We start from the raw sequence: 115,343 nt of genomic DNA, 5'->3' as shown, positions 1-115,343 counted from the left end.
ACTGGCGGAGCACGGCGCCGGCCGCCTCGTAAACCCGCGTGACGCCCCGCCCCGGCCGTGCCACTATCGACGGGTCGCCGAGACGGCCGGAGCGGAGGATTTCCCCCTCGGGAATCTTCCGCACAGGTCACGCGTTGTGACTGATGCAACCACTTCTATCGACGTAAGGATCCAATGACCTCCTCTTCTTCCCTTCCCCAGGACGCGCGCAACGCGCAGAGTGCCACGGAGAACGCGACCGAGAGCCTCACCGAGGGCCTGCGGGCCGACGCCCTGATGGAAGAGGACGTCGCCTGGAGCTTCGAGATCGACGGCGAGCGGGACGGCGACCAGCTGGACCGCTCGGAGCGTGCGGCGCTGCGGCGCGTGGCCGGCCTCTCCACCGAGCTGGAGGACGTCACCGAGGTCGAGTACCGACAGCTGCGCCTGGAGCGCGTGGTGCTCGTCGGTGTCTGGACCTCGGGCACGGTGCAGGACGCGGAGAATTCGCTCGCCGAGCTGGCGGCCCTCGCCGAGACGGCGGGCGCCCTGGTGCTCGACGCCGTGTTCCAGCGCCGTGACAAGCCCGACCCCGCCACATACATCGGTTCCGGCAAGGCGCTCGAACTGCGAGACCTCGTGGTGGAGACCGGGGCCGACACCGTCGTCTGTGACGGTGAGCTGTCCCCGGGCCAGCTGATCCACCTCGAAGACGTCGTCAAGGTCAAGGTGGTCGACCGGACCGCCCTGATCCTCGACATCTTCGCCCAGCACGCCAAGTCCCGGGAGGGCAAGGCGCAGGTCTCCCTGGCGCAGATGCAGTACATGCTGCCCAGGCTCCGCGGCTGGGGTCAGTCGCTGTCCCGTCAGATGGGCGGTGGCGGTACCAGCGGCGGTGGCGGTATGGCGACCCGTGGTCCCGGTGAGACCAAGATCGAGACCGACCGGCGCCGTATCCGCGAGAAGATGGCGAAGATGCGCCGGGAGATCGCGGAGATGAAGACCGGCCGTGACCTCAAGCGCCAGGAACGCCGGCGCAACAAGGTTCCCTCGGTCGCCATCGCCGGCTACACCAACGCCGGGAAGTCCTCGCTGCTCAACCGTCTGACCGGGGCGGGAGTGCTGGTGGAGAACGCCCTGTTCGCCACCCTCGACCCGACCGTGCGCCGGGCCGAGACCCCGAGCGGCCGGGTCTACACGCTCGCCGACACCGTCGGGTTCGTACGGCATCTGCCGCACCACCTGGTCGAGGCGTTCCGCTCCACCATGGAGGAGGTCGGCGACTCCGATCTGATCCTGCACGTGGTGGACGGCGCGCACCCGGTGCCTGAGGAGCAGCTCGCCGCGGTGCGCGAGGTGATCCGCGAGGTCGGCGCGACGGACGTGCCCGAGATCGTCGTGATCAACAAGGCGGACGCGGCGGACCCGCTGGTCCTCCAGCGCCTCCTGCGCAACGAGAAGCACGCCATCGCAGTCTCCGCCCGCACCGGAGCCGGCATCGACGAGCTGCTCGCGCTGATCGACAGCGAGCTGCCCCGTCCGTCGGTCGCCGTCGAGGCACTCGTGCCGTACACCCAGGGCGGACTCGTCTCCCGGGTGCACGCCGAGGGCGAAGTGGTCTCCGAGGAACACACCTCGGAGGGCACGCTGATCAAGGCGCGGGTCAACGAGGAGCTGGCCGCGGAGCTCGCCTCGTTCATCCCCGCCGTGCACTGAGCCGCACGGCACCCGGACAACCGGAAGGCCCGTCCCCTCGCGAGGGGACGGGCCTTCCGGCCGTCATAGGGACGCTGCCGCTACTGGGCGCCGTACTTCTCGCTCATCATCGTGAAGATCTGCTCGGCGCCCTCGCCGAGGTGCGGTCCGGCCAGCCAGCCCGACGTGACCGGGCCGATGGACGTGTTGGAGACCAGCGCCAGCTTCCCGTCGCTGCCCTCGCTGAACCATCCGCCACCGGACGAACCGCCGGTCATGGTGCAACCGATGCGGTACATCGTGGGCGTGGCCGGGCTGATCGAGAGCCGGCCCGGACGGTCGACGCACTTGTGCATGATCAGACCGTCGTACGGCGGAGCTGCCGGGTAGCCCCAGGCGCCCATCGCGCCGATCCGCGCGACCTCGGGCGCGTCGAAGTTCACCGGAAGGGCGTTGCCCACGGTCTCCTCAAGGGACTTGGTTCCGCGTTCCGGCTTCACGTGCAGCACCGCGTAGTCGTACGGGGCGCCCCCGCCGCCGGTCGGGCCGCCGTCCTTGATCCACTCGCCGGAGGTGCTGGCCCAGTCGGCCCAGTACGCGCCGTACGGGGCGATCTCCTGCGGCTGCGCGTTCTCCAGCGCCGCGGCGCTCTTGCCCTGGTCGTTGTACGCGGGCACGAAGACGATGTTGCGGTACCAGCCGCCCGAGGCTCCGGCGTGGACGCAGTGGCCGGCGGTCCACACCAGGTTGGACTTCCCGGGATTCTTCGGGTCCTTGACGACCGTGCCCGAGCAGACCATGTGGCCCTTGGGGGAGTCGAAGAAGACCTTCCCGACCGGGGCCGCGTAGTTGTGGTACGGCGTCTTCTCGCGCTCGGCGGTGACCGGCTCGGGCTCCGGGTCGGTGACGCCCTGGTCGCCGGAGAGGTCACCGGCTGCCATGGTCTTGGCCGGGTCCTTCGCCGACTTCATCCGGTCCGGCTTCCACAGCCCCTCGATGACCGGGTTGACGAAGTCCTTGGCTTCACGGAGCCACTTGTCCTTGTCCCAGTTCTTCCACTCGCCGTCGCGCCACTTGTCCGGGTCGATCCCGTGCTTCTTGAGCTTGTCGGCCAGCCCGGCGGGAAGGCCGCCGCCGTTCTCCGCACCACCGGAGGCCGAGGCCGAGGTGGTGGCGGCCGGCTTGTCGGCGCCCTCGTCCCCGGTGGGGCCGCAGGCCGTGGCCGTCAGCGCGAGCGCGGCGACCAGACCGGTCGTGGCGAGCAGCGGACGTATGGATCGCATGAAAAGAATTCCCCCTGAAATCTGCACACTTGCTGTCCGTGTGCCAGGGGCCTCCGGAGCGGACTCTCCCGCTCCGGAGGCCCCTGGGCTCCTGTCGTACGCGCCCGTGCGGGCGCGGTCCTGCTGGTTACTTGTCCGCGTACTTGTCGCTGACCGCGTCGTAGACGCCCTTGGCCTCCGGGCCGAGGCGCGGTCCGGCGAGCCAGCCCGCCGTCACCGGGCCGATGGAGGTGTTCGAGACCAGCGCGGGCTTGCCGTCCTGGCCCTTGGCGACCCAGCCGCCGCCGGAGGAACCGCCCGTCATCGAGCAGCCGATGCGGTACATCGTCGGGTCGTCCTGCGCGAGCGACAGGCGGCCCGGCTTGTCCTTGCACTGGAACATCTTCTGGCCGTCGTACGGTGCCGCGGCCGGGAAGCCGGTGGCCGTCATGTCGGTGATCTTGGGCACCGCCGGGGCGTTGAACTCGACCGGCAGGGCGGAACCGACCGTCTCCTCCAGAGACTTGCCGCCGGAGCCCTCCTCGGGCGTGACGTGCAGCACGGCGAAGTCGTAGGGGGCGCCGAGGCCGCCGACCGAGGCGCCCTGGTCGATCCACTGCTGGGACGTCTGCGCCCAGGTGCCCCACCAGATGCCGTAGGGGGCGACCTTCTCCTTCGGCGGGTTGTTCCGCAGCTCGGCCGTCGACAGCCCGCTGTTGTTGTACGAGGGAACGAAGGCGATGTTGCGGTACCAGCCGCCCTTCTTGCCCGCGTGCACACAGTGGCCTGCGGTCCACACCATGTTGGACTTGCCGGGGTGGGCCGGGTCCTTCACCACGGTCGCCGAGCAGACCATCGAGCCCTCGGGGCCGTCGAAGAACAGCTTGCCCGACTCCGGTGCGTTGTCGTGGTACTGCGTCTGCACGCCAGCGGCGCGGACCGGTGCGGGTGTCGGGTCCGTCACGCCCTCGTCGCCCGAGATGTCGTTGTCGACCGGCTTCTCGGGCGGCTTGTCGGCGTCCTGCATGCGGTCGGGGTCCCAGAGGCCCGCGATGATCGGGTTGATGTAGTCCTGGGCCTCACGGAGCCACTTGTCCTTGTCCCAGTTCTTCCACTCGCCGTCGCGCCACTTGTCGATGTCGATCCCGTGCTCCTTGAGCCGGTCCTTCAGATCGTCCGGGATGGAGATCTTGCCGTCCGACGTCGCACCGGCCGAGCTGCTGCTGCTCGGCTCGGAGTCGGCGTCGTCCTCGGTCGGCCCGCAGGCGGTGGCCGTCAGCGCGAGGACGGCGGTGAACGCGGCGGTGACGAGCACGGGGGAGGAGGCGCGACGCGCACTCCTGCCGCGACGTGCGGTGGTTCCTGGTCGAACGAGACGCATCTGCTGATCCCCCTGGGACTTCGTAACTCAATGCTTCCGTAATGCACTTGTGTCCGGCGCGCCGCATGGCCCGCCGAACGGGCAGGGAGCAGCGCGGTCTTCGGGGCGTGCCCGAGCCCGGCGCGGCCCCCACTATGCCGGTGCCGCTGTCGGCGGTGCGCGGCAGGGTTGCGCTCCGCAAGGATCTTCGGATTCAGCCGTGATCCTTTGCCCCCTCGGTCGTTGGTACGCGTGGGGGGCACGGAGACAGCGTTCACCCTCGCAGGCCGTCCTTGCGAAATCGTACTGACGTGCAACGCAACTGTTACAGCGGGAGGATCAAGAGCCGTGGCCGTGACCGAACCAGCTCCGGCGCCACCCCTGGCGGCCCACGAAGGCATCCTGCGCCGTCAGTCGCTGCGTGAATCGGCCGCCCGCACGTACGCCAGATCGCTGCCGATCGTGCCGGTGCGGGCCCGGGGACTGACCATCGAGGGCGCCGATGGGCGGCGGTATCTCGACTGCCTGTCCGGGGCGGGGACGCTGGCCCTCGGCCACAACCACCCGGTCGTCCTGGAGGCGATCAAGAAGGTCCTCGACTCGGGAGCCCCGCTGCACGTCCTCGACCTGGCAACGCCGGTCAAGGACGCGTTCGTCACGGAGCTCTTCAGCACCCTTCCGCGGGAGTTCGCCGACAACGCCCGGGTCCAGTTCTGCGGACCCGCCGGTACGGACGCGGTCGAGGCGGCCTTCAAGCTCGTCCGCGCCGCCACCGGCCGCAGCGGCCTGCTGGCCTTCACCGGCGCCTACCACGGCATGACGGCGGGCGCCCTCGCGGCTTCCGGCGGCGCCGAGGACGTACGAGTGACCAGGCTGCCCTTCCCGCAGGACTACCGCTGCCCCTTCGGCATCGGCGGAGAGGCCGGCGCGCGGACCGCCGCCCACTGGACCGAGAGCCTGCTGGACGACCCCAAGAGCGGGACGCCCGCCCCCGCCGGGATGATCCTCGAACCGGTCCAGGGCGAGGGCGGGGTCAACCCCGCGCCCGACGGCTGGATGCGCCGGATGCGCGAGATCACCGAGACCAGGTCCATCCCGCTGATCGCCGACGAGGTCCAGACCGGCGTGGGCCGGACCGGCGCCTTCTGGGCCGTCGGGCACAGCGGCATCGTGCCCGACGTCATGGTGCTGTCCAAGGCCATCGGCGGCTCCCTCCCGCTCGCCGTGATTGTCTACCGCTCGGAGCTCGACACCTGGCAGCCCGGCGCCCACGCCGGCACCTTCCGCGGCAACCAGCTCGCCATGGCGGCCGGTACGGCCACCCTCGCGTACGTCCGCGAGAACGGCCTCGCCGAACGGGCCGGGGTCCTCGGCGCCCGCATGCTGGCAGGCCTCAGGTCGCTCGCCGCCGACCACCCGTGCGTCGGCGACGTCCGGGGGAGGGGCCTGATGATCGGCGTCGAGATCGTGGACCCCGAATCCCGCCCGCAGGGCACCGGCACCGAACCGCCGCCGGACCCGGTCCTCGCCGCCGCCGTCCAGCAGGAGTGCCTGAGCCGCGGACTCATCGTCGAACTCGGCGGCCGCCACTCCACCGTCGTACGCCTGCTGCCGCCCCTCACGCTCACCGACGAACAGGCGACAGCGGTGGTCGACCGCCTCGCCGACGCCCTGGCAGCCGCGGAACGCTCACCGCACCGCCGCCTGCCGACCGGATCGCTCCGCTGACCACGGACACCAGCACAGGAAGACCGCCGTGAACCCCACCCCCGCGCCCGAGGCCGACGGCCCTCCCCCCAGCCACCTCCCCGAATCGGACGCCCCCGGCGGGGTCGCCGTCGAGGCGACGACCGTGCCACGCCAGAAGGAGACCCCGCACGACCTGTGGCGCGCCTCGCGGCCCGCTTCCCCGCCGCGGACCGCGGTACGCCGGCAGGACCAGGCGGCAGCCGCACCGGACGACCCGGCCGCCGACCCGCTCGGCCATCCCGACCCGCTCCGCGCCGCCGACGCGGCCGGCGTCGAGAACCTGCTGCGCTGCTGGGTGCGCGAGAACGACCTGCCCCGGCCGGCCGGGGAGACCCTGCGCGTCCCGCTCCCCGCGAGCGGCACCGCCCTGCTCGTCCCCGTCCGCCACTGGTCCGCCACCGGCTGGCACCGCTTCGGGCCCCCCGTCCTGGAGCAGGCACCCGCCGACGCGCCCCCCGCCGACGCGGTCACCGTGGCCGCCCTGCTCGGCCGGGAGGCCGGACACCACGACGGCGCCGACATGGCCGGCCGGGTCGCCGACTCGGTACGGCGCACCGCCTCGTTCATCGAGGACCGGCGCCGCCGCCCCGCCGCACCCGACGAGGCCGACCTCTTCCTCACCGCGGAACAGTCCCTCCTCCTCGGCCACCCCCTGCACCCTTCGCCCAAGAGCAGGGAAGGGCTCACCGACGCCGAGGCGCGCCTCTACTCACCCGAGCTGCACGGCTCCTTCCCGCTCCACTGGATGGCCGTCGACCGTTCCGTGCTGGCCACGGACTCCGCCTGGACCGACCAGGGCCGCCCGGTGCCCGCCGCCGACCTCGTCGTCCGGCACGCCCCGGGCCTGGCCTTCCCCGAACACACCGCGCCCCTTCCCCTCCACCCCTGGCAGGCCCGCGAGCTGCGGAGCCGGCCCGAGGTCGCCGCCCTGCTCGACGCCGGCCTCCTGCACGACCTCGGCCCGTACGGTGGCGCATGGCACCCCACCTCGTCGGTCCGCACCGTGCACCGGCCGGGAACCGATCTGATGCTCAAGCTCTCCCTCGGCGTCCGGATCACCAACTCCCGCCGGGAGAACCTCCGCAAGGAGCTCCACCGAGGCGTCGAGGTCCACCGGCTGCTCCGTACCGGACTCGCCCGCGAGTGGCGCGCGGCGCACCCCGGCTTCGACATCGTGCGCGACCCCGCCTGGCTTGCCGTCGACACCCCGGACGGCGCGCCCGTGCACGGCCTCGACGTCATGCTCCGGCACAACCCCTTCAGCCGGCACGACGACGCCGTCTGCATCGCCGGGCTCACCGCACCCCGTCCCTGGCCGGGCCGTACGGGGCTGCACTCACGCCTCGCCGACGTGGTCCACCGCCTCGCCGCGGCCACCGGACGGACGACGACCGCGGTGGCCGCCGAGTGGTTCCTGCGCTACCTGGAGCGCGTCGTCCACCCGGTGCTGTGGCTCGACGCCCACGCCGGGGTCGCGCTCGAAGCCCACCAGCAGAACACCCTCGTCCTGCTGGACGCGAACGGCTGGCCCACCGGGGGCCGTTACCGTGACAATCAGGGCTACTACTTCCGGGAATCGCACCGCACCGCGCTCGACCACAGGCTCCCCGGCATCGGATCGGTCAGCGACACCTTCGTCTCCGACGCCGTCACCGACGAACGCTTCGCCTACTACCTCGGCATCAACAACGTATTCGGACTGATCGGGGCGTTCGGCTCCCAAGGGCTCGCCGACGAGCAGATGCTCCTCGACGCCTTCCGGCGCTTCCTGAAGTCGGCATGCGAACTGGGTTCGCCGTTCCCCGCCCACCTGCTCGACAACCCGCGCCTGCGCTGCAAGGCCAACATGCTGACCCGCCTGCACGGACTCGACGAACTCGTCGGCCCCGTCGACACCCAGTCCGTCTACGTCACCATCACCAACCCCCTGCACGGCTGAGGCCGGGCCGCGCACCCGGGGCCGGAAGCCCATCGCCGAGATCATCGCCGAGAGCTGAGAGAGGAGCGCCGCCCGTGTCTCCCCCCGACGCGCCCGCCGGTCCCGTCCTCCGGGCGGAATGGGCCCCCGTCCCCACACCGGCCGGGGAGTTCCAGCTCGTCCCCGTCCGCCCGGAGCGCGATCTTCCGACCCTCACCCGGTGGATGAACGACCCCGTCGTCGCCGCCTTCTGGGAGCTCGCCGGCGACGCGAGCGTCACCGCCCGGCACCTCGCCCCCCAGCTCGCCGTCGACAGCCACAGCACCCCGTGCGTCGGGGTGCTGTCGGGCACGCCCATGAGCTACTGGGAGCTGTACCGCGCCGACCTGGACCCGCTCGCCCGCCACTACCAGGCCCGGCCGCACGACATCGGCGTCCACCTCCTCATCGGGGAGGGCCGCCACCGGGGCCGGGGTACCGGCACGACGCTGCTGCGTGCCGTGACCGGTCTCGTGCTCGACCACGTCCCCCTCTGCACGCGGGTCGTCGCCGAGCCCGACGTCCGCAACGCACCCTCCGTCTCCGCGTTCCTGAGCGCCGGATTCCGCCTCTCCGCCGAGATCGAACTCCCGGAGAAGCGGGCCGCGCTGATGGTCCGCGACCGAGCCCACCGCACCCGGCCATGAACGCATCCCCGACCCGTCCGCACCGCTCGAACCCCATCGGTTCCCACCCGAGGAGTCCCCGTGCCCACATACCCCGCGCACCACGACGCAACGGAGCCGCCCGCACCGCTCACCACCCCGGAACTCAACCGGGACGCCTGGGACCGGGCCGCCTCCCGGATGCTCGCGAAGATGCTCGGTGAATTCGCCTACGAGGAAGTCATCGAGCCGGCTCCGCGAACCGCCGGCGGCAGCACGTACACCCTCCCCCTGGACGACGGCGGCAGCCTCTCCTTCACCGCCCGGCGCGGTGTGTACGGGAGCTGGCGCGTCGACCCCGGATCGATCCGCGCGGCGGGCCCCGACCCCGCGGCGGGCAACGTCCCGTTCCACGACCCGCTCCTCTTCGTGACCCGGGCCCGCCGCCTCCTCGGCCTCGACGGCGCCACGCTCGGCCACCTCCTCCGCGAGCTGACGACCACACTCGCCGCGGACGCCCGCCTCGACCACACCGCGCTCACCGCCGCCGAACTCGCCGCCCTCGGCTACGCGGAGCTGGAGGGCCACCAGACCGGGCACCCCTGGATCGTCGCCAACAAGGGCCGGCTCGGCTTCTCCGCCACCGACGCGGCCCGCTACTCCCCGGAGGCCCGCGAGCCCGTCCGGCTGCCCTGGCTCGCCGTCTCCCACGGGATCGCCGAGTACCGGGGCGTGCCCGCCCTTTCCACCCCGGACAGGCTTTACACCCAGGAGCTCGACCCGGCCGTCCGCGCGTCCTTCGCCGACAGCCTGCGCGCACGCGGCCTGGACCCGGACGGCTATCACTACCTCCCGGTCCACCCCTGGCAGTGGGACGAGTGGATCCTGCCCCTGTTCGCGCCGGCCATCGCCGCCGGAGACATCGTGCCCCTGCCCGCCGACCCGGACGTACGGCTGCCGCAGCAGTCCATCCGTACCTTCGCCAACCTCGCGCGGCCCGACCGGCACACGGTCAAGCTGCCGCTGTCCGTCCTCAACACCCTGGTCTGGCGCGGCCTGCCCACCGAGCGCACCATCGCCGCGCCCGCCGTCACCGGCTGGGTGCTGGGGCTGCGCGACAACGATCCGTTCCTGCGTGACACCTGCGGCGTGATCCTCCTCGGCGAGGTCGCCTCGGTCACCGTCGAGCACCCGCTGTACGACCACCTTCCCGAGGCGCCGTACCAGTTCAAGGAGATCCTCGGGGCGATCTGGCGCGAGCCGCTGCCACCGCGCCTGGCACCTGGGGAGCGGGCCCGTACCCTCGCCTCCCTGCTCCACACCGACCCCGGGGGGCGCGCCTTCACCGCCGAGCTGGTCGCCCGCTCCGGACTGCCGCCCACCGTCTGGCTGACCCGCCTCTTCGCCGCCCTGCTGCCGCCCCTGCTGCACTTCCTCTACCGGTACGGCACCGTCTTCTCCCCGCACGGCGAGAACGCGATCGTCGTCTTCGACGGGCAGGACGTGCCCGTACGCCTCGCGATCAAGGACTTCGTGGACGACGTGAACGTGAGCGCGCAGCCGCTGCCCGAGCACGACACCATGCCGGAGGACGTGCGCCGCGTCCTGCTGACCGAGGAACCCGCGTTCCTCACCCAGTTCATCCACTCCGGCTTGTTCACCGGGGTCTTCAGGTTTCTCTCCCCGCTCTGCGAGGAACAGCTCGGCGTCCCCGAGGGCGAATTCTGGTCACTCGTCCGGGCGGAGATCCTGCGCTACCACGCCCGCTTCCCGGAGCTGAAGGAGCGGTTCGAGATGTTCGACATGCTCACCCCGCGCATCGACCGCCTCTGTCTGAACCGGAACCGCCTGCATCTCGACGGCTACCGCGACCGGCCCGTACGCCCGCACGCGGCGGTCCACGGCAGTGTCGCCAACCCGCTCCACCTCGTCGAGTGAGGCCGGGAGTGCCCGTCGATGTCAGCGGCGCCCCGTAGGCTGGCCGGGCTATGACGAAGCCATCCCTCCCCGAGCTCCTGCACGCCGCCGTGACCGCCGTCGGCGGTACGGAGAGGCCCGGCCAGGCCGCCATGGCCGCCGCCGTCGCCGAGGCCGTAGACGACCAATCCCACCTGCTCGTCCAGGCCGGCACGGGTACGGGCAAGTCGCTCGGCTACCTGGTGCCGGCCCTGGCGCACGGCGAGCGCGTCGTCGTGGCGACGGCGACGCTGGCCCTCCAGCGCCAGCTCGTGGAGCGCGATCTGCCGCGTACGGTCGACGCGCTGCATCCGCTGCTGCGCCGCCGTCCCCAGTTCGCGATGCTCAAGGGCCGGTCGAACTACCTCTGTCTGCACCGGCTCCACGAGGGCGTGCCCCAGGACGAGGAGGAGGGGCTGTTCGACCAGTTCGAGGCCGCGGCCCCGTCCAGCAAGCTCGGCCAGGACCTGCTGCGCATGCGCGACTGGGCCGACGAGACCGAGACGGGTGACCGGGACGACCTCACGCCCGGCGTCTCGGACCGGGCCTGGGCCCAGATCTCGGTCTCCTCGCGGGAGTGCCTGGGCGCGAGCAAGTGCGCGTACGGCGCGGAGTGCTTCGCCGAGCAGGCCAGGGAGCGGGCCAAGCTCGCCGATGTGGTCGTCACCAACCACGCGCTCCTGGCGATCGACGCCATCGAGGGCGCCCCGGTGCTCCCACAGCACGAGGTGCTGATCGTGGACGAGGCCCACGAGCTGGTCTCCCGGGTGACCGGTGTGGCCACCGGCGAGCTCACCCCCGGCCAGGTCAACCGGGCGGTGCGCCGCGCCGCGAAGCTGGTCAACGAGAAGGCGGCCGACGCGCTGCAGACCGCCTCCGAGGGCTTCGAACGGGTCATGGAGCTGGCACTCCCCGGCCGCCTGGAGGAGGTGCCGGAGGACCTGGGGTACGCGCTGATGGCCCTGCGGGACGCCGCGCGTACGGTGATCTCCGCGATCGGCGCCACGCGCGACAAGTCCGTCCAGGACGAGGACGCGGTCCGCAAGCAGGCGCTGGCCTCGGTGGAGTCCGTCCACGCCGTCGCCGAGCGCATCACGCAGGGCTCCGAGTACGACGTCGTCTGGTACGAGCGCCACGACCGCTTCGGCGCCTCGGTGCGCGTCGCCCCGCTCTCCGTCTCCGGGCTGCTGCGCGAGAAGCTGTTCGCAGAGCGCTCCGTCGTGCTCACCTCCGCCACGCTCAAGCTGGGCGGCGACTTCAACGGCGTGGGGGCCTCCCTGGGGCTCGCCCCGGAGGGCACGGCGGGGGAGGACGTCCCGCAGTGGAAGGGCCTGGACGTCGGCTCCCCGTTCGACTATCCGAAGCAGGGCATCCTGTACGTCGCGCGGCATCTGGCGACCCCCGGCCGCGAGGGCTCCCGCACGGACATGCTGGACGAGCTGTCCGAGCTCATCGAGGCGGCCGGCGGGCGCACGCTGGGGCTGTTCTCCTCCATGCGGGGGGCCAAGGCGGCGGCCGAGGAGCTGCGCGGCCGGCTGGACAAGCCGATCCTGCTCCAGGGCGAGGAGACCCTGGGCGAGCTGATCAAGAATTTCGCCGCCGACCCGGAGACCTGTCTCTTCGGCACCCTGTCGCTGTGGCAGGGCGTGGACGTCCCGGGGGCGAGCTGTCAGCTGGTGGTCATGGACCGGATCCCGTTCCCCCGGCCCGACGACCCCCTGATGAGCGCGCGCCAGAAGGCGGTCGAGGAGGCCGGGGGCAACGGCTTCATGGCGGTGGCGGCCACGCATGCCGCGCTGCTGATGGCTCAGGGCGCCGGCCGTCTCGTACGGGCCACGGGCGACAAGGGGGTCGTCGCGGTGCTCGACCCGCGCCTGGCCAACGCACGCTACGGCAGCTATCTGCGGGCCTCGCTCCCCGATTTCTGGTACACCACCGACCGCAACCAGGCCCGTCGCTCGCTCGCCGCGATCGACGCGGCGGCCAAGGCGGACGGGCGGTAGCCCTTGGGGACGTACACGAGAAGGGCCCCGGTACCGGCACGAAGCCGGACCCGGGGCCCTTCTCCCAGAGAGCGTGAGGTGCGGGTCTCAGACCCTGCGCAGCACGGCGACCACCTTGCCGAGGATCGTCGCCTCGTCGCCCGGGATCGGCTGGTACGCCGCGTTGTGCGGGAGGAGCCAGACGTGGCCGTCCTCGCGCTTGAAGCGCTTCACCGTGGCCTCGCCGTCCAGCATGGCGGCCACGATGTCGCCGTTCTCCGCGACGGGCTGGCGGCGGACGGTGACCCAGTCGCCGTCACAGATCGCCGCCTCGATCATCGAGTCACCCACGACCTTGAGGACGAAGAGCTCGCCGTCGCCCACCAGCTGGCGGGGGAGCGGAAAGACGTCCTCGACGGACTCCTCGGCGAGGATCGGCCCACCGGCGGCGATCCGGCCCACCAGCGGCACGTACGAGGCGGCGGGCTTGCCCGTGGTGTCCGTCGGCTGCGTGCTCGGCTGGTCCGAGCCGCGTACCTCGTAGGCCCGGGGGCGGTGGGGGTCGCGGCGCAGGAAGCCCTTGCGTTCCAGGGCCATCAGCTGATGGGCGACGGAGGAGGTGCTGGAGAGGCCCACCGCCTGACCGATCTCCCGCATCGACGGCGGATAGCCCCGCCGCTGCACGGAATCCCGGATGACCTCGATCACCCGCCGCTGCCGGTCCGTGAGCCCCGAGCTGTCCGCCCGGATCCCGGGAGGTCGTCCGGGGAGCGAGCGCGCTGGGCGCCCGGGCTCCGGCCCCTCCGTGTTCGTGACTGAGTCATTCATGGCATGCACCGGCTCGAGTCGGCTCTGGGAGCGGTCCTGGGCAGTGATGATGGCACTGTCTGCGGTGGTGGTCACGTCGGCGGCCCCTCTCGAATGGTCTCCCTGGCTGCACAACGGTAGTAGCTTTCGAAAGGTTGCGCCAAACACACGTTCGAGTGAAAAACGAATAAAAGACTGTCGGGGTTCCACCGGCAGGTGTATGAGGCTGCCTACGGTGCGCGACGGGCGGGCTCCTCCTGGTGTGTCGCCGGTCGGCTCGGCGGGCCGTCGCGGCCGGCCCCCGGACCGTATCGCGGCGCCCTGCGCGGGCCCTGTGCGAGGGGGCCTCCCGGTCGTCCGTCGTCCGGGTGCTTCCCGTACCCTCTTGGTCGGCCTTACGCTGCCTTCCGGCCGCCCTCGGGCGCGACACGCGCTTAGGGCCAAATGCGCGGCCGGACCCAAGATCTAGTGGTTGGATACTTCCGACCGCCCCGAATGTAGTGGTCCCCCGTCCGACGGGGGTGCGGTCATCGCCTATGCTTGAGACCGCTTCGAGGGCCCCCGGCCGGGCCTGAAGAGGCTATTCAGTCGTGCTGTGAAGGAGGGTTGGGAGCCATGCACTGCCCCTTCTGCAGGCACCCCGACAGCCGGGTCGTCGACAGTCGCACCACCGACGACGGGACCTCGATCCGCCGGCGCCGCCAGTGTCCCGACTGCTCCCGCCGCTTTACCACGGTGGAGACGTGTTCACTCATGGTGGTCAAGCGCAGCGGGGTCACCGAGCCCTTCAGCCGCACCAAGGTCATCTCGGGTGTGCGCAAGGCGTGCCAGGGGCGGCCCGTCACCGAGGACGCCCTCGCCAAGCTGGGCCAGCGGGTCGAGGAGGCGGTGCGCGCGACCGGCAGCGCCGAGCTGACCACGCACGACGTGGGCCTGGCCATCCTGGGGCCCCTGCAGGAACTCGACCTCGTCGCCTACCTGCGCTTCGCGTCCGTGTACCGGGCGTTCGACAGCCTCGAAGACTTCGAGGCCGCCATCACGGAACTCCGTGAGCGGCGGCCCCGCGCGGAATCACGCGGGAGCGGCGAGACCCTTGAGGTCCCCGCGCCCGCCGTCGCCGCCGACTGAGCGGCAGCCGCCGGCCGCGCCGATCCGGGGATCGGGCGGGCCGGCACCTGGACCTTGCTCCGGGCGACGTATGACGAATGCGGCGGCCGAAGCATCAGACACACACTGTGCCGGGGAAGTTCTCGGCACTTCAGGGCGTTTTTGCCCACATATGGGAGGCGGCATGACAGAGACGGCGAGCGGCCCGGCACGGGGTTCCCGCAACAAGGGGACCAAGTCGACTGCGTCCAAGCAGGGCCTGCGTATCGAGCGCATCCACACCACTCCCGGCGTGCATCCGTACGACGAGGTGTCCTGGGAGCGCCGTGACGTCGTCATGACCAACTGGCGCGACGGCTCGATCAACTTCGAGCAGCGTGGCGTCGAGTTCCCCGACTTCTGGTCGGTGAACGCGGTCAACATCGTCACCAGCAAGTACTTCCGGGGCGCCGTGGGCACCCCGCAGCGCGAGACCGGTCTGCGGCAGCTGATCGACCGGATCGTCAAGACGTACCGGAAGGCCGGAGAGGACTACCAGTACTTCGCCTCCCCCGCCGACGCGGAGATCTTCGAGCACGAGCTGGCGTACGCCCTTCTGCACCAGATCTTCAGCTTCAACTCCCCGGTGTGGTTCAACGTCGGCACGCCCCAGCCGCAGCAGGTCTCCGCCTGCTTCATCCTGGCCGTCGACGACTCCATGGAGTCGATCCTCGACTGGTACAAGGAAGAGGGCATGATCTTCAAGGGCGGCTCCGGAGCCGGCCTGAACCTCTCCCGTATCCGTTCCTCCAAGGAACTCCTCTCCTCCGGCGGTAACGCCTCCGGTCCCGTCTCCTTCATGCGGGGCGCCGACGCCTCCGCCGGAACGATCAAGTCCGGTGGCGCCACCCGCCGTGCGGCGAAGATGGTCATCCTCGACGTCGACCACCCCGACATCGAGAACTTCATCGAGACCAAGGTGAAGGAGGAGGAGAAGATCCGCGCCCTGCGCGACGCGGGCTTCGACATGGACCTGGGCGGCGACGACATCACGTCCGTCCAGTACCAGAACGCCAACAACTCGGTCCGCGTGAACGACGAGTTCATGAAGGCCGTCGAGTCCGGCGGCAAGTTCGGGCTGCGCGCCCGGATGACCGGCGACGTCATCGAAGAGGTCGAGGCCAAGTCCCTCTTCCGCAAGATGGCCGAAGCCGCCTGGGCCTGCGCCGACCCGGGCATCCAGTACGACGACACGATCAACCACTGGCACACCTGCCCCGAGTCCGGCCGGATCAACGGCTCGAACCCGTGCAGCGAGTACATGCACCTGGACAACACCTCGTGCAACCTCGCCTCGCTGAACCTGATGAAGTTCCTCAAGGACGACGGCAAGGGCAACCAGTCCTTCGAGTCCGAGCGCTTCGCCAAGGTGGTCGAGCTGGTCATCACGGCGATGGACATCTCCATCTGCTTCGCCGACTTCCCGACCGAGAAGATCGGCGAGAACACCCGCGCCTTCCGCCAGCTCGGCATCGGCTACGCCAACCTCGGCGCCCTGCTGATGGCGACCGGCCACGCGTACGACAGCGACGGCGGCCGCGCGCTCGCCGGCGCCATCACCTCGCTGATGACCGGCACCTCGTACAAGCGCTCCGCCGAGCTGGCCGCCGTGGTCGGCCCGTACGACGGCTACGCCCGCAACGCCGAGCCGCACCAGCGCGTCATGAAGCAGCACGCCGACGCCAACGCCGTGGCCGTCCACGCCGACGACCTGGACAACCCGATCTGGGCCGCCGCGACGGAGGCCTGGCAGGACGTGATCCGGCTCGGCGCGAAGAACGGCTTCCGTAACGCGCAGGCCTCGGTCATCGCGCCCACCGGCACCATCGGTCTGGCGATGTCCTGCGACACCACCGGCCTCGAGCCCGACCTCGCCCTGGTCAAGTTCAAGAAGCTGGTCGGCGGCGGCTCGATGCAGATCGTGAACGGCACCGTCCCGCAGGCCCTGCGCCGCCTGGGTTACCAGGAGGAGCAGATCGAGGCGATCGTCGCCCACATCGCCGAGAACGGCAATGTGATCGACGCGCCCGGCCTGAAGACCGAGCACTACGAGGTCTTCGACTGCGCGATGGGCGAGCGTTCCATCTCCGCGATGGGCCACGTCCGCATGATGGCGGCCATCCAGCCGTGGATCTCGGGCGCGCTCTCCAAGACGGTGAACCTGCCGGAGACGGCCACCGTCGAGGACGTCGAGGAGGTCTACTTCGAGGCGTGGAAGATGGGCGTCAAGGCGCTCGCGATCTACCGCGACAACTGCAAGGTCGGCCAGCCCCTCTCCGCCAAGACCAAGGAGAAGGAGAAGGAGGCCGTCACGGCCAAGGCCGAGGACACCATCCGTACCGCGGTCGAGAAGGTCGTCGAGTACCGCCCGGTCCGCAAGCGTCTGCCCAAGGGTCGGCCCGGCATCACCACCTCGTTCACGGTGGGCGGCGCCGAGGGCTACATGACGGCCAACTCCTACCCGGACGACGGCCTGGGCGAGGTCTTCCTGAAGATGTCCAAGCAGGGCTCGACCCTCGCGGGGATGATGGACGCCTTCTCCATCGCGGTCTCGGTCGGCCTGCAGTACGGCGTCCCGTTGGAGACGTACGTCTCGAAGTTCACCAACATGCGCTTCGAGCCGGCCGGCATGACGGACGACCCGGACGTGCGGATGGCGCAGTCGATCGTGGACTACATCTTCCGCCGCCTGGCGCTCGACTTCCTGCCCTTCGAGACCCGCTCGGCCCTCGGCATCCACTCCGCCGAGGAGCGTCAGCGCCACCTCGACACCGGCTCCTACGAGCCGACGTTCGAGGAGGAGCAGCTGGAGGCCGAGACCCTGGCCCAGACCGCGCCGGTGCGGACGGAGACGCTGAAGGCGGTCGCCCCGGTCCAGGAGACCGAGAAGGCCGCGCCGAGGACGGCGCACACCTCGGCCGAGCTGGTCGAGATGCAGCTCGGCATCAGCGCGGACGCCCCGCTCTGCTTCTCCTGCGGTACGAAGATGCAGCGCGCCGGCTCCTGCTACATCTGCGAGGGCTGCGGCTCCACCAGCGGCTGCAGCTGACCGGTGAACAGTGAGTGAGGGCAGGTCTTCCCCGGAAGACCTGCCCTCACTCACGCACGCGGCGCCTACGCGCCGAACGCACGGCCGCCCATCGCCGCGGCGAACTCCTCGGGGTCGCCGTCGAAGCCCCGGACGGTGCCGTGGAAGTGCCAGCCGCCGGATTCGTCCCGTACGAATTCGGCCACGACGGCCGCGGTGGCGCCCCCGACCGCGGAGAAGTCGTCCTCCGCCAGTGTCGTGTAGCCCTCGCGGACCTGGACCGCGGTGTTCTCTATGGCGCCGAACGTCTTGCGACCGTCGCGCTGCTGGATGGCGACACCGACGACGACGCGGACGTAGGCGTCGGACAGCCGGTCCAGTTCCAGCGTCATCACCTCGTCGAAGCCGAGCCCCTGACCCGTCCTGCTGTCCCGGTCGAGCGTGATCGTGCCGTCGGGCGCGCGGCTGTCGAAGTGGACGAGGTACGCCGGACTGCCGTACGGCTCGTCCGCCGGGTAGGTCGCCGCGATGATGTCGAGGTCGTTGGGGGCCTCACCCTGGTCGCTGGGATCCCACTTGACCCGCACCTCGACCTTGTCGAAATCCTTGTTCGGAGTGCTCAACGGACTTCCCTCCTGCACGTGGGGACGACGCTCCGGTTCCCTCCCCCGATCATGTCCGCAACGCGCCCCGGAACCAACCGGCTTGGGGGCGAGCGGCTGAAACGGGCCAGGATCGGGCGGGAGACGACCGGTTCCGGCGGACTCCTCGGGAGCGTGACCCACGCCACGTCCGACAGCCGTACGATGGCGCAGTGCTGGTCAAGTGGATTCGCTGCAGTGTGTCGGACCGTCGGGGATTCGAACAGGGGCAGCGGAAGTGGGCGGGGCTGCTGGGTGAGCCGGGCTTCAGGGGGCAGGGCGGCGGCTGGAGCCGCATCCGGCCGGAGGTGGCGCATGTCTTCGCCTTCTGGGAGAACCGGGTCTTCTACGACTCCTTCATGGCGCGTGCCCACGACGCCCTGGCCGCGGCGCAGTCCGGCACGTACCAGGACCTCCGGGTCAAGCTCTTCGAGTACCGCTCCGACGTGAAGACCGGATTCGAACCCCGCTTCACGGACGCGGATGTGCTCAGGGTGGCCCACAGCCGGGTCCACGAGGACCGGGTCGAGCACTTCGCGCTGATGCAGCAGCGGGTGTGGAACCCGGCGATGGCGGGATCACCAGGCATGCTGCGGGGGGTGTTCGGCGAGGCGCCCGGGCATGAGTTCCTGGTCCTGTCGATGTGGCAGTCCAGCGCGGAACGCGGAAAGTACCGTCCGGGCAGCGTGGACCGGCTCTCGCAGCGCGCGGGTACGGAAGAGGACGTGGCGGCGCTCGACGGGGACGTGGTGCGACTCGAACCGTCCTGGACGGTGTGACGGCCCCGGGCGACGGGTACGGCCGCGACATGCACCGGCGATTTCCGGACAGGTGCTCGAACGGCGACGACTCGATCTAGTGTCGTTGTATGGCACGACCGCAACGAATCGTTCTTGTCCGGCACGGTGAGTCCGAGGGCAACGCCGACGACACCGTGTACGAGCGCGAACCCGACCACGCGCTGAGGCTCACCCCCGCCGGACTGCGCCAGGCCCGCGAGGCGGGGGAGCGGTTGCGCAGGCTGTTCGGGGAGGAGCGGGTCAGCGTGTACGTCTCCCCCTACCGGCGCACCCACGAGACGTTCGCCTCCCTCGGTCTGAACGCCGGGCGGGTACGGGTCCGCGAGGAGCCCCGGCTGCGCGAGCAGGACTGGGGAAACTGGCAGGACCGCGACGACGTCAGGCTGCAGAAGGCTTACCGGGACGCCTACGGGCACTTCTTCTACCGCTTCGCACAGGGCGAGTCCGGGGCGGACGTGTACGACCGGGTCGGCGCCTTCCTGGAGAGCCTGCACCGCAGCTTCGAGGATCCCGACCACCCGCCGAACGTCCTGCTGGTCACCCACGGTCTGACCATGCGCCTCTTCTGTATGCGCTGGTTCCACTGGACCGTGGCCGAATTCGAGTCGCTCTCCAACCCGGGGAACGGGGAATCGCGGACGCTGGTGCTCGGCGAGGACGGGCGGTACACGCTCGACCGGCCCTTCGTGCGCTGGCGTACTCCTGAGCCCTACGGCATCTCCGGATAGAGTGGAAGCGATGACCGAATCCGCTTCCGACCAGCGTCTCGAACGCGCCCTGGCCAGCCTGCGCGGCCTGTCCGTGGGAGACGCCCTGGGCTCCCAGTTCTTCGTGCCCGCCAACTACCCGCTCCTGAAGGACCGCGCCCTGCCGGGCGGGCCCTGGCAGTGGACCGACGACACGGAGATGGCCTGCTCCGTCGTGGCCGTACTCCAAAAGCACGGCCGCGTCGACCAAGACGCCCTGGCGCTGTCCTTCGCACACCACCACGACTTCGACCGGGGCTACGGCCCTGCCGTGAACCGCATGCTGCGGCTGGTCCGCGAAGGCGGCGACTGGCGGGAGCTCGCCTCCTCCCTGTTCAACGGACAGGGCTCCTGGGGCAACGGCTCCTCGATGCGCATCGCACCGCTCGGCGCCTGGTACGCGGACGACCCCGAGCAGGCCACGCACCAGGCGGAGATCTCCTCGTACACCACGCACCAGCACCGGGAGGCCGTCGTCGGCGCGATGGCCGTCGCGGCGGCCGCGGCGCTCGTCGCCTCACCGTCCGGGCCGCCCGCTCCGGAGGCGCTGCTGGACGGTGTGGTCGCTCTCGTCCCGCGCAGCGCGGTCGGCGCCGGGCTGCGGCGGGCCCGGGACATGCTCGACTACAAGGACGCGGGCACCGTCGCGGCGGTCCTCGGCAACGGACGCCGCACCAGCGCGCACGACACCGTTCCCTTCGCCCTGTGGTCGGCGGCCCGGAGCCTCGGCGACTTCGAGGAGGCCTTCTGGGTGACGGCCCAGGCCGGAGGCGATGTCGACACGACCTGCGCGATCGTCGGCGGCGTGCTCGCGGCAAGCACCGCAGGTGCTCCTCCGGCCCACTGGACGGCCCGGACGGAACCCCTGCCGGACTGGACGCCTCGCTGGACCGTGCCGGGACTTTCCGGACACTCCTGAGCGAGCGCGGCAGGCAGCCGCAGACCGGGCTCCGCGCTCCAACTGTCACGGTCCTGCCACAGCACGTCCCCTCACGGCCGGTGGCCGTGACACGGGGTTACTCTTTCGGCCACGCCGCCCTCGGTGATCATGACGACGGGTGCGCACCGAATGAGACGCCGGGGGGCCGCGCGCAGCCCAGGGCTCGCGTGAGCGGACCCCGGTGGGGAGGGGTCCCGTGTCCGAAACACCGCCAGAACCACCCCGGCCCGAGCCCGCGCCGGACGAGCCCGTCTCACCCCGGCCCACAGCGGACGAGGGACTGTCCGAGGAGGCCGGCACCGGTCGGGCCGAGCCGAAGCGGGGCGTCCCCGGTCAGGGCACTCCTGAGCGCGCTGAGCCGGAGCAGGCCGGCACCGGTCGGGCCGTGCCCGGAACCGCCGCGGTGGGGGCGCGGCGCGAGCAGACGGCCGGACCGGCCGCCGCCCCCGGTCCGGTACCAGGAGGCGGGGCCGGAGGCGGTACGCCGTCGGGGCCCGAACCACCCAGGGTCCCCGCCTACGCGGCGCGGCGACCCGGAGGGCAGGGACAGCCGAGCCCCTGGGGCAAGCCACCCCCCTCCGTGATGACGCGGCTCCGGGCCATGAAGCCGGGCCCCGTCCCCACCGGCACCCTCTGGGCGACCCTGGCGACGGCCCTGCTCAGCATGGCCCTGCTGGGCGACGGCATCGGGCTGAACCTGCTCATCGTGGCGCTGCCAGCCTCGGCCGGTGCGTACATCGCCGCCAGGGCGGCAGGCCGCACGCTCCGCCCCTGGACCGCCGTGTGGGCCGTCGGCGGCCTGGCGCTCCTGGCGGTTCCCGCCCTCCGGGATGCCGGCTGGCCCACCTTCCTCGCGATGGTGTCCGCTCTCGCGCTCGGCTCGCTGGCGCTGCACGGCAGCCGGAGCTGGCTCGGCGTGTTCCTCGGTTCCCTGGGCGTGTTCACCTCCGTGTTCGAATCGCTGGGCTGGGGTGTCCGCGGTGTGCGCGAGCGCATGTCGGGGTCCCGGGGCCGGTTCGGCGTGGTGTTCCGGTCCGTGGCCGTGGCCGTCGTACTGGTCGTCGTGTTCGGCGCGCTCTTCGCGAGTGCCGACGCCGCCTTCGCGGACCTGCTGGGCAACCTGACCCCGGACGTGTCGGTCGGTGACGGTCCATGGCGGTTCTTCCTGGGCCTCCTCGGCCTGGTCGGCGCCCTCGCCGCCGCCTACACCGCCGCCGCCCCGGTCCGCTGGGATGGGGTGACCGTACGACCGGGCAAGGCGCGCGGGCGGCTGGAATGGGCTCTCCCGCTGATCGTACTGAACCTCCTCTTCGCGGCGTTCCTCACCATCCAGCTCACGGTGCTGCTCGGCGGGTACGACAAGGTGATGGCCGAGACCGATCTCAGCTACTCCGAGTACGCCCGCCAGGGCTTCTGGCAACTGCTCTGGGCCACGGTGCTCACGCTCGGCGTCATCGCGCTCGCCCTTCGCTGGGCCCCGCGCGGCGGTACCCGCGAGCGCACCCTCGTCCGCGGTGTGCTCGGCACCCTGTGCTTCCTCACGCTTGTCGTGGTCGCCTCGGCCCTGCGTCGCATGGACCTCTACGTCGACGCGTACGGCCTGACCAGGCTCCGGATCTCCGTGGCCGCCGTGGAACTCTGGCTCGGTGTGATCCTCGTGCTGATCATGGCGGCCGGCGTGTTCGGACCCCGCCTGCTGCCGCGTGCGGTCGCGGCGAGCGCGGCCGTCGCCGTACTGGCCTTCGGCCTCATCTCGCCCGACGGACTCATCGCCGAGCAGAACGTCCAGCGGTACCGCAACGACCACTCGATCGACATCGAATACCTCAAGGGCCTGTCGGCCGACGCCGTACCCGCTCTCGACACCTTGCCCGAACCACTGCGCTCCTGCGCGCTGCAAGAGATCCAGCGCACACTCCGCAACTCCGACGAACCTTGGTACGCCACGAGTTGGGGCGAAGCGCGGGCCCGGGACATCCTCGGCGACTGGGACCCGGGCTACCGCTCACTGGACTGCCGGGGACTGAGCACGGGCGACAACGGCGACGAGCGCGGCGGCGGGACGGGCGACGTCTACGACCCGTACGACCCTTACTGATCAACCCGCGAGTGAGTGCCGTGGGCGGTTCCGGTGACGGTGACCAGGAGGGACAGGCCCAGCGAGCCGCCCACTCGCCGGCTCGCGTTGAGCAGGCCGGAAGCCGCGCCGGACTCGGGCCACATCCGCGACGGCCTCTACGAGTTGTGCCGGGGTATGCGTGACGCGATGCGGTCCATCTCCGGCTCGGCGCTCCCGCTCGGGCCGTGCCGTTCTTCCGCTCCGGTCCCTACTGGAGGCCCTGCCCGCAGCCGTGTGTCGCGCGCCGTCCGGCGCGCGACCGCCGGTACGAGCCCGGGAGGGGTGCCCCGGGGTGTTCCTGGCGACCCCTTCGGCGTACGCTGACAGACGCCATGCCGTACGAACCACCCACGCACACCGTCGAGCGCTCACTGCGCGCCACCACCGGTGCCAAGATCATTGCCGGTGTCGACGAGGTCGGTCGCGGAGCGTGGGCGGGACCTGTCACGGTGTGCGCCGCGGTCACCGGTCTCCGCAGGCCCCCCGCCGGACTCACCGACTCCAAGCTCATCAGCCCCAAGCGCCGTGCGGAACTCGCTCCGCTGCTGGAGAGCTGGGTCACCGCGTACGCCCTCGGTGACGCCTCGCCTCAGGAGATCGATGCACTCGGCATGACCGCGGCGCTGCGGCTCGCGGCCGTACGTGCCCTGGAGGCCCTGCCGGTCCGCCCCGACGCGGTGATCCTGGACGGCAAGCACGACTACCTGGGCAGCCCCTGGCAGGTGCGTACCGTCATCAAGGGGGACCAGTCCTGCGTCGCGGTGGCTGCGGCCTCGGTGATCGCGAAGGTCCGCCGGGACGCGATGATGGCCGAACTCGGCGCACAGAACGAGGAGTACGCGGACTTCGGGTTCGAGGCCAACGCCGGCTACCCGTCCCCCGTGCACAGGGCCGCACTTGAGGAGCGTGGGCCCACCGCCCACCATCGTCTTTCGTGGTCCTACCTTGACGCGCTGCCCCGGTGGCAGCACCTGAAGAAGATCCGTTTCTCCGCCGAGGCGGCCGCACTGGAAAGCGGGGGCCAGCTCGGCTTCGACTTCTGATCGCGCACATGTGCCCACCCGCCGACGCCCCCGGTGTCGGCGTTTGATAGACAACCACCCATGCCTCTCATCCCCGAGGAGCCTCAGATTCACGAGAGCGCCCAGGGTCCCCGCGCCACCCCGGCCACCGGCCGCGCCGCGTCGACCCCTCGTCCCGTACCCGGTCCGCGTACAGCGGCCATGCCGCGCCCCGGTCGCCCGGTGCCCGGCCCGCGGCCTGCGCCCCCCGCGCAGCGCCGGCAGTCCACCTCCGGCAGCCCCCAGGCGGTGCCGTCGGAGAATCGTTCCGCACCGCAGCTCCAGGTCATCCCCGCATCGGCCGACGGGGCGCTCGACGCCGCCGACGAGGCGGTGGATCTGCTGCTCGACTCGGGTCGCGCACCCGGCGACATCCTGGTGCTGACCACGGGCGGACAGCACCCGTGGGCGACCCACGAGCTCACCTTCGGTGAGACCGCCTACTGGGCCCAGCAGGAAGCGGGCGACGACGTCTTCTTCGCCGCGGCCGCGGCGGCGGACCGGGTCAAGCCCCGGCCCGTGGTGATCGTCGCGGTCAACGGCCCGGCCGACGACGCGGCCGCGCGGGCACTGGCCGACGCACGGGAGTCCGCCGGTGTGCTGCTGATCGCCTGCGGCGACCCGCAGAGGATCAACGCCGCGCTCGGCGCCGGCGTCTGAGGCCCGGCGCCGGCGTCTGAGGCCCGGCGCCGGCGGGGCCGCGGCCGGTTCCGGCCCGGTACGACCCGGCGGCTTCGGTGGTCCGGCAGTCCGTGAGGGCTGCCGGACCACCGAAGCGTGCTCCGTCAGCGTGCGGCGGAACGGTGCAATGCCTGCGCGGCGCCACCACCGGTCCGCGACGGCACCTGCTCGGAAGCCAGGGTGGTGTCGGCGAGGGCCGAAGGCTGCGACAAGGAGTTCGGACGGCGGCCGCCCCGGCCCTCGCCCAGCACCTGCCAGCCGCCCCGGGTCAGCGTGATGTACGCGCCGCACCGCAGCCCGTGCAGTGTGCAGGCGTCCCGCAGCCCCCACATCCACGCTCCGTCCTCCTCCGTCCAACGCTCGTCCCCTTCGCGGCAGTAGAGGAGTACCGCGGTGCGGACGGGCGTACGGCGGCGCAGATCATGCGGGATGACGCGGCGCAGGTGCGCCAGCAGGGAGTTCCGGAACTCCCAGCCGTCGGCCGTCACCGAGCGGCGGGCGAACGAGGCGCTTGCCGTCAGGCGTTCCTCGTGGTCCAGGACGGCGACCACAGCGGTGGCCGGCGTCGGCCGGTGCCTGGCGTGCAGACCGCTGACCACCTCACGCGGGCTGCGCAGAAGAGGTATTCCGGCCGCTGCCCACTCGGCCGGTTCGAGCATTCTGGCAAGGCGGTTGGCCGAGTCGGCGGCTGCCGACATCGAAGTGGCTGCGGACGGAGCGAATCCGAAGGTCACGGTCCTCCCTTCGCATACGCGCCCACGATGCGGGCAGGGTCGGGTGAGGGCGCGCCGCGGCACAGCCCTTTCGGGCCCGCGAGAGGACCGTGCGGGGAGCGAGTCCAATTCTTCCTGGCGTATCGGCAGGCGGCAACGAGCAATTGGTGAGGCTGACGGTATTCAGCCGGAATGACACGGATATCCCTGCCCAGTCCGGCCCCGCCCGACGCCTCCTGTCACGCCTGAACAGCGAGGACCAGCGGAAACACCGCTTCCGCCCCGGCCCGACGTAGCAAGCGGGCTGCCACGGCGAGCGTCCAGCCGGTGTCGGAGAGATCGTCGACGAGCAGAATCGGTCCGTCCGCGGCCGCCAGGGCTTCCGCGAGGTCGGATGCGACGACCAGCCTCTCGTGCAGAGCTCGGACCCGCTGCGCACTGTTGGTCTGCGATATCAGGACCGCGTCGGCGTCCGGAGCCAGGCTCACACCTCCCAGCAGGGGCATCCGTCCCACTCCGGCGATGTGCCTGCCGAGCGATTCGATGAGCTGAGGTCTGCGGTACGAGGCCATGGTGACGACACCGACCGGGCGGGGTACGGCGTTGACGGCCCCGGGAGCCCAGCCACCGGGGCCCCTGGCCCAGTCGGTCAGCACGGTCACCACGGCATCGGCCACATCACCCGGCACCGGAGCGTCGGGTGCCTGGGCCGCCAGTATCGGGCGCAGTCTGTTGCCCCACCCGATGTCGGTGAGTCTGCCCAGCGCCCGGCCGGTGCCCGCGAGCTCCGTCGCCGGAATCCTGCCCTTGAGATCGACTCCCACCGATGCGAGCCCGGTCGGCCACATCTTGCGGGGCTCCACCTCCACACCGGCTCTGCGGAGCTCACCCTTCGCCGTGTCCAGAGCGGCATCGGAGACTCCTGCCCCGAACCGGGGCCCGGCACAGTTGTCGCAACGCCCGCACGCGGTCGCCGACTCGTCGTCGAGCTGACGGCGCAGGAACTCCATCCGGCAGCCGTCCGTCGTGGCGTAGTCGCGCATGGCCTGCTGCTCGGCGGCGCGCTGACGGGCCACCCACGCATAGCGTTCGGCGTCGTAGACCCACGGCTCTCCCGTCGAGGTCCAGCCGCCCTTCACCCGCCGGACCGCCCCGTCGACGTCGAGGACCTTGAGCATGCTCTCCAGCCGTGCGCGACGCAGGTCGACCAGCGGTTCAAGGGCGGGCAGCGAGAGCGGCCGCCCGGCCTGGCCCAGCGCGTCGAGGGTGCGCCGGACCTGTTCCTCCGGCGGAAAGCCGACCGACGCGAAGTACTGCCAGATCGCTTCGTCCTCTTTGCCCGGCAGGAGCAGTACCTCGGCATGTTCGACACCGCGTCCCGCGCGGCCCACCTGCTGGTAGTAGGCGATGGGGGAGGACGGTGACCCGAGGTGCACGACGAAGCCGAGGTCGGGCTTGTCGAAGCCCATGCCGAGAGCGGAGGTCGCCACCAGCGCCTTCAGCCGGTTGGCCAGCAGGTCGTCCTCTGCCTGCTGCCGCTCCGCGTTCTCGGTGCGGCCGGTGTAGGAGGCGACAGTGTGCCCGCACTGGCGGAGATAGGCGGTGACTTCCTCGGCGGCCGCGACCGTCAGTGTGTAAATGATGCCCGAGCCCGGAAGCTCCTTGAGGTGGTCCCCGAGCCATGCCAGCCGGTGGGCCGCGTTCGGCAGTCGCAGCACGCCGAGGCTCAGACTCTCGCGGTCCAGCGAGCCCCTCAGCACGAGCGCGTCCGCGCCGGCACCGGTACCGAGCTGCTCCGCGACGTCAGCGGTGACCCGGGCGTTCGCCGTGGCGGTGGTGGCGAGCACCGGGACACCCGGCGGGAGATCGGCGAGCATCGTCCGCAGCCGGCGGTAGTCGGGGCGGAAGTCGTGGCCCCAGTCGGAGATGCAGTGTGCCTCGTCCACGACGAGCAGACCGGTTTCCGCGGCGAGCCGGGGCAGAACCTGGTCGCGGAAATCTGGATTGTTGAGGCGCTCGGGGCTGACCAGCAGGACGTCGACCTCACCTGCGGCCACCTCGGCCTGCACGGTGTCCCACTCCTCCGTGTTGGACGAATTGATCGTCCGCGCGCTGATGCCGGCGCGGGCCGCCGCCGCGACCTGGTTGCGCATCAGCGCCAGCAGCGGCGAGACGATGACCGTCGGCCCCGCGCCTTGGGCGCGCAAAAGCGAGGTGGCGACGAAGTACACCGCGGACTTCCCCCAGCCGGTGCGCTGGACGACCAGTGCTCGGCGCTTGTCCGCGACAAGTGCCTCGATGGCCCGCCACTGGTCCTCACGCAGCCGAGCGGCCCCCGAGGTGTCGCCGACGAGTCGGGCCAGGATGGAATCGGCCGAAGCCCTGAGATCTGCGCGGTCTGCGATGGTCATGCCTCCCATGCAACCCGATGGATCCGACAACCGCGAACAGTCGATCACTCCCTGTGGACAAGTTATCCACAGGGAGTAGCGAAAGTTTGTGGTCCGCGAGATGGTCTGGCCATGAACAAGCACCCCGAATCAACCGGTCCCTCCGAGGAACAGCAGATCACCCTGCGAGGCCCGGCCGAGCTGGCCGACGCTCTTCCCTATCTCATGGGCTTTCACCCGAGCGACAGTGTGGTCATGGTCGCTCTGCATGGTGGCCGAGGCCGGTTCGGATCCAGGCTCAGGCTCGGCATCCCGCAGTCCCCGCTGGAATGGCCGACGGTCGCCGACCAGCTCGCCGAGTGTCTGATCAAGGGAAGCGAGCGGCGTGAGGCCCGGCCCGACGCCATCGTCGTCTTCCTCTGTCAGGATCCGGTGGACGGCGAGACGGGCAATCAGACCATGGAGCGCCTGCGGCCGTTGGCTCAGCGGTTGCGTACGGCGTGCGGAGCGCTGGACGTACCCGTCCTCGAAGTGCTGTGCATCTCAGGCAACCGCTTCTGGTCCTATGTCTGCCCCGATGCCCGCTGCTGCCCGGCAGAAGGCAACCTGCTGGCTATGCCCGGCACCTCGGTGATGGCGGCGGCGGCCACCTATGCGGGCATTCAGGTGCGGGGATCCTTGCGCGAGATGGAGGCGAGGCTCACACCGCTCACTCGCGCATCGGCCGGCGCCCAACTGCGTGCCCTGGATGCTGCGGGCAGTGCGATGGTGCCGTTGCTGCTCGACCAGGAACGTCGCCAGGAGCTGGGCGGTGAAACGCTGAAGCTCGCCGGCCGCCTGATCGACCGCCTCGGGAAGGCGCCCGTGACGGCACCGTCCCTCGCGGACATCAACGACGACAGACTGATCAGCGACGAGGAGGCCGCGTCGATGATCCTCGGTCTCCAGGACAGGGAGGCCCGCGACAGGGCGGCGGAGTGGATGGAAGGGCCGAAGGCGCATGCCGCCCTGAGGCTCTGGCGGGCGCTGGCCCGTCGCTGCGTCGCCCCGTACGAAGAGCACGCCGCGGCTCCTCTCACCCTTGCGGGCTGGGTCTCCTGGTCGACCGGCGACGAACCGGCTGCGCGCGTCGCGCTGGGGCTCGCCCTGCGCCTCGATCCGCATTACACCTTCGCGCAACTGCTGCACGAGGCGTGCAACCAGGGGCTCGACCCGGAAACCCTGCGGCGCTGTCTGCGCGGCGAGCGCAGCGCGCGGGCAGCCCGGCATGGCCGCCGTGCGGAACGGGTCGCGGGGGCCCGTCCCGCACGGGTGAGGCCGGCCGGGCGCGCCAGGACGCGTTCTGGTTCCACTAGGCCCGGCCCCGGCCCCGGCCCGGCGGACAGGCGGCGGCCTGCCCGGCCCGGGGCGCAAGGTCGTCGCGGGACCAGGACCGGACGACGTTGAGACCGCTGCGACGCCGGGGCCCCGGCGCTGCACGCGAGGCCCCGGCGTAGGCCGCGCGTCGACATGGGATGGGCGGCGCGCGGTCTTTCAGGCGCCGGGGGAGTGGCTCCGGAGGCTGATGAAGAGTCATCAGGAAGGGAGTGTTTATCGTCAGGAAGACGACTATGATCACGGCATGCCGCCCTACGACCCGTCGACTTTTCCGCCGTTCGCCGTCACCGTCGACCTGGTGGTGCTCACGGTGCGTCGGCACGCCCTCTGTGCGCTGGTGGTACGCCGGGGTGAGACCCCGTTCCAGAGCAGGTGGGCCCTGCCGGGCGGTTTCGTCAGGGCCGATGAGGATCTCGGCGCCGCAGCGGCCCGTGAGCTTGTCGAGGAGACGGGCCTGTGCGCACAGGATTCGGCCGCCCCGGCCGTAGGCAACGGCGCTCACCTGGAACAGCTCGCCACGTACGGGGACCCCGCCCGGGACCCGAGGATGAGGGTTGTCAGCGTCGCCCATCTCGCGTTGGCCCCTGATCTGCCCGCTCCCAGGGCGGGCGGCGACGCGAACAGCGCACGATGGGCGCCCGTCGAGGACCTGCTCGGACCCGAGGGCGGCTACGCACCCGACGGCGAGCACCAGGCGCCGTTGGCCTTCGATCACGCGAGGATCCTCGCCGACGGGGTCGAGCGGGCCCGGTCCAAGATCGAGTACTCCTCGCTGGCCACTGCCTTCTGCCCGCCCGCCTTCACGGTCGGTGAGCTGCGCCGGGTGTACGAGGCGGTGTGGGGCGTGGTGCTGGACCCGAGGAATTTCCACCGCAAGGTGACGGGTACACCGGGCTTCCTGGTGCCGACCGGGGGGACGACCACCAGGCAGGGGGGCCGCCCGGCCCAGTTGTTCCGGTCGGGCACGGCGACGGTGCTCAACCCGCCGATGCTGAGGCCCGAGGTCTAGGGTCCTGCATTTGAGTCGTGGCGGGCCGGCGGACTGATCCAGAAGAAGGGCCCCGGCCTTTCCCGCCGGTAGAGGCGCCGGGCGCGGCGCGGCCCGCCTTGCGTAAAAAGTCCGATATGTCGGGTTATCGTGCTGCGGTACTCACTCGCCGCCGGGCGGCTCCGCCTTCGCCGTCCCCGTTCCTGCGAGAGAAGCGATGCTCCAGGCCATCGGACTCACCAGCACCCCCTCCCGTGGACAAGCCCCCGCCGTGCACGACCTCACCTTCGACGCGGAGCCGGGATGTGTCACCGCCCTGCTGGGGGCGCCGGGTTCCGGAAAGACCGCGGCCTTGCGGCTGATGCTCGAACTGGAGCCAGGGCGTGGAGTGGCCTACTTCCGAGGCCGGCCGCTGCATCGCGTTCCGAACCCGGCCGGTGAGGTGGGTGTGGTGCTGGGTGACGTCCCGGGGCACCCCGCACGCACCGTTCGAGGGCAACTCCGCATGCTCTGCGCCGCGGCAGGCGTGCCCGTATCCAGGGCCGACGAACTGCTCGACGCGGTGGGCCTCGCCGGCCTGAGGGACCAGCGCATCGCCACGCTCTCCCTGGGCATGGATCGTCGGCTGGCGCTCGCCTGCGCGTTGCTCGGGGACCCGCACACGCTCCTTCTTGACGATCCGGTGGAAGGGCTGGCGCCGAAGGAGGCCGACTGGATGCACGGGATGCTGCGCACCCACGCCGAGCGCGGCGGAACAGTGCTGTTCGCGACCAGGGACCCCAGGGAGGCCGCACGCTCTGCAGGCCATGTGGTCACCCTCGACGGTGGGCGCGTGGTCGCCGACCAGGACGGGGCGGCCTTTTCCCGCACCCGCCTGCGGCCTCGTGTGGCGGTCCGCTCCCCGCAGGCCGCCCGCCTCGCCGTGATCGTCAGCCGGGAAGCGCGTGCTGCGCGGCGGTCCGTAGAGGTCGTCACCGAGGGGGCGGGCAACCGGCTCTCCGTATACGGCAGCAACTGCGCGGAAGTGGGTGACGCCGCCTTCCGGCACGGGCTTCCCGTGCACCAGCTCGCTGACGAAGTGGGCGACATGCGGTCCGTGGGCGTGACCGATGCCCCTGCCGGCCACCGCACCGTCGATGACCGCTCCGGCACCTGCTCCCACCCCGTGCGGCCCGCCGCGCGGTGCGAGGTCCCGCCGTCGATCAGGCGGCGCCCGGCCCGGGGGCCGCTGAGGCCGGTGCGGTACGAACTGCGCCGCCTGTTCGGTGTGCGGACGACAGCCGTGATCCTGGCCGCCGTCCTGGTCGTTTCCGCAGGTCTCTCCGTACTGCTGGCCCGCGACGGCCGCGCCCCGCTCGTCCATGTGATCGCCGCCTGGCCCTCGCTGCTGCCGCTTCCGCCCGCCGCACTCGGGGCCGGGCTCCTCGGGGCGCTCTCCTTCGGTGACGAGTTCCGCTATCCGGCGCTCGCCGCGGGGCGGGGGAGTGTGCCGCGCAGACTCGGGCTGCTCCTCGCCAAGCTGGTGGTGTCCGGGGGAGTCGCCCTCCTGCTCGCGCTGCTCGTCGTGCTCGGCTCGGCTGCGTCTCTGCGTGTCGTGTACGGCGGGAGCATGCTCGACGTCCCCTCGAACGTGGTGCCGCTGGCGGTGAGCTGGTCCGCCCTGACCGTGGGTTGCGCCTGGGCGGGGCTGCTGGCCGCCGGTGTCTTCCGGGTGACGACTGCGGGCATCGCCGCCGTGCTCGCCGTACCCGTGGTGCTGGTGCCGCTCGTCGAGCGGATGCCGAAGGTGGCGAGCGCGCGTTCGATGACTGGGCTTCCGGATCGGCTGCGGGACCTGGCCTGGCTTCAGTGGCCGGGGGAGGTGGACCGGTGGATGTTGGCCGGTGCGCGGATCGTGGCGCATCCCGTGGGAGTAGCCCTGGCGCTGTCCCTCTCCGCTCTGACCTGTGCGTTTCTTCTCACCAGCCTTCGGGCGCGGGTGCGTTGGTGAGTACGCGGCGGGGTGGGGGGCGGCCTCTCCGCAGCCCGGACTGCGAAACATCCGGTTTATACCAGTAAGGCGTCAATTGAGGGGCGGGTGCCGATCACCCTTTCGTGTGCTTTTCAGCAAAGACCTCAAGGGGCGGATGGGACCCGCCGACAAAGGATGCGTGAGTACCCTTGCGCACACCATGATGACCACCGCCCGCTCCGCCGATTCCGGCCTCGCCGGCCCGGGTGAACTCGACCGTTACTCGTACGCGGAGGCGCCGGCCGGCGAGCGCGCCGCCGCGCGCTCCTGGGACGGGGCCGAAGCCGAACTCGGCCGGGTGGGCCGACGGGGGTCGGCCAGCCGTGGCCGCGGACTCCATGGCCAACTTGTTCAGCAGCTCGGGCAGATGATCGTCTCCGGCGACCTCGGTGCGGACCGCCCCCTGGTGCCCGAGGAGATCGGCCAGCGTTTCGAGGTCTCCCGGACCGTCGTGCGGGAATCGCTGCGCGTACTGGAGGCGAAGGGGCTGGTCAGTGCCCGCCCCAATGTCGGTACCCGGGTGCGGCCGGTCAGTGACTGGAATCTGCTCGACGCCGACATCATCGAATGGCGCGCCTTCGGCCCGCAGCGTGATGACCAGCGTCGCGAGCTGGGTGATCTCAGGTGGACGATCGAGCCACTTGCCGCGCGCCTCGCCGCAGGCCATGGGCGCGAGGATCTTCAGCAGCGACTTGTCGACATGGTCGAGATCATGGGGCACGCGCTCGGACAGGGCGACATGATCACGTGCGCCCGCGCCGACGCCGAGTTCCACTCCCTGCTCATCCAGGCCGCGGGCAACCGCATGCTGGAGCACCTTTCCGGGATCGTCTCCGCGGCGCTGCAGGTGTCCGGCGGTCCGGCCACCGCGTGTGACCGGCCCAGCGAGGCGTCGCTCGCCCTGCACGCGCGCATTGTGGACGCTCTCGCGTCCGGCGACTCGGCGGGCGCCGAGGCGGCCATGCGCCAGTTGCTGGTCGGGCACCATGAGGCGGAACGCGTGGTTCCCGCGCCGCGCGAGCACTGACTGCGGCGCGGGCAGCGTGGACGCGCCCTGTGCCGTCGGGCCCCGGCGGCGCAGGGCGGAGAGATGTCGCCTTGGTCGCGTTCATCGCAAATGGGGTGTGACTCGGGCCACGCGGAACGGCCGTAACACTCCTTGAAACAGCGCGATGACTTAAGAGGTGACCGTCGCAGAAGGAATACAGCAGCCGCCCAGGGCGCTGTGCAGTTCTGAGGCCAAGCCCGCGCCGTCGGTGCATTCCCCGCCCGTCGGTCGTCGGTTCCAGCCCTCTCCGGGCCGGACCGGAAGCCGTTTCCATCGTTCCGAGAGGTTGTTCGTGTCGGCCAGCACATCCCGTACGCTCCCGCCGGAGATCGCCGAGTCCGAATCTGTGATGGCGCTCATTGAGCGGGGAAAGGCTGATGGGCAGATCGCCGGCGATGACGTGCGTCGGGCCTTCGAGGCTGACCAGATTCCGCCAACCCAGTGGAAGAACGTTCTGCGCAGCCTCAACCAGATCCTCGAGGAAGAGGGTGTGACGCTGATGGTCAGTGCCGCGGAGCCGTCGAAGCGCGCCCGCAAGAGCGTTGCAGCGAAGAGCCCGGCCAAGCGCACCGCCACCAAGACCGTCGCGGCCAAGACGACGGTGACGCGGACTGTGGCGGCGCCCGCCGCACCCTCCGCCGAGCCCGCGGACCCGGCTGCCGAGGAGGCTCCCGCGGCCGCGCCCGCGAAGAAGGCCGCAGCCAAGAAGACGGCAGCCAAGAAGACCGCCGTGAAGAAGACGGCGGCCAAGAAGACGGCCTCCAAGAAGGCCGGCAAGCAGGACGAGGAGATTCTCGACGGCGACGACGTCGTCGAGGAGGTCAAGGCCGGCAAGGGCGAGGAAGAGGAGGGCGAGGGCGAGAACAAGGGCTTCGTCCTCTCCGACGACGACGAGGACGACGCGCCCGCGCAGCAGGTCGCCGTCGCCGGTGCCACCGCCGACCCCGTCAAGGACTACCTCAAGCAGATCGGTAAGGTCCCGCTCCTCAACGCCGAGCAGGAGGTCGAGCTCGCCAAGCGCATTGAGGCGGGTCTGTTCGCCGAGGACAAGCTGGCGAACTCCGACAAGCTCGCCCCCAAGCTCAAGCGCGAGCTGGAGATCATCGCCGAGGACGGTCGTCGCGCCAAGAACCACCTGCTGGAGGCCAACCTCCGTCTCGTGGTGTCGCTGGCCAAGCGCTACACCGGTCGCGGCATGCTCTTCCTGGACCTGATCCAGGAGGGCAACCTCGGCCTGATCCGCGCCGTGGAGAAGTTCGACTACACCAAGGGCTACAAGTTCTCCACGTACGCCACCTGGTGGATCCGTCAGGCGATCACCCGCGCCATGGCCGACCAGGCACGCACCATCCGTATTCCGGTGCACATGGTCGAGGTCATCAACAAGCTCGCACGTGTCCAGCGTCAGATGCTCCAGGACCTGGGCCGCGAGCCCACCCCGGAGGAGCTGGCCAAGGAACTCGACATGACCCCCGAGAAGGTCATCGAGGTCCAGAAGTACGGCCGCGAGCCGATCTCCCTCCACACCCCGCTGGGTGAGGACGGGGACAGCGAGTTCGGTGACCTGATCGAGGACTCCGAGGCGGTCGTCCCGGCCGACGCGGTGAGCTTCACGCTCCTCCAGGAGCAGCTCCACTCGGTGCTGGACACCCTCTCCGAGCGTGAGGCGGGCGTGGTCTCCATGCGCTTCGGCCTCACCGACGGACAGCCGAAGACGCTGGACGAGATCGGCAAGGTCTACGGAGTGACGCGCGAGCGCATCCGTCAGATCGAGTCCAAGACCATGTCGAAGCTTCGCCACCCGTCGCGCTCGCAGGTTCTGCGGGACTACCTCGACTAGGCCGTATCGGCGTCACGACGCGGCGAGGGCCCGGATCCCATGGGATCCGGGCCCTCGCCGCGTCGCACCCCGCACCTCCGCCGGGGTTGGAGGCGGAGGTGCGCATCAGTGTCGCTGGAATGACTCTGGGTAGGCATGGTCCATCACAGAGTCAGGAGTACGCATGTCCCGCACTGTCGTCCGCGCCTTGACCGGGGCGCTCGCCCTTGCCGCTACCACGGCCGTGATACCGCTCGCTTCCCCCGCTCCGGCGGCCGCCGACAGCATCATCATCGGAGGCCGGCCCGCCCACGTGGCGGACAGCCCCTGGGTGGTGGCGCTGTCCAGCCGTGACCGGTTCGGGGGTACCCGGGCCGGTCAGTTCTGCGGCGGTGTCGTGGTCGAGCCGAAGAAGGTCCTCACCGCCGCCCACTGCCTGAGCAAGGAGGCGCTGGGCACTGACGTGAGCCGCGTGAGCGATCTGCGGATCATCTCCGGCCGGGACGAGCTGAACGGCACGGGGGGCAAGGAGATCCCGGTGAGCGGGACGTGGGTGAACCCCGGGTTCGACGCCGCCACCAACAGCGGCGACGTCGCGGTGCTCACCCTTTCCGAGGCGCTCCCCCAAGGGGACACGATCCCCCTGGCCGAAACCGGTGACTCGGCGTACCGGGCAGGGACTCCCGCCGTCGTCTACGGGTGGGGTGACACCACCGGGTACGGCGACTACGCGTCGTCACTCAGGTCCGCCCAGGTGGACATCCTGCCCGACAGCTCTTGCCGGCAGGCGTACCCGGGCGGCAGCACGGGGACGTACGACGCCTCGTCGATGCTCTGCGCCGGCGAACCCGAGGGCGGGTACGACGCCTGCCAGGGAGACAGCGGAGGCCCTCTGGTGGCGCAGGGCCGCCTCGTGGGGCTGGTGTCGTGGGGGAACGGTTGCGGGCGTGCTGGGAGCCCCGGTGTCTACACGCGGATCTCCGCCGCCATCGGTTGGATGGCGAACGCCGACTGAAGGCGCGGACTCCGCAGGTACGAGAACGGGCGGCTTCCCTCATGGGAGGCCGCCCGTCGGCCGGTCCGGGACCGGCCCCTGGCTCGTCGTGGATGCAGAGGTGTCAGTGTTCCTCTTCGGCGGCTTGGGCCTGCACGGCCGTCAGTCGGTCCGTCTCATCCTGTATTTCCGCGGCGATCTTCTTGAGTTCCGGCTCGAACTTGCGACCGTGGTGGGCGCAGAAGAGCAGTTCACCGCCACTGATGAGGACGACGCGCAGGTAGGCCTGGGCGCCGCAACGGTCACAGCGGTCTGCTGCGGTCAGCGGGCTCGCGGGGGTCAGAACAGTAGTCACGTCGCCTCTTCTCTAGCTCGACGAGCTGTCGTACCAGGGTCAACATCCAACCAGGCCGAAAACGTTCCCGCTCGTGGCTTTTCTTCGAAACTTCTTCTCGGGATGGCTGTCTGTTGCCGGTTCGCGGCGAATGTGCCGTATTGCGTGGCGCTACGGGTTTCGCGTTGCTTTGGCTTGGGTCGGTCCGGGCCGGCTGGCTTGCCGGTTGTTCATGAGGACGTGCCCGGAGCCTAAATGGTTCATGCCTGGAAGGGAACGTGATGTGCACGTCACCCCTGCGAGGGGATCGAACGTGCATGCGATTCTGGTTTAGGGTGAGGTTCTTCTAGGGTGGCGTTTCACCCGCTCTACCAGGCATCGGTACCCTCACAGCGGCACCGAAGCCGAGCCCGTGACCCACAGGGCCCCAAATGAAATTCAGCGAGGAGCGAACCGCGTGACCGCCGATACGTCCGTGCCGTCCACTGCGCTGCTGACCGGAGCAGACCGAGACGGTTCCAACTACACCGCGCGGCACCTGCTCGTACTCGAGGGGCTCGAAGCGGTTCGCAAGCGCCCGGGTATGTACATCGGGTCCACCGACAGCCGCGGTCTCATGCACTGCCTCTGGGAGATCATCGACAACTCCGTCGACGAAGCCCTCGGTGGCTACTGCGATCACATCGAGGTCGTACTCCACGACGACAACTCCGTCGAGGTCCAGGACAACGGCCGCGGCATCCCGATCGATGTCGAGCCCAAGACGGGTCTTTCCGGCGTCGAGGTCGTCATGACCAAGCTGCACGCCGGAGGCAAGTTCGGTGGCGGCTCCTACGCCGCGTCCGGCGGCCTGCACGGTGTGGGCGCCTCCGTGGTCAATGCCCTCTCCGCCAGGCTCGACGTCGAGGTCGACCGCAACAGCGCGACCCACTCGATCAGCTTCCGGCGCGGTGTCCCCGGGATCTTCACCGAGCAGGGCCCGGACAGCCCGTTCGATCCGGCCAACGGACTGCGCAAGGGCAAGCGTGTCCCGAAGACGCGCACCGGGACACGGGTGCGGTACTGGTCCGACCGGCAGATCTTCCTCAAGGACGCCAAGCTCAATCTGGAGACGCTTCACCAGCGGGCCCGCCAGACGGCCTTCCTCGTCCCCGGCCTGACCATCGTCGTGCGCGACGAGCGTGGCCTGGACGGAGCGGGCAAGACGGAAGAGACCTTCCGCTTCGACGGAGGCATCAGCGAGTTCTGCGACTACCTGGCCCAGGACAAGGCTGTCTGCGACGTCCTGCGCCTGTCCGGCCAGGGCACGTTCAAGGAGACCGTCCCGGTCCTGGACGATCGCGGACACATGACGCCCACCGAGGTCACCCGCGAACTGGGCGTGGACATCGCGCTGCGCTGGGGCACCGGGTACGAGACCAACGTGAAGTCCTTCGTCAACATCATCGCCACCCCCAAGGGCGGCACCCACGTGACCGGGTTCGAGCGCTCCGTCACGAAGACCGTCAACGAGGTGCTGCGCTCCGCGAAGCTGCTGCGCGTGGCGGAGGACGACATCGTCAAGGACGACGCCCTGGAGGGCCTCACCGCGGTCGTGACCGTACGCCTGGCAGAGCCGCAGTTCGAGGGCCAGACGAAGGAAGTGCTCGGCACCTCGGCGGCCAACCGGATCGTCGCCAACGTCGTGGCCAAGGAGCTCAAGGCGTTCCTGACTTCCACCAAGCGGGACGCGAAAGCCCAGGCCAGGGCCGTCCTCGACAAGGCGGTGGCGGCCGCTCGCACCCGGATCGCGGCCCGCCAGCACAAGGACGCGCAGCGCCGCAAGACGGCGCTGGAGTCGTCCTCCCTGCCGGCCAAGCTCGCTGACTGCCGCAGCGATGACGTCGAGCGCAGCGAGCTGTTCATCGTGGAGGGCGACTCCGCGCTCGGTACGGCGAAGCTCGCCCGGAACAGCGAGTTCCAGGCACTCCTGCCGATTCGTGGCAAGATCCTCAACGTTCAGAAGGCGTCGGTTTCCGACATGCTGAAGAACGCCGAGTGCGGTGCGATCATCCAGGTCATAGGAGCCGGTTCCGGGCGCACCTTCGACATCGACGCTGCCCGGTACGGCAAGATCGTCCTGCTGGTCGACGCCGATGTCGACGGCGCCCACATCCGGATCCTGCTGCTGACGCTCTTCCAGCGGTACATGCGGCCGATGGTCGAGGCGGGCCGGGTGTTCGCCGCAGTGCCGCCGCTTCACCGGATCGAACTGGTCCAGCCCAAGAAGGGCCAGGACAAGTACATCTACACCTACTCGGACAACGAGCTGCGCCAGCGCCTGCTGGAGCTCCAGCGCAAGAACATCCGCTACAAGGACTCGATCCAGCGCTACAAGGGGCTGGGCGAGATGGACGCGGACCAGCTGGCGGAGACGACGATGGACCCCCGGCACCGCACGTTGCGGCGGATCAACATCGGTGACCTGGAGTCCAGCGAGAAGGTCTTCGACCTGCTGATGGGCAACGAAGTGGCACCGCGCAAGGAGTTCATCACCAGCTCGGCGGCGACGCTGGACCGCTCGCGCATCGACGTCTGAGCTTCGCCACGGGCCCGGGCCGGTGTCCGGATGTCGTCTCCACCCGTGGGTGGAGACGACATCTCCACCCGTGATCCACCCGGGAGCCGATCCGCTGGGGCGGGCTCTTCCGTAGCTTCGGAGGCGCAGAACTTCTCGCGTCTCGGAGGCGCCCATGGCCGGGCTCGTCAACGCCCTGGTGATCATCGCGGTCATCGTCCTCGTCGTGGTCCGTCAGTGCACGGCGCAACGGATCTCAGGCGATCGGCGCTGGTGGGTGCTGCCCGGCGTGCTGTTTCTCGTGGCCCTGCGGGAGCCCGGACTCCTCGACCCGCACCATCGGACAGCCTCGGCCGTCGTCCTGGGCGCCGAGCTCGTCGTCGGGCTGGTCACGGGTGCCGGATGGGCGTGGACCTCCCGTGTCTGGCGTGCTGAGGACGGCTCCCTGTGGAGCAAGGGTTCCAGGGCCACGGCTCTGGTCTGGGCGGGCGGGCTGAGCCTGCGGGCGGCTCTGTACGGCGTCGCGGTGATGCTGGACGTGCATCAGGGCAGCCCCGCCTTGATGGCGGCCCTCGCGGCGGCTCTGCTGATACGGGAGGGACTGCTGGCGCGCCGGGCCGCGGCGATATCCGGACCGCACGGTGGGCCCGTCGTCGGCGCCGCGGTGCGGCAGGAGCGGAAGGACCGCGTGTGACACCCGAGGCCTGGACGAGCTGGCCGTCGAGGGAGGCGCTCGCCCGGGACACCCGCACCCGCCCGCGCAGCGTGATCGCCTGGTCCGTGCGGGCCGGCCTGCTCACTCTGATGCTGTGGGGGACCTTCACCAGCGGGCTGTTCGGGCCCTGGGAGATCGTCGTCGGGCTGATCGGGGTGGTCGTCTGCGCGCTGCTCGCCTTCGCTTTCTTCCGGACAACTCGTGGCAACCGCCTGTGGCCGTCGCTCGGTCTGCTCGGAATGCTCGTGCTGGCCGGATTCTGGGCAGGGCGGGCGGGGGCCACGGTGCCTGCTGCGGTGCTCTGGTGCGCGTGCGCCGTCACCGCTCTGGAACGGCTCCCCCTGGTGGCGGGAGTTCCGGCCACAGCGGTGGCTCTCGGTGCCTACGTGGTGGTCGACACCGACGACTGGCTGACCACCGCGGTGACCACGGGCGGTCTCTGCCTCGCCGGGTATGTGCTCCGGCTGGACGCCGAGGCCCGTGGCAGCGCGCGACGGCTGCTCGCCCAGGAACGGGCGGCCCGGGTCGCGGAGGCGGAGCGGGCCGCGCTGGACGAGCGTTCCAGGATCGCCCGGGAGATTCACGATGTGCTGGCCCACAGCCTGTCCGCGCAGTTGGTGCACCTGGAGGCCGCACGCCTGCTGATCGAGAGAGAACCCGCCGGGGAGTTCCGGGACCAGGTCCTGCAACGGGTGGTCGCGGCCCGGTCGATGGCCCGCGAGGGCCTCTCCGAGACGCGTCAGGCGCTCTCCGCGCTACGGGGCGAGGTGTCACCGGTGGAGGACTTCCTGAGGCAGCTGGTGACGGCTGAGCCGGCCGAGGTCAGGGTCGAGGGGGAGCGGCGCACACTGACCGCCCAGGCGTCCCAGGCGGTCCGGCGGGTGGCCCAGGAGGCCCTGACCAATGTGCGCAAACACGCGCCCGGAGCCCGGGTGCAGCTCCGGCTGGAGTACCAGCCCGACTTCGTCGTGCTGGAGGTCAAGGACTCGGGAGGACGGAGTCCGGAAGGGGGCCTGGCTGTCAGCGGTTCCGGATACGGTCTGCTCGGGATGCGGGAGCGTGCCGAGTTGCTGGGCGGCACGCTGGAGGCAGGCCCGGGCAAGGAGGGGTTCGTGGTGAGTCTGCGGGTGCCCGCATGACGGCGCGGGTGGTGGTGGCCGACGACCAGGCGGTGGTACGGGAGGGCATCGTCATGCTGCTCGGCCTGCTGCCAGGCATCGAGGTCGTCGGATCGGCGAAGGACGGGGAGGAAGCGGTCGCGCAGGTGGCCGAGCACGCGCCGGACGTGGTGCTGATGGACCTGCGGATGCCCCGCTGCGACGGGGTGGAGGCGACCCGGCGCATCCGTGAGGAGTTCCCCGGCACGCAGGTCGTGGTGCTCACGACCTTCGCGGACGACGACTCCCTGTTCCCCGCGCTCAGGGCCGGGGCGCGGGGCTACCTCACCAAGGACGCCGGGGGCGACGAGATCGTGAGGGCCGTCCACGCCGTCCTCTCGGGCGAGGCGGGTCTCTCGCCGACGGTGCAGCGCCGGCTCCTGGAGCGGGTGACCGAGGGGCCTGACGGGACCGGTGGCGGCGGTGAGCCGGAGCCGCCGGACGGGATGACTCCCCGGGAGGCCGAGGTGCTGGTCCTGATCGCCGAGGGCATGTCCAACGCGGACATCGCCCGCGCCCTCCACATCTCGCAGGCCACGGTGAAGAGCCACATCAACAACCTCTTCGCCAAGGCGGGCCTGCGCGACCGGGCTCAGGCGGTGCGCTATGCGTACATGCGGGGGATGGTGCGCCCGCCCGGGAGAACCTTCACCTGAAGAGGTGAAGTCTCGCGAATGAAGTGCCCTGGATCTTCCCGATCTGCCCATTCTTGGATACACGGCCGAAGTGGCTCGTGGACAAGGGGAGTTGTTCGGTGGAGAAGGAAGCAGGGCGGGAGTCCGCAGCGATGCGGCTCGACGACCCGTGGGACGACACGCTGACCTCCGGGTGGGGCGAGCCGGACGGCGCGGTCGGCTCCACGCCCGCCGTGGTGCCCGGACCGGCCGCACAGCGCGGTGGCCGCAGCGCGGCCGACATCTATCTGGAGGTGCAGCGCAGCGAGGCGTTCCAGGAGGTGCGCCGTCGCTACCGGCGTTTCGTCGTGCCCGCCACCACGGCCTTCTTCGTCTGGTACCTCGCCTATGTCGTCACGGCGGTGACCGCACCCGGGCTGATGGCGCGTCCGGTCGCCGGGGCGGTCAATGTGGCGATGGTCGTGGGGATCGGCCAGTTCCTGACGACGTTCCTGCTCACCGGGGCGTACGCACGGCACGCGCGGCTGCGCAGGGACCGGGCCGCGCTCGATCTGCGGTGGGAGACGCAGGAGATGACGCGGGGGGCCGGGCGTTGAGCGGTGACCACCAGACCCTGGCGCTGCTGTTGTTCAGCGCCTTCATCGCGGTCACTCTGGGCATCACCACGTGGGTGAGCCGCAACAGGCACGGCTCGGCGGAGGAGTTCTACGCGGGTGGCCGACTGTTCTCGCCCATGGAGAACGGTTTCGCCATCGCGGGCGACTACATGTCCGCCGCGTCCTTCCTGGGCATCTCCGGGCTCATCGCCCTCTTCGGCTACGACGGCATGCTGTATTCGGTCGGCTTCCTGGTCGCCTGGCTCGTGGTCCTGCTGCTCGTCGCCGAACTCGTGCGCAACTGCGGTCGGTTCACCCTCGCCGACGTGGTCGCGGCCCGGATGGCGGAGCGCCCGGTCCGCATCGCCGCGGGGACGTCCTCCGTCACCGTGTCGGTGCTCTATCTGGTGGCGCAGATGGTCGGTGCCGGCAGTCTGGTCGCGCTGCTTCTCGGCGGCACGAGCGGCGCCGCCCGCTCCTGGACCGTCGTCGGCGTCGGGGCGCTCATGGTGGTGTACGTCTCGCTCGGCGGGATGCGCGCCACCACCTGGATCCAGATCGTCAAGGCCGTCCTGCTGATGGCCGGCACCGTAGTACTCACCGTGCTCGTGCTGGTCCATTTCCACGGCAACTTCAACGCGTTGCTCAACTCCGCCGCCGACCGCAGCGGCTACGGCAAGGACTTCCTGTCGCCCGGTCTCCGGTACGGCGGGAGCTGGACGGCGCGCATCGACTTCATCAGCCTCGGCCTCGCCCTGGTGCTGGGCACGGCGGGGCTCCCGCACATCCTGTCCCGCTTCTACACCGTCCCCACCGCCCGCGCCGCCCGCCGGTCCGTCGTCTGGTCCATCGGCCTCATCGGCAGCTTCTACCTGATGACCATCGTGCTCGGGTTCGGGGCCGCCGCGCTGGTCGGCTCGGCCGACGTACGGGAGTCGAATGCCGCGGGGAACACGGCTGTGCCGTTGCTGGCCATGGTGCTGGGTGGGGGTGAGGGCTCCACCGGGGGGACGATCCTCTTCGCCGTGGTCGCCGCCGTCGCCTTCGCGACCATCCTCGCCGTCGTCGCCGGGATCACCCTCGCCTCGTCGGCATCCGTCGCCCACGATCTCTACGCGTCGCTCAAGCGGCCCGGCGCCAAGCAGCGCAGCGAGGTGGCCGTCGCGCGGGTGGCGGCGGCAGGCATCGGCGTCGCCGCCATCGGGCTGGGCCTGCTCGCCCAGGATCTCAACGTGGCGTTTCTGGTGGGGCTCGCGTTCGCCGTCGCCGCGTCGGCGAATCTTCCGGTCCTGCTCTACTCGCTGTTCTGGCGGAACTTCACCACGCGCGGGGCGGTCTGGTCCGTCTACGGCGGGCTGATCCCCGCCGTGCTGCTCGTGGCGCTTTCCCCGGTCGTTTCCGGCAGCCCCAGCTCGCTCTTCCCCGGCGTCGACTTCCAGGTCTTCCCCCTGGAGAACCCCGGCCTGGTCTCCATTCCGCTGGGCTTCCTCGCCGGCTGGATCGGGACGGTCACCGCGAACGAGCCGCCGGACGCCGCCAAGCACGCGGAGATCGAGGTGCGTGCGATGACCGGCGCCGGGGCAGTCTGAGCGTTGGCGTCCCCGCGGTCAGACTCCGTCCGTGCAGAACACGCACTCCTCCCAGAACGGCAGCCCGTTCAGGACGCGGTGACGTGCGCAGGAGGCCATGGCGGCCTCCTGCGGGCCGGGCAGGACGTTCTCACCCGCCTTCGCGGTGGCGGGGTCGAAGTCCTCGACCATCGCCCGGTAGGTGCGCAAGTAGCCCTCGACCCGGGGCGGCTCGTACGTCAGCTCGTCCCATCGGTGGTGGGTCAGGGCCAGATCGAGGACGCGCAGCAGGAAGTCCTTGGCAGCGGCGGCCTCCTGCGGTGAGTCGCCCCAGTCGAGCTCTTCCAGATCGAAGCCGACCACACCGCGCCCCATCACGTTCTGGTTCTGCAGTGTCAGCAGGGCGGCGAAGCGGAAATCCCAGGGTTCCCTGGCCAGCTCCGAGACCGCGAACGTGAGCACGTCCACGAACACCGCTGTACCGCCGTTGGTCAGGGACAGGTGCCGGCCGTCGGCTCCCTCGAACTCGTTCATGCCTCCGAGAGTAGGGGCACTTCGACTCCTGTCCCGAGGGGTGCCCGGGCCGGGCGACGGCGGGTACGGTGGCGCCGGTGAGGGAGCGGAGAGCGTGCCCACCGGGAGTTGCTGAAATTCGTCTCTGATCCCGACCCCACGCAATCTACTTGCGTTTCTTGCGCTAATCTTGCGCGTATGACGCGACGACTTGCTCAGGTGGCACAGAAGGTTGGAGTCAGCGAGGCCACGGTCAGCCGGGTGCTCAACGGCAAGCCGGGCGTTTCCGACGCCACGCGGCAGGCTGTCCTCTCCGCGCTGGACGTCCTCGGTTACGAGCGCCCGACCCAGTTGCGCGGTGAACGGGCCCGCCTGGTCGGCCTCGTCCTGCCCGAACTGCAGAACCCGATCTTCCCCGCCTTCGCCGAGGTCGTCGGCGGCGCGCTCGCACAGCAGGGCCTCACTCCGGTCCTCTGTACCCAGACCAAGGGGGGCGTCTCCGAGGCGGACTACGTCGAACTGCTTCTGCAGCAGCAGGTCTCGGGCGTGGTCTTCGCCGGTGGTCTCTACGCCCAGGCCGACGCCCCTCACGACCACTACAAGGTGCTGGCCGACCGCAAGATCCCCGTCGTCCTGATCAACGCGGCCATCGCCCACCTCGGCTTCCCCTGCGTCTCCTGCGACGACTCCGTGGCCGTCGAGCAGGCGTGGCGCCATCTGGTGTCGCTGGGCCACGAGCGCATCGGTCTGGTGCTCGGCCCCTCGGACCACATGCCCTCGCAGCGCAAGCTGGCCGCCGCCCGCGTGCTGGCGGAGGAATCCGGCACGACCATTCCGGACGAGTGGGTGACCCGGGCGATGTTCTCGCTGGAGGGCGGGCAGGCCGCCGCCTCGCGACTGCTGGACGAGGGCGTTACCGGCTTCATCTGCGCCAGCGACCCGCTGGCCCTCGGGGCCGTGCGCGCGGCGAGGCGGCGGGGGCTGTCGGTGCCCGACGACGTGTCCGTCGTGGGGTACGACGACTCGGCCTTCATGAACTGCACCGAGCCCCCGCTCACCACGGTCCGCCAGCCGATCGAGGCGATGGGGCGAGCCGCGGTGGAGCTGCTTTCCGTGCAGATCGGCGGTCGCGCCGTGCCGTCGGACGAGCTTCTCTTCGAACCGGAACTGGTCGTCCGGGGTTCCACGGCCCAGCCTCCGCGCACAGCTTCCCGCTGACCGTCGTGATTTTGCACCCCCGGAGCTGCCAATTGCGCGCTTACGGGGACGGGAGGGGCTGGGGCGGCCGGGGCCCCGTGTAGTGCCCGCTGGGGCGCATTCGCAGGGGGCGTTCCTCGTACTCCTCCAGCGCGTGCGCGATCCAGCCCGCCGTACGGGAGATCGCGAACACCGTCTCTCCCGCTTCCGCGGGCATGCCCGAAGCAACCGAGAGCACGGCCAGCGCCAGGTCGACGTTGGCGTGCAGAGGCACGTCCCGGGCGGTGGTGGCCACCACGTCGCGGGCGGCGGCCAGGGCCGGTCCGGCCTTCGGGATGCGTTCGAGCAGGCCGAACAGCGTACGGGCGCGGGGGTCCTCGCCCGTGTACAGCCGGTGTCCGAGCCCCGGCACCCGGCGCCCGGCCCGCAGATGGTCCGCCACCACCGGCGCGGCGCCGCCACGCTCCAGGACCTCGGCCAGCATGCGGTGGGCCAGCCCGCTCGCCGCCCCGTGCAAGGGGCCTTCCAGCACGCCGAGCCCCGCCGACACCACCGCGTACGGATGGGCCCGGGCCGATGCGGCGACCCTGGCCGCCAGCGTCGAAGCGGCCAGGTCGTGATCGATGAGCAGCGCAAGCGCGGTGTCCAGCGCGGCGAGTGACGGCTCGTCGGGGCGACGGGCGGTGAGTTTCGGCCACAGTTGGGCCGCCAGACCGGCGGGTGCGCCCGGCCCCGGGGTGCGGTGCTCGCCATCAGCCATCGTCGGCAGCGCCGCGACCAGCGCCGGGATCAAGCTGCGCGCGCCGCCGAGCACCGTCTCGCGCGACAGGTCGAAGCGCAGCGGATCGGCGGCAGCGGCGGCCACCACCGCCAGCCGGAGCCGGTCCGTGGACCCGCAGTGAACGGGCAGCGCGTCGACGGCTCGCCGGGCTGCGGCCACCGCCTGCTCCGGAGCCGTGAAGCGGATGCCCGGCCGCAGCTCGCCGGTCCACAGCCACTCGGCGACCTCCTCGTACGCATGGCGCGTGGCCAGCTCCGTCGCGTCCACGCCCCGGAAGTAGTAGCGGTCGTCGCAGATGAGGGTGATGCCGGTACGGACGGCCGGTTCGCCCGGGGCAGGGGCCGCCTCCCTGCGCCCCGTACGCCGGGCCAGTGCGTCCACCTCCGCCGCGTCGAACGTGCTGCCGCGACCGCCCGGCGCGCGGCTGCTGCTCAGCTGGCCCCGGCTGACGTACGCGTACACCGTCTCGGGCTTCACCCCCAGACGCTGCGCTGTCTCCCGCGTCGTGAGCCGCTGCCCGTCCGCCTCTGATCGCTCCGTCATGTCGACACCGTATCCATATGCCGTCCCCGGTATCCATGCCTATACATTGATTCAATCAACATTGACAGAAATCCAGTCATGCATGGACAGTCGAATCAATATCAAGGAGTCACCCGACTGTCCACGGAGGAAGCAATGACGACCATGACCGGCGGAACACCGCTCGACGTCCCCCGAGGTCTCGCGGGTGTCGTCGTGACCGATACGGCGCTCGGGGACGTGCGGGGCCGTGAGGGCTTCTACCACTACCGCCAGTACTCGGCGGTCGAGCTGGCGCAGGCCCGTGGCTTCGAGGACGTCTGGTACCTCATGACGGAGGGCGAGTTGCCCGGCCCTGAAGCTCGCGCCGACTTCGTCGCCCGCACCGCCGCCCTGCGCGTCCTGCCCGACGCCGTACGCGAGGCCCTGCCCGCCATAGCGCGTGCGAGCGCGGTGTCGGGCCCGCTGTCCGGGCTGCGTACCGCGCTCTCCCTGCTCGGCGCGTCGGCCGGATTCCGGCCGGTGTACGACATCGACGCGGACCGGCGCCGGGCCGACGCCCTGGCCGTCTGCGCCGCCGTCCCCACCGTGCTGACCGCCCTCCATCGCCTCGGCCAGGGCCTCGAACCCGTCGAGCCGCGCGCCGACCTGCCGCACGCGGCCAACTACCTGTACATGCTCACCGGTTCCGTTCCGGACGAGGACCGGGCCAGGGCGGTCGAGCAGTATCTGATCTCCACCGTGGACCACGGCTTCAACGCCTCGACGTTCACCGGACGGGTCGTCGCCTCGACGGGGGCGGACGTCGCAGCCTGCCTGGTGGCCGCCGTCGGAGCGCTCTCCGGCCCCCTGCACGGCGGCGCGCCCAGCCGTGCCCTGGACACGCTCGACGCGATCGGCACCCCCGACCGCATCGACGGCTGGATCCGTGAACGGGTCCTCGCCGGGGACCGCATCATGGGCTTCGGCCACCCGGTCTACCGCACCGAGGACCCCCGCTCGCGCATGCTCCGGTCCATCGCCCAGGGCTTCGGAGGCCCGCTCGTCGACTTCGCCGTCGAGGTGGAGCGCCAGGTCGAGGCGATCCTCGCCGAGCTCAAACCGGGACGCGAGCTGCACACCAACGTGGAGTTCTATGCCGGAGTGGTCATGGAGCTGTGCGGGCTGCCGCGTGAGATGTTCACGCCGACCTTCTGCACGGCGCGGGTCGTGGGCTGGAGCGCCAATATCCTGGAACAGGCGGAGGACTCCAAGATCATCCGCCCGGCGGCCCGTTACGTCGGCCCGCCCCCGCCGCAGCCGGTCCCGGCTGTCTGACCCCGCAGGAAGGCACCCGTTGAGCTCGTCGTCGCCCCCTCGCCCCCGTATCCCCGTCGTCGTCCTCGCGGGTTTCCTGGGATCCGGCAAGACGACGCTGCTCAATCACCTCCTGCTCCACCGCGCGGGCAACCGGATCGGCGTGATCGTCAATGACTTCGGGGCCATCGAGATCGACGCCATGACGGTCTCCGGACAGGTCGGGTCCACCGTGTCGCTGGGCGGCGGCTGCCTGTGCTGCGCGGTCGACGCGAGCGAACTCGACACCTATCTGGAGACCCTGACCCGGCCCTCCGCCCGGCTCGACGTCATCGTCATCGAGGCGAGCGGCCTCGCCGAGCCGCAGGAACTCGTCCGCATGATCCTCGCCAGCGACAACCCGCACATCGTGTACGGGGGACTGGTCGAGGTGGTCGACGCCGCCGAGTTCGAGGCGACCCGGGAGCGCCATCCGGAGATCGGCCGCCATCTCGCCGTGGCCGATCTCGTCGTGCTCAACAAGACGGACCGGGCCGGTGACGAGGAGTGCGCCCGCATCCGGAAGGCCGTCGCGGAGACCGGAAGTACTGCGGCGGTCATCCCGGCCACCTACGGGCGCATCGACCCCGAACTGCTCTTCGACCCGGCGCTGCGCCCCGACGGCGAGGAGAAGGCCCGCCAGCTCACCTTCGAGGACCTCTACCTGGAGGAGCGCGCGGCGGAGGACGGCGACGGGCACGGCGGCCATGCCCACACCGCGTACGAGAGCGTCGACTTCGACTCCGACGTGCCGATGGACCCCCGCAGGCTGATGCGGTTCCTCGACTCACGGCCCGAGGGGCTGTACCGCATCAAGGGGTACGTCGATTTTGGTGCGGGCGACCCCGCCAACGCGTACGGGGTGCACGCCGTAGGCAGGTTCCTGCGGTTCACCCCCAGGCCCTGGGGGTGCGGCGAACCGAAGCGGACCCAGCTCGTCCTGATCGGCTCCGGCATCGACGTACCGGCCCTGCGCGAGGAACTGGCATCCAGCGCGGTTACGGACGACCCGGCCGGGGAAACGCCGCAGGACGCCGCACACGAGCGAGCCATGTGGGGCGTCCTGCGTTACGTACAACAGCCCGGCGACGACGACGCGTAGGGGCGCCGCTCCGCCGCCGGGCCGGACGGCCTACGCCGGGCCGGCGATCACCGCGACCGGGCTCTCCAGCGGCGTCCCGGAACCGTCGCGCCGCGGGTCGGGCTCGGGCAGCGACGCCGGGGCGCCGTTCTTCTGCGCCGCCCTGGCCGGCAGCGCGCCCGCCCAGGCGAACACCAGCACGTCCTCGCCCTTCAGGAATCGCTGGCAGCGCACCCCACCGGTCGCCCGGCCCTTGCGCGGATACTGGTCGAAGGGCGTGAGCTTGCAGGTCAGGACCGAGTCGTCCAGGGTGCCGTGCGAACCGGCGACCGTGAACACCGCGGCGTCCGCCGCCGGGTCCACCGCCGCGAACGACAGCACCCTGGCCCCCGCCGCCAGCTTGACGCCTGCCATACCGCCGGCCGGCCGCCCCTGCGGACGCACCTGCGCCGCCGGGTAGCGCAGGAGCTGCGCGTCCGACGTGATGAAGACCAGGTCCTCCTCGCCCGTCCGCAGCTCCACCGCGCCGACGATCCGGTCACCGTCCTTGAGGGTGATGACCTCCAGCTCGTCCTTGTTGGCCGGGTAGTCCGGCACCACCCGCTTGACGACGCCCTGCAGCGTGCCGATGGCGAGACCCGGTGACGCCTCGTCGAGCGTGGTGAGGCAGACGACGTCCTCGTCCGCCTCCAGGGTCAGGAACTCGCCGACCGTCGCCCCGCCCGACAGATTGGGCGCCGCGTGCGTGTCCGGCAGCTGGGGCAGATCGATCACCGGGAGCCGCAGCAGCCGCCCGCCGGACGTCACCACGCCGACGTCCCCACGAGCCGTCGCCACCACCGACGAGACGATCACATCGTGCTTCGACCGCTTGGCGCCCTCGGCCGTGACGACCGGTTCGTCGTTGGCCGTACGCGCCAGCAGGCCCGTGGAGGACAACAGCACCCGGCACGGGTCGTCCGCCACCTCCAGCGGCACCGACGCGACCTGCGAACCGGCCGACTCCAGCAGCACCGTACGCCGGGCCGTGCCGAACTTCTTCGCGACAGCGGCCAGTTCCGCGGAGACCAGCTTGCGCAGCTCGGCGTCCGATTCCAGGATCGTCGTCAGCTCAGCGATCTCGGCGTCCAGCCGGTCCCGCTCGCTCTCCAGCTCGATCCGGTCGAAGCGGGTGAGCCGGCGCAGCGGCGTGTCCAGGATGTACTGCGTCTGGATCTCGCTCAGCGAGAAGCGCTCCATGAGCCGCTCCTTCGCCTGCGCCGAATTGTCGCTGGACCGGATGAGCCGGATGACCTCGTCGATGTCGACCAGTGCGACGAGCAGGCCCTCGACCAGATGCAGCCGGTTGCGGCGCTTGGTCCGGCGGAACTCGCTGCGCCGGCGCACCACGTCGAAGCGGTGGTCGAGATAGACCTCCAGCAGCTCCTTCAGGCCCAGCGTGAGCGGCTGGCCGTCGACCAGCGCCACGTTGTTGATACCGAAGGACTCCTCCATCGGCGTCAGCTTGTAGAGCTGCTCCAGCACCGCCTCCGGCACGAAGCCGTTCTTGATCTCGATGACCAGACGCAGGCCGTGCGAGCGGTCCGTGAGGTCCTTGACGTCCGCGATGCCCTGGAGCTTCTTCGCCGAGACCAGGTCCTTGATCTTGGAGATGACCTTCTCGGGGCCGACGGTGAAGGGCAGTTCGGTGACGACGAGGCCCTTGCGGCGCGGCGTGACGTTCTCCACGGTGGCCGTGGCACGGATCTTGAACGTGCCGCGGCCGTTGGCGTAGGCGTCCTTGATGCCGCCGAGGCCCACGATCCGCCCGCCCGTCGGCAGGTCGGGACCGGGGACGTACCGCATCAGCGTCTCCAGGTCCGCGCCCGGATGCTTGATCAGATGCCGGGCCGCGGCGATGACCTCGCCCAGGTTGTGCGGCGGCATGTTGGTCGCCATGCCGACCGCGATCCCGGTCGTGCCGTTGACCAGGAGGTTGGGGTAGGCCGCCGGGAGGACGACCGGCTCCTGCTCCTGACCGTCGTAGTTCGACTGGAAGGCGACCGTCTCCTCGTCGATCGACTCCGTCATCAGCGAGGTCGCGTCGGCCATCCGGCACTCGGTGTACCGCATGGCGGCCGGCGGGTCGTCGTTGCCCAGGGAGCCGAAGTTCCCGTGCCCGTCGACAAGGGGGAGGCGCATGGAGAACGGCTGGGCCATGCGCACCAGCGCGTCGTAGATCGACGCGTCGCCGTGCGGGTGCAGCTTGCCCATGACCTCGCCGACGACCCGGGCGCACTTCACGAAGCCGCGGTCCGGGCGCAGGCCCATCTCGTTCATCTGGTACACGATGCGGCGGTGCACCGGCTTCATGCCGTCACGGGCGTCCGGGAGGGCGCGTGAGTAGATCACCGAGTACGCGTACTCGAGGAAGGAGCCCTGCATTTCGTCGACGACGTCGATGTCGAGGATCTTCTCCTCGAAGTCGACCGGCGGCGGGGTCTTCGTGCTGCGGCGGGCCATCGCTGCTGCGACTCCTTCACGGATTTCGAGCGGGCAACCTCAGGTTCCCTCAGGTTCTGACGCGGTCCATTGTGGACCGCCGCACTGACAACCCCGACCTCGACCCGTCCCAAAGGGCCCGCGCCGACCGTCCCGAGGCGGCGGAGGACCACCTTCCGGGGAATTTCGCTCGCAGCTTCGCCGCACGGGAACTTCGGCAGGTGCCGGTTCGCTTGCATACAGTGGCGGGTGTCTTGAAGCAACCTTTCGAAGCAGCCTCCCGCAGCGGCTTCTTCATATGGACATCCAGTAGCGCGATCGAAGGGACGTACATGCCCATGGGTCACACGGCCACAGCCCAGGCCGGTTCCGGCGGCTTGACAGCGACCGAGCACCGTCTGGCCAACGGCCTGCGCGTGGTGCTCTCCGAGGACCATCTGACCCCGGTCGCGGCGGTGTGCCTCTGGTACGACGTCGGCTCACGCCACGAGGTCAAGGGCCGTACCGGCCTGGCCCACCTCTTCGAGCACCTGATGTTCCAGGGCTCCGGCCAGGTCAAGGGGAACGGACACTTCGAGCTGGTGCAGAGCGCCGGTGGCTCGCTGAACGGCACCACCAGTTTCGAGCGGACCAACTACTTCGAGACCATGCCCACGCACCAGCTGGAGCTGGCCCTGTGGCTGGAGGCCGACCGGATGGGCTCGCTGCTCTCCGCGCTCGACGAGGAGTCCATGGAGAACCAGCGCGACGTCGTCAAGAACGAGCGCCGACAGCGCTACGACAACGTCCCGTACGGCACCGCGTTCGAGCGGCTGACCGCGCTGGCCTACCCCGAGGGCCACCCGTACCACCACACCCCGATCGGCTCCATGGCCGACCTGGACGCGGCGACCCTGGAGGACGCCCGCGCCTTCTTCCGTACGTACTACGCGCCGAACAACGCGGTGCTGTCGGTCGTCGGCGACATCGACCCCGAGCAGACCCTCGCCTGGATCGAGAAGTACTTCGGCTCCATCCCCTCCCACGACGGCAAGCAGCCGCCGCGCGACGGCTCGCTGCCCACGATCATGGGCGGCCAGCTGCGTGAGGAGGTACGCGAGGAGGTGCCCGCCCGCGCCCTGATGGCCGCGTACCGGCTGCCCCACGACGGCACCCGCGAGTGCGACGCCGCGGACCTCGCCCTGACCGTGCTCGGCGGCGGTGAGTCGTCCCGGCTGCACAACCGCCTGGTCCGCCGCGACCGTACGGCCGTGGCCGCCGGGTTCGGACTGCTCCGGCTCGCCGGAGCGCCCTCCCTGGGCTGGCTGGATGTCAAGACGTCCGGCGGCGTGGAGGTGGCGGAGATCGAGGCCGCGGTCGACGAGGAGCTGGCCCGGTTCGCCGAGGAAGGCCCCACGGCCGAGGAGATGGAGCGCGCCCAGGCCCAGTTGGAGCGCGAATGGCTGGACCGCCTCGGTACGGTCGCGGGCCGCGCCGACGAACTGTGCCGGTACGCCGTGCTGTTCGGCGACCCGCAGCTCGCGCTGTCCGCCGTGAACCGGGTCCTCGACGTCACGGCCGAGGAGGTCAAGGCAGCCGCTCAGGCGCAGCTGCGGCCCGACAACCGGGCGGTTCTCGTCTACGAACCGGTCGAGGCCGCCGAGGCCGCCGAAGAGGCCGACACCGACACCGACGCGCACGAAGGGGCGGACCAGTGACCGACGCTGCCGCGACTGAAGTTCCGATGCAGATCCACCCCCAGCCCGCCCCCGGCGTGGCCCGGCCGTGGGCCTTCCCCGCGCCCGAGCGGGGGTCGCTGCCCAACGGTCTCACCGTCCTGCGCTGCCACCGCCCCGGCCAGCAGGTCGTCGCCGTCGAGATCTTCCTCGCCGCCCCCCTGGACGCCGAGCCCGAGGGCCTGGACGGCGTGGCCACGATCATGTCGCGCGCCCTGTCCGAGGGCACCGACAAGCAGAGCGCCGAGGAGTTCGCCGCCGAGCTGGAGCGGTGCGGTGCCACCCTCGACGCCCACGCCGACCACCCCGGGGTCCGGGTCTCCCTGGAGGTCCCGGCCTCCCGCCTGGCCAAGGCATTGGGCCTGGTCGCCGAGGCGCTGCGGGTGCCGGCCTTCGCCGACAGCGAGATCGAGCGCCTGGTGCGCAACCGGCTGGACGAGATTCCGCACGAGCAGGCCAATCCGGCCCGCCGCGCGGCCAAGCAGCTCTCCAAGGAGCTGTTCCCGGCGACGGCCCGCATGTCGCGCCCGCGCCTGGGCACCGAGGAGACCATCGAGCGGATCGACGCCGCGGCCGTGCGCGCCTTCTACGACGCGCACATCCGTCCTTCCACCGCGACCGCCGTGGTCGTCGGCGACCTCACCGGCATCGACCTGGACGCGCTGCTCGCCGAGACCCTCGGCGACTGGTCCGGGAACGCCGCCGAGCCCCGCCCCGTCCCGCCGATCACGGCCGACGACACCGGCCGGGTGATCATCGTGGACCGCCCCGGCGCGGTGCAGACCCAGCTGCTGATCGGCCGCATCGGCGCCGACCGGCACGACAGCGTGTGGCCCGCCCAGGTCCTCGGCACCTACTGCCTGGGCGGCACGCTGACCTCCCGGCTCGACCGGGTGCTGCGCGAGGAGAAGGGCTACACCTACGGCGTGCGGGCCTTCGCCCAGGTGCTCCGCTCCGGTGCCGCCGACTCCGTCTCGGGTGCGACGGGCGCCGCGATGCTCGCCATCAGCGGTTCCGTGGACACCGAGTCCACCGGACCGGCGCTGGACGACCTGTGGAAGGTCCTGCGGACGCTGGCCGCCGAGGGCCTGACGGACGCCGAGCGCGAGACGGCCGTGCAGAACCTCGTGGGCGTCGCGCCCCTGAAGTTCGAGACGGCGGCCTCCGTCGCGAGCACGCTCGCCGACCAGGTGGAACAGCACCTCCCGGACGACTACCAGGCGACGCTGTACGCCCGCCTCGCCGAGACCGGCACGGTGGAGGCGACCGCGGCCGTGGTCAGCGCCTTCCCGGTGGACCGGCTGGTCACGGTCCTGGTCGGTGACGCCTCGCGCATCGAGGAGCCGGTCAGGGCACTCGGCATCGGAGAGGTATCGGTCGTCACCGGCTGACCCCCGCTCAGCCCGCTCCACGGGTGGGGGAGGGTCCGGCAGGCGATCGCGCTGGACCCTCCCCCCACCACACTTGGTCACTTTTCATTCCTTCTGCCCCTTTTGCGAGGTAAGGGGTGGCTCGCCCTGTGGGATGTGCTACAAAACCCCGTGTCCGTTTGGTGGCGTGAAGTCCGTCCGCTTAGCGTCGGGTCCGCTGTCCGCCACTCGTACGCGCATCCGTGACGTACCGGGCAGCCATCGCCGAGTCCCCGTCAGGCGCGAGCCTGGGGAGCCGGGGACCCACGAAGTCCCTGGGGTGAATCGGATGCCCGCGCTCCACCAGGGGCGAGGCGTCCGTAGGAGACCTTCCTGCTCCGAACCCTCCCCCAAGGCCTCAAGGGCCAGGGGGCGCCCCCTGCTGACCCGGTAGGAGAGAAGGAAGGAAAGGACCAGCCACCCCATGGCGTTCACCCGTGCCACCGGGAAGCACCGTGCCCCGAGCCGCCTGACCCGCGCCGGTGCCAAGGCCGTCGGCGTCGCGACGCTCGCCGCAGGCGGTGTCATCGGCTCGCTGGCCTCCCCGGCCCTCGCCGCCGACACCGGGACGGCCCCCGCCGCCACCGAGACCGGCCTCTCCCAGCTCCTCGCCATCGAGAACACCCTCGCCGACCGGATCGACGCCCAGGCCGCGGCGCAGCAGCACCGGGCCGAGGCCGCCGAGAAGAAGGCGGCGGCCAAGGCGAAGGCGGCGGCCAAGAAGAAGGCCGAGGCCGCGAAGAAGAAGGCCGCCGAGAAGGCCGCCAAGGCCGAGGAAGCGGCCAAGGCGAAGGCCAGGGCCGCCCGCGAGGCGTCCGCCCGCGCCGACCGCTCCACCTCCCGCACCGCACTGGGCTCCTCCTACCAGCTGCCCGTCGCCGGCTCGTACGTGACCACCGGCTACAAGTCCAGCGGCTCGCTCTGGTCGTCCGGCAGCCACTCCGGCATCGACTTCCACGCCGCGTCCGGCAGCTCCGTCGTCGCTGTCGGCGCCGGCACGGTCGTGGAAGCCGGTTGGGGCGGGGCGTACGGCAACAACATCGTGCTCCGGATGACGGACGGCACGTACACCCAGTACGGCCACCTCTCCTCGATCGGCGTCTCCGTCGGCCAGAGCGTCGCGGCCGGTCAGCAGATCGGACTCTCCGGCTCGACCGGCAACTCCACCGGACCGCACCTCCACTTCGAGGCCCGTACCACGCCCTCCTACGGCTCCGACATGGACCCGGTCGCCTATCTGCGCGCCCACGGCGTCAGCGTCTGACCGGTCGCGGACTCCGCACCGAAGACCCCGGCACCCCGCCGGGACCTTCGCCGTTCCCGCACCCCGGGCGCGTGCCTCCCGCGCACCTCCCGCCGCTCGGCAGCGGCCAAAAGATATTCATGAATTCCCGCCCGGCATCGGAAATGCGAGCGCATTGCAATAGAGTCACGCCAGAGGTGTCGATCGGCCGCTGTTCGCGGGGATTGAGGCGGAGGTTCGGACATGCGTGTTCCGGCGCATTCGGTATGCACGGCAATCCGTGACGACATCGTCTCCGGTGTCTTCGAACGCGGCAGCCGACTCACCGAGGAGGTGCTCGCACGGCGTTACGGGGTGTCCCGGGTCCCGGTACGGGAAGCGCTGCGCACTCTGGAGTCGGAGGGCTTCGTCGTCACCCGGAGACACGCCGGAGCCTGCGTCGCCGAGCCCTCGGAGCAGGAGGCCGCCGACCTCCTGGAGGTCCGCATGCTGCTGGAACCGCTGAGCGCCGCCCGTGCGGCCCAGCGCCGGACGGAGGCCCACCTCAAGGTGTTGCGCGGCCTGGTCAGGCTCGGTCAGGAACGCGCCCGCCGGGGCGAGGGCGAGGATCTGCGCTCCCTGGCCGGCTGGTTCCACGAGACGCTGGCCCAGGCCTCGGGCAGCCCCGGCCTCATCGCCCTGCTCACCCAGCTCCGCCACAAGATCGCCTGGATGTACGCGGTCGAGCAGCCGGCCCGCCCGGCCGAAGCCTGGGCCGAGCACGGCGCCCTCGTGGACGCCGTGGCGCGCGGGGACGCGGAGCGGGCCAGGACCCTGGCCGCGCAGCTCGCCGAACGCCATGGCGCCGCGCACCGGCTCCGCCGCACCGCCCGCCCCGCCACCGTGCCTCGGGCCGGCCGTGTGAGGGCTTCGCAACGTCCCGTAAACACCGCGAGCGGCCGGAATTAACAAAGGGCGCGTACAAATAAAGAAAGGCCCGTGCAAAAAAATCGGAAAAGGCGTCGTCTGTCTATTCGGTCCGGGCTGCCATGGCTTGAGCCCGTGCATGCAAAAGCCGCGGCGCCCCATGCAGGGGGCCGCGGCTTTCCCACGGGAATTCCGGCAGTGCCGGCCGCTCGGGCTCAGACGGTCTCCGGAAGCTCCTCAAGACCCTCGGCGACCAGCTTCGCCAGGCGGTCCAGGGCGGCCTCGGCGTTGTCCGCGTCGGACGCGAGCACGATCTCCTCGCCGCCCTGGGCACCGAGGCCGAGCACCGCGAGCATCGAGGCCGCGTTGACGGGGTTGCCGTCCGCCTTGGCGATGGTGACGGGGACGCCGGAGGCCGTGGCGGCACGGACGAAGATGGAAGCGGGGCGGGCGTGCAGGCCCTCGGCCCAACCGACGTTTACGCGGCGCTCAGCCATGGTTCTGCCCTTCAAGAATCAACGGTTGTCTAGACCAGTGTCTCATGTGGTGCGCGATGCTCCGGGCAGACCCGCGGGCCCTCCCGGCGCCGCGCCCACGGTCTTCCGGAGACCTCAGACTGCCCCGGCCCCGGCACCCCCGCGACCCGTGCGACAGCCGTAGGCTTTCCTCATGCAGCCCTCTCCGGAGCAGAGTCCGCATCACGCCTACCCCGATCACTGGGAGGCGGACGTGGTGCTCCGCGACGGCGGCACCGCGCGGATCAGGCCGATCACCACGGACGACGCCGAGCGGCTGGTCAGCTTCTACGAGCAGGTTTCCGACGAGTCGAAGTACTACCGCTTCTTCGCGCCCTACCCCCGGCTCTCCGCCAAGGACGTCCACCGCTTCACCCATCACGACTACGTCGACAGGGTGGGACTGGCCGTCACGGTGGGCGGCGAGTTCATCGCCACCGTCCGCTACGACCGGATCGACGCGACCGGCCGCCCCGCCTCGGCCCCCGCCGACGAGGCCGAGGTCGCCTTCCTCGTCCAGGACGCCCACCAGGGCCGGGGCGTGGCCTCGACCCTGCTCGAACACATCGCGGCCGTCGCCCGCGAGCGGGGCATCCGGCGCTTCGCCGCGGAAGTGCTGCCCGCCAACACCAAGATGATCAAGGTGTTCCGGGACGCCGGCTACACCCAGCAGCGCAGCTTCGAGGACGGCTCCGTCCACCTCACTCTGGACCTCGAACCGACCGCCGAATCCCTCGCCGTCCAGCGCGCCCGCGAACAGCGCGCCGAGGCCAAGTCCGTGCAGCGGCTGCTCGCCCCCGGCTCCGTCGCCGTCATCGGCGTCGGCCGCACCCCCGGCGGCGTCGGCCGCACGGTCCTGCGCAACCTGCTCGGCGCGGGCTTCACCGGCCGCGTCCACGCGGTGAACAGCGCGTTCTCCGCGGACCAGGGCACCATCGACGGGGTCCCCGCGCACCGCTCCCTGGCGGAGATCGGCGAGCCGGTCGACCTCGCGGTGGTCGCTGTGCCCGCCGACCGGGTCCCGGAAGCCGTCGCGGACTGCGGCGAGCACGGCGTCCAGGGGCTGGTGGTCCTCTCCGCCGGTTACGCCGAGTGGGGCGCCGAGGGCCGCGAGCGCCAGCGGGAACTGGTGCGCCAGGCCCGTTCGTACGGCATGCGGATCATCGGGCCCAACGCGTTCGGCATCATCAACAACTCCGAGGCGGTCCGGCTCAACGCCTCGCTCGCCCCGGACCGGCCCGCCTCCGGGCGCATCGGCCTGTTCACCCAGTCCGGCGCGATCGGCATCGCCCTGCTCTCCGGGCTCTACCGGCGCGGCGCGGGGCTCTCCACCTTCATCTCGGCCGGCAACCGGGCCGACATCTCCGGCAACGACTTCCTCCAGTACTGGTACGAGGACCCGGACACCGATGTCGCCCTGCTCTACCTGGAATCACTGGGCAACCCGCGCAAGTTCACCCGCCTCGCCCGCCGTACCGCCGCCGTGAAGCCGGTCGTCGTGGTCAAGGGCGCCCGGCACAGCGGCTCCACCCCGCCCGGCCACGCCGTCCCCGTCAGCCGCATCCCCGACTCCACGGTCTCCGCGCTGATGCGGCAGGCGGGCGTCATCCGCGTCGACACGGTCACCGAGATGGTCGACGCCGGACTCCTCCTCGCCGACCAGCCGCTCCCGGCGGGCGGACGCGTCGCGATCCTCGGCAACTCGGAGTCCCTGGGGCTGCTCACGTACGACGTGTGCCTGGCCGAGGGGCTGCGCCCGCGCCCGCCCATCGACCTCACCACCTCCGCCACTCCGCAGGACTTCCGGGACGCGCTTTCGGCGGCGCTGGCCGACGGGGCGTGCGACGCCGTGATCGTGACGGCGATCCCGTGGGTCGGCGAGGACGGCGAGGCGGAGTCGGGCGACGGCGAGGTCCTGGCCACCGCTCTGCACGCGGCGGCCGCCGCCGGACCGGCCAAGCCGGTCGCCGTGGTGCACGTCGAGATCGGCGGCCTGGCGGAGGCGCTGGCCGCCGCCACCAGCACGGTGGCGCAGCCGCGGCCGGCCACCCAGCCGTTCACGGCGGTGCAACAGGCGCCGGGGGCCGTCGCGCCGGGCGCTCCCACCGCCCCGCCGAGCGCCACAACCACCGGCACCCCGGCCCCCGCGCCATCCGCCGCCGGCGCCCCTCAGACACCCCGGGCCCCGCAGACACCCCTAGCCCCCCAGGCTCCCGCATCCCCCGGCACCGCCCAGGACGCCCCCCGCATCGGCCGTATCCCCGCCTACCCCGCCGCCGAGCGCGCCGTGCGGGCGCTCGCCGAGGCGGTGCGGTACGCGCAGTGGCGCCGCCAGGCAGCGACGCCCGGCAAGGTGCCGGACTTCCTCGACGAGACCATCGACGCCCAGGGTGCCGCCGCCCGCATCGACGCGCTCCTCGGCGAGGACCCCGACCCGCGCGGCCGGCCGCTCGGCCACGAGGAGGCCCGCGAACTGCTCGCCTGTTACGGCATCGCCGTACGTCCCGCGCTGCCCGCCCCCGGCCCGGAGGAGGCGGTGGCCGCGGCCGCCCGGCTCGGTTATCCGGTGGCGCTCAAGACGACCGCGCCCCATCTGCGGCACCGGGCCGACCTCGGCGGCGTACGCCTGGACCTCGACAGCGAGGCGGCCCTGCGCCGCGCGTACGGCGATCTCACCGACCTGCTCGGCAAGCCGGCGGAGCTCCGGCCGGTCGTCCAGGCCATGGCGCCGCGCGGCGTCGACACCGTCGTGCGGGCCGCCATCGACCCGGCGGCCGGCGCCGTGCTCTCCTTCGGCCTTGCCGGGGCGCCCTCCGAACTGCTCGGCGACACCGCCCACCGCCTGGTCCCGGCCACCGACCGCGACGCCGCCGAGCTGATCCGGTCCATCCGCGCCGCCCCCGTCCTGTTCGGCTGGCGTGGCGCGGCGCCGGTGGACACCGCCGCACTGGAGGAGCTGTTGCTGCGGGTCTCCCGGCTGGTGGACGACCATCCCGAGGTGGTCTCCATCGCCCTGGAACCGGTCGTGGTCGCCCCGCAGGGCCTCTCGGTGCTCGGGGCGAGCGTCCGCCTGTCGCCGCCCCCGGCCCGGAACGACCTCGGCCCGCGCCGCCTGTCCAACTACTGACGCGGCCCCGCTCGCGTCCCCCTGGACCGGCCGGGGCAGGGCTCCGGCGGCGTCCCCGGCAGCCATCCGGCCCCCGTAGGATGGTTCTCATGGCTAAGACCGGTACGACGACCCAGGGGCTGCGCGCGGCGATCGAGCGCAGCGGCTACTACCCGGCCCTCGTGGCCGAGGCGGTGGAGGCCGCCGTGGGCGGTGAGCCGGTCGTTTCGTACCTGGTGCACCAGGAGACGACCTTCGACTCCAACGAGGTGCGCCGGCACGTCACGGTGCTGGTGCTCACGGACACCCGCTTCATCGTCAGCCACACCGACGAGCAGAACGCGGACACCAGCTCCCCGTCGCCGTACGCCACCACCTCGACGGAGTCGGTCAAGCTGGACCGGATCTCCTCGGTCGTGGTCAGCCGCGTCGTCGCCAACCCGGAGAAGTACGTTCCCGGCACCCTGCCCCGCGAGGTCGTCCTGACCATCGGCTGGGGCGCGGTCTCCCGGATCGACCTGGAACCGGCCGCCTGCGGTGACCCGAACTGCGAGGCGGACCACGGCTATACCGGCAGCACCACCGCGGACGACCTGAGCCTGCGGGTCAGCGAGGCCGGCGACGGCCCGGACACCGTGCGCCAGACCCTCGCCTTCGCCCAGGCGCTCTCCGAGGCCACGGCCGCGACCCCCGCGGCCGGCCGCTGATGGCCCAGCCGGCCTGGCAGGACGACTTCGTCCCGCTGTCCGTCGAGTCCGCGCCCGTCCCGGAGTACGGCAGCGGCTCGCTCGCCGATCTGCTGCCCACGCTGCTCGCGGGCCAGGAAGTGCCCGGCTTCGACGCGTCCATCGGCGAACTCGCTCCCGCCGACCGGAACTGCGTCTTCCTGATCGACGGCCTCGGCTGGGAGCAGATAAAGGCCCACCCCGACGAGGCCCCGTTCCTGCACTCGCTGCTGCCGACCTCGCGCGGCGGCTCCGGCCGCCCGATCACGGCCGGCTTCCCGGCCACCACGGCGACGTCGCTGGCCTCCGTGGGCACCGGCCTGCCCCCCGGCGAGCACGGTCTTCCCGGTTACACGGTCCGTAACCCCGAGACCGGCGAGCTGATGAACCAGCTCCGGTGGAACCCGTGGACCCCGCCGAAGGCGTGGCAGCCCCACCCCACCCTCTTCCAGCTCGCCGACGCCGCCGGAGTGCGTACCGCCCAGGTCTCCGCCCCGGCCTTCGAGCAGACCCCGCTGACCAAGGTCGCGCTGAGCGGCGGCTCCTTCCTCGGCCGGCTCAGCGGCGAGGAGCGGATGGACACCGCCGCCGAACGGCTGGCCGCCGGAGACCGCTCGCTCGTCTATACGTACTACAGCGAGGTCGACGGCAAGGGGCACCGCTTCGGCACCGACTCCGACGCGTGGCGCGGGCAGCTGATGTACGTCGACGGGTTGGCCCGGCGCCTGGCCGAGCAGCTTCCGCCGCGCTCGGCGCTCTACATCACCGCCGACCACGGCATGATCGACATCCCCTTCGACGAGCAGTCCCGGATCGACTTCGACGAGGACTGGGAGCTGAGCGCCGGCGTCGCGCTGCTCGGCGGCGAGGGCCGGGCGCGGCATGTGTACGCCGTCCCGGGTGCCGCGTCCGACGTGCTGGCCGTCTGGCGAGAGGTGCTGGGCGAGCAGTTCTGGGTCGCGAGCCGGGACGAGGCCGTCGCGGCGGGCTGGTTCGGCCCCCGCGTCGACGAGCGCGTCCACGGCAGGATCGGCGACGTGGTCGCCGCCGCCCACGACGACGTGGTGATCATCGCCTCGCGCAACGAGCCGCACGAGTCGGCCATGGTCGGCATGCACGGCTCCATGACCCCCGTCGAGCAGTTCGTCCCGCTCCTCGAAGTACGCTCCTAGCCGTTCCGCCGCTTGCTCTTCCCCTTCCGAAAGGTGCTCAACCCGTCATGCCCGAGCTTGTGTTCTTCTCCGGAACGATGGACTGCGGAAAGAGCACCCTGGCCCTCCAGATCGGCCACAACCGATCGGCGAGGGGCTTGCAGGGCGTGATCTTCACCCGGGACGACCGGGCGGGGGAGGGGAAGCTCTCGTCCCGCCTCGGCCTGGTCACGGAGGCCGTCGAGGCCGACGAGGACATGGACCTGTACGCGTATCTCGTCGCCCAGCTGTCCCAGGGCGGCAGGGTCGACTACGTGATCGTGGACGAGGCGCAGTTCCTGGCCCCGGCTCAGATCGACCAGCTGGCCCGGGTCGTGGACGACCTGGAGATGGACGTCTTCGCCTTCGGTATCACGACGGACTTCCGCACCCGGCTCTTCCCCGGCTCGCAACGGCTGGTCGAGCTCGCCGACCGCATGGAACAGCTCCAGGTCGAAGCCCTCTGCTGGTGCGGCGCCCGCGCCACGCACAACGCCCGGACCGTGGACGGCGAAATGGTCGTGGAGGGGGCCCAGGTCGTCGTCGGCGATGTGAACCGCCAGGCGGGCGAGGTCGGTTACGAGGTCCTGTGCCGCCGCCACCACCGACGCCGCGCGACGGCGGCCTCCGCGCAGGCGGCCGCGCTCTCCCCGGACGTCCTGCCGGTGAGCTCCGCCTGACGCTCAGCCCGCCGTTCGCAGCGGGCAGCCCGTGCCGGCGCGCGCGATGAGGTCGGCCCGCAGCGCGGTGAGCTGGGCCATGCGGGCGTCGATCGCCGCGATCTTCTCCTCGAACAGGGCGGACAGTGCCTCCGCGCTGTCCGGTGCGCCGCGCAGTTCCTCGCCGGTGCGTGCGATCTCGGCCAGCGAGAAGCCGAGCGCCTGGGCGGTGCGCACGTAGGCGAGCCAGGGGACCGTCTCCGGTGGAAAGTCGCGGTAGCCGTTGGGCAGCCGCTGCCCGGAGACCAGCCCGGTTCTCTCATAGAAGCGGATGGTGTCCCTGCTCAGCCCCGTCTGGGCGGCCAGTTCCCCGATACGCACGGCTCTCCCGCCTTCCGGGTTCGCGGACTTGACCTTGGACAGTACTCCAGTGTTTACGGTCGGGGGAGTCCGTGAAGGAAGCCGTCAGGAGCCCCGCCTTGTTCCGTACCGTCACGCCCTCCCACCCCGCCTATCCGCGTTTCGTGCGCGCGAGCGCGTGGTACGACCTCGTCGTCACCGCGGGGTTCGCCACCCCGTGGACGTACGGGTTGGTGCACAAAGCGCTGTCCCGGCTCGGGGAGGCGATCGGGGCGGGCGCTCTGCCCGCCCTCGACCCGATCGGAACCCTCTACGCCAACCTCATGGGGTCGGTGGTGGTCGTCTGGGCGCTCCTGCGCCTCGTCCGCCCGCTGCCGGTGCACGGTCTGTACGACGGCCTCGCGCGCACGCTGTTCGCCTTGTGGCAGGCGTACGCGCTCGCCCACGGGGCCCCGTACTGGCTGGGGTTGTTCCTGATGGCCGAGGTGGCGTTCGGCGTCGTCCAGCTCGGCCCCTGGCGGCTCGTGCGCGGCGCGGTCAGCGCGCCGCCGAGCGCTGGATCGTGAAGACCGCGCCCTCCGGGTCCGCGACCGTCGCGACCCTGCCGCTCGGGCCCTCCCTCGGCGGGCTCAGGACCTGCCCGCCGAGCTCCGCCACCTGTTGCGCGGCCTCGTCCGTGTCGGTCACCTCGAAGTACGTCATCCAGTGCGGTCCCCGGTCGCGCAGCAGGGCGTGGCCGACGCCGTGCAGCGAGGCGACCGGGCGGCCCTGAAGGTGCAGCGTCTGGTAGTCGAAGTCCGCCGAGACGACGGCCTTGGCCTCGTAGCCGAAGACCGCCTGGTAGAACTTGGCGACCGTCGCCGTCTCCCTGGTCACCAGCTCGTTCCAGACCGGGGTGCCGGGCGCCCCGGCCAGCGCGGTGCCGACGTGTGCGGCGGCCTGCCAGATGCCGAAGACGGCGCCGCCCGGGTCGGAGGCGATGGCCATTCGGCCCGCCTCGCCCGCGTCGAGCGGCCCGACGCCGACCGTGCCGCCGCAGGCCCGGATGGTCTCCGCCGTCTGATCGGCGTCGTCGGTGGCCAGGTAGGTCGTCCAAGCGATCGGGAGATGCCGCTCCGGCGGCAGCTGGCCGATGCCCGCGACCTCCTTCCCGTCGATCAGCGCCCGTACGTACGGGCCGAGCTGCTCGGGGCCGGGGCCGAACTCCCAGCCGAACAGCTCGGCGTAGAAGTTCTGGGTCGTGCGCAGGCCGTGCACGATCAGGCTCACCCAGCAAGGTGTTCCGGGTGTACGCCGAGCGGCAGCCTCGGTCATCGTCACTCTCCTCGGACCATCGTGGTGGCCGTACGGGAATACGGGGCCGGCGCGCCGTGGTGCGGTGCGAGTCGTGTGCGCCCCGTGCAGATGCTTGCACCACCGGGCGTGGGATGCGCTCCGGCCGCGCCGTCGTGTCCGGGATCTCGTCCCAGCCGGACCGGTTTGTCCTGGTATAGCCGCTTGGTCGTTGTTACGGCCAGGCGGGCGCTTGCGCGAGGATGGCACGCATGAAGCCCATCATCTCCGCATCCGAATGCGCGAGCGAACTGGCGGGGCCGCGTCCGCCGCTGCTCCTGGACGTACGTTGGCAGCTGGGCGGCCCGCACGGCCGGCCCGACTACGAGGCCGGGCACATCCCCGGCGCGGTCTTCGTGGACCTCGACGCGGAGCTCGCAGGTCCCGCGGGCACGGGCGGCCGCCATCCGCTGCCCGACCCGGCGGAATTCGGCGCCGCGATGCGCCGGGCCGGGGTCCGTCAGGGCGGCCCGGTCGTCGTCTACGACGGCGGTCAGGGCTGGGCGGCCGCCCGGGCCTGGTGGCTGCTGCGCTGGGCGGGGCATTCCGACGTACGGGTGCTGGACGGCGGCCTCGCGGCCTGGACGGGGGAGCTGTCGAAGGAGACCCCGGACCCGGCCGAGGGCGACTTCGTGCCCGCCCCGGGGGCGCTGCCGCTGCTCGACGCGGACGGCGCCGCGGCCCTGGCCCGCTCGGGTGTCCTGCTCGACGCGCGGGCGGCCGAGCGCTACCGGGGTGACGTGGAACCCATCGACCGGGTCGGCGGCCACATCCCCGGCGCGCTCTCGGCGCCGACCGGCGAGAACGTGGACGCCGACGGCCGATTCCTGAGCCCCGAGCGCCTGGCCGCCCGGTTCGCCGGGCTGGGCGTCGCCGGGGAGGACGCGGCGGTCGGGGTCTACTGCGGCTCGGGCGTCTCCGGGGCCCAGCAGGTGCTGGCGCTGGAGCTCGCCGGGCACCGGGCCGCCCTCTACGCGGGCTCCTGGTCGCACTGGTCCGCCGACGGGTCGCGCCCGGTCGCCACGGGGCCCCAGCCCGGCTAACGGGACGCCGTCGCGCGAGGACGACGCGCGAGGGCCCGTACGCGCTCGCGTACGGGCCCTCGGCATACCGTCTAGTCCTGCTTCTTGCGGCGGGTGCCGAAGACGATCTCGTCCCAGCTGGGCACCGCGGCTCTGCGCCCGGGCCGGACCCCGTCCGCCTCGGCCTGCCGGTCCGTCGTGCCCGTCAGCCTGTCGCGGTGACCGGCGACCGCACGCGGCATCAGGACGTCCGCGTAGGCGGAGCCCGCTCCGGCCGAAGCGGCCGGAGGCTCCTCGGCCTCCGGCTCCCGCTCCGGCGGCTCGATCGCCGGGGGCTCGGGCGGCGCGGGCCGCTCCGGTACGACCATGTCACCGCGGAAGCTGGGCACCGCCTCCAGCAGGCTGGTGAGGGAATCCCGCTCGCTCGCGGTCACCCCGGCGATCCGCTCCTCCGGCTCCGGGGGCGGCGGCGGGGCCGGACGCTCGATCTGCCGGTCGAGCGCGCGGTCCAGCGGCCGGTCGCGCGGCAGCCGGGCGATCCGGGGCACGAACGGGAAGCTGGGCTCGGGCGCCGCGACCTCGTCCGTCTCGCCGATCAGCGAACGGGCCTCGTCGTCCACGGCCTGGACCAGCCGGCGCGGCGGGTCGTACGTCCAGCTCGCCGAGTGCGGCTCACCCGCGACCCGGTAGACGAGGAGGACCTCCCAGGTGCCGTCGTCGCGGCGCCAGGAGTCCCACTGGACGGTCTCCCTGTCGGCGCCGCGCAGCAGCAGCCGCTCCTGCACCGCCTCACCGAGCTGGGGTCCGGTGTTCTCGCCGGGACGGCGCACGGGAGTCTTCCGGGCCCGCTCGGCCATGAAGGCGCGCTCCGCGAGCACGGGGCCCTCGAAGCGGCGGACACGGTCGACGGGGATCCCGGCGAACTGGGCGACCTCCTCGGCGGAGGCGCCGGCTCGTATCCGTGCCTGGATGTCGCGCGGGCGGAGGTGGCTCTCCACCTCGATCTCGATCTGGCCGAGCCGGGCGCGGTCGTTGCGCACGGCGGCTCGCAGCCGCTCGTCGATCGGAAGCGTGTACTCCGTACTGTCGGCAGCCTTGAGCACCAGTCGTGTGCCGTCGTTGGAGACGGCCACGACACGCAGTTCGGGCATGGGGACCTCCCGGGTGGTGCCTGCCGACGTCACGTGCGTCGCTGCTTCCGCTAGTCGAGTGTGGCCTGCCCGGGTGCAGCCTGCCACAACATTGCCGTGTTGCCCGGCGTGTCGGGCGTGAGCCCTTGATCGCCGGTATGCCACGGTAGCCCTTGCGCAACGCAAAGTGACCGATGGTCACTCCGTGTAGCAGGCCGCCGTGCGATGCCGTGCGCCGCCGGATCGAGTGCCTCCTTCGGCCCCCTCCCGAAGGTTCCGGACGCCCGCGCGGGTGTCCGGCCCCAGGGCTCGCCACAGTACTCCATTCGGGCCATGTGGGTGGACCGCCGCGCCGTCGAACTTCTCGTGAGGTGCGGGGGTTGGCCTACCCCTCCAGACGCCTCCCGCTCATGATCCGTGTCGTGCTTCACATAATCCACGCAACCGGAACTTTCGGCTTCGCTCACGTGTCCCTAGTTGGTGCATGGTGGGAGAGATGTCAATCAAGGGCTGGAAATGGTGCAGAAGCCGGAAAGCGACATAGAACCCAAGGAGAGGCGGATCGACCTGAGCCTGCCCCAGGTGGCGGGCAGCGCGGTGGCCGCGGTGGCGGCGGCCGTGGCGGCTTCCCAGCTCGGTGTGTACGGAACCATCGCGGGCGCCGGAGTCATGAGCGTCGTGGCGACCTGCGGCGGCTCGGTCTTCCAGCACTTCTTCCGTCGTACGGGAGAGCAGATCCGCGTGGTCACGGTCCAGGTGAAGCACCCGGACCGCGAGGTGACCGTTCACACCCGCGAGACCGGTGCGCGGCGGCCGGAGTCGGAGTCCTCGCCGCAGGAGACCGTCCTGCTGGGCGCGGTGGACGACGCCACGAGGGTCCTGCGCCGTACGGACCCGCGGCCGGACGAGACGATGCTCCTGCGCCGGGGAAACGCGGACGAGACGATGCTCCTGCGCCCTGCGGACCCCGACGAGACGACGCTCCTGCGCCGCGTGGGGCCCGACGCGGCGGCCGTACCGCGCGGCGTCGGCGCCGGGCCGGACGAGGAGTTCTCCGAGGCCACCACGCACGGCACCCGGCTGCGGGGGTGGAAGCGGTCGGCCATCGGCGCGGCCGTGGTGTTCGCGGTCTCGATGGCCGGCATCACCACGTACGAACTGATCTCCGGCGACGACCTGAGCGGCGGGCACGGGACGACCGTGGGCTCCGTCGTACGCGGTGGGCACGGCAGCGGGCCTTCCACGCCCGAGCCGGCCGAAACCAGCGGCCCCGGTCAGGACGGGACGAACCCCGGCCGGCAGGACGAGGACGGCACGGCGACGCCCGGCACCGGCGGCCGGAACGAGGACGGCACCGCCCCGCAGCCGGACCGGAGCGGCGCTCCCACCGGAGAGGCGACGCCCTCGCCGACCCCCTCGGCCCCGGCGGGCGGCGGCGTCGAGCCCACGCCCACGCCCACCCCGAGCGCCACGGACGGCGGCGAGAGCACGACGCCCGACCCGGCGGCCACGGACGGCGCCCCGGTGCCCGAGGGCACCGGAGCGGGGGAGTGAGCCCGGGTCAGTCGCCCAGCACCCGGCGCAGGTAGTCGTTGCCGAACAGCCGGTCCGGGTCCAGCCGGTCCCGCACGGCCGTGAACTCCCCGAAACGGGGATACACCCCGGAGAGGTAAGCGGCGTCCCTGGTGTTGATCTTGCCCCAGTGCGGGCGGCCGCCGTGCGCGGTCATGATGCGCTCCACCGCCGTGAAGTACGCCTGGTAGGGCGTGCCCCGGTACATGTGGACGGCGATGTACGCGGTCTCCCGGCCCGACGCCGTGGAGAGCGCGATGTCGTCGGCCGGCGCGGTGCGCACCTCCACCGGGAAGCTGATCCGCAGCGGCGAGCGGTCCACCATCGCCCGGACCTCCCGCAGCGCCTCGACGGCGGCCTCACGCGGCAGCGCGTACTCCATCTCCACGAACCGCACCCGGCGCGGGCTGGTGAACACCTTGTACGGGATGTCGGTGTACGTACGCGCCGAGAGGGCCCGGCTGGAGATCCTGGCGATCGAGGGGATCGTGGCGGGAACGGCCCGGCCGAGCGCGCAGGCGACCTGGAAGACGCCGTTGGACAGCAGCTCGTCCTCGACCCAGCCGCTGACCTTGCCGGGCGGAGCGGCGGGACCGGCGCTGCGGTTGTTGCGCTTGGTGTTGCAGTTCCCGGTGTGCGGGAACCAGTAGAACTCGAAGTGCTCGTTCTCGGACGCGAGCTGATCGAAGTCGGTCGTCACCCGGTCGAAGGCCATCGGCTCCTCGCGGGCGGTCAGCAGGAAGACCGGCTCCACGGCGAAGGTGATCGCGGTGATGACGCCCAGCGCGCCGAGCCCGATCCGCGCCACAGCGAACACGTCGGCGTTCTCGGTCTCCGAACAGGTCAGCACCGTGCCGTCCGCGGTGACCAGCTCCAGGGCGCGTATCTGCGCGGATATCGACGCCGAGTCACGGCCGGTGCCGTGCGTGCCGGTGGAGGTGGCTCCGGCGACCGTCTGCTCCATGATGTCGCCCATGTTGGTGAGCGAGAGGCCCTCGCGGGCCAGCGCGGTATTCAGGCGCTTCAGCGGGGTGCCCGCCTCGACCGTCACCGTCATCGCCTTGCGGTCGATCTCGCGGATGCCGGTCAGCAGATCGGGCCGGATCAGCAGCCCGTCGGTGGCCGCGGTCGAGGTGAACGAGTGCCCGGTGCCGACCGGCTTCACCCGGAGCCCGTCCTCGGCGGCCCTGCGCAGCGCCTCGGCCAGCTCGTCAACGGAGGCGGGGGACACGGTCCGGGCGGGCCGCGCGGTGACGGTCCCCGCCCAGTTGCGCCACGGGCTCGCCGTCCGTGCGTAGGTCTCGGTCATCTTCCCCGCGCCCTTCCCTAGGCACCGGCCCACCCAGCCGGCGCTTCCGACGGCCGTGAACCATGGGTTACCGGCCGGTTGGAGGGGGATCATACTCACGGTTCCCGCACATCCATCCACCCCTCCCGCCGCCTGGTGCGGGGGCCGGAAGCGCCCGCTCCGGACGTCGGTGCCACCCCGCCCGGGCGCGGGTGGCAGGATCGACGGCATGTCCGATCTGCGCGATCCCGCCCCCTACGACGCCCTGTTGCTGCTCTCCTTCGGCGGCCCCGAAGGCCCGGACGACGTGGTTCCGTTCCTCGCGAACGTGACCCGCGGCCGGGGCATCCCCGAGGAACGGCTCAAGGAGGTCGGCAAGCACTACTTCCTGTTCGGGGGCGTCAGCCCGATCAACGCCCAGAACAGGGCACTGCTCGACGCACTGCGCGAGGACTTCTCCGAGCACGGGCTGGACCTGCCCGTGTACTGGGGCAACCGCAACTGGGCCCCGTACCTCACCGACACCCTGCGCGAGATGGTCGAGGACGGCCACCGCCGCATCGCGGTCCTGGCGACCAGCGCCTACGCCTCGTACTCCGGCTGCCGGCAGTACCGCGAGAACCTCGCCGAGTCACTGGCCGCCCTGGAGACCGAGGGCCTTCCCGTGCCTCGCGTGGACAAACTCCGGCACTACTTCAATCACCCCGGCTTCGTGGAGCCCATGGTCGAGGGCGTCCTGGCCTCGCTGGCCGACCTGCCCGACGAGGTGCGTCCCGGCGCGCACCTGGCCTTCACCACGCACTCCATCCCGACCTCGGCGGCCGACACCTCGGGGCCCGTGGAAGCGCACGGGGACGGCGGCGCCTATGTCGCCGAGCACCTCGACGTGGCCCGGCTGATCGTGGACGCGGTGCGCGAGCGGACCGGTACGGCCCACCCCTGGCGGCTCGTCTACCAGTCGCGCAGCGGCGCGCCGCACATCCCGTGGCTGGAGCCCGACATCTGCGACCACCTCGAAGCGCTCCACGGCGACGGGGTCCCCGCCGTCGTGATGGCCCCCATCGGCTTCGTCTCGGACCACATGGAGGTCCTGTACGACCTCGACACCGAGGCCACCGCCAAGGCCGCCGAGCTGGGCCTGCCGGTACGCCGCTCCGCGACGGTCGGTGCCGACCCCCGGTTCGCCGCCGCCGTGCGCGATCTCGTCCTTGAACGGGCCGCCGCCGAGCGGGGCGGCGAACCGCGGCGGTGCGCCCTCGGGACGCTCGGCGCGAGCCATGACCTCTGCCCGGTGGGCTGCTGCCCGGCCCGGGCGCCCAAGCCCGCCGCCGCGGGCGCCGACAGCCCCTACGCGTAAGCCCTCGCCCTTCCCCGTCCGCCGCCCTCTCAACCTCTTAGGGAACGCCGTGACCCAAGTCGAACACTCAGTGGAGACCCTGCTCGAACTCGCCCGGGAGGCCGCGGAACTCGCCGGCCGGCTGCTGCGCGACGGGCGTCCGGCGGGACTGGGCGTGGCCGCGACCAAGTCCAGCCCGGTCGACGTCGTGACCGAGATGGACATCGCCGCCGAGAAGCTGATCACCGAGTACCTGATCGACAACCGTCCCCTCGACGGCTACCTCGGTGAGGAGGGCGGCACGACCGCCGAGGGCGTCAGCGGCGTGCGCTGGGTGATCGACCCGCTCGACGGCACCGTGAACTACCTCTACGGACTTCCGTCCTGGGCCGTCTCCATCGGCGTCGAGATGTACGGCGAGCGGGTCGCCGGTGTGGTGGAGGTTCCGATGCGCGGCGAGACGTACTTCGCGCGGCGCGGCCACGGGGCCTTCGTCACGGGCGGCTCGTACGGCAACAAGGACGTCCGGCTGCGGTGCCGGGAGACCGCCCCGCTCGCCGAGGCGCTGGTGGCCACCGGCTTCAACTACGTCGCCGAGGTCCGGGCCCACCAGGCCGAGGTGGCGCGCGACCTCGTTCCGCAGGTCCGGGACATCCGGCGCGGCGGTTCCGCCGCGATCGACCTCTGCGACGTGGCCGCCGGCCGCCTCGACGGCTACTACGAGCGCGGGCTGCACCCCTGGGACCTGGCCGCGGGCGACCTCATCGCCCGGGAGGCCGGCGCCCTCACCGGCGGGCGTCCGGGCAGGCCGGCCGACGGCGAGCTGACCGTCGCCGCGTCCCCCGGGGTCTTCGAACCGCTCCAGGCCCTCCTGGACGAGCTGGGCGCCTGGCACGACTGACCCGGGGCCGCCGAGCCGTACCAGGGCAGCAGAAAGGCCCCGAGGCCGCCGTACGGCGGCCTCGGGGCCTTTCGCCCATTGCGACGGTCAGGCGTTCGTCGTCGTGCTGATCCGCACACCGTGCTCGGCGGCGAGACGACGGAGGTCGTCCAGCTCGCTCTGCTCGACGTCCGCGAGGAAGTCGTCGCCCGTCTCGCGGGCCTTCGTGAGGTCGTCCTCGGTCGTCTTGATGCGGTGCAGCAGACCTGCGGTGAAAGCGTCCATGAAGCGCCCCCTCATCGTGGGTCGGTGGCACGGGGGTGTGCCCGGGTTTCCCTCCGCCGAGGCGGTAGGGCGGGTGATCACGCACTCTCCGGGGGACGGAGGGGCCTGTGACAACGCCACATGGGAAGACGTGATCGCGGGTGTGAATGCGTACTCCCCCGCCCGAAGCTCAGAGAAACCTCAACTGGCCCGGAAATCCCGTTGCTTCCCCGAAGTCCCAGGTGGGGGCGGGACGTCTTACCGCCGGTTTATGCGGGTTGCGGGCAGGATGGAGCCGCACAAGTGTGCCGGGGCGGTGCCCGCGGCGCGGACGGCCGGGCCGTCCCGGACGCCCGGAGCCCCGGGGTGCAGACCGCTTGCGAAGTTCTAGGGAAGGAAGCGCCGTGCGCGTACTCGTCGTGGAGGACGAGCAGCTGCTCGCCGATGCGGTGGCCACCGGATTGCGCCGTGAGGCCATGGCCGTCGATGTCGTGTACGACGGGGCCGCGGCCGTGGAGCGCATCGAGGTCAACGACTACGACGTCGTGGTGCTCGACCGCGACCTCCCCCTGGTCCACGGCGACGACGTCTGCCGCCGGATCGTGGAGCTCGGCATGCCCACCAGGGTGCTCATGCTCACCGCGTCCGGGGACGTCAGCGACCGGGTGGAGGGCCTGGAGCTCGGCGCGGACGACTATCTGCCCAAGCCCTTCGCGTTCAGCGAGCTCACCGCCCGGGTACGGGCTCTCGGCCGGCGTACGACCGTCGCCCTGCCGCCCGTCCTGGAGCGGGCCGGCATCAAGCTGGACCCCAACCGCCGGGAGGTGTTCCGGGGCGGCCAGGAGGTTCAGCTCGCGCCCAAGGAGTTCGCCGTCCTGGAGGTCCTGATGCGCAGCGAGGGCGCCGTCGTCTCGGCGGAGCAGCTGCTGGAGAAGGCGTGGGACGAGAACACCGACCCGTTCACCAACGTCGTCCGGGTGACCGTCATGACCCTGCGCCGCAAGCTCGGCGAGCCGCCCGTGATCGTCACGGTGCCCGGCTCCGGCTACCGGATCTGACGCCGGTGCCCGCCGTGCCGCCCCCAGCCGGGGCGCCCCCGAAACCCACCTGGGAGCCCAAACAGCAGGAGCCGCCCTACCCGTGGCTGCGCCCGACCATCCGGATACGGCTCACGCTGCTGTACGGCGGCATGTTCCTGATCGCGGGCATCCTGCTGCTCTCGATCATCTACATGCTGGCCGCCCAGGCCATGCACGTGGGCAGTGAGCTGCCGTTCAAGGTCGTGAGCGGAAAGGTGACCAGCGATGTCTGCAATCTGCCCGAGCAGGCGTCGCCGGACGACTTCAACGCCGCGATGAACGCCTGTGTGAACCACCAGCGCCAGCAGGCGCTGGACACGCTGCTCAACCGGTCGCTGCTGGCCCTGGTGGGGCTCAGCATCATCGCGTTCGCCTTCGGCTACGGCATGGCGGGCCGGGTGCTCTCGCCGCTGGGCCGGATCACCCGCATCGCCCGCACCGTGGCCGGGACCGACCTGTCCAGGCGCATCGAGCTGGACGGGCCGGACGACGAGCTCAAGGAGCTGTCCGACACCTTTGACGACATGCTGGACCGGCTGGAGCGGGCCTTCACCGCGCAGCAGCGGTTCGTCGGGAACGCCTCGCACGAGCTGCGCACGCCGCTCGCCATCAACCGCACGCTGCTGGAGGTCCACCTCTCCGACCCGAAGGCCCCGCCCGAGCTCCAGCAGCTGGGCAAGACGCTGCTGGCCACCAACGAGCGCAGCGAGCAGCTCGTGGAGGGCCTGCTGCTGCTGGCCCGCAGCGACAACCAGATCATCGAGCGCAAACCCGTCGACCTCGCCGAGGTCGCCTCGCGCGCCGTGGACCAGGCGCGCGGCGAGGCCGAGGGCAAGGGCGTGGACATGCGCGTGGAGCTGGCCGAAGCCGTCGTCCAGGGCAACGGCGTCCTGCTGGAGCGCATCGCGCTGAACCTCGTACAGAACGCCGTCCGCTACAACGTCCCGGGCGACGGCTGGGTGGAGGTGAGCACGGCACTGCTGCCCGGCGAGGCGGTGCTCGTCGTCTCGAACACGGGCCCCGTGGTCCCGGCGTACGAGATCGACAACCTCTTCGAGCCGTTCAGACGGCTGCGTACGGAGCGGACGGGCAGCGACAAGGGGGTCGGGCTCGGTCTGTCGATCGCGAGGTCCGTCGCCCGCGCCCACGGCGGCCGTATCATCGCCGAGCCCCGCGAAGGCGGTGGTCTTGTGATGCGCGTCTCACTGCCGGTCTGACCGGCGCGTGAGGAGCTTTGCGCACCGATTATTTTTTGTTCGCTTTGAGCGGAATTTTCGGGACCTGATCTCGAAGAGACCGTGTGTGATCGATCACAGGAGCGAATATCTCCCTGTCCACGCTCCGTGACCAGGGAACTCACCGGAAACCCGGCGAATCACCGGGTTTTCGGGGACAGGCATGACGGGAAGTACACGGGGTGGCACCTGCGAAGGGTGCCGCCGGGACCGTGTACGGTCCCCATCGCCACCCAAGCCGATCACTCCCGAGCGGTCCTTTTGGGTGTCGATTGAGTAACAGACCTTGATGTGAGGCAAAATCTCCGCCTCAGGTCGGGCACAAGTCCGGCCTCTCACGCGTTACGAGCGCTGAGACACCGCAGACACCCAGAGGGGGAGAGCGACATGGCAACGGATTACGACACCCCACGCAAGACCGACGACGACGTCGATCAGGACAGCCTTGAAGAGCTGAAGGCGCGCCGGAGCGACAAGACGGCGTCCGCCGTCGACGTCGACGAGTTCGACGCGGCCGAGGGACTTGAGCTGCCCGGCGCAGACCTGTCCAACGAGGAGCTGGCCGTACGGGTCCTGCCCAAGCAGGCCGACGAGTTCACCTGCATGAGCTGCTTCCTCGTGCACCACCGCAGCCAGCTGGCCCGCGAGAAGAACGGTCAGCCGATCTGCCGCGACTGCGACTGAGATCCGGTCGGCCGTGGCAGGGGACACACCGTTCCGCAAGCGGCGCCCCTGGGGCAGAAGGCCACCGGAGGCGCACCAGGGCGGTACAGGCCCGGCAGAAGACGCCCAGGCGTCTGCCGAGCGGTCCGCCCTGCCACCCTCGCCGGACGGACAGGACGACGAGCGGGGCCTGCAGGCGGCCTCGCTCGAAGCAGCCGAAGTAGCGGTACGCGCAGCCCGTGAGGCTGTCGGAGTCGACACGGCCGATGGGGCCGGACAGGTCGGCAGGACGGAGCCCGTGACCGGGGCAGGCCGTCTGAGTTCAGTGAAACGGGGTGTACGCAAGGGCGGGGAGAGCGCCAAGGAAGCGATCGGTCAAATCGCGGACCTGATCATCCACATCGCTCCCCGCGTCCCTGTGCGTGACCTCGCCACCCTGCGCAAGCACTTTCCCGGCCTCGGGCCGGAGGAGATCGCGGACCGGCTCGTCGTGGGCGCGAGCCGCGCGACCGCCACCGTCGGTGCCGGAATCGGCGCCGCGGCCATGATGCCCGTGCCGCCCGCGATGCTCGCCGAGCTGGCCACCGAGGTCACCGGCGTCGCCGCCATCGAGATGAAGCTCGTCGCCGAACTGCACGAGGTCTACGGACGCCGTCCCCCGGGCGGCGTCGGCCGGCGTTCCACCGCCTACCTCTCCGCCTGGACCGAGGAACGCGGCATCGAGGTCACCCGGCCCGCCTCGGTCGACGCGGCACTGAGCGGCCGGATGAAGCGCGAGCTGCGCCGCCAGATCATGAAGCGCACCGCGCGCAACCTGCCGAGCCTGATCCCGTTCATGATCGGCGCCGCGGTCGGCGCTTCCATGAACCGGCGCGACACCAGGAAGCTCGCCGAACGGGTCAGGAAGGACCTGCGCGGGAAACAGATCCCCTGGGACCGCCTCCCGGATCAGCCCCCGCTGCGACCGGAGGCCTGAGCCCGGACCGCCGCGTCCAGCGCCGCCACGAGGGCCTTCGGCTCGCGCGTCGAGAGATAGACGTACGGGGTCGGGTCCTCCGGGTCGGTGACCTCGATCCGGACCGCCGTGGGGATGTAGCTGCGCAGCAGCATGAACGCCCGGACGTCCGCCTTGTGCGTGCGCCAGGCGCGCGCCTCCTCGGCGTCCAACACCTCGGCATCCCCGAGCGCCGAGACCGGGATCCGCGCGTCCCCGGCGACCAGCGCGCCGGCCACCACGCGGATGCGGGCGGAGCCGTACGAACTGACCGCGACGGCCGACAGGACCGTGCCGCCGGCCAGGCCGGCGAGGAGCGGCAGAGTGCCCAGCGGCAGCAGCATCAGCGCGCACGCGATGCCGATCAGGACGGCGATCAGCCACCACGAACGGGGTGCGGTGAGGCGCTCGTCGTAGGGCGGGGTCGAAGGCTGCATGGCTCCAGCTTGGCACGGCGCGACCGGCGGGTACCCGCGCGGGTAAGGTCTGCGCCTGTGAGTGGAACATCTGCGGCTCTGACGCCCCCGGCCGACGCGGTGAAACCGGTCCGGCACCCCGACGCCCCGGCCCCCGGCGAGCTCCTGGGCGCGCACTACGAGCACTGCTTCGGCTGCGGCTCCGGCCAGCCTCACGGGCTGCACCTCCAGGCGCGGGCCGGCGAGGGCGTCCGGGTGACCGCCGAGTTCACCGTGAAGGCGGCCCACCAGGGCGCCCCGGGCCTGGCGCACGGCGGGGTGCTGGCCACCGCGCTGGACGAGACGCTGGGGTCGCTGAACTGGCTGCTGCGGGTCATCGCGGTCACCGGACGGCTGGAGACCGACTTCGTGCGGCCCGTCCCCGTCGACACCGTCCTGTTCCTCGACGCCGAGGTCACCGCCGTGCACGGCCGGAAGATCTACTCCCGGGCCACCGGCCGGATCGGCGGCCCGGACGGGCCGGTCGCGGTGCGTGCCGACGCACTGTTCATCGAGGTCAAGGTCGACCACTTCATCGAGAACGGCCGCCCCGCCGAGATCCAGGCGGCCATGGCCGACCCCGACCAGGTCAGGCGCGCCCGAGCCTTCGAGGTGAACCCGTGATGCGTCACCCCGTCGACGTCCTGATCCGCCGGGTCGACCCGGACGTGCCGCTTCCGTCCTACGGGCACCCCGGCGACGCCGGCGCGGACCTCGTGACGACCGAGGCCGCCGAGCTCGCGCCGGGGGAGCGGGCCGTACTGCCCACCGGGGTTTCGATCGCCCTGCCCGACGGGTACGCCGCGTTCGTGCACCCACGATCCGGCCTCGCCGCCCGCTGCGGAGTCGCCCTGGTGAATGCCCCGGGGACGGTCGATGCCGGGTACCGTGGAGAGATCAAAGTGATCGTCATCAATCTCGACCCGCGCGAGTCCGTGCGGTTCGAGCGGTTCGACCGGATTGCCCAACTGGTCGTGCAGCAGGTCGAGAAGGTGCGCTTCCACGAAGTGTCGGAGCTTCCCGGCTCGGCGCGGGCCGAAGGGGGCTTCGGGTCCACCGGCGGCCATGCCGCCGTTGATGTTGATGGCGTCCGGGGCGGGGTTCCCCAGGGCGGGAACAGCTACGCTTCGGTCGAATCCGACCGGGAAGGACAGTGACGTGTTCGGACGTCGCAAGAACAGTGGTGCCGCCGATGACACGGCGGACGAGGCGCGCGAGGCCGAGCAGGTCGTCGACGAGCAGGATGACGCCGAGGGCGAGACCCGCCGGACGAACCTTCCGCCGGCGCCGCGCCCGGACGGTCCGTGGGACATCAGCGAGGTGTCCCAGCCCGGTGACGGCCGGGTCGACCTGGGCGGCATCCTCGTGCCCGGCGTCGAGGGCATGGAGCTGCGCGTGGAGGTCGCCGGTGACGCGATCGTCGCCGCCACCGTCGTGATGCGCGACAGCGCCATCCAGCTCCAGGCCTTCGCCGCCCCCAAGAAGGAGGGCATCTGGGGCGAGGTCCGCGAGGAGATCGCCACGGGCATCACCCAGCAGGGCGGCATCATCGACGAGGTCGAGGGCCCGCTGGGCTGGGAGCTGCGCGCTCAGGTCCCCGTACAGCTTCCCGACGGGGCGAACGGCGTGCAGCTGGTGCGCTTCGTCGGCGTCGACGGCCCGCGCTGGTTCCTGCGCGGTGTGATCTCCGGCCAGGGCGCCGTGCAGCCGGAGGCCGCCGGGCTCCTGGAGTCGGTCTTCCGGGACACCGTGGTCGTCCGCGGCGAGGGCCCGATGGCCCCGCGCGACCCGATCGTCCTCAAGCTCCCCAACGACGCCCAGATGGTTCCCGAGGGCGTGCAGCAGGAGGAGCAGGAGGGCTCGAAGTTCTCCGGTGGCATGGCGGGCCTCCAGCGCGGTCCCGAGATCACCGAGGTGCGCTGACCGCACCCGCGGACACCGGCCGGTGGGCCGTACCCCTTCCCCGGGGTGCGGCCCACCGGTGCGTACGGGGGCGACACCTCGTACGGGCGCGTCCGACGGACGATGCGAGGGATGACGGGAGGGGCATTGCCCGGTCCCGTGCCACCTGCACATACTGGCGGCCGACAGGACCGAGGACCCACGGGGGAACACCATGACCGAGAACACCGCCGACACCAGCACCGGCGGAGGCGCCGGCACCGCCGTCGCCGACGGCCCCATGGTCCGCGTCGAGGACCTGCACCGCTCCTACGGCTCCGGTGCGGGAGCGGTGCACGCGCTGCGCGGCGTCTCCTTCGACGTGCCGCGCGGCGAGCTCGTCGCCCTCAAGGGACGCTCCGGCTCCGGCAAGACGACCCTGCTCAACCTCGTCGGCGGCCTCGACGCCCCGGACGGCGGCCGGATCACCGTCGACGGCACCGACCTCTCCTCGCTCGGCGAGAACGGGCTCCTGGAGCTGCGCCGGGACCGGATCGGATTCATCTTCCAGTCCTTCGGCCTGATCCCGATCCTCACCGCCGCCGAGAACGTGGGCGTGCCCCTGCGGCTGCGCAAGGCCGACCCCAAGGAGCGCGAGGAGCGGGTGTCGCTGCTGCTCTCCCTGGTCGGCCTCGCCGACCACGCCGCACAGCGCCCCGGCGAGCTCTCCGGCGGCCAGCAGCAGCGCGTGGCCATCGCCCGCGCGCTCGCCAACCGGCCCGCCCTGCTGATCGCCGACGAGCCGACCGGACAGCTCGACGCGGAGACCGGGCTCGCGGTGATGGAGCTGCTGCGCGCCGTCGTGCGCAGCGAGGGCGTCACCGCGCTCGTCGCCACCCACGACGCACAGCTCCTCGGCCTCGCCGACCGGGTCCTCGAACTCAGCGACGGCCACATCATCGAGCACTGATCACCGGCCGGGGGAGCGGTATCAGGGTTGCGTCAAATCCTGCCGATCCCCCACCCCTGTCCGAAATGCCAGAAATTCACCAGGTACTTTCGAACCATGGCTGCCACAGCGGCAGCCGCCTGTTCCGGAAGACAATGGACCCATGGCGCGCGGCAAACTTCGGATCTACCTCGGTGCGGCACCCGGCGTCGGCAAGACGTACGCGATGCTCGCCGAGGCGCACCGCCGCGTCGAACGCGGCACCGACTGCGTCGTCGGCTTCGTCGAGCACCACGACCGGCCGCGCACCGAAACCCTGCTGCACGGCCTCGAAGTGGTCCCGCGCCGCGAGATCGAGCACCGTTCGGCCGTCTTCACGGAGATGGACATCGACGGCGTCCTGGAGCGCGCCCCTGCCGTCGCCCTGGTGGACGAACTGGCCCACAGCAACGTGCCGGGCTCCCGCAACGCCAAGCGCTGGCAGGACGTCGAGGAACTGCTCCAGGCCGGCATCGACGTCGTCTCGACCGTCAACATCCAGCACCTGGAATCCCTCGGCGACGTGGTCGAGTCCATAACCGGCGTCCGCCAGCGCGAGACCGTGCCCGACGAGGTCGTCCGCCGGGCCGACCAGCTCGAACTGGTCGACATGTCGCCGCAGGCCCTGCGCCGCCGCATGGCCCACGGCAACATCTACAAGCCCGACCGGATCGACGCCTCCCTCTCCAACTACTTCCGCCCCGGCAACCTCACCGCCCTGCGCGAGCTGGCCCTCCTCTGGGTCGCCGACCGGGTGGACGAATACCTCCAGCAGTACCGGGGCGAGCACAACATCCGCACCACCTGGCAGGCCCGCGAACGCATCGTCGTCGGCCTCACCGGAGGCCCCGAGGGCCGCACCCTCATCCGCCGCGCCGCCCGGATGGCCGCCAAGGGCTCCGGAAGCGAGATCCTGGCCGTCTACATCGCCCGCAGCGACGGGCTGACGTCCGCCTCGCCCAAGGAGCTGGCCGTCCAGCGCACCCTCGTGGAGGACCTGGGCGGCACCTTCCACCACGTCATCGGCGACGACATACCCTCGGCGCTCCTGGAGTTCGCCCGGGGCGTCAACGCCACCCAGATCGTCCTGGGCTCCAGCCGGCGCAAGACCTGGCAGTACATCTACGGCCCCGGGGTCGGCGCCACCGTCGCCCGCGAGTCCGGCACCGACCTCGACGTCCACATCGTCACCCACGACGAGGTCGCCAAGGGCCGGGGCCTGCCCATCGCCCGGGGCGCCCGCCTCGGCCGGGCCCGCATCATCTGGGGCTGGGTGGCCGGCGTCGGCGGACCGGTCCTCCTCGCCGTGCTCCTCAAGGCCCTGGAGTCCGGTCCCGGGCTCGCCAACGACGTCCTGCTCTTCCTCTTCATGACCGTCGCCGCCGCCCTGATCGGCGGACTGCTGCCCGCCCTCGCCGCGGCCGCCGGGGGTTCCCTGCTCCTGAACTACTGGTTCACGCCGCCCACCCACACGCTCACCGTCCAGGACCCGGAGAACTTCGTCGCCATCGTGATCTTCTTCGCGGTGGCCGTCGCGGTGGCCTCCGTGGTGGACCTCGCGGCCCGCCGCACCCATCAGGCCGCCAGGCTGCGCGCGGAGTCCGAGATCCTGTCGTTCCTGGCCGGCAGCGTGCTGCGCGGCGAGACCACGCTCGCCGCCCTCCTGGACCGGGTCCGGGAGACCTTCGGCATGGGCTCCGTCGCCCTGCTGGAACGGCGCAGCGACGTCGACCCCTGGACCTGCGCGGGCAGCGTCGGCCCGGTCCCGGCCGCCCGGCCCGAGGACGCCGACGTGGACATGCCCGTCGGGGACCACATGGCCCTGGCCCTGACCGGCCGGGTGCTGCCCGCCGAGGACCGCCGGGTGCTCGGCGCGTTCGCCGCCCAGGCCGCCGTCGTCCTGGACCGCCAGCGCCTGGTGGACGAGGCCGAGGAGGCCCGCAGACTCGCCGAGGGCAACCGCATCAGGACCGCCCTCCTGGCGGCCGTCAGCCACGACCTGCGCACCCCGCTCGCCGCGATCAAGGCCGCCGTCTCGTCCCTGCGCTCGGACGACGTCGCCTGGTCCGACGACGACGAGGCGGAACTCCTGGAGGGCATCGAGGCCGGTGCCGACCGCCTCGACCACCTCGTGGGCAACCTCCTGGACATGTCCCGCCTCCAGACCGGCACGGTCACCCCGCTCATCCGCGAGATCGACCTGGACGAGGTGGTGCCCATGGCCCTCGGCGGCGTCCCCGAGGACAGCGTCGACCTGGACATACCCGAGACGCTGCCCATGGTCGCCGTCGACCCCGGCCTCCTGGAGCGGGCCGTCGCCAACATCGTGGAGAACGCCGTGAAGTACAGCCCCGACGGCGACCGCGTCACCGTGGCGGCCAGCGCGCTCGGCGCCCGCGTCGAACTCCGGGTGACCGACCGCGGCCGGGGCGTCCCCGACGAGGGCAAGGAGCGCATCTTCGAGCCCTTCCAGCGTTACGGGGACGCCCCGCGCGGCGCCGGGGTCGGCCTCGGCCTCGCGGTGGCCCGGGGCTTCGCCGAGTCCATGGGCGGCACGCTCGACGCCGAGGACACCCCGGGCGGCGGCCTCACCATGGTCCTGACCCTCAGAGTCGCCCCCGGCCACGCCCCGGCCGCCCCCGGCCTCCCCGCGCGGATCACCTCATGAACCGCCCGGACCTCCCCGTACCGACGCACGCCCCGCAGAAAGGCAGGACCCCGATGACCCGGGTGCTTGTGGTGGACGACGAGCCGCAGATCGTACGCGCCCTCGTGATCAACCTGAAGGCGCGCAAGTACGAGGTGGACGCCGCGCCCGACGGGGCCACCGCCCTCCAGCTCGCCGCCACCCGCCACCCGGACGTCGTCGTCCTCGACCTCGGGCTCCCCGACATGGACGGCGTCGACGTGATCCGGGGCCTGCGCGGCTGGACCCGGGTCCCGATCCTGGTCCTCTCGGCCCGCCACACCTCCGACGAGAAGGTCGAGGCGCTGGACGCGGGGGCCGACGACTACGTGACCAAGCCCTTCGGCATGGACGAGCTCCTGGCCCGGCTGCGGGCCGCGGTGCGGCGGGCCGAGCCGGTCGGCCAGGACGGCGGCGACCAGGTCGTCGTCGTGGAGACCGAGGGCTTCACCGTCGACCTCGCCGCGAAGAAGGTCCACCGCGACGGCCGCGACGTACGGCTCACGCCCACCGAGTGGCACCTCCTGGAGGTCCTGGTCCGCAACGGCGGCCGGCTCGTCAGCCAGCGCCAGCTGCTCCAGGAGGTCTGGGGGCCCTCGTACGGCACCGAGACCAACTACCTGCGCGTCTACATGGCCCAGCTCAGGCGCAAGCTGGAGGCCGACCCCTCCCACCCCCGCCACTTCGTCACCGAACCCGGCATGGGCTACCGCTTCGAGCGCGCCTGAGACCGGCGGACGGGCGCGTACGCGTCCTCCGTACGGGTGAGACCGCGGCCACCCGCCATGGCCTCGCGGGACCGGTACCCTTCGGGTATGAGTGCTGTTCCCCGATTCGAGAAGGCCCACAAGGGCGACCGCCCGTCCGGGCGCTTCCGGCGGATGCTCGACCGGCTTTCGAGCTCCCAGGAGGACCTGGAGTGCGAGGAGCTGGAGGAGGACTCGCAGGCCTCGGGGTGCACCCGGATCTCCGAATGCGGCGACCGCCAGATCGTGAAGGTCACTGGTACCTTGCGGACGGTCACCCTGCGGCCGCGCGCCGGAGTGCCCGCCCTGGAGGCGGAGCTCTTCGACGGCACCGCACCGCTCGACGTGGTCTGGCTCGGCCGTCGCTCCATCCAGGGCATTGAACCGGGCCGCAAGCTCATCGCCTCCGGCCGGATCGCCATGAGCCACGGCCGCCGGGTGCTGTTCAACCCCAAATACGAACTCCGACCGCTCGGCAAGGAGTAGCCGGTGACGTCTCTCGACAAGCCGACGTCCGACACGGACCGCACCACCGACCAGCAGGAGGCCGACAGCAGGGCGGTCACCGAGGCCGCGCTCTTCGAGGCCTTCGGCGGCGTGAGGGGCATGGTGGAGACGGTCCTGCCGGGGCTGCTCTTCGTCACGATCTTCACCATCAACAAGAACCTCACCTACTCGGCCGTCGCGGCCCTGGCGGTGTCGCTCGCGCTCGTGGTCGTCCGGCTGATCCGCAAGGACACCGTCAAGCACGCCTTCAGCGGCGTCTTCGGTGTGGCCTTCGGTGTGGTCTTCGCCAAGATGACGGGCAACGCCAAGGACTTCTACCTCCCGGGCATGCTCTACACCCTGGGCCTCGCCCTGGCCTACCTGGTCACCGCGGTCGCCGGCCTGCCGCTGATCGGCCTGATCCTGGGCCCGGTGTTCAAGGAGAACCTCTCCTGGCGCACCCGCAACCCCGGCCGCAAGAAGGCGTACACCAAGGCCAGCTACGCCTGGGGGCTGATCCTGCTCGCCAAGTGCGCGATCCTCTTCCCGCTCTACTGGTGGGCCGACACCACCCAGCTCGGCTGGGTCCTGGTCGCGCTGAAGATCCCGCCGTTCCTGCTCGCGGTCTACCTGACCTGGGTCTTCCTCGCGAAGGCACCGCCGCCGATCGACGTCTTCGCCGAGATGGAGGCGGAGGAGGAGGCCGAGAAGGCCCGCAAGACGGCCGCCGCCGAAGCGGCCAGGAGCCAGGAGTTCTGAGACGTACGAGAGGGGCCCGTCACCGGCCGGTGACGGGCCCCTCTCGTACGCGCTACGCCTCCAAGTCGCCCCGGCGCACCGACAGCAGGTCCTCCAGCTGCTCCTCGCGCGCCTGCGCGGCCACGAACAGCAGCTCGTCACCGGCCTCCAGGCTCTCCTCCGGGCTCGGGGTCAGCACCCGCTGGCCCCGGATGATCGTCACCAGCGAGGTGTCCTCCGGCCAGGCGACCTCGCCGACCTGGGTCCCCGCCAGCGCCGACTCCGGCGGCAGCGTCAGCTCCACCAGGTTCGCGTCGCCGTGGCTGAAGCGCAGCAGCCGGACCAGATCGCCGACGCTCACCGCCTCCTCCACCAGCGCCGACATCAGACGCGGCGTGGACACCGCTACGTCGACGCCCCACGACTCGTTGAACAGCCACTCGTTCTTCGGGTTGTTCACCCGGGCGACGACCCTCGGCACGCCGTACTCGGTCTTGGCCAGCAGCGAGACGACCAGATTCACCTTGTCGTCGCCCGTCGCCGCGATGACGACGTTGCAGCGCTGGAGCGCCGCCTCGTCCAGCGACGTGATCTCGCAGGCATCCGCGAGCAGCCACTCGGCCATCGGCACCCGCTCCACCGAGATGGCGGTCGGCGCCTTGTCCACGAGCAGCACCTCGTGCCCGTTCTCCAGCAGCTCGCCCGCGATGGAACGACCCACCGCACCGGCCCCGGCAATCGCGACACGCATCAGTGACCGCCCTCCTCGGGGCCCTCGGCGAAGGCCGCCTCGACCTTCGCGATCTCGTCCGTACGCATCATCACGTGGACGAGGTCGCCCTCCTGGAGCACCGTCTGCGACGACGGCAGTATGGCCTCGCCCAACCGGGTGAGGAACGCGACGCGCACGCCCGTCTCCTCCTGGAGCGTGCTGATCTTGTGCCCGATCCAGGCCGGCGTCGTGTGCACCTCGGCGAGCTGCACACCGCCGCTCGGGTCGCGCCACAGCGGTTCCGCGCCCGACGGCAGCAGCCGGCGCAGCATCTGGTCCGCCGTCCAGCGCACGGTCGCGACCGTCGGGATGCCCAGGCGCTGGTACACCTCGGCGCGCCGGGGGTCGTAGATCCGGGCCGCGACGTTCTCGATGCCGAACATCTCGCGCGCCACCCGGGCCGCGATGATGTTGGAGTTGTCGCCGGAGCTCACCGCCGCGAACGCGCCGGCTTCCTCGATCCCCGCCTCGCGCAGCGTGTCCTGGTCGAAACCGACCCCGGTGACGCGACGGCCGCCGAACCCGGAGCCGAGGCGCCGGAACGCCGTGGGGTCCTGGTCGATGACGGCGACCGTGTGCCCCTGCTGCTCCAGGGTCTGCGCGAGAGCGGCTCCCACTCGCCCGCAGCCCATGATGACGATGTGCACCTTGCGCCTACCTCGCAGTCCTGGTCGTCCGGCTGACCTGCGAAAACACCCTGCTCACACTCTTTCCTCGGCTGGCCGGGCAAACAACGGGGCAACGGTCTGTCCCGTCGCCCGCTTACGAGCTTATGCGGCGCCGTTCGCGTCGCCTCATCCGAGTGTGCGCATCGCGGCGCGCGTGTGGCAAAGACGACGTGCCCGGGGCGCTTCGGGGTGGTGCCGCGCAAGGATTGCGTTAAGGATTCCGTGGCGTTTCCGGCCGAGTGCAGGACATTGGCGGGCCACGCCGTCCCAGCGGGGGCGGGCCCCATACGGAACCCTTACGATCCTCTGCGTGTCCAAACTGACCGACGTGCCCAAACGGATCCTGATCGGACGGGCCCTGCGCAGCGACAAGCTGGGGGAGACGCTCCTCCCCAAGCGCATCGCACTTCCCGTCTTCGCATCCGACCCGCTGTCCTCGGTGGCGTACGCACCCGGAGAAGTCCTCCTCGTGCTGTCCATCGCGGGTGTGTCGGCGTACCACTTCAGTCCCTGGATCGCGGTCGCGGTCGTGGTCCTGATGTTCACGGTCGTCGCCTCCTACCGCCAGAACGTCCACGCCTACCCGAGCGGCGGCGGCGACTACGAGGTCGCCACCACCAACCTCGGCCCCAAGGCCGGGCTGACCGTCGCCAGCGCGCTACTGGTCGACTACGTCCTGACCGTTGCCGTGTCGATCGCCTCGGGAGTGGAGAACCTGGGCTCCGCCATCCCCTACGTGGTCGAGCACAAGACGGCGTGCGCGGTCGCCGCCATCATCCTGCTGACCCTGATGAACCTGCGCGGCGTCAAGGAGTCCGGGAAGCTCTTCGCCATCCCCACGTACCTCTTCGTGGCCGGCGTCTTCATCATGATCATCTGGGGTGCCTTCCGCGGACTGGTCCTCGGCGACACCATGCACGCCCCGACCTCCGGTTACACGATCAAGGCCGAGCACCAGGGGCTGGCCGGTTTCGCGCTCGTCTTCCTGCTGCTGCGCGCCTTCTCCTCCGGCTGCGCGGCGCTCACCGGCGTCGAGGCGATCAGCAACGGTGTTCCCGCGTTCCGCAAGCCGAAGAGCAAGAACGCCGCGACCACGCTCGCGATGATGGGCCTGCTCGCCGTCACCATGTTCTGCGGCATCATCGGACTGGCCATGGCCACCGACGTCAAGATGGCGGAGAACCCGGCGAAGGACCTGATCAGCAACGGCCGCCCGGTCGGCTCCGGCTTCACCCAGGACCCGGTCATCTCGCAGGTCGCGGCCGCCGTCTTCGGCGACGGCACGTTCTTCTTCGTGATCCTCGCCGCCGCCACCGCGCTCGTCCTCTTCCTGGCCGCGAACACCGCGTACAACGGCTTCCCGCTGCTCGGCTCGATCCTGGCCCAGGACCGCTATCTGCCCCGCCAGCTGCACACCCGCGGCGACCGGCTCGCCTTCTCCAACGGCATCGTGCTGCTGGCCGGTGCCGCGATCCTGCTGGTCGTGATCTACGGGGCGGACTCGACCCGGCTCATCCAGCTGTACATCGTCGGCGTGTTCGTCTCCTTCACCCTCAGCCAGACCGGCATGGTCCGGCACTGGAACCGGCACCTGGCGGTCGAGAAGGACCAGGCCAAGCGCCGCCACATGATCCGCTCCCGGGCGATCAACACCTTCGGCGCCTTCTTCACCGGTCTGGTGCTCGTCGTCGTCCTCGCCACGAAGTTCACCCACGGTGCCTGGGTGGCGCTGCTCGGCATGGTCATCTTCTTCGGCACGATGACCGCGATCCGCAAGCACTACGACCGGGTCGCCGAGGAGATCGCCGCCGACGAGACCGCCCCGGACGAGTCGATCCGCCCCTCCCGGGTCCACTCGATCGTCCTGGTCTCCAAGCTCCACCGCCCCACCCTGCGCGCCCTCGCCTACGCCAAGCTGATCCGCACGGACCACCTGGAGGCGCTCTCCATCAGCGTGGACCCGGCCGAGACGAAGGCCCTCAGGGAGGACTGGGAGCGGCGCGGCATCAACGTACCGCTGAAGATCCTCGACTCCCCGTACCGCGAGGTGACCCGCCCCGTCATCGAGTACGTCAAGAGCCTGCGCCGGGAGAGCCCGCGCGACGTCGTGAGCGTCTACATCCCGGAGTACGTCGTCGGCCACTGGTACGAGCACCTGCTGCACAACCAGAGCGCCCTGAGGCTCAAGGGCCGGCTGCTTTTCACGCCCGGTGTGATGGTCACCTCGGTCCCGTACCAGCTGGAATCCTCCGAGGCCGCGAAGAAGCGCGCCCGCAAGCGGGCCGACTGGAGCGCGCCCGGCTCGGTGCGCCGGGGACCGGTGGAGCGCAAGCAGAAGGAACCGACGCCGAAGGGCTGAGGCGGCTGACCGCCGGGTGGTCGGCGGCCGGACGACACGCACGTAGACTCGTAGGTTGTTGTCGTCCGGCCGCGGGCCGTCCCCCTTCCCTCTCTGGAGCCACCCCCTCATGCAGAACGAATCCACGTCGCCGCAGACCGGGGAGACGCAGCCGGAGTCGCTGGTCGGGCGGGAGTACGAGGTCGAGGTCGGCCCGGTCGCGCACGGCGGCCACTGCATCGCCCGCACGGACGAGGGCCGGGTGCTGTTCGTACGCCACACCCTGCCGGGCGAGAAGGTCGTCGCGCGGATCACCGACGGTGCCGAGGACTCCCGCTTCCTGCGCGCGGACGCGGTGGAGATCATCGAGGCGTCCAAGGACCGGGTGCCCGCCCCCTGCCCCTTCGCCGGTCCCGGCAAGTGCGGCGGCTGCGACTGGCAGCACGCCAAGCCGGGCGCCCAGCGCCGCCTCAAGGGCGAGGTCATCGCCGAACAGCTCCAGCGCCTCGCGGGCCTCACGCCGGAGGAGGCGGGCTGGGACGGCACGGTCATGCCGGCCGAGGGCGACAAGCTCCCCGCGGGCGAGGTGCCGGCCTGGCGGACCCGGGTCCAGTACGCGATCGACGAGGACGGCCGCGTCGGCCTGCGCAAGCACCGCTCGCACGACATCGAGATCATCGACCACTGCATGATCGCCGCGCCCGGAGTCTCCGAGCTGGGCGTCGAGCAGCAGGACTGGCCCCAGATGGCCACGGTGGAGGCCATCGCCGCCACCGGTTCCCACGACCGCCAGGTCATCCTGACCCCCCGCCCGGGCGGCCGCCTGCCCCTGGTGGAGCTCGACAAGCCGGTCTCCGTCCTCCGCGTGGACGAACGCGACGGCGGCGTGCACCGGGTCCACGGACGCGGCTTCGTCCGCGAGCGCGCCGACGACCGCACGTACCGCGTCGGCTCCGGCGGCTTCTGGCAGGTCCACCCGCAGGCCGCCAACACCTTGGTCCGCGCGGTCATGCAGGGCCTGCTGCCCCGTAAGAACGACACGGCCCTCGACCTCTACTGCGGCGTCGGCCTCTTCGCCGGCGCCATCGGCCAGCGCATCGGCGAGAAGGGCGCGGTCCTCGGCATCGAGTCCGGCAAGCGAGCGGTCGAGGACGCCCGCCACAACCTGGCGGACCTGGACCGCGTCCGCATCGAACACGGCAAGGTCGACCAGGTCCTGCCCCGCACGGGCATCACCGAGTGCGACCTCATCGTCCTGGACCCGCCCCGCGCGGGCGCCGGCCGCGCCACGGTGAAGCACCTGGTGGGCCTCGGCGCGCGCCGCATCGCGTACGTGGCCTGCGACCCGGCGGCGCTGGCGCGCGACATCTCGTACTTCGCGGAGGGCGGGTACCGGGTGCGGACGCTGCGGGCGTTCGATCTGTTTCCGATGACGCATCATGTGGAGTGCGTGGCGATCCTTGAGCCTGCCGCAAAGGGCGTCTGACCTGCGGTTTCACCGAGTGTGCGTTATGTGCGCTGTGGGCGTTACGGGCGATATCTTGACGCATATTCGACGCACGATGGGCCCTTCTGACGCACGTTTGACGCACGTTCTGATGAGGCGCCAGATGCCCGTTTCTGCAGGTGACGGTGTGTCGAGTACGGCTTGAGGGGGCTCCCTCTTCACCTCCTCTTGGTGAAACGGTGCTCGATATCGCCTGATTTAAGGGTCAGTAGGAACGGGGTCCGTAAGGGCTCCAGTGGCCGAGGAAAGGCTTGAGGTCGTCGCCGCTGGGCTTGGATGGGGTGGGCAGCTTCGGCGCTGCGGCGGACTCGGTGAGGTGCTGGAGCCGGGCGTTCGTGAAGGCGAGCCACGCCTCGATTTCTGTTCTTTCCTGTCCGGGTGGCGGCGATGTGGCGTGGTCGCGTACTGCTGTGACGTACTCGGTCAGGCGCTTGGTCTGGTGCCAGGCGTCTGCTTGTTCTTCGAGGTGCTTGACGCGATAGGCGTATGCGGTGCGCGCGTTCTCCATGGCGGTTTCCCCGCGCCTCTGCTGGGCTTCCCCTGGCTTGCCGGTCTGCGAGTGTTGCGCGCGGTGTATCGGCAGGTGGTTGCTGCGGTGGTGCTTTCCCATCCTTCCCCGGGATCCGGAAAATCGCCTGCCCAGCGACGGTCACCCGGTGATCGCCAGATGACACTTTGCCCCTGCTCTTCTCGTGGTTCAGGACCTCGATCCGGCCCGAGGCTGGTGAGGGCGGCGCCATTTCCTGCATGGCGTCCGCGTGGGGGAGGGGAGGTGCGTACGCCGACAAGGGAGGGCGATCGGCCATGGGCCGCTGTCCTGGTAACGGGCTGGTCCGCAGCGACCCCGTCACCCTTGCGCCGACGGGGATCAGAAGACTGATAGTTGTCCAGGAGCTATGCCGAGTGCCGCTTCGTGGCATCGAAGACGGCAGAACTATGCACGCGCAGCGAACCGGCGTCTGAGGAGACGTCTGTTCGGGCCGCAGCTAACGTGGCTGCGGCCCGAACAGGTTGTGGGCAGGAGAGGCCGTCAGCTGCCCTGCTCCCTCTGTGCGTGGTCAGGTCATTCGGTCATATTGCCCATTCTCCAGACGGTCATGGACTTGATGACGCTGCCGTCGCCGAACAGGCGCAGGCCCTGCGAGTCCTGGCGGAAGGGGTAAGCGCGCGTGGTGATGGACTTGTGCGAGTTGGCGTATGCCTCGACCATCGAGCGGTCGAGGAACACGTCGAGGGTCAGGTTTCCGCTGGAGAGCGTGAGCGGGCCCTTCTGGACGCCGAGGTCGCCTTCGGCGCTCGAGTTGTTCCCGGACCGTGTGCGGTCGACGCCCAGTTGTCCTGCGGGGGCGTCGTAGAACAGGCGGGTGCGTTCTTCGTCTCCGGGGCTGCGCAGTACGTCCAGCCCGAAGGTGCCGGCGGTGCCTTGCTCCATGGTCAGTTTGACGTGGAGCATGTCTCCCTTGATGCCGGCCAGGCGTGAGTTGGCGTCGTTGACGGAGGTCGGTTCGCTGATGTCCAGGAGCGGCGCGCCGGTGTGGAGTCGGGAGACTTCCTGCACGGGGCTGAAGCCGAGGTCTCCGTCAGGGAGCATGGACAGTTCGATGGGGAGGCCGGCGTTGTGGGCCCAGCCGGCGTCGTAGTGGGCCCGTTCGGTACGCCGGTCCTGGGCGATGCTGAAGACGAGGGACCGTCCCTTGTCGTCGACGGTTCCGCTCGGGCCGGTGAAGTGGTCGCCGTAGTCCATGAGCTTGGGCTCGGTCGTGTCGGGTGTCCAGCGGCGGGCCCCGGCGTCCCAGGTGCCGACCCAGTAGTAGACGTACTTGCTGCTGTACTCGCCGGGACCGGCGGGGAAGGCCGGGTTGACGAGAAGTGCCCGGCGCTGGCGGCCCTGGGCGTCCTTGCCGATGGGCAGAAAGGTGGGCAGTTCCCAGACCTGGCCCGTCTTGGGATGAGCAGCGACGTCACCGACCATCAGAGGGCCCGAGTAAGACCAGTCGGTGAGGTTCGTGGAGGTGTACAGGAGAGCGGTGCCGCCAACGTCGGTGCCGGACGTGGTCTGGACACCTGAGCCCATCAGCTGGAACCAGGTGTCCCCCTCCTTCCAGACGAATGGGTCACGGAAGTCGCCGAAGCGGACCTTCCGTCCGTCACCGACGTTCAGATCGGCCTTCTGGCTGGTGACCAGGGTCGGGTGCATCTTCCACTCGACCAGGTCGGGGTCGCTGGGATCGACAGGGCGTGCGAGCCCGGTGGCCTGATTGGGGCGCTGGGAGTCGTTGCCTGCCGTGAACAGCAGGACGGGGACGCCGTTCTCGTCGAGCGTCGAGTCACCGGACCAGACACCGTCGGGCGCCACACTGTCGGCGGTGGGGGCGAGGGCGACGGGCAGGTCCCGCCAGTGGACCAGGTCCTCACTGATCGCGTGCCCCCAGCCGATGTTGTGCCAGTAGGGGCCGTGGGGGTTGTGCTGGTAGAAGAGGTGGTACTTGCCGTTGACCTGGATGGGGGCGTGCGGTTCGTTCATCCAGTGGTTGGGAGCGGTGAAGTGATAGCCGGGACGGTAGCGGTCACCGTCATAGCGCGAGCGGTCCATGGCCATACGCGCCTCCGGGATGCTGCCGCCGCTGAATGTCTGGAGGTCCTGCTGATGGCTCGTGGCGACCGCGGCGGCGGTGAGCGGGCCGGTGTGGACCTTCACCTCGTCGACGAGACCGTTGAACATGTTCACGGCGAAGGTGCCGTTGATGATGGTGGGCTGGTTGTGGCGCCCGATGATCAACGGGACGTCCGCCTTGGCCATCCGGGCACTCGTGGGGATGGCGGTCTGGGCGACCTGCTCTCCATTCAGGTACAGCCTGATGGCGCCTTCGCCAGGTGCGAATACCGCGGCAAGGTGGGCCCACTTCCCAGCGGCCAGAGCTGCGGACTTGGGTACCTTTGTCTCATACCAGGCATCCCCGGTGCCCACGCCGAACTCCCATACTCCGTGCCGGCCGACGCCCAGGGAGAAGCCGCGGCGCGCGGCCTTGTCCTGCTGATTGACAACGGCGGAGGGCTTGCCGTCGTCGCCCCATTCGAAGGCCCGCGGTGCGACCCACCCCTCGACGGTCATGCCGTCGGCGGGGATCTGCGTTTGTGAGGCGGCCCGGGTGACCCAGGTCGAGTATCCGTCGAATAGGAGAGCGCCCGACAGGACGCCTTCCTCCTGGCGTCCGGTGCGCCACAGGGGGTCGCTGTCCGGCTTGTACACCGCGTCGTTGAAGACGTAGCTGATGGGGTCCGCGGCCTGGCTGATCCGTTCCGTGGTCGTCGTTCCCCGGCCCTCGGCGAAGTCCCAGTAGGCGGCAAGCCCTTCCTCGGCAGGGGTGGGTGCCTTGTCGATTCCGACGCGCACGTCGTCTAGGTTGATGTGGCCCCAGCCCCCGGTGGCCTGGTCGATCGCGGTGATGCGCAGTTGCTCGCCGAGGTGGTCGCGGGCGTCCCAGGTAACACGGTGGTACGTCTCGTCGTCCGTGCCGGTGGCTTTGTGGAGGACGGTTCCGTCCAGGGTGGTCAGTGCGACGTACAGCTGGGCTTCATTACGGCCGCCGGAGACCAGGGCGCTGATCATTCCCGTACCGGTCACGGTAAAGGGTTGGGACGTGACGGTGCCGGTGGCGTCGTCGCCGCCGGCGGCGAATCCCCACAGGTGGTGGGTGCCTTCCTGGTTGAAGCAGCATCCCCACCCCCAACCCGGCTCGTCAGTGACGGCCCCGCTGAAGGCTGTTCCGGTGGTGGTCCAGCCGCTGAGGTCGCCGGTTTCGAAGCCGGGGTTGGACAGGGCGGTCTCGCGTGCGCTGGCGGGCTCCGACATCAGGGGTGATGTCAGACCGAGACAGATTGTGAGCGCGAGCAGCAGGCGTAGCACGTTGCTTCTGCCCGTTGTCGCAGGTTTCCCTGGGAAGCGGGTTCGCATACGAACCTCCGGTGGTGTGGGGTTGGGGTGAGCGGGTGGAACGGGGCGCCGACCCCGGACGCGACACGGTCCGTGGGCAGCGCGTAAGCGGCGGGGAGTTACAGGTATCGCCGGGGGTGCCGGCATCGGCGACGGTGCTGCGTCTTCGGCCATGGCCGTGTTGTGTGCACGGGAGGTGCGAACGTGTGACCGACCGTCACCTGACGGTTCGCCAATTCGATTTAGGTCATGGGTCGGCATGGTTCGTGCGCCGCAGCCGCTAAAGCAAGAGCTAACGCAGACGGAACTCGATTTCTCACCCCTTGTAGGCACCTAAAACGGCACATAAGGCCGTCGTTATGTAGGTGAGATGTCCGGGGTGTTGACAGCGCATGACGGGTGGAGCAATCTCGGCACACCTTGCTAATCCGATTTAGCTGAACGGGGCTGATCCTCTGATGTCCGAACGTCGCGTGACCATGGCCGACGTTGCCCGCAAAGCGGGCGTCTCGCCGACGACCGCGTCGTTCGCCCTCTCCGGCCGGACCGACATGCGTATCTCCGATGCCTCCCGCGAGCGCGTCCTGGCGGCTGCCCGGGATCTGGGCTATCGCCCGAACGTCACGGCGCGCAGTCTGCGGACGAAGTCCACCCAGACGATCGGGCTCGTTTCGGACCGGATCACCACGACACCGTTCGCCGGCGAAGTGATCCGCGGGGCCATGGAGGCTGCTCGGGAGCGGGAGCACCTGTTGTTCATCACCGAGGCGGGCGGTGATCGTGCCGCCGAGTCGTCTCTGGTCCACGCCCTGCTGGACCGGCAGGTCGACGCTGTCGTCTACGCGTCCATGTTCACCCGGTACGTGACCCCTCCCAAGGAGCTGTTCGGGCGCCGCGTGGTCCTGCTGAACTGTTTGGCCCCCGACTTCGACGCACCCTCCGTCGTCCCGGACGAGTTCGAGGCCGGGCGGGATGCGGCCCGGGCGCTGCTCGCGGCTGGTCACAGTGAGGGCATCTGGGCGATCGGCGGCCACCAGGCTGTTCCGGCCACCCCTGAGGGAATCATCGCCGGTAACGAGCGCATGCGCGGTCTGGAGGAGGTTCTGCGCGAGGGCGGGGAGCGGCTGGAAGGCGTCGTCGAGTGCGACTGGGACACACTCGACGGACACCGTGAGGTGTCCGCCCTGCTGGCAGCGGGCCACCGGCCCCGAGCCTTGGTGTGCCTGGCCGATCGGGTGTCCTTCGGCGCCTACCAGGCGCTCGGCGAGGCAGGTCTGTCGGTGCCCGGTGATGTGTCGGTCATCTCTTTCGACGACCAGGACATCGCCTCCGTGCTGCGTCCGGCGCTCACCACGCTACGGCTGCCGCACTATCGGCTCGGACACCTCGCGATGGAGCTGATTCTCCGCCCCGGCCCGCTCGAACCAGTGGTGCACCGCGTGCCCATGCCGCTGCAGAGCCGCGCCTCCCTCGCCGCACCCACCCGTGGCTGATGCCGGCACCGAAGACAGTCGTCCCGCCGCCCGCACCGATGAGTCCGGGCGGGTGGCGGGACGGCCACCAAGAACAGCGACCGTCGTAACCGGTCGCCGAGGGCGGGTCCTGCAAGACCCGTCTCAGTGAGATGGAGGAACCTCATGTTGTTCAGAACACGACGCCTCGCTGCTGCCAGTGTAGCCGTCACAGCGGCGACCGCACTGGTCGCCGGATGCACCTCCGGCGGCGCAAGCACGTCCGGTGCCAGTGGTGACACGCTCACCCTCTGGACGCACAACGCCGGCAACTCGGTGGAACTCGATGTCGTGAAGAAGATCATCAAGGACTTCAACGGCTCCCAGGACAAGTACAAGGTCAAACTGCAGGCGTTCCCGCAGAGCGACTACAACAACTCGGTCGTCGCGGCGGCCTCTGCCCATAAGCTGCCCTGCTTGCTCGACGTGGACGGCCCCAATGTGGCGAACTGGGCGTGGGGCGGCTATCTGGACCCGATCGACGTCTCCGGCAGCGAAGTGCCCGTCCTCGGCCAACTGGACAGCACCGTCGGACGGTACAACGACGAGCTCTACGCGTTCGGCTTCTACGACGTCTCGCTTGCCTTTTTCGCCCGCAAGTCCGTACTGAACGCGAACGGCGTCCGTGTCCCCACCATGGACAGGCCCTGGACCAAGGACGAGTTCGACGCGGCGCTCGCCAAGCTCAAGAAAAGCGGAAAGTTCGACTACCCGCTGGAGATGGGCACAGGCGGCACCGGCGAGTGGTGGTCCTACGGCTACTCCCCGCAGTTGCAGAGCTTCGGTGGGGACCTGATCGACCGGGGCGACTACAAGACTGCCTCGGGGACGCTCGATGGTGAGAAGGCCGTGGAGTGGGCGACCTGGTTCCATTCTCTGGTGGCCAAGGGCTACATGGCGAAGAAGTCCGGAGCCGACCCCAACAAGGACTTCCTTGCCGGCAAGAGCGCCATTCAGTGGGACGGCAGCTGGAATGCCGCGAAGAACGCCGAGAAGCTCGGCGACGACCTGGCGATTATCCCGCCGGTGGACTTCGGTGACGGGCCCAAGATCGGTGGCGCGTCCTGGCAGTGGGGGATGAGCTCCACCTGCTCCAACAAGGCCGGCGCGCAGGCGTGGCTGAAGTTCTCCCGCCAGACGAAGTACTTCGTCGACTACGCCAAGGCCACCAGCACCATCCCCGCCACCGACGCCGCCGCGCAGCAGATCGCGGACTACCAGCCGGGCGGCAAGTTCGACGTGCTCGTCGACTTCGCGCGCAAGTACGCCATGGTGCGCCCCGCGACCCCGGCCTATCCCTACATATCCACCGAGTTCGAGAAGGCGACCAAGGACATCTTGGCCGGCGCCGACCCGAAGGACGCTCTCGGCCAGACCGCGAAGAGCATCGACAACAACCTGAAGACGAACAACTACTACTCCAACTGACCCGTCCGGTCCGGTTCGGGCGCCACTGCGCCGTCCGAACCGGGCCGACCCCCTGGAGATACCGTGCCCACCATGTTCGCAGCCCACGAGCGGCTGCGTCCGGTCCGGCGAACCCGAACGACCAACGCCCGCCGCCGCGAGAGCCTCACCGCCTTCGGCATGGCCACCCCGGCCGTCGTGCTACTGATCGTCTTCCTCGTCGTACCGGTCGCTCTGGCCTTCACCCTGGCGTTCACCGACGCGAAACTCGTCTCACCCACTCCGGCCCGCTTCGTGGGCCTGAGGAACTTCACCCTGCTCTTCCAGGACCCGACCTTCTACAAGTCCTTGCGCAACACGGCCTACTTCGCCGCCGTTGTCGTCCCCCTCCAGGCCGGGCTCGCCCTGGTGCTGGCCCTGCTGGTCAACGCCAAGGTCCGGGGCGTCAACTTCTTCCGCACCGTGTACTTCCTGCCGGTCGTGACTTCCATGGTCGTAGTGTCGCTCCTGTGGACCTTCCTGTACCGGGAGGACGGACTGGTCAACCACGTCCTCTCCACGCTCACCATCGGCCATGTCCAGGGGCCGGACTGGCTGGGCGACCCGGCCACCGCGATGCCCGCCATCATCCTGATGTCGGTGTGGCAGGGCGTCGGCTTCCACATGATCATCTGGCTGGCCGGGCTGCAGACCATCCCCGCCGAGTTGTACGAGGCGGCGGATCTCGACGGAGCCACCCGCTGGCACCGCTTCCTCCACGTCACCTGGCCTGGCCTGCGCGCCACCCGCACGTTCGTGCTCGTCACCATCACGATCGCGGCGCTCAGTCTCTTCACCCAGATCAGGGTGATGACGCAGGGCGGCCCCCTCGACTCCACCACCACCGTCGTCTACCAGGCGGTGCACAGCGGCTACGACCAGCAGCAGACCGCCTACGCGGCGGCTGTCTCGCTGATCTTCTTCGTGCTCGTACTGAGCGTGTCCCTCGTCCAGCGTTTCCTGACCCGGGAGAAGGACTGACATGACTTCCTTCCTCAAGTACCTCGGCGGTCACACCAGCCGCATCGTCCTGGCCCTGGTCTTCGCACTGCCACTCGTCTTCATGTTCGTCTCGTCGTTCAAGCCGGACGACCAGATCTTCGGAGACCTGGACTCCCTGCGCGCCTTCCTGCCGGTCGGGGCACTGTCGCTGGACAACTACACAGCCGTGTTCGAGCGGGTCCCGGCAGCACGGTTCCTGCTGAACTCCGTGCTGATCTCCTCGATCACCGTGGTGTGCGGCATCGTCGTCAACAGCTTGGCCGCCTTCGCCCTGTCACGGATGCGGTGGCCCGGCCGCAAGCTCGTCCTGACCGCGATCATCGCCACTCTCATCGTGCCGTTCGAGACCTTCGCACTGCCGCTGGTGTGGTGGGTCAACCAGCTTCCGTTGCTGAACGTCAACGGATTCCACCTGGAGTGGAGCACCGGCTGGATGGACACCTACCAGGTGCAGATCCTGCCGTTCGTCGCCAACGCATTCTCCGTCTTCTTCTTCCACCAGTACTTCCAGAGCATCCCCAAGGAACTGGACGAGGCCGCCATCGTGGACGGCGCCGGCTGGTTCACCATCTACCGCCGCATCGTCATGCCGCTGTCCGGGCCGGCCGTCGCCACCGTGGCGATCCTGACCTTCCTGCCGGCCTGGAACTCCTACCTCTGGCCGCTGATGGTCGTGCAGAGCGAGGAACTGCGGCCGGTGATGGTGGGTATCTCCTACTTCTTCCAGCTGAACGTGGGATGGGGCCAGATCATGGCGTACTCCTCCATGATCACCGTGCCGATCCTGGCGCTCTTCGTGGCCTTCCAGCGTTCCTTCGTCAACAGCATCGCCTCCAGCGGCGTCAAGGGCTGATCCGCGGCATGACCAAGCCGCTCGCCCTCTACCCGACGACTTCCGTGTGCTCTGCACACCCCGAGAAAGGCCCTGCGTGTCCGCGTCGCCTTCCGACCCCCACCTCCCGGCCGTACATCTGCGACCGCCCCGCAACTGGATCAACGATCCCAACGGGCTGGTCTTCCATAACGGTCAGTATCACGTGTTCTTCCAGTACAACCCGCACGGACCAGACCACTCGAACGTGCACTGGGGCCACTTCCGAAGCCCCGATCTGATCAACTGGGAGCCCCTCCCGGTCGCCCTCGCACCCACGCCCGACGGTTACGACGCCGACGGCTGCTTCTCGGGCAACGCCGTCTCCGTCGACGACCGCATGGTGGCCTTCTACTCAGCCCATCGAAACGACCGCTGGTGGCAGCCCATCACCACCGCCGAGTCACAGGACGACGGCCACACCTGGGTCAAACGCCCCCAACTCCTCATCCCTCAGCCTCCTGCCGGCACCACCATGTACCGGGACCCCTACGTCTGGCGGCAGGGTGACCGCTGGCGGATGCTGGTCGGCTCCGCCCTCGACGACGGCCGCGCCGCGGCGTTGCTGTACGAGTCGGACGACCTGGAGAACTGGGCGTACCTCGGCCCCTTCCACACCGGCGACCCCGCGGCCGGCACCGGCCCGATCGGCTGGGAGTGCCCGCAGTACGCGACGTTCGGCGACCGCAATGCTTTGATCGTCAGCGACTGGACCCCGCAGAACGGCCCCAGTCACACCACCGTCCACACCGGTTGCGAGAAGGACGGTCACTTCGCGGCGGATTCGCCCCCTGTCCCTCTGGACCACGGCCCTGACTTCTACGCCCCCGCGTTGCTCAGGGCCCCCGGGGACGACCGGTGGTTGCTGTGGGCGTGGGTGTGGGAGGCTCGCGATGATGCCTGGGCGCGTGAGGCGGGCTGGGCCGGTGTTCTCACCCTTCCCCGTGAGGTGAGTTTCACGAGGAAGGGAACGGTCGCCCAACGCCCCGCTCGCGAAGTGCTTGCTCTGCGAGGTGCGCGCGCGCTTCATCGAACGGGACACGTCACGCACTCCGAGGCGGTCGAGCTCGGTCAGGTCAGCCCTGCCTTCGACCTGACCGCCGCCTTTGTTCCCGACGCCACGGGGACGAGCGGGCTGCGGCTGATCACGTCCGCCGACGGCTCCGAGTACCTCGATATCCGTCTCGACCCCGCGGTCGGACACCTCACCGTCGACCGCAGCCACGCGTCGCTCGACACACGAGCCCGGGGAGGCTCGTACACCCTGCCCTTCCCGGCGATGAAGTGCCCCGGCAATCCCGTTGAACTGCGCGTGATCGTGGACCACTCGATAGCCGAGATCTACTTGGCCGACGGGCAGGTCCTCACTCTGCGCTTCTACCCACTGGGTGAAGGGCCGTGGCGGCTCCAGGTGCGTACGACGGGCACGCTGCGCAGTGAATTCGCGGTCGAAGCCTGGGACCTGACCCAGACGGGCGCCCTGGGAGAGCCGACCCTCACGGGCCGGGGGCGGGCGCCGATCGACTGAGTCCCTGCCTGACAGGGCACGCCTGACCGGATTTCTTCACCGCAGTCCCGCCCTGTCTCAGCGTGCGACGCTGCGACAGCCACGACGCGGATCACAGACGTGGAGGGAATCCGGGTGGACAGGCGTGCCGGCCCGCACCGTCTCTGTCCTCCTGTGCCTACGAGGCCGTGAGCTCTCCCGAGCCTCGGACGATCAGCCGGGTGGGGACAGTGATGGTGCGGGCGCGGGAACGGTCGCCGTCCAGCCGTGCCAGGGCGGTCTCCGCCGCCTTGCGGCCGATCTCTTCAGGGTCTTGGGCCACGACGGTCAGGGCGGGTTCGAGGGCCTCGGCGAGTGGCACGTCGTCGAAGGCAACCACGGCGACATCCTTCCGCTTGAGGCGGGCCAGCTCGGCGACCACTCCCAGCGCGACGATGTTGTTGCCGGCGAACAGAGCGGTGGGGGGACTCTCCAGCTCCAGCAGGCGGGAGGTGCAGACAGAGGCGCTGTTCTGGTCGTGGGCGTTGATGACCAGGGAGCGGTCTTGGTGGAGGCCGGCTTCCGCCAGGGCCGAGCGGTATCCGGCGAGGCGTTCACGGCGGGTGTAGAGGTGGGTGGGGAGGTCACCGACGAAGCCGATGCGGCGGTGGCCGTGGGCGATCAGGTGCGCGACACCCTCGTGTGCCCCCGCGAGGTTGGAACTCACGACGCTGTCCGTGGTCAGCCCGGCTCCCGGCCGGTCGATGAAGACGACGGGCAGCCCCGTGCTCCGATGGCTCCGCAGGTGGGAGTGGTCGGAGCCGACGGAAGGGATGACCATCAGGATGCTGATGCGCCGGGCGAGGAACGTGTCGGTCAGCCCCCTTTCACGCGTGGGTTCGTCCGCGGACGACCCCATGAGCAGGGTCAGGCCGCGGTCCCGCACGACGTCCTCGATGCCACCGGCCACTGCGCCGAAAAAAGGGTTCCCTAGGTCGGGAACGACCAGCCCGATGGTCGTGTCGGGTCCTCCGACACGGATATTCCGGGCCATGAGGTTCGGCTGGAAGCCGAGTTTGGCCACAGCGGCCAGAACCTGTTCCCTGGTCCGGGCCGAGGCGGGGCCGTCCTCGTTGAGCACCCGGGAAACCGTCTTGGCGCTGACGCCTACTTCACGGGCGACGTCGGCCAGGGTGGGGCGGCGGTTCGCTGCCATGAAGCGGGAGTCTCCCTGCGCTCGTCGGTTCCGGCCGCGGCCTCGGCCGGAACCCGTGAGTGATTCTTCGCGTGTCAGGTGGCCTGGACCCCTGCCGCCTCGGCGGCCTCGGAATCCGCTACGACAGTACCTCCAGCCTCATCGAGGACCAGCGCGCCGGTCATAATGGCGACGACCTCGGCCATGGTGTGGTCGGAGGGCTTGATCACGGCGGCGCGACGGCCCAGCCGGTGGACGTGGATCCGGTCGGCGATCTCGAAGACGTGTGGCATGTTGTGGCTGATCAGGATGACGGGCATGCCCTTGTCGCGGACGCGGCGGATCAGGTCGAGGACCTGCCCCGATTCCTTGACGCCGAGGGCAGCGGTGGGCTCGTCCATGACGACGACGCTGCGCGCCCAGGCGACGGAACGTGCGACGGCCACGGCTTGCCGCTGCCCGCCGGAAAGGGTTTCGACCGCCTGTGTCAGCGACCGCAGTCCGATCTTGAGGTCGGCCATGTGCTCTGCGGCCTGTTGGCGCATGCGCTTCTTGTCCAGCATGCGGAAGGCGCTGCCGAGGACCCCGGGCCTGCGCAGTTCACGCCCCAGGAACATGTTCGAGGCGATGTCCATCGAAGCGGCCACCGCCAGGTCCTGGTAGACGGTCTCGATGCCGTGGGCACGAGCGCTCTGCGGCCCTGTGAACCGGATGACTTCGCCGTTGAGACGAATTTCGCCCGCGTCCGGTGTCACCGCGCCGGTGAGCGCCTTGATCAGGCTGGTCTTGCCGGCCCCGTTGTCGCCGATGACCGCGAGGACCTCGCCGGGCATCAGGTCGAAGTCGGCGCCGTCGATGGCGGTGACCTGTCCGTAGCGCTTGACCAGACCGCGGGCCTGGAGAACAGGGGTGGGAGTGGTCGTGCTCATCGGGTCTTCCTCCGGGACATCTGGTCGACGGTCACCGCGAGGATCACGAGGATCCCGGTGATCAGGGTCTGGTAGATCGAGGCCACACCCATCAACTGGAGGCCGTTGCGGAAGACACCGACGATGAGGACACCGATGAAGGTGCCCAGGACCGAACCGCGCCCACCGAAGAGACTGGTCCCACCGAGGACCACAGCGGTGATGCTGTCGAGGTTCTCGGTCTGTCCCGCCTGAGGGTCGCCCACCCCGGTGCGCGAGATGAGCAGCAGGGCGGCGAGACCGTACAGGACGCCGGCGACGGTGTAGATGCCGATGGTCAGACGGGAGGTGCGGATGCCGTTGAGGCGTGCGGCCTCCTGGCTGTTGCCCAGGGCGTACACATGCCGGCCCCATCCGGTGCTGCTGAGGGCATAGGCCAGAAGCAGGAAGAGGGCGATGGTGAGCAGCGAGCCGTAGGTGATGTCCGTGCCGCCGAGCGGGAAGGTCTCTCCCAGCGCGGTCAGCGGGCCGGGCAGGCTGGTGACGGTCTGCTCTTCGGAGTAGATGTGCGTCAGGGCGAACGCCACGTTGAGCATGCCGAGCGTCACGATGAACGGCGGCAGCGGGATCTTCTGGACCAGGAGCCCGTTGAGAAGGCCGAAGCCGCCGCAGACGACGAGACCCGCGGTGATGGCGAGCAATGGGGGCAGGGTGCCTTCGGCTGCCATCTTGGCGATCACGATGCTGCCGAAGGCCATCACGGCACCGCACGACAGGTCGATGCCGGCCGTGAGGATGATCAGGGTCTGGCCGATGGCGAGGGTGCCGACGACCATGACCTGCTGCACGACCAGCGAGAAGTTTCCGCCCGTGAGGAACTGGTCCGTCGACAGGGAGAAGAACACACAGGCGAGAAGGAGCGCGGCCAGAGGGCCGGTGGTCGGTGCGGTGAGGAGTCTGCGGGTCGTGCTCGGCGTGTCGAGATCGGCGTACGGCGCGGTTGTGGCTGTCATGCGAAGTCCTTGTCGGAAAAGCAGAGGTCCTCGGGGGAGGACATACGGGGGCGGCCGTCCCCGGCCGGAGCAGGGCCGGCCACCTCGCCCATGGGGTTCGGCGGCGGCTGCCTGGTAGGCGGGCGACTCATCCCCAGCAGTTGGCCAGGCCGTACTCGGTGTCCTTCGACGCGACCCCCGCCTGCGCCTTGTCGGTGATCAGGCTGACGCCGGTGTCGGTGTAGCCGCTGGCCTTCTTGCCGTCCTTGGCATACTTCACGACGGCCCCGACGCCTTCGGCCGCCATCTTCAGCGGGTACTGCTGGGAGGTCGCGGCGATCTTGCCGTCCTTGACCGCCTGCGTCCCGGTGCAGCCACCGTCGACGGAGACGATCAGGACGTCCTTGTCCCGGCCCTTTGCCTTCAGCGCGGTGTACGCGCCGAGGGCGGCCGGCTCGTTGATGGTGTAGACGACGTTGATGCCGGGCGCCTTTTGCAGGCAGTTCTCCATCGCGGTCTGGCCCTTGGCCTGGTCGCCTCCGGTGTCCTGGGAGCAGACGATGGCGGGGTCCTTCTCGCCGATGCCGAAGCCCTTGAGGAAGCCGTTGTGCCGCTGGACACCGACGGCGACGCCCGGAGCCAGGTCGAGGGTGGCGATCTTGGCCGTCCTGCCCTTCATGGAGGCTTTGGCGTAGGAGCCGATCAGTTCCCCGGCCCTGAGGTTGTCGGTGGCGAAGAGGGCGTCGACCGCGCTCTGGGGGTCGGTCGGGGAGTCGAGGGCGATGACCAGAATCCCCTTGGCACGGGCCTTCTCAAGGGCAGGCACGATGGCCTTGGAGTCGCTGGGGGTGATCAGGATGCCCTTCACCCCGGCGGCGACCATGTTCTCGATCGCGGTGACCTGTCCAGCGTTGTCCCCGTCGAACTTGCCCGCTGAGGTGATCAGTTGCGCACCGCTATCCTTGGCGGCCTTCTCTGCCCCCTCCTTCATCTTCACGAAGAACGGGTTGGTGTCGGTCTTGGTGATCAGGCCGACCTTGACGCTGCCCGAGCCGGAGCCGGCGGAATCCGATCCGGAACCGGATCCGCAGGCCGTCAGGGTGAGGGCCGCGATGCCCAGGCATGCGGCGGCTCTGATCAGGGAGAGGGTCGGACGAGTGGTGCGAGACATGAAGGGCTCCTGCGGAATCGCGTGCGGGCTTGCTGGCAACGAAGCGTGCCGTCCGCGGTGTCATCGTTGACTTATGTCATCGTTGACACTGCTTGCCGAGGATGATGGACTCCGTCTCCCGGGCACGTCAATGCCTTGCCGCTGTTACAAATCGGCAACGTCCCCGGCCCGTCGGTCACCCGCGGCCGCAACGTCCGTGTCGCGGCGTACCTGGCTTGCCCGTCCGTTCGTCAGAGAAGAGCAGTCCATGAGCCCGCGTCAGATCACCGTCCTGGGTGAATGCGTCGCAGACGCGTTCACCCGGCCCGCAAGCGCTCCGAACGAGCTGGACCTGCACGTACTGCCTGGTGGTGGACCGGCGAACACGGCCGTGGCCCTGGCGCGGCTGGGTACTCCGTCCCGTTTCCTCGCGCGGCTGTCCGGGGATGTCTTCGGCCGGCTGTTCCGTGCTCACCTGGAGGCTTCAGGGGTGGATCTGTCGCAGGCCGTCGTGGCGTCGGAGCCGAGCACATTGGCGGTGGCGGAGCTGGACGCCCAGGGGCAGGCCATGTATGCGTTCCACGCGCAAGGCACGGCTGACTGGCAGTGGTCGAGCGCTGAACTGGCCGGTGTGGACCTGTCTTCCACCGCCTGTCTGCACGCGGGTTCGCTCGCTCTGATCCGGGAGCCCGGGGCGGCGGCGGTGGAGGAGTTCCTGGCGACTGCCTCGACCCAAGCCACCATCAGCATTGATCCCAACGTCCGGCCGCTGCTGGTGCGTCCCGAGTCCTACCGCGTGAAACTGCGGCAGTGGTGCGACCTCGCGGACATATTGCGGCTGAGCGAGGAAGACCTCGGGCTCCTTCTGCCAGAAACGCCCCTGGAGCAGGCGTGCGACGTCTGGCACGCTGCCGGAGCACGGCTTGTCGTGGTCACGCGTGGCGCAGATGGTGCTCTTGTCTCGCTGGACGGCGAGCGGATGCATGTGCCGGGCGTGGCGACGCGGGTCGTCGACACGATCGGGGCGGGTGACTCCTTCACTGCGGGTCTGCTGCACCATCTGGGCGCACGTGGACTCCTCGGGGGGCGGCTGGCCGATCTCCGTCTGGGCGCGGTGGCGGAAGCCTGTCGGTTCGCCGCCCATGTCGCGGCCTTGACCTGCTCAGTCGCCGGTCCGAACCCTCCGTGGCTGAGCCAACTGCCGCAGCGCGCCTCGCAGATCATCGCGTGACAGGCGGTCCGTTCGAGCGACGGAAAGGCGTCCCGGCCGTTGACGCGTCGGCCGGAATGTGTCCATCATCGGCCGCACCAGACGTCATCGCTGACATAAGTCAACGATGACACTCGCCGACGCGCTGTCACAGCGTCGGCAGTACTCCCTTTCGTTCCCTCCCCGCGCCGGAAACCTCCCGGCCGCGGAAAGGGCCGCAGCCCAGGAGACACCATGACCTCAAGACGCGTACCCCGGCATGCCCGCACACGGATGATCGCCGCGACGGCGACCGTCTGCGCCGTGTCCGCCGCCCTGTTGGCGCCTCAGGCCGTCGCCGCCGGAACCCGGCCGTTCACCGAGACCTACCGGCCGCAGTTCCACTACACGCCGCAGAAGAACTGGATGAACGACCCCAACGGACTGGTGTACTACAAGGGCGAGTACCACCTCTTCTACCAGTACAACCCCAGCGGCAACTCCTGGGGCGACATGTCCTGGGGACACGCGGTGAGCACCGACCTCATGCACTGGGAGGAGCTGCCGCTCGCCCTGGCCCACGACGACAAGGAGATGGTGTTCTCCGGCAGTGCGGTCATCGACTGGAACAACACCACCGGCTTCGGAACGAAGAAGAACCCGCCCATGGTGGCGATCTACACCAGCTACGACAAGAGCACCGGCACCCAGGCCCAGTCGCTCGCCTACAGCAACGACCGCGGACGTACGTTCACCAAGTACGACGGCAATCCCGTCATCGACATCGGCTCCAAGGAATTCCGCGACCCCAAGGTCCAGTGGTACGCCCCGACCAAGACCTGGTTGATGACGGTGTCCCTCTCCACCGAGCACAAGGTGCAGTTCTACTCCTCGAAGAATCTCAAGAACTGGGACCTGCTCAGCGAGTTCGGGCCGGCCGGTGCGACGGGCGGCGTATGGGAATGCCCCGACCTGTTCCCCCTCGCGGTCGACGGGAACAAAAAGAAGATCAAATGGGTCCTCGTCGTCAACATCAACCCCGGCGGCATCGCCGGCGGCTCGGGCGCCCAGTACTTCGTCGGTGATTTCGACGGCACGAAGTTCACCGCCGACGACAAGGGCTCCTATACCCCGCCCACCGGCACCGTCATGCAGGACTTCGAGAACCCTGACTTCGGTACATGGACAGCCACCGGCAACGCATTCGGCCAGGGACCCACGGCCGGGGCGCTGACCGGGCAGGGACCCGTCAGTGGCTTCGAGGGCAAGAGCTTCGCCAACAGCTTCCACGCGGGCGACGCCGGCACCGGCATCCTGTCCTCCCCGCCCTTCACCGTCGACAGCCCGTACCTCAACTTCAAGGTCGCCGGTGGACGCCATCCCCACCAGGCGGGCACCGTGCAGGAACGGGGGCCCGTGCCGGAGGGAACGATCCTCACCGACTTCGAAGACGGCACCTACGAGAACTGGACGGTCACGGGCGACGCCTTCGGAACCGCCCCGGCCACCGGCAGCCACGCCGGCCAGCAGGAGGTCACCGGCTTTCTCGGCAGTGGTCTGGCCAACTCGTTCTTCAACGGCGACGGCTCGACCGGCAGCCTCACCTCGCCGGAATTCACGATCGACAAGGACTACGTCAACTTCCTCATCGGCGGCGGCAACCATCCTGCGAGCCAGGCCGCGCCCACCGCCGTCGAACTCCTCGTCGACGGCAAGGCGGTGCGCAGCGCCACCGGACACGACGGCGAGGCACTCAACTGGGTCGCCTGGGATGTCCGCGAACTCATCGGCAAGCAGGCGCAGATCAAGATCGTCGACGAGAACACCAGCGGTTGGGGCCACATCAACGTCGACCACATCGTGCTCTCCGACACCCGGGCCCAGCCCATCTCCCGGGAGACGGCGGTCAACCTGGTCGTCGACGGCAAGGTCGTCGGCAGCGCCACCGGCTCCAACAGAGAGACGCTGGACTGGGCCTCCATCGACATGCGCCCGTACGCCGGCAAGAGGGCACAGATCCAGATCGTCGACATGAACACCAGCGGCTGGGGCCAGATCATGGCCGACCAGTTCACCACCGCGTCAGCACCCGCCAAGTCCACCGTGCAGCGCGCCGACTGGGCCGACTACGGCAAGGACTACTACGCGGCCGTGTCCTGGGAGAACGCACCGGGCGACAAGCGGAACATGATCGGCTGGATGAACAACTGGGACTACAGCAGTTCCCTTCCCACCTCCCCCTGGCGCGGTGCGCAGAGCATCCCCCGCCAGATGGCCCTGCACACCGTGGACGGCCGGATCAAGCTGACCAGTGAGCCGGTGAGGAGCTTGACCTCCCTGCGAGAGGGGCGTCCGGCAGTGTCGGCCGACACCACGGTGACCAGCACGTCACAGCCCCTGGTCCGCGGCGCGGCCAGGGGCAAAGCCCTCGACATCGAGGCGGCCTTCTCCCTCAAGGACGCCGAACGGTTCGGCATCAAGGTGCGCACCGGCGCCGGCGGAGAGGAGACCGCCATCGGATACGACACCACGACGCAGGAGCTGTACGTCGACCGGACCCGATCCGGCGCCGTGGACTTCAGCGACACCTTCGCCGGCGTCCAGCGGGCGCCCCTGGGCGCCGTGAACGGCAAGGTGAAGCTGCGGATCGTCGTCGACTGGTCATCCGTCGAGGTCTTCGGCGGCAACGGCGAAGCGGTGATCACGGACCAGATCTTCCCCGACCCCTCCAGCCAGGGTGTGGAGGTCTTCGCAGAGAACGGCTCAGTGAAGCTGGACCACGCCCGCGTCTGGCACCTCGAATCCTCTCGGAAGTGACGCGAGTGACCCCGACCGCAAAGGCCCGCACGTGAAGAAGACCCTGCTCGCCGAGTTCACTGCCTGCGAAGGAGCGGAGGACGAGGTCGCACACCTCTTGCGGGACTACGCCCGGACAGTGTGCAAGGAGGTCGGCAACCTGTCCTTCGATGTCTACACCAACGCCTCCAGCCCACGTGCCTACCTCATCTTCGAGACGTATCAGGACGAGGCCGCCTTCCAACGCCACCTCACGGCTCAGTACGCCGACCCGTTCAACGCGGCCCTCGCCCCCCTGATCGAGGAGACTGCCTCGGGCCTGACCTTCCTCGTTCCCGAGTCGTGACGACATGATTTCTCTCGGCCTGTGACGCGAACCCAGCCCTCGCACCGCCATGGATCGGGACCCGCGGGATATGGGCCGCACGTGGCCCCCATCGGGTGAGAGAGCACCCCTGCCCGCAGGGTGACGGGTTGGTCCACGCATTTGTTCGCCGGACGTCGAACCCTTGCGCCCGTGGACGGTATGCCTGACGTCCGGCGAACAGCGTGCCAGCAGCGTGCGTCAGATGCGCGCACGTAACGCACCGCGGCAACTCGTTCAGACTTCCTCATGTGTGCCGCTGGCCTGCGACGACTTCCACATGCTTCTGTTCCACATGTGTCGCGAGGTTGAGGTGGAGGGAGAGGGAGAAGCCGGCGATATGGAGGCTGGCGTGGTGGTCCTGGACGCGCTGCTCGGTCACGGCATCAACAGCGTCCAGGGCCCGGACGGCTCAGGCGATGGCCTGGGCGGGATCTTCATAGAGGTCCGCCCGGTATTGGGCGAGTGAGCAACGGTGCGGCGGGTCGCCTGTGACGCCGATCTCCGGCCACAGCTTCAGGAGTTTCTGGCGGGCGGAGGCGGTGTCGCCCGTTCGGCCTTCGACGACGGCGTGACCGATGGCTTCCATGCTCGGGTCGGGGCCGGCTGGAACCCTAACGGCCGCTGGAGTGCTCTGGGCGGACTGGTTTCGTGGGGGTCTGCCTGGGGCCCAATTTTTGAATGGCAAGCTGGGTGCCTCGTGCGTCAAGAAGCCGCACGTAACGCACACAGCGCACGTAGCGCACGCGAGCGTTTTACCCAGAATGTAAGCCGTAGGGTGCTGAACTGCGGCTACTTCCACGCGTTTGCGCTCCACATGTTTCGCGATGACGCATCATGTGGAGTGCGTGGCGATTCTGGAGCCGGTGAAGAAGGACGCCTGACTGCGGGTCCGCGGGCCGGGGTGGGTTCTGCCACGGTCGTGGCTTCTTTCGGCGCGCCCCAGGCCCTGCGGCGGTGCCGAGGCGAGGTGCCGCGTACGGACCGGGCGCGACTGCAAGATCGCTCCTTCCGCTTCGCTCGTCGACACGCCATTGTCGGGCGCGGCCACACGCTGAGGTCCGGCACCCTCGCACCGCACCGGGCCCGTGTGCAAGTGATTCGCCGGGTGGCGCTCGGTCTGTCAAGTTCCGTCAAGCAGAACCCTGTTAGTCGAGCACCTTTGGTCCAGACCTATTGACGGGTCCTGGCCCCCCTTCTACGATCCCGTCGATCGCCGGAGTGCGTTTCTCCAGTTCATCGGGGCCGTGCTTCCGCGTCCCCTCCCGCACGCTCACGCCCGTGGCACGTCGCCAGAATGGAGCACCGCATGTTCCGTCGGAGGATTCGTACGCTGCCGGGGGCAGGTGACGGGTACTCGGCCGCCGTCCTGACCCGAACGGTCGCCGGGGTGAGCGCCGCCGCTCTGGTCGGCGCCTGCGTTGCACTGGTTGGTTCCGGTTCGGCCGGCGCCGCCGATGCCGCCAACCTGGTGGTCAACTCCGGTTTCGAGGACGGCCTTTCCGGCTGGAACTGCGCCAATGGTTCCGGTGCGGTCACCGGCAGCCCGGCGCACTCCGGCTCGTCCGCGTTGAAGGCCACGCCGTCCGGCCTCGGCAACGCCCAGTGCAGCCAGACGGTCAGTGTGCAGCCGAACTCGACGTACACGTTGAGCGCCTTCGTCCAGGGCAGTTACGTCTACCTCGGCGCCAGCGGTACGGGAGCCACCAGCGAGCCGCAGACCTGGACGCCCAGTTCCTCGTCGTACAGCAAGCTGAGCGTCGGCTTCACCACCGGTGCGAACACCACGTCGGTGACGGTCTACCTGCACGGGTGGTACGGGACGCCCGCGTACCTCGCGGACGACGTGTCGCTCACCGGCCCCGGTGGCACGACGCCCCCGCCGACCACGCCGCCGCCCACCGATCCGCCGACCACGCCGCCGCCCACCGATCCGCCGACCACGCCGCCGCCCACCGATCCGCCGGGTGACGCCACCTGTGCCACGAAGCCCAAGCCGGCCGGCAAGGTGCTCCAGGGGTACTGGGAGAACTGGGACGGCGCGTCGAACGGCGTGCACCCCGGCATGGGCTGGGTCCCCATCACCGACAGCCGGATCGCCCAGCACGGCTACAACGTCATCAACGCCGCCTTCCCGGTGATCCTCTCGGACGGGACCGTCCTCTGGGAGGACGGCATGGACGCGGGTGTGAAGGTCTCGACTCCGGCGGAGATGTGTGAGGCCAAGGCGAACGGGGCCACCCTCCTGATGTCCATCGGCGGCGCGGCCGCGGGCATCGACCTGTCGTCGAGCAAGGTCGCCGACCGCTTCGTGGAGACGGTCGTCCCGATCCTCAAGAAGTACAACTTCGACGGGATCGACATCGACATCGAAACCGGTCTGTCCGGCAGCGGGAACATCAACACGCTGTCCGCCTCCCAGTCCAACCTGATCCGCATCATCGACGGCGTCCTGGCCAAGATGCCGGCGGGCTTCGGCCTGACGATGGCGCCCGAGACCGCGTACGTCACCGGCGGCAGCGTCACCTACGGGTCCATCTGGGGCGCCTACCTGCCGATCATCAAGAAGTATGCCGACAACGGCCGGCTGTGGTGGCTCAACATGCAGTACTACAACGGCAGCATGTACGGCTGCTCCGGCGACTCGTACTCCGCCGGTACCGTGGAGGGCTTCGCGGCTCAGACCACCTGCCTCAACAACGGCCTGACCATCCAGGGCACCACGATCAAGGTGCCGTACGACAAGCAGGTGCCCGGTCTGCCGGCCCAGCCCGGCGCGGGTGGCGGCTACATGACGCCCAGTCAGGTCGGCCAGGCGTGGAACACATTCAACGGCTCGCTCAAGGGCCTGATGACGTGGTCCCTCAACTGGGACGGCTCCAAGGGCTGGTCCTTCGGCGACAACGTCAAATCCCTGCAGCGCCGCTAGACCCGACGCGTCCGGCCCCGCGGGGCCGGACGCGTCACCCCCGCAGCCGCACCGGCAGCCTCCGCACGCTGTTGCCCACGAACGAGCGGTGGCGCGGCAGATCCGCCTCCGGAACCGCGAGGTCCAGGCTCGGGAAGCGGGTGAAGAGCTGTTCCAGGGCAGTGGTGGCCTCCAGGCGGGCCAGGGGCGCGCCCATGCAGTAGTGGGCGCCGTGGCCCAGGGAGAGGTGGCGCGGGCCGGTGCGGGTGATGTCGAAGTGGTCCGCGTCCGGGCCGTGGGCCTTCGTGTCGCGACCGGCGGCGGCGTAGCCCGCGAGGACCGGGGTGCCCCGGGGGATCACGGTGCCGTCCAGGGTGAGGTCGCGGGCCGGGTAGCGGAAGGGGAAGTAGCTGACCGGGCTGTCCCAGCGCAGGGTCTCCTCCACGACGTCGGCCCAGCTTGCCGCGCCGGAGAGCACCAGGTCGAGCTGGTCCCGGTGGGCGCACAGGGCGCGTACGGCGTTGGTGATCAGGTTCAGCGTCGTCTCGTGCCCCGCGACGATGGTCAGCATCAGCGTGCCGATCAGCTCCTGAGGGCTGAACCGGTCGCCGTCCTCCTCACGGGCCGCGATCATCGCACTGGTGAGGTCGTCCCCCGGAGCGGCGGCCTTGGCGGCTACGACCGCACTCAGGGTCTCCGCCGTCTCCCGGTTGGCCGCCATCACCTCGGCCGGGCCGATGTCCGTGGCCACGAGCTGGTTGGAGAGGTGGTGGAGCCGGTCTTGGTGGGCCTCGTCCACGCCCAGCAGTTCGCAAATGACGCCCATGGGCAGCGGCAGCGCGAAGTGGGTGCGCAGATCGACGGTCCCGTCGTCCGTGGCGGCCGCCTCCAGGCCGTCCAGCAGACGGGACGCCAGCTCCTCCACGTACGGACACAGTTCCTCCACCCGGCGGGCCGTGAACGCCTTGCCCATCAGCGACCGCAGCCGCCGGTGGTCGGCGCCGTCCGCGGTCGTCATCCCCTGCACCGTGGCGAACGTCTTCAGCGGCCAGCCGTCGGGGATCTCTCCGGCCTGGAGCGCCGTGAAGTGCTGGGCGCTCTTGGCGACGTCGGGGTGCGCGAGGAATTCCCTCAGCGCGTCGTGGCCCAGCACCGCCATCCCCCGTACTTCGCCGGGGAGGACCACCGGAGCGACCGCCCCCCGGGCCAGCAGCCGGGCGTTGGCCGCGTGCGGGCAGCCTCCGGCCGGGTCAGGGCGGTGCGGCCGATCGGCCTCGGGGTTCACCGGTGACGTGTTCAACGGGGCTCCAGGTCTCGGGCAGCACGGCGTACGGGCGGGCCAGTGTGGCCAGCCTCGACGCCCCTGCGCAAGAGCCGGGATGGGACCGCTCAGTCCTTGTGGTCCGGCGCGATCCGCTCCGCCAGGCGCAGCAGCGCGGCCCAGGCCAGGTCGTAGGCGTCGTGGTCCTCGAAGTGGGAGGAGGCGCCGCCCTCCGGCAGCATCGGCCACTTCGGTGGACGGGCCCTCGACCGTCGTGAAAGCCCTCCCGGCCGAACCGTCGGTGTCGCTTACCGCGTTCTCCTCCCGGTTCCTGGGCCGTGCCCACGCCCGGCCCGGTGCCGCCGATGGCCCGTGTCCGCGAGAACCGGGCGGCGCTCGCCGCAGCCGCCTACGGCACCCGGTGCGCATCCCTGGTCTGCCTTCAGGGTCATCCGTCCACCGCCGCCCTGACGCGGCGGGTTCCCTGGGCCCTGTACCGCGGCCGACTACCGCGCCGTCGTGCGGGCCCTGACCGCCGGCCGTGCCCTCACCGGGCATCTTCTTCAGCCGGGCCGGCATGGGGGGAGCCCCGTATGCGGCCGACACCGAGGCCGGTACGGCTGCGGGCGTTGGCCTCGGCGACGCGGGCGCTCAGCAACTCGGCGGGGCCGAGCGGGCGGACGCGGGTCGGGTCCGCCTGCCATTCGCGGCCACCACCGAGCGGGCGGAGCCGGGGGCGGGGGCCGTCGCGGCCCGTAACCAGGCGCACTCGGCCGCTCCCTGCATCGTGCACGGTCGTTCCTGCGCGGGGGACGCTGGCGTCGGTCACCCGGCCGCTCCCTTCCGGATCACCCCGGCGAGGGCGTGCGCCACGGGCGCGGAGCAGATGCCGAGGTGGACGAGCGCGTATTCGGCGGGCCGGGCGCGCTCTTCCGTGTCGCGCCACGGGGTGCGTACGTCCATCGCGGGCAGTTGAATGCCGGCGGCCTTCAGGGCGGCGGCCAGGTCGTCGCGGGCGTCGACGGCCTCCTGGAGCTTGGCCGTTGACGTGCTCTCCGCCTGGGGCGTCGTGCGGGGGAGGGACGGCTTCATGAGGGCTTTTCCTTCGGGTGTATTTTCGGGGTTCCTCTGTCCGGCCCCACGCCCGGTCATACGGTGCGTGCGGGGCTCGTTACGAGAATGACCCCGTCCGAGGCGTGACACACCGGGAGTGGAGGGTGCCTCCCCAGTGGGTGAGCCACGTTCCACACGTTCCACGGAGGGCGCGATGCCGACGAGGCGGGCGGTCACAGGCCGCAGCAGGGAACCACGGGCACGGTTCGCGGAGGAGTTGCGGCACCTGCGCACCGCACGCGGCGACAGCCTGCGCCAGCTCGGCGAACGACTGGGCTGGGACTGGTCATTGTTCGGGAAGATGGAGAAAGGCGAGACGGTTGGCGGCCCGGAGGTCGTGGAGGCGCTGGACCAGCACTACGGGACGCCGGGGCTGCTGCTGGCGCTGTGGGAACTGGCCATCAGTGATCAGACACAGTTCAAGGAGCGGTACCGGCGGTACATGGCCCTGGAGGCGGAGGCGACGAGCCTGTGGCACTTCGCGGTGAGCGTCGTGCCCGGTTTGCTGCAGACACCGGGTTACGCACGGGAGTTGCTCGTGGCCGGAGGACTGCGCGGTGACGCCCTGGAGCAACAGGTGGAGGCGCGGATGGGAAGGCAGCACCTGCTCACAGGGGACGACCCGCCGCCCTTCCGCACCATCCTTTCGGAGGCAGTGCTCCGGACGACTCTGCGTAGCGCCCAGGAGTGGCGAGCGCAGCTTGAGTACTTGGCCGAGGCGGGGGAGTGGCCGAACCTGACGCTGCAGATCCTGCCTCAAGAGGCCGGACTCCACGGCTTGTCGAGCACCGACGTCTGGTTTCTCCGGTTGCAGGACACTCGTACGGTCGCGTACACGGAGCATGGGTACGGCGGGGAGCTGCATGAGGAAAGCGTTACGGTCGAGCGTATGCAACGTGCGTACGATGCGATGCGCGACCTGGCACTTTCCCCGGCCGAGTCGCGAAAATTTATCTTGCGTATGTTGGAGGAACTGTCGTGCGATCCATCGACCTCGACCTGAGCGTCGCGACCTGGCGCAAGAGCAGCCACAGCAACCAGGACGGTGGGGCGTGCGTCGAGGTTTCCCACAGCTTCGCCGATGTCGTCCCGGTCCGTGACAGCAAGGACCTGGGTGGCCCCGCCCTCACCTTCCCCGTGAACGACTGGTCGTCCTTCGTGTCCGCCGTGAAGGACAAGACCATGGGCGTCTGATTCGCCCCACCGCGTGAGGCGCGGCCCCGTTGGCCGGTGATCCGTCAACGGGGCCGTCGGCGTTCCGGCGTGAATGCCCCTCGCCGCAGGGCGGCAGGACCGCTTACGGTGAGGGCCGGGTGGGCGAGTTCCCACGCGCCTCGCAAGCCCCTGACGGCCCTCTGCGTGGAACGATAGAGTGAACCTTCTGTGAAGGTATGACGCGCCCCGGCGAGAGCGGCGCGAAAGGGTGACGCGGAAAACATGAGTGAGGTGCCCACACACATCGGCCGGTACACGGTCGAGCGGGAGCTGGGCGCGGGGGGCATGGGGCAGGTCTACCTGGCCTACTCGCCGGGCGGCGACCCGGTCGCCGTGAAGGTGATCAGGAACGACCGGCTCGACCAGGCGACCCGGGCGCGCTTCGAGAAGGAGGCGCTGATCGCCCGGACGGTCGTCGGGACCAATCGCGTGGCCCGTTTCCTCGACGCCGATCCGTATGCCGACCAGCCGTGGATGGCCGTCGAGTACGTGCCCGGGCGTACCGTCCAGGAGCAGGTGGAGAGCGCGGGAACCCTGCCGGTTCCGCTGGTGGCCAGTCTCGGTGCGCTGCTCGCCGAGGGCCTGGAGGCGGTGCACGCCGTCGACCTGCTGCACCGCGACCTCAAGCCGCAGAACGTCATGCTCGGCGAGTACGGTCCGATCCTGATCGACTTCGGGCTCGGTGCCTTCATGGACGCCGGCAAGGACACGCTCACGCAGGAAGGCATGATCGTCGGCACGGTGCGCTGCATGGCGCCCGAGCAGGCGCTCGGCCGCTCCCGGGTGAA

At 70.4% G+C, this 115,343-nt stretch carries 97 protein-coding genes and 2 pseudogenes (2 of these 99 cut by a window edge); 70 read left to right on the top strand and 29 right to left on the bottom strand.

The features are described 5' to 3' along the window. Both ACZ6C6_RS16360 and hflX read left to right on the top strand, forming a co-directional pair. Positions 1-32: the final stretch of a M1 family metallopeptidase gene (locus ACZ6C6_RS16360; protein ID WP_469203250.1), read on the top strand. The gene continues 1,423 nt to the left of window position 1, outside the view; only the last 32 of its 1,455 coding nucleotides appear in the window; the start codon falls outside the window, past its left edge; it ends in the stop codon at positions 30-32. Positions 33-174: 142 nt separating this feature from the next. Next, positions 175-1,695 carry a GTPase HflX gene (hflX, locus tag ACZ6C6_RS16355; protein ID WP_365684571.1) on the top strand — a complete coding sequence of 507 codons (1,521 nt, stop codon included), beginning with the start codon at positions 175-177 and terminating at the stop codon, positions 1,693-1,695. An 80-nt stretch (positions 1,696-1,775) separates the two neighbouring features. Here the strand turns inward: hflX and ACZ6C6_RS16350 are convergent, their stop codons facing one another. Together ACZ6C6_RS16350 and ACZ6C6_RS16345 are read right to left on the bottom strand one after the other, a co-directional pair. Beyond that, on the bottom strand, positions 1,776-2,957 hold the full coding sequence (locus tag ACZ6C6_RS16350) for a trypsin-like serine peptidase (protein WP_469203248.1): 1,182 nt from the start codon (positions 2,955-2,957) through the stop codon (positions 1,776-1,778). 127 nt (positions 2,958-3,084) lie between these two features. Beyond that, the gene (locus ACZ6C6_RS16345; protein WP_469203246.1) at positions 3,085-4,317 is read right to left on the bottom strand and encodes a trypsin-like serine peptidase; all 1,233 of its coding nucleotides are present in this window, start codon (positions 4,315-4,317) and stop codon (positions 3,085-3,087) included. Between the two features lie 327 nt (positions 4,318-4,644). Here ACZ6C6_RS16345 and ACZ6C6_RS16340 point away from each other — a divergent pair, with 327 nt between their 5' ends. From ACZ6C6_RS16340 to ACZ6C6_RS16320, 5 genes are read left to right on the top strand one after another with little or no spacing between them, the layout of a single operon-like run. Continuing rightward, complete coding sequence (locus ACZ6C6_RS16340) at positions 4,645-6,024, top strand: diaminobutyrate--2-oxoglutarate transaminase family protein (RefSeq protein ID WP_469203244.1); 1,380 nt, start codon at positions 4,645-4,647, stop codon at positions 6,022-6,024. A gap of 28 nt (positions 6,025-6,052) precedes the next feature. Further along, the gene (locus ACZ6C6_RS16335; RefSeq protein ID WP_469203242.1) at positions 6,053-7,984 is read left to right on the top strand and encodes an IucA/IucC family protein; all 1,932 of its coding nucleotides are present in this window, start codon (positions 6,053-6,055) and stop codon (positions 7,982-7,984) included. Next, positions 7,879-8,649 carry a GNAT family N-acetyltransferase gene (locus ACZ6C6_RS16330; RefSeq protein WP_469203350.1) on the top strand — a complete coding sequence of 257 codons (771 nt, stop codon included), beginning with the start codon at positions 7,879-7,881 and terminating at the stop codon, positions 8,647-8,649. Before ACZ6C6_RS16335 ends, ACZ6C6_RS16330 begins: the two co-directional genes overlap by 106 nt. Before the next feature lie 60 nt (positions 8,650-8,709). Then, positions 8,710-10,545 carry an IucA/IucC family protein gene (locus tag ACZ6C6_RS16325; RefSeq protein WP_469203240.1) on the top strand — a complete coding sequence of 612 codons (1,836 nt, stop codon included), beginning with the start codon at positions 8,710-8,712 and terminating at the stop codon, positions 10,543-10,545. A gap of 50 nt (positions 10,546-10,595) precedes the next feature. After that, a complete protein-coding gene (locus tag ACZ6C6_RS16320; protein ID WP_469203238.1) occupies positions 10,596-12,566 on the top strand; it encodes an ATP-dependent DNA helicase in 1,971 nt (656 codons plus the stop codon). A gap of 87 nt (positions 12,567-12,653) precedes the next feature. Here the strand turns inward: ACZ6C6_RS16320 and lexA are convergent, their stop codons facing one another. Beyond that, a complete protein-coding gene (gene lexA, locus ACZ6C6_RS16315) occupies positions 12,654-13,448 on the bottom strand; it encodes a transcriptional repressor LexA (protein WP_026171816.1) in 795 nt (264 codons plus the stop codon). Between the two features lie 519 nt (positions 13,449-13,967). On the opposite strand from lexA, the gene nrdR reads away from it, so the two are divergent. Both nrdR and ACZ6C6_RS16305 read left to right on the top strand, forming a co-directional pair. Further along, on the top strand, positions 13,968-14,480 hold the full coding sequence (nrdR, locus tag ACZ6C6_RS16310) for a transcriptional regulator NrdR (RefSeq protein ID WP_469203236.1): 513 nt from the start codon (positions 13,968-13,970) through the stop codon (positions 14,478-14,480). Positions 14,481-14,643: 163 nt separating this feature from the next. Continuing rightward, positions 14,644-17,547 carry a vitamin B12-dependent ribonucleotide reductase gene (locus ACZ6C6_RS16305; protein WP_469203234.1) on the top strand — a complete coding sequence of 968 codons (2,904 nt, stop codon included), beginning with the start codon at positions 14,644-14,646 and terminating at the stop codon, positions 17,545-17,547. Positions 17,548-17,612: 65 nt separating this feature from the next. Here the strand turns inward: ACZ6C6_RS16305 and ACZ6C6_RS16300 are convergent, their stop codons facing one another. Then, on the bottom strand, positions 17,613-18,149 hold the full coding sequence (locus ACZ6C6_RS16300) for a TerD family protein (protein WP_469203232.1): 537 nt from the start codon (positions 18,147-18,149) through the stop codon (positions 17,613-17,615). Between the two features lie 191 nt (positions 18,150-18,340). Between ACZ6C6_RS16300 and ACZ6C6_RS16295 the strand changes: the two genes are divergently transcribed. From ACZ6C6_RS16295 to ACZ6C6_RS16270, 6 genes are all read left to right on the top strand, one after another. After that, positions 18,341-18,946, top strand: coding sequence for a DUF4937 domain-containing protein (locus tag ACZ6C6_RS16295; protein ID WP_469203231.1), 606 nt, complete (start codon positions 18,341-18,343; stop codon positions 18,944-18,946). An 89-nt stretch (positions 18,947-19,035) separates the two neighbouring features. After that, positions 19,036-19,695, top strand: coding sequence for a histidine phosphatase family protein (locus tag ACZ6C6_RS16290; RefSeq protein WP_469203229.1), 660 nt, complete (start codon positions 19,036-19,038; stop codon positions 19,693-19,695). Between the two features lie 10 nt (positions 19,696-19,705). Beyond that, entirely contained in the window at positions 19,706-20,632 is a 927-nt protein-coding gene (locus ACZ6C6_RS16285; protein WP_469203227.1) for an ADP-ribosylglycohydrolase family protein, read from the top strand. 601 nt (positions 20,633-21,233) lie between these two features. Beyond that, positions 21,234-22,751, top strand: coding sequence for a DUF4153 domain-containing protein (locus ACZ6C6_RS16280; RefSeq protein WP_469203225.1), 1,518 nt, complete (start codon positions 21,234-21,236; stop codon positions 22,749-22,751). A 353-nt stretch (positions 22,752-23,104) separates the two neighbouring features. Continuing rightward, positions 23,105-23,815 carry a ribonuclease HII gene (locus tag ACZ6C6_RS16275; RefSeq protein WP_469203224.1) on the top strand — a complete coding sequence of 237 codons (711 nt, stop codon included), beginning with the start codon at positions 23,105-23,107 and terminating at the stop codon, positions 23,813-23,815. Positions 23,816-23,875: 60 nt separating this feature from the next. Continuing rightward, positions 23,876-24,493 carry a hypothetical protein gene (locus ACZ6C6_RS16270; protein WP_469203222.1) on the top strand — a complete coding sequence of 206 codons (618 nt, stop codon included), beginning with the start codon at positions 23,876-23,878 and terminating at the stop codon, positions 24,491-24,493. 125 nt (positions 24,494-24,618) lie between these two features. Here the strand turns inward: ACZ6C6_RS16270 and ACZ6C6_RS16265 are convergent, their stop codons facing one another. Beyond that, the gene (locus ACZ6C6_RS16265) at positions 24,619-25,248 is read right to left on the bottom strand and encodes a hypothetical protein (protein WP_469203220.1); all 630 of its coding nucleotides are present in this window, start codon (positions 25,246-25,248) and stop codon (positions 24,619-24,621) included. A 218-nt stretch (positions 25,249-25,466) separates the two neighbouring features. Further along, entirely contained in the window at positions 25,467-27,638 is a 2,172-nt protein-coding gene (locus tag ACZ6C6_RS16260) for a RecQ family ATP-dependent DNA helicase (RefSeq protein ID WP_469203218.1), read from the bottom strand. Between the two features lie 111 nt (positions 27,639-27,749). Here ACZ6C6_RS16260 and ACZ6C6_RS16255 point away from each other — a divergent pair, with 111 nt between their 5' ends. From ACZ6C6_RS16255 to ACZ6C6_RS16230, 6 genes are all read left to right on the top strand, one after another. After that, complete coding sequence (locus ACZ6C6_RS16255; RefSeq protein ID WP_469203217.1) at positions 27,750-29,063, top strand: DUF4192 domain-containing protein; 1,314 nt, start codon at positions 27,750-27,752, stop codon at positions 29,061-29,063. 175 nt (positions 29,064-29,238) lie between these two features. Continuing rightward, positions 29,239-30,003 (top strand): NUDIX hydrolase, encoded by a 765-nt coding sequence (locus ACZ6C6_RS16250; RefSeq protein ID WP_469203214.1) that lies wholly within the window; start codon positions 29,239-29,241, stop codon positions 30,001-30,003. A gap of 196 nt (positions 30,004-30,199) precedes the next feature. Further along, positions 30,200-31,972 (top strand): ABC transporter ATP-binding protein, encoded by a 1,773-nt coding sequence (locus ACZ6C6_RS16245; RefSeq protein ID WP_469203212.1) that lies wholly within the window; start codon positions 30,200-30,202, stop codon positions 31,970-31,972. Between the two features lie 136 nt (positions 31,973-32,108). Next, a complete protein-coding gene (locus ACZ6C6_RS16240) occupies positions 32,109-33,020 on the top strand; it encodes a FadR/GntR family transcriptional regulator (RefSeq protein WP_469203348.1) in 912 nt (303 codons plus the stop codon). A gap of 313 nt (positions 33,021-33,333) precedes the next feature. Continuing rightward, positions 33,334-34,881 carry an RNA polymerase sigma factor gene (locus tag ACZ6C6_RS16235; RefSeq protein ID WP_026171823.1) on the top strand — a complete coding sequence of 516 codons (1,548 nt, stop codon included), beginning with the start codon at positions 33,334-33,336 and terminating at the stop codon, positions 34,879-34,881. A gap of 163 nt (positions 34,882-35,044) precedes the next feature. After that, positions 35,045-35,875, top strand: a complete 831-nt coding sequence (locus ACZ6C6_RS16230) for a serine protease (RefSeq protein WP_469203211.1) — start codon at positions 35,045-35,047, stop codon at positions 35,873-35,875. A 103-nt stretch (positions 35,876-35,978) separates the two neighbouring features. Here the strand turns inward: ACZ6C6_RS16230 and ACZ6C6_RS16225 are convergent, their stop codons facing one another. Next, complete coding sequence (locus ACZ6C6_RS16225; protein ID WP_018105354.1) at positions 35,979-36,209, bottom strand: DUF7455 domain-containing protein; 231 nt, start codon at positions 36,207-36,209, stop codon at positions 35,979-35,981. A gap of 436 nt (positions 36,210-36,645) precedes the next feature. Here ACZ6C6_RS16225 and ACZ6C6_RS16220 point away from each other — a divergent pair, with 436 nt between their 5' ends. From ACZ6C6_RS16220 to ACZ6C6_RS16195, 6 genes are all read left to right on the top strand, one after another. Then, on the top strand, positions 36,646-38,766 hold the full coding sequence (locus tag ACZ6C6_RS16220; RefSeq protein WP_469203208.1) for a DNA gyrase/topoisomerase IV subunit B: 2,121 nt from the start codon (positions 36,646-36,648) through the stop codon (positions 38,764-38,766). 154 nt (positions 38,767-38,920) lie between these two features. Beyond that, positions 38,921-39,439, top strand: coding sequence for a DUF1453 domain-containing protein (locus ACZ6C6_RS16215; RefSeq protein ID WP_469203206.1), 519 nt, complete (start codon positions 38,921-38,923; stop codon positions 39,437-39,439). Then, positions 39,436-40,599 carry a sensor histidine kinase gene (locus tag ACZ6C6_RS16210; RefSeq protein ID WP_469203205.1) on the top strand — a complete coding sequence of 388 codons (1,164 nt, stop codon included), beginning with the start codon at positions 39,436-39,438 and terminating at the stop codon, positions 40,597-40,599. Before ACZ6C6_RS16215 ends, ACZ6C6_RS16210 begins: the two co-directional genes overlap by 4 nt. Next, positions 40,596-41,273 carry a response regulator gene (locus ACZ6C6_RS16205; RefSeq protein ID WP_469203202.1) on the top strand — a complete coding sequence of 226 codons (678 nt, stop codon included), beginning with the start codon at positions 40,596-40,598 and terminating at the stop codon, positions 41,271-41,273. Before ACZ6C6_RS16210 ends, ACZ6C6_RS16205 begins: the two co-directional genes overlap by 4 nt. Positions 41,274-41,404: 131 nt before the next feature. After that, complete coding sequence (locus ACZ6C6_RS16200) at positions 41,405-41,848, top strand: DUF485 domain-containing protein (RefSeq protein ID WP_469203346.1); 444 nt, start codon at positions 41,405-41,407, stop codon at positions 41,846-41,848. Beyond that, positions 41,845-43,437, top strand: coding sequence for a solute symporter family protein (locus ACZ6C6_RS16195; protein WP_469203200.1), 1,593 nt, complete (start codon positions 41,845-41,847; stop codon positions 43,435-43,437). Before ACZ6C6_RS16200 ends, ACZ6C6_RS16195 begins: the two co-directional genes overlap by 4 nt. A gap of 18 nt (positions 43,438-43,455) precedes the next feature. Here ACZ6C6_RS16195 and ACZ6C6_RS16190 read toward each other — a convergent pair whose 3' ends face one another. Further along, the gene (locus tag ACZ6C6_RS16190; protein WP_469203199.1) at positions 43,456-43,950 is read right to left on the bottom strand and encodes a hypothetical protein; all 495 of its coding nucleotides are present in this window, start codon (positions 43,948-43,950) and stop codon (positions 43,456-43,458) included. 177 nt (positions 43,951-44,127) lie between these two features. On the opposite strand from ACZ6C6_RS16190, the gene ACZ6C6_RS16185 reads away from it, so the two are divergent. Beyond that, a complete protein-coding gene (locus tag ACZ6C6_RS16185; RefSeq protein ID WP_469203197.1) occupies positions 44,128-45,147 on the top strand; it encodes a LacI family DNA-binding transcriptional regulator in 1,020 nt (339 codons plus the stop codon). Positions 45,148-45,187: 40 nt separating this feature from the next. Here the strand turns inward: ACZ6C6_RS16185 and ACZ6C6_RS16180 are convergent, their stop codons facing one another. Next, complete coding sequence (locus ACZ6C6_RS16180; protein ID WP_469203195.1) at positions 45,188-46,450, bottom strand: citrate/2-methylcitrate synthase; 1,263 nt, start codon at positions 46,448-46,450, stop codon at positions 45,188-45,190. Positions 46,451-46,585: 135 nt separating this feature from the next. Between ACZ6C6_RS16180 and ACZ6C6_RS16175 the strand changes: the two genes are divergently transcribed. Both ACZ6C6_RS16175 and ACZ6C6_RS16170 read left to right on the top strand, forming a co-directional pair. Continuing rightward, positions 46,586-47,746 (top strand): citrate synthase/methylcitrate synthase, encoded by a 1,161-nt coding sequence (locus tag ACZ6C6_RS16175; protein WP_469203193.1) that lies wholly within the window; start codon positions 46,586-46,588, stop codon positions 47,744-47,746. Positions 47,747-47,765: 19 nt separating this feature from the next. Continuing rightward, positions 47,766-48,866: a CobW family GTP-binding protein gene (locus ACZ6C6_RS16170; protein ID WP_469203192.1), complete on the top strand. Its 1,101-nt coding sequence runs from the start codon at positions 47,766-47,768 to the stop codon at positions 48,864-48,866. A gap of 30 nt (positions 48,867-48,896) precedes the next feature. Here the strand turns inward: ACZ6C6_RS16170 and ACZ6C6_RS16165 are convergent, their stop codons facing one another. Further along, complete coding sequence (locus ACZ6C6_RS16165; RefSeq protein ID WP_469203190.1) at positions 48,897-51,347, bottom strand: DNA gyrase/topoisomerase IV subunit A; 2,451 nt, start codon at positions 51,345-51,347, stop codon at positions 48,897-48,899. A 311-nt stretch (positions 51,348-51,658) separates the two neighbouring features. Here ACZ6C6_RS16165 and ACZ6C6_RS16160 point away from each other — a divergent pair, with 311 nt between their 5' ends. The 4 genes from ACZ6C6_RS16160 to ACZ6C6_RS16145 all read left to right on the top strand — a co-directional run bounded on the left by ACZ6C6_RS16160 (position 51,659) and on the right by ACZ6C6_RS16145 (position 56,641). Continuing rightward, positions 51,659-53,023 carry a M16 family metallopeptidase gene (locus ACZ6C6_RS16160; RefSeq protein WP_469203188.1) on the top strand — a complete coding sequence of 455 codons (1,365 nt, stop codon included), beginning with the start codon at positions 51,659-51,661 and terminating at the stop codon, positions 53,021-53,023. A gap of 26 nt (positions 53,024-53,049) precedes the next feature. Continuing rightward, positions 53,050-54,432, top strand: a complete 1,383-nt coding sequence (locus ACZ6C6_RS16155) for a M16 family metallopeptidase (protein WP_469203186.1) — start codon at positions 53,050-53,052, stop codon at positions 54,430-54,432. Between the two features lie 442 nt (positions 54,433-54,874). Beyond that, complete coding sequence (locus ACZ6C6_RS16150; RefSeq protein ID WP_469203184.1) at positions 54,875-55,714, top strand: M23 family metallopeptidase; 840 nt, start codon at positions 54,875-54,877, stop codon at positions 55,712-55,714. A gap of 222 nt (positions 55,715-55,936) precedes the next feature. After that, positions 55,937-56,641 (top strand): GntR family transcriptional regulator, encoded by a 705-nt coding sequence (locus tag ACZ6C6_RS16145; protein ID WP_469203182.1) that lies wholly within the window; start codon positions 55,937-55,939, stop codon positions 56,639-56,641. Between the two features lie 173 nt (positions 56,642-56,814). Here ACZ6C6_RS16145 and ACZ6C6_RS16140 read toward each other — a convergent pair whose 3' ends face one another. Next, positions 56,815-57,096, bottom strand: a complete 282-nt coding sequence (locus tag ACZ6C6_RS16140) for an HPr family phosphocarrier protein (RefSeq protein ID WP_018105371.1) — start codon at positions 57,094-57,096, stop codon at positions 56,815-56,817. A gap of 172 nt (positions 57,097-57,268) precedes the next feature. On the opposite strand from ACZ6C6_RS16140, the gene ACZ6C6_RS16135 reads away from it, so the two are divergent. The 4 genes from ACZ6C6_RS16135 (at position 57,269) to ACZ6C6_RS16120 (ending at position 62,815) form a co-directional block, all read left to right on the top strand. Then, entirely contained in the window at positions 57,269-60,241 is a 2,973-nt protein-coding gene (locus tag ACZ6C6_RS16135; protein ID WP_469203180.1) for a bifunctional acetate--CoA ligase family protein/GNAT family N-acetyltransferase, read from the top strand. Between the two features lie 89 nt (positions 60,242-60,330). Then, the gene (locus ACZ6C6_RS16130; RefSeq protein WP_469203179.1) at positions 60,331-60,927 is read left to right on the top strand and encodes a DUF5998 family protein; all 597 of its coding nucleotides are present in this window, start codon (positions 60,331-60,333) and stop codon (positions 60,925-60,927) included. Next, on the top strand, positions 60,927-62,117 hold the full coding sequence (locus ACZ6C6_RS16125) for an alkaline phosphatase family protein (protein ID WP_469203177.1): 1,191 nt from the start codon (positions 60,927-60,929) through the stop codon (positions 62,115-62,117). Before ACZ6C6_RS16130 ends, ACZ6C6_RS16125 begins: the two co-directional genes overlap by 1 nt. A gap of 47 nt (positions 62,118-62,164) precedes the next feature. Next, positions 62,165-62,815 carry a thymidine kinase gene (locus ACZ6C6_RS16120; RefSeq protein ID WP_469203175.1) on the top strand — a complete coding sequence of 217 codons (651 nt, stop codon included), beginning with the start codon at positions 62,165-62,167 and terminating at the stop codon, positions 62,813-62,815. Positions 62,816-62,818: 3 nt separating this feature from the next. Here ACZ6C6_RS16120 and ACZ6C6_RS16115 read toward each other — a convergent pair whose 3' ends face one another. Then, a complete protein-coding gene (locus ACZ6C6_RS16115; RefSeq protein WP_469203173.1) occupies positions 62,819-63,175 on the bottom strand; it encodes a MerR family transcriptional regulator in 357 nt (118 codons plus the stop codon). Between the two features lie 98 nt (positions 63,176-63,273). Here ACZ6C6_RS16115 and ACZ6C6_RS16110 point away from each other — a divergent pair, with 98 nt between their 5' ends. Next, the gene (locus ACZ6C6_RS16110) at positions 63,274-63,720 is read left to right on the top strand and encodes a hypothetical protein (protein ID WP_469203172.1); all 447 of its coding nucleotides are present in this window, start codon (positions 63,274-63,276) and stop codon (positions 63,718-63,720) included. On the opposite strand, the gene ACZ6C6_RS16105 is transcribed toward ACZ6C6_RS16110, so the two are convergent. Then, the gene (locus ACZ6C6_RS16105; protein ID WP_469203170.1) at positions 63,692-64,468 is read right to left on the bottom strand and encodes a VOC family protein; all 777 of its coding nucleotides are present in this window, start codon (positions 64,466-64,468) and stop codon (positions 63,692-63,694) included. The two genes, ACZ6C6_RS16110 and ACZ6C6_RS16105, sit on opposite strands and share 29 nt — an antisense overlap. 230 nt (positions 64,469-64,698) lie before the next feature. Between ACZ6C6_RS16105 and ACZ6C6_RS16100 the strand changes: the two genes are divergently transcribed. After that, on the top strand, positions 64,699-65,529 hold the full coding sequence (locus tag ACZ6C6_RS16100) for a sulfurtransferase (protein ID WP_469203168.1): 831 nt from the start codon (positions 64,699-64,701) through the stop codon (positions 65,527-65,529). A gap of 71 nt (positions 65,530-65,600) precedes the next feature. Here the strand turns inward: ACZ6C6_RS16100 and sepH are convergent, their stop codons facing one another. Continuing rightward, positions 65,601-66,659 carry a septation protein SepH gene (gene sepH, locus ACZ6C6_RS16095; protein ID WP_469203166.1) on the bottom strand — a complete coding sequence of 353 codons (1,059 nt, stop codon included), beginning with the start codon at positions 66,657-66,659 and terminating at the stop codon, positions 65,601-65,603. Between the two features lie 495 nt (positions 66,660-67,154). Here sepH and ACZ6C6_RS16090 point away from each other — a divergent pair, with 495 nt between their 5' ends. Continuing rightward, the gene (locus ACZ6C6_RS16090; RefSeq protein ID WP_469203164.1) at positions 67,155-68,192 is read left to right on the top strand and encodes a hypothetical protein; all 1,038 of its coding nucleotides are present in this window, start codon (positions 67,155-67,157) and stop codon (positions 68,190-68,192) included. A 7-nt stretch (positions 68,193-68,199) separates the two neighbouring features. On the opposite strand, the gene ACZ6C6_RS16085 is transcribed toward ACZ6C6_RS16090, so the two are convergent. Then, the gene (locus ACZ6C6_RS16085) at positions 68,200-69,519 is read right to left on the bottom strand and encodes a D-arabinono-1,4-lactone oxidase (RefSeq protein ID WP_469203162.1); all 1,320 of its coding nucleotides are present in this window, start codon (positions 69,517-69,519) and stop codon (positions 68,200-68,202) included. Positions 69,520-69,727: 208 nt separating this feature from the next. On the opposite strand from ACZ6C6_RS16085, the gene ACZ6C6_RS16080 reads away from it, so the two are divergent. Both ACZ6C6_RS16080 and ACZ6C6_RS16075 read left to right on the top strand, forming a co-directional pair. Further along, on the top strand, positions 69,728-70,855 hold the full coding sequence (locus tag ACZ6C6_RS16080; protein ID WP_469203160.1) for a ferrochelatase: 1,128 nt from the start codon (positions 69,728-69,730) through the stop codon (positions 70,853-70,855). 49 nt (positions 70,856-70,904) lie between these two features. Then, positions 70,905-71,735, top strand: a complete 831-nt coding sequence (locus ACZ6C6_RS16075) for an inositol monophosphatase family protein (protein WP_469203158.1) — start codon at positions 70,905-70,907, stop codon at positions 71,733-71,735. 87 nt (positions 71,736-71,822) lie between these two features. Here ACZ6C6_RS16075 and ACZ6C6_RS16070 read toward each other — a convergent pair whose 3' ends face one another. Next, positions 71,823-71,999 (bottom strand): hypothetical protein, encoded by a 177-nt coding sequence (locus ACZ6C6_RS16070; protein WP_383295039.1) that lies wholly within the window; start codon positions 71,997-71,999, stop codon positions 71,823-71,825. Between the two features lie 383 nt (positions 72,000-72,382). On the opposite strand from ACZ6C6_RS16070, the gene ACZ6C6_RS16065 reads away from it, so the two are divergent. The 4 genes from ACZ6C6_RS16065 to ACZ6C6_RS16050 all read left to right on the top strand — a co-directional run bounded on the left by ACZ6C6_RS16065 (position 72,383) and on the right by ACZ6C6_RS16050 (position 75,931). Continuing rightward, positions 72,383-73,036: a response regulator transcription factor gene (locus ACZ6C6_RS16065; protein ID WP_143617776.1), complete on the top strand. Its 654-nt coding sequence runs from the start codon at positions 72,383-72,385 to the stop codon at positions 73,034-73,036. A gap of 5 nt (positions 73,037-73,041) precedes the next feature. Beyond that, positions 73,042-74,274, top strand: a complete 1,233-nt coding sequence (locus tag ACZ6C6_RS16060; RefSeq protein ID WP_469203156.1) for a sensor histidine kinase — start codon at positions 73,042-73,044, stop codon at positions 74,272-74,274. A gap of 405 nt (positions 74,275-74,679) precedes the next feature. Then, positions 74,680-74,976 (top strand): DUF4193 domain-containing protein, encoded by a 297-nt coding sequence (locus tag ACZ6C6_RS16055; RefSeq protein ID WP_003965732.1) that lies wholly within the window; start codon positions 74,680-74,682, stop codon positions 74,974-74,976. 13 nt (positions 74,977-74,989) lie between these two features. Next, positions 74,990-75,931: a hypothetical protein gene (locus ACZ6C6_RS16050; RefSeq protein ID WP_469203153.1), complete on the top strand. Its 942-nt coding sequence runs from the start codon at positions 74,990-74,992 to the stop codon at positions 75,929-75,931. On the opposite strand, the gene ACZ6C6_RS16045 is transcribed toward ACZ6C6_RS16050, so the two are convergent. Then, on the bottom strand, positions 75,904-76,386 hold the full coding sequence (locus tag ACZ6C6_RS16045; RefSeq protein WP_469203151.1) for a DUF3093 domain-containing protein: 483 nt from the start codon (positions 76,384-76,386) through the stop codon (positions 75,904-75,906). The genes ACZ6C6_RS16050 and ACZ6C6_RS16045 overlap by 28 nt on opposite strands. Before the next feature lie 57 nt (positions 76,387-76,443). On the opposite strand from ACZ6C6_RS16045, the gene ACZ6C6_RS16040 reads away from it, so the two are divergent. From ACZ6C6_RS16040 to ACZ6C6_RS16005, 8 genes are all read left to right on the top strand, one after another. Further along, entirely contained in the window at positions 76,444-77,028 is a 585-nt protein-coding gene (locus tag ACZ6C6_RS16040; protein WP_361024997.1) for a PaaI family thioesterase, read from the top strand. Then, a complete protein-coding gene (gene dut, locus ACZ6C6_RS16035; protein ID WP_361025289.1) occupies positions 77,028-77,561 on the top strand; it encodes a dUTP diphosphatase in 534 nt (177 codons plus the stop codon). Before ACZ6C6_RS16040 ends, dut begins: the two co-directional genes overlap by 1 nt. Position 77,562: 1 nt before the next feature. Next, the gene (locus ACZ6C6_RS16030; RefSeq protein WP_469203149.1) at positions 77,563-78,327 is read left to right on the top strand and encodes a DUF3710 domain-containing protein; all 765 of its coding nucleotides are present in this window, start codon (positions 77,563-77,565) and stop codon (positions 78,325-78,327) included. A gap of 193 nt (positions 78,328-78,520) precedes the next feature. Next, positions 78,521-79,255 (top strand): ABC transporter ATP-binding protein, encoded by a 735-nt coding sequence (locus ACZ6C6_RS16025; protein WP_469203147.1) that lies wholly within the window; start codon positions 78,521-78,523, stop codon positions 79,253-79,255. 142 nt (positions 79,256-79,397) lie between these two features. Further along, entirely contained in the window at positions 79,398-81,941 is a 2,544-nt protein-coding gene (locus ACZ6C6_RS16020; protein WP_469203145.1) for an ATP-binding protein, read from the top strand. Positions 81,942-81,994: 53 nt separating this feature from the next. After that, positions 81,995-82,687: a response regulator gene (locus tag ACZ6C6_RS16015; protein ID WP_018105400.1), complete on the top strand. Its 693-nt coding sequence runs from the start codon at positions 81,995-81,997 to the stop codon at positions 82,685-82,687. Positions 82,688-82,774: 87 nt separating this feature from the next. After that, positions 82,775-83,191, top strand: a complete 417-nt coding sequence (locus tag ACZ6C6_RS16010) for an OB-fold nucleic acid binding domain-containing protein (protein ID WP_469203143.1) — start codon at positions 82,775-82,777, stop codon at positions 83,189-83,191. 3 nt (positions 83,192-83,194) lie between these two features. Next, positions 83,195-83,950, top strand: a complete 756-nt coding sequence (locus tag ACZ6C6_RS16005) for a DUF3159 domain-containing protein (RefSeq protein WP_469203141.1) — start codon at positions 83,195-83,197, stop codon at positions 83,948-83,950. 52 nt (positions 83,951-84,002) lie between these two features. On the opposite strand, the gene ACZ6C6_RS16000 is transcribed toward ACZ6C6_RS16005, so the two are convergent. Together ACZ6C6_RS16000 and ACZ6C6_RS15995 are read right to left on the bottom strand one after the other, a co-directional pair. Further along, positions 84,003-84,680 carry a potassium channel family protein gene (locus ACZ6C6_RS16000; protein WP_469203139.1) on the bottom strand — a complete coding sequence of 226 codons (678 nt, stop codon included), beginning with the start codon at positions 84,678-84,680 and terminating at the stop codon, positions 84,003-84,005. Beyond that, positions 84,680-85,348, bottom strand: coding sequence for a potassium channel family protein (locus ACZ6C6_RS15995; protein ID WP_469203137.1), 669 nt, complete (start codon positions 85,346-85,348; stop codon positions 84,680-84,682). Before ACZ6C6_RS15995 ends, ACZ6C6_RS16000 begins: the two co-directional genes overlap by 1 nt. A gap of 331 nt (positions 85,349-85,679) precedes the next feature. Between ACZ6C6_RS15995 and ACZ6C6_RS15990 the strand changes: the two genes are divergently transcribed. Continuing rightward, a complete protein-coding gene (locus tag ACZ6C6_RS15990) occupies positions 85,680-87,728 on the top strand; it encodes an APC family permease (RefSeq protein WP_469203134.1) in 2,049 nt (682 codons plus the stop codon). Between the two features lie 109 nt (positions 87,729-87,837). Continuing rightward, a complete protein-coding gene (locus ACZ6C6_RS15985) occupies positions 87,838-89,193 on the top strand; it encodes a class I SAM-dependent RNA methyltransferase (protein ID WP_469203132.1) in 1,356 nt (451 codons plus the stop codon). Between the two features lie 226 nt (positions 89,194-89,419). On the opposite strand, the gene ACZ6C6_RS15980 is transcribed toward ACZ6C6_RS15985, so the two are convergent. Both ACZ6C6_RS15980 and ACZ6C6_RS15975 read right to left on the bottom strand, forming a co-directional pair. Continuing rightward, a complete protein-coding gene (locus ACZ6C6_RS15980; protein ID WP_469203131.1) occupies positions 89,420-89,722 on the bottom strand; it encodes a hypothetical protein in 303 nt (100 codons plus the stop codon). 555 nt (positions 89,723-90,277) lie between these two features. Continuing rightward, on the bottom strand, positions 90,278-93,067 hold the full coding sequence (locus tag ACZ6C6_RS15975) for a GH32 C-terminal domain-containing protein (RefSeq protein ID WP_469203129.1): 2,790 nt from the start codon (positions 93,065-93,067) through the stop codon (positions 90,278-90,280). Positions 93,068-93,606: 539 nt separating this feature from the next. Here ACZ6C6_RS15975 and ACZ6C6_RS15970 point away from each other — a divergent pair. The 5 genes from ACZ6C6_RS15970 to ACZ6C6_RS15950 all read left to right on the top strand — a co-directional run bounded on the left by ACZ6C6_RS15970 (position 93,607) and on the right by ACZ6C6_RS15950 (position 99,506). Beyond that, on the top strand, positions 93,607-94,641 hold the full coding sequence (locus tag ACZ6C6_RS15970; protein ID WP_469203126.1) for a LacI family DNA-binding transcriptional regulator: 1,035 nt from the start codon (positions 93,607-93,609) through the stop codon (positions 94,639-94,641). 144 nt (positions 94,642-94,785) lie between these two features. Then, on the top strand, positions 94,786-96,087 hold the full coding sequence (locus tag ACZ6C6_RS15965) for a type 2 periplasmic-binding domain-containing protein (protein WP_469203121.1): 1,302 nt from the start codon (positions 94,786-94,788) through the stop codon (positions 96,085-96,087). A 72-nt stretch (positions 96,088-96,159) separates the two neighbouring features. Then, positions 96,160-97,086 (top strand): carbohydrate ABC transporter permease, encoded by a 927-nt coding sequence (locus tag ACZ6C6_RS15960; protein ID WP_469203119.1) that lies wholly within the window; start codon positions 96,160-96,162, stop codon positions 97,084-97,086. Between the two features lies 1 nt (position 97,087). Then, positions 97,088-97,960 (top strand): carbohydrate ABC transporter permease, encoded by an 873-nt coding sequence (locus tag ACZ6C6_RS15955; RefSeq protein WP_445063230.1) that lies wholly within the window; start codon positions 97,088-97,090, stop codon positions 97,958-97,960. Between the two features lie 76 nt (positions 97,961-98,036). After that, on the top strand, positions 98,037-99,506 hold the full coding sequence (locus ACZ6C6_RS15950) for a glycoside hydrolase family 32 protein (protein WP_469203116.1): 1,470 nt from the start codon (positions 98,037-98,039) through the stop codon (positions 99,504-99,506). A 157-nt stretch (positions 99,507-99,663) separates the two neighbouring features. On the opposite strand, the gene ACZ6C6_RS15945 is transcribed toward ACZ6C6_RS15950, so the two are convergent. The 4 genes from ACZ6C6_RS15945 to ACZ6C6_RS15930 all read right to left on the bottom strand — a co-directional run bounded on the left by ACZ6C6_RS15945 (position 99,664) and on the right by ACZ6C6_RS15930 (position 103,730). Continuing rightward, entirely contained in the window at positions 99,664-100,680 is a 1,017-nt protein-coding gene (locus ACZ6C6_RS15945) for a LacI family DNA-binding transcriptional regulator (protein ID WP_445063232.1), read from the bottom strand. A 74-nt stretch (positions 100,681-100,754) separates the two neighbouring features. Next, on the bottom strand, positions 100,755-101,588 hold the full coding sequence (locus ACZ6C6_RS15940; RefSeq protein ID WP_469203114.1) for an ATP-binding cassette domain-containing protein: 834 nt from the start codon (positions 101,586-101,588) through the stop codon (positions 100,755-100,757). Further along, a complete protein-coding gene (locus ACZ6C6_RS15935) occupies positions 101,585-102,580 on the bottom strand; it encodes an ABC transporter permease (RefSeq protein WP_469203112.1) in 996 nt (331 codons plus the stop codon). Before ACZ6C6_RS15935 ends, ACZ6C6_RS15940 begins: the two co-directional genes overlap by 4 nt. Positions 102,581-102,707: 127 nt before the next feature. Continuing rightward, the gene (locus ACZ6C6_RS15930; RefSeq protein ID WP_469203110.1) at positions 102,708-103,730 is read right to left on the bottom strand and encodes a substrate-binding domain-containing protein; all 1,023 of its coding nucleotides are present in this window, start codon (positions 103,728-103,730) and stop codon (positions 102,708-102,710) included. A 247-nt stretch (positions 103,731-103,977) separates the two neighbouring features. Here ACZ6C6_RS15930 and ACZ6C6_RS15925 point away from each other — a divergent pair, with 247 nt between their 5' ends. The 3 genes from ACZ6C6_RS15925 (at position 103,978) to ACZ6C6_RS15915 (ending at position 108,040) form a co-directional block, all read left to right on the top strand. After that, complete coding sequence (locus ACZ6C6_RS15925; RefSeq protein WP_469203109.1) at positions 103,978-104,940, top strand: carbohydrate kinase family protein; 963 nt, start codon at positions 103,978-103,980, stop codon at positions 104,938-104,940. Between the two features lie 213 nt (positions 104,941-105,153). Next, on the top strand, positions 105,154-107,715 hold the full coding sequence (locus tag ACZ6C6_RS15920; protein WP_469203107.1) for a GH32 C-terminal domain-containing protein: 2,562 nt from the start codon (positions 105,154-105,156) through the stop codon (positions 107,713-107,715). Between the two features lie 31 nt (positions 107,716-107,746). Continuing rightward, entirely contained in the window at positions 107,747-108,040 is a 294-nt protein-coding gene (locus ACZ6C6_RS15915; RefSeq protein WP_469203105.1) for a putative quinol monooxygenase, read from the top strand. A gap of 319 nt (positions 108,041-108,359) precedes the next feature. On the opposite strand, the pseudogene ACZ6C6_RS15910 reads toward ACZ6C6_RS15915, so the two are convergent. Then, positions 108,360-108,647 (bottom strand): annotated as a pseudogene (locus ACZ6C6_RS15910) (hypothetical protein); the annotation flags it as partial. A 708-nt stretch (positions 108,648-109,355) separates the two neighbouring features. Between ACZ6C6_RS15910 and ACZ6C6_RS15905 the strand changes: the two are divergent. After that, positions 109,356-109,814: pseudogene (locus tag ACZ6C6_RS15905) on the top strand (carbohydrate binding domain-containing protein); the annotation flags it as partial. A gap of 252 nt (positions 109,815-110,066) precedes the next feature. Continuing rightward, positions 110,067-110,987, top strand: coding sequence for a chitinase (locus ACZ6C6_RS15900; protein ID WP_469203343.1), 921 nt, complete (start codon positions 110,067-110,069; stop codon positions 110,985-110,987). 34 nt (positions 110,988-111,021) lie between these two features. Here ACZ6C6_RS15900 and ACZ6C6_RS15895 read toward each other — a convergent pair whose 3' ends face one another. The 3 genes from ACZ6C6_RS15895 to ACZ6C6_RS15885 all read right to left on the bottom strand — a co-directional run bounded on the left by ACZ6C6_RS15895 (position 111,022) and on the right by ACZ6C6_RS15885 (position 113,319). Then, a complete protein-coding gene (locus tag ACZ6C6_RS15895) occupies positions 111,022-112,266 on the bottom strand; it encodes a cytochrome P450 family protein (RefSeq protein ID WP_469203104.1) in 1,245 nt (414 codons plus the stop codon). Between the two features lie 508 nt (positions 112,267-112,774). Further along, a complete protein-coding gene (locus ACZ6C6_RS15890; RefSeq protein WP_469203102.1) occupies positions 112,775-112,996 on the bottom strand; it encodes a hypothetical protein in 222 nt (73 codons plus the stop codon). Between the two features lie 56 nt (positions 112,997-113,052). After that, entirely contained in the window at positions 113,053-113,319 is a 267-nt protein-coding gene (locus ACZ6C6_RS15885; RefSeq protein WP_469203100.1) for a hypothetical protein, read from the bottom strand. Between the two features lie 175 nt (positions 113,320-113,494). Between ACZ6C6_RS15885 and ACZ6C6_RS15880 the strand changes: the two genes are divergently transcribed. The 3 genes from ACZ6C6_RS15880 to ACZ6C6_RS15870 form a co-directional block, all read left to right on the top strand. Continuing rightward, entirely contained in the window at positions 113,495-114,343 is an 849-nt protein-coding gene (locus tag ACZ6C6_RS15880) for a helix-turn-helix domain-containing protein (protein WP_469203099.1), read from the top strand. Further along, positions 114,319-114,534: a DUF397 domain-containing protein gene (locus ACZ6C6_RS15875; RefSeq protein ID WP_469203097.1), complete on the top strand. Its 216-nt coding sequence runs from the start codon at positions 114,319-114,321 to the stop codon at positions 114,532-114,534. The genes ACZ6C6_RS15880 and ACZ6C6_RS15875 overlap by 25 nt, the downstream gene beginning before the upstream one ends. 243 nt (positions 114,535-114,777) lie before the next feature. After that, a protein-coding gene (locus tag ACZ6C6_RS15870; protein WP_469203096.1) for a serine/threonine-protein kinase crosses the window boundary here: on the top strand, positions 114,778-115,343 show its 5' end (the start). 580 nt of this gene lie beyond the right edge of the window; the window shows 566 of its 1,146 coding nt (coding positions 1-566); its start codon is at positions 114,778-114,780; its stop codon lies off the right edge, out of view.

The sequence above is a fragment of the Streptomyces sp. NPDC041814 genome, assembly GCF_055590565.1.
The sequence above is the reverse complement of the archived record's forward strand: the minus strand, read 5'-3'. Positions and strand labels throughout refer to the sequence as shown.

Bases quoted from the DNA above. Each gene is read 5' to 3' on its own strand.
- ACZ6C6_RS16125 (WP_469203177.1), top strand. From the start codon at position 60,927: ATGGCCCAGCCGGCCTGGCAGGACGACTTCGTCCCGCTGTCCGTCGAG.
- ACZ6C6_RS16025 (WP_469203147.1), top strand. From the start codon at position 78,521: ATGACCGAGAACACCGCCGACACCAGCACCGGCGGAGGCGCCGGCACC.
- ACZ6C6_RS16230 (WP_469203211.1), top strand. From the start codon at position 35,045: ATGTCCCGCACTGTCGTCCGCGCCTTGACCGGGGCGCTCGCCCTTGCC.
- ACZ6C6_RS16200 (WP_469203346.1), top strand. From the start codon at position 41,405: ATGCGGCTCGACGACCCGTGGGACGACACGCTGACCTCCGGGTGGGGC.
- ACZ6C6_RS16165 (WP_469203190.1), bottom strand. From the start codon at position 51,347: ATGGCCCGCCGCAGCACGAAGACCCCGCCGCCGGTCGACTTCGAGGAG.
- ACZ6C6_RS16255 (WP_469203217.1), top strand. From the start codon at position 27,750: ATGAACAAGCACCCCGAATCAACCGGTCCCTCCGAGGAACAGCAGATC.
- nrdR (WP_469203236.1), top strand. From the start codon at position 13,968: ATGCACTGCCCCTTCTGCAGGCACCCCGACAGCCGGGTCGTCGACAGT.
- ACZ6C6_RS16155 (WP_469203186.1), top strand. From the start codon at position 53,050: ATGCAGATCCACCCCCAGCCCGCCCCCGGCGTGGCCCGGCCGTGGGCC.
- ACZ6C6_RS16320 (WP_469203238.1), top strand. From the start codon at position 10,596: ATGACGAAGCCATCCCTCCCCGAGCTCCTGCACGCCGCCGTGACCGCC.
- ACZ6C6_RS16245 (WP_469203212.1), top strand. From the start codon at position 30,200: ATGCTCCAGGCCATCGGACTCACCAGCACCCCCTCCCGTGGACAAGCC.
- ACZ6C6_RS15975 (WP_469203129.1), bottom strand. From the start codon at position 93,067: ATGTCGGAGCCCGCCAGCGCACGCGAGACCGCCCTGTCCAACCCCGGC.
- ACZ6C6_RS16240 (WP_469203348.1), top strand. From the start codon at position 32,109: ATGGGACCCGCCGACAAAGGATGCGTGAGTACCCTTGCGCACACCATG.
- ACZ6C6_RS16190 (WP_469203199.1), bottom strand. From the start codon at position 43,950: ATGAACGAGTTCGAGGGAGCCGACGGCCGGCACCTGTCCCTGACCAAC.
- ACZ6C6_RS16145 (WP_469203182.1), top strand. From the start codon at position 55,937: ATGCGTGTTCCGGCGCATTCGGTATGCACGGCAATCCGTGACGACATC.
- ACZ6C6_RS16090 (WP_469203164.1), top strand. From the start codon at position 67,155: ATGGTGCAGAAGCCGGAAAGCGACATAGAACCCAAGGAGAGGCGGATC.
- ACZ6C6_RS15980 (WP_469203131.1), bottom strand. From the start codon at position 89,722: ATGGAGAACGCGCGCACCGCATACGCCTATCGCGTCAAGCACCTCGAA.
- ACZ6C6_RS16270 (WP_469203222.1), top strand. From the start codon at position 23,876: ATGCCTCTCATCCCCGAGGAGCCTCAGATTCACGAGAGCGCCCAGGGT.
- ACZ6C6_RS16285 (WP_469203227.1), top strand. From the start codon at position 19,706: ATGACCGAATCCGCTTCCGACCAGCGTCTCGAACGCGCCCTGGCCAGC.
- ACZ6C6_RS16160 (WP_469203188.1), top strand. From the start codon at position 51,659: ATGCCCATGGGTCACACGGCCACAGCCCAGGCCGGTTCCGGCGGCTTG.
- ACZ6C6_RS16185 (WP_469203197.1), top strand. From the start codon at position 44,128: ATGACGCGACGACTTGCTCAGGTGGCACAGAAGGTTGGAGTCAGCGAG.
- ACZ6C6_RS16105 (WP_469203170.1), bottom strand. From the start codon at position 64,468: ATGACCGAGGCTGCCGCTCGGCGTACACCCGGAACACCTTGCTGGGTG.
- ACZ6C6_RS16085 (WP_469203162.1), bottom strand. From the start codon at position 69,519: ATGACCGAGACCTACGCACGGACGGCGAGCCCGTGGCGCAACTGGGCG.
- ACZ6C6_RS16135 (WP_469203180.1), top strand. From the start codon at position 57,269: ATGCAGCCCTCTCCGGAGCAGAGTCCGCATCACGCCTACCCCGATCAC.
- ACZ6C6_RS16080 (WP_469203160.1), top strand. From the start codon at position 69,728: ATGTCCGATCTGCGCGATCCCGCCCCCTACGACGCCCTGTTGCTGCTC.
- sepH (WP_469203166.1), bottom strand. From the start codon at position 66,659: ATGCCCGAACTGCGTGTCGTGGCCGTCTCCAACGACGGCACACGACTG.
- ACZ6C6_RS16055 (WP_003965732.1), top strand. From the start codon at position 74,680: ATGGCAACGGATTACGACACCCCACGCAAGACCGACGACGACGTCGAT.
- ACZ6C6_RS16345 (WP_469203246.1), bottom strand. From the start codon at position 4,317: ATGCGTCTCGTTCGACCAGGAACCACCGCACGTCGCGGCAGGAGTGCG.
- ACZ6C6_RS15920 (WP_469203107.1), top strand. From the start codon at position 105,154: ATGACCTCAAGACGCGTACCCCGGCATGCCCGCACACGGATGATCGCC.
- ACZ6C6_RS15970 (WP_469203126.1), top strand. From the start codon at position 93,607: ATGTCCGAACGTCGCGTGACCATGGCCGACGTTGCCCGCAAAGCGGGC.
- hflX (WP_365684571.1), top strand. From the start codon at position 175: ATGACCTCCTCTTCTTCCCTTCCCCAGGACGCGCGCAACGCGCAGAGT.
- ACZ6C6_RS16120 (WP_469203175.1), top strand. From the start codon at position 62,165: ATGCCCGAGCTTGTGTTCTTCTCCGGAACGATGGACTGCGGAAAGAGC.
- ACZ6C6_RS16305 (WP_469203234.1), top strand. From the start codon at position 14,644: ATGACAGAGACGGCGAGCGGCCCGGCACGGGGTTCCCGCAACAAGGGG.
- ACZ6C6_RS15960 (WP_469203119.1), top strand. From the start codon at position 96,160: ATGTTCGCAGCCCACGAGCGGCTGCGTCCGGTCCGGCGAACCCGAACG.
- ACZ6C6_RS16260 (WP_469203218.1), bottom strand. From the start codon at position 27,638: ATGACCATCGCAGACCGCGCAGATCTCAGGGCTTCGGCCGATTCCATC.
- ACZ6C6_RS16020 (WP_469203145.1), top strand. From the start codon at position 79,398: ATGGCGCGCGGCAAACTTCGGATCTACCTCGGTGCGGCACCCGGCGTC.
- ACZ6C6_RS16000 (WP_469203139.1), bottom strand. From the start codon at position 84,680: ATGCGTGTCGCGATTGCCGGGGCCGGTGCGGTGGGTCGTTCCATCGCG.
- ACZ6C6_RS16045 (WP_469203151.1), bottom strand. From the start codon at position 76,386: ATGCAGCCTTCGACCCCGCCCTACGACGAGCGCCTCACCGCACCCCGT.
- ACZ6C6_RS16010 (WP_469203143.1), top strand. From the start codon at position 82,775: ATGAGTGCTGTTCCCCGATTCGAGAAGGCCCACAAGGGCGACCGCCCG.
- ACZ6C6_RS16015 (WP_018105400.1), top strand. From the start codon at position 81,995: ATGACCCGGGTGCTTGTGGTGGACGACGAGCCGCAGATCGTACGCGCC.
- ACZ6C6_RS16175 (WP_469203193.1), top strand. From the start codon at position 46,586: ATGACGACCATGACCGGCGGAACACCGCTCGACGTCCCCCGAGGTCTC.
- ACZ6C6_RS16180 (WP_469203195.1), bottom strand. From the start codon at position 46,450: ATGACGGAGCGATCAGAGGCGGACGGGCAGCGGCTCACGACGCGGGAG.
- ACZ6C6_RS15965 (WP_469203121.1), top strand. From the start codon at position 94,786: ATGTTGTTCAGAACACGACGCCTCGCTGCTGCCAGTGTAGCCGTCACA.
- ACZ6C6_RS16205 (WP_469203202.1), top strand. From the start codon at position 40,596: ATGACGGCGCGGGTGGTGGTGGCCGACGACCAGGCGGTGGTACGGGAG.
- ACZ6C6_RS16275 (WP_469203224.1), top strand. From the start codon at position 23,105: ATGCCGTACGAACCACCCACGCACACCGTCGAGCGCTCACTGCGCGCC.
- ACZ6C6_RS15940 (WP_469203114.1), bottom strand. From the start codon at position 101,588: ATGAGCACGACCACTCCCACCCCTGTTCTCCAGGCCCGCGGTCTGGTC.
- ACZ6C6_RS16150 (WP_469203184.1), top strand. From the start codon at position 54,875: ATGGCGTTCACCCGTGCCACCGGGAAGCACCGTGCCCCGAGCCGCCTG.
- ACZ6C6_RS16140 (WP_018105371.1), bottom strand. From the start codon at position 57,096: ATGGCTGAGCGCCGCGTAAACGTCGGTTGGGCCGAGGGCCTGCACGCC.
- ACZ6C6_RS15935 (WP_469203112.1), bottom strand. From the start codon at position 102,580: ATGACAGCCACAACCGCGCCGTACGCCGATCTCGACACGCCGAGCACG.
- ACZ6C6_RS16290 (WP_469203229.1), top strand. From the start codon at position 19,036: ATGGCACGACCGCAACGAATCGTTCTTGTCCGGCACGGTGAGTCCGAG.
- ACZ6C6_RS16250 (WP_469203214.1), top strand. From the start codon at position 29,239: ATGCCGCCCTACGACCCGTCGACTTTTCCGCCGTTCGCCGTCACCGTC.
- ACZ6C6_RS16100 (WP_469203168.1), top strand. From the start codon at position 64,699: ATGAAGCCCATCATCTCCGCATCCGAATGCGCGAGCGAACTGGCGGGG.
- ACZ6C6_RS15945 (WP_445063232.1), bottom strand. From the start codon at position 100,680: ATGGCAGCGAACCGCCGCCCCACCCTGGCCGACGTCGCCCGTGAAGTA.
- ACZ6C6_RS16070 (WP_383295039.1), bottom strand. From the start codon at position 71,999: ATGGACGCTTTCACCGCAGGTCTGCTGCACCGCATCAAGACGACCGAG.
- ACZ6C6_RS16350 (WP_469203248.1), bottom strand. From the start codon at position 2,957: ATGCGATCCATACGTCCGCTGCTCGCCACGACCGGTCTGGTCGCCGCG.
- ACZ6C6_RS15885 (WP_469203100.1), bottom strand. From the start codon at position 113,319: ATGAAGCCGTCCCTCCCCCGCACGACGCCCCAGGCGGAGAGCACGTCA.
- ACZ6C6_RS15880 (WP_469203099.1), top strand. From the start codon at position 113,495: ATGCCGACGAGGCGGGCGGTCACAGGCCGCAGCAGGGAACCACGGGCA.
- ACZ6C6_RS15925 (WP_469203109.1), top strand. From the start codon at position 103,978: ATGAGCCCGCGTCAGATCACCGTCCTGGGTGAATGCGTCGCAGACGCG.
- dut (WP_361025289.1), top strand. From the start codon at position 77,028: ATGCGTCACCCCGTCGACGTCCTGATCCGCCGGGTCGACCCGGACGTG.
- ACZ6C6_RS16215 (WP_469203206.1), top strand. From the start codon at position 38,921: ATGGCCGGGCTCGTCAACGCCCTGGTGATCATCGCGGTCATCGTCCTC.
- ACZ6C6_RS15930 (WP_469203110.1), bottom strand. From the start codon at position 103,730: ATGTCTCGCACCACTCGTCCGACCCTCTCCCTGATCAGAGCCGCCGCA.
- ACZ6C6_RS15955 (WP_445063230.1), top strand. From the start codon at position 97,088: ATGACTTCCTTCCTCAAGTACCTCGGCGGTCACACCAGCCGCATCGTC.
- ACZ6C6_RS16130 (WP_469203179.1), top strand. From the start codon at position 60,331: ATGGCTAAGACCGGTACGACGACCCAGGGGCTGCGCGCGGCGATCGAG.
- ACZ6C6_RS15985 (WP_469203132.1), top strand. From the start codon at position 87,838: ATGCAGAACGAATCCACGTCGCCGCAGACCGGGGAGACGCAGCCGGAG.